This window comes from Campylobacter sp. RKI_CA19_01122, assembly GCF_025771325.1.
In the GTDB taxonomy this organism is placed as follows: domain Bacteria; phylum Campylobacterota; class Campylobacteria; order Campylobacterales; family Campylobacteraceae; genus Campylobacter_D; species Campylobacter_D lari_D.
In genome coordinates this window covers 1-115,343 of sequence record NZ_JAKMPZ010000004.1, presented here as the reverse complement: position 1 = coordinate 115,343, position 115,343 = coordinate 1, and the positions used below count along the sequence as shown (strand labels likewise).

The 115,343-nt window shown below is 29.2% G+C and carries 110 protein-coding genes, 1 tRNA gene and 2 pseudogenes (1 of these 113 running past the window's edge); 27 read left to right on the top strand and 86 right to left on the bottom strand.

What is annotated here, in order from left to right; genetic code table 11:
• The 4 genes from L8U37_RS03485 to L8U37_RS03470 form a co-directional block, all read right to left on the bottom strand.
• On the bottom strand, window positions 1-365 hold the 5' portion of the coding sequence (locus tag L8U37_RS03485; protein WP_133319366.1) for a hypothetical protein. 328 nt of this gene lie to the left of the window's left edge; only the first 365 of its 693 coding nucleotides appear in the window; it begins with the start codon at window positions 363-365; its stop codon lies off the left edge, out of view.
• 1 nt (window position 366) lies between these two features.
• On the bottom strand, window positions 367-684 hold the full coding sequence (locus tag L8U37_RS03480; RefSeq protein WP_133319367.1) for a DUF2325 domain-containing protein: 318 nt from the start codon (window positions 682-684) through the stop codon (window positions 367-369).
• 86 nt (window positions 685-770) lie between these two features.
• Window positions 771-1,904, bottom strand: a complete 1,134-nt coding sequence (gene truD, locus L8U37_RS03475; RefSeq protein WP_263662845.1) for a tRNA pseudouridine(13) synthase TruD — start codon at window positions 1,902-1,904, stop codon at window positions 771-773.
• The gene (locus tag L8U37_RS03470) at window positions 1,873-2,694 is read right to left on the bottom strand and encodes a thiamine-phosphate kinase (protein ID WP_263660509.1); all 822 of its coding nucleotides are present in this window, start codon (window positions 2,692-2,694) and stop codon (window positions 1,873-1,875) included. The genes truD and L8U37_RS03470 overlap by 32 nt, the downstream gene beginning before the upstream one ends.
• A gap of 97 nt (window positions 2,695-2,791) precedes the next feature.
• Here L8U37_RS03470 and L8U37_RS03465 point away from each other — a divergent pair, with 97 nt between their 5' ends.
• Genes L8U37_RS03465 through L8U37_RS03415 form a run of 11 tightly spaced genes read left to right on the top strand, consistent with a single transcriptional unit; the run spans window position 2,792 to window position 10,712 of the window.
• Window positions 2,792-3,430: a DUF5644 domain-containing protein gene (locus tag L8U37_RS03465; RefSeq protein ID WP_133319369.1), complete on the top strand. Its 639-nt coding sequence runs from the start codon at window positions 2,792-2,794 to the stop codon at window positions 3,428-3,430.
• A gap of 9 nt (window positions 3,431-3,439) precedes the next feature.
• Window positions 3,440-4,144 carry a hypothetical protein gene (locus L8U37_RS03460; protein WP_220566453.1) on the top strand — a complete coding sequence of 235 codons (705 nt, stop codon included), beginning with the start codon at window positions 3,440-3,442 and terminating at the stop codon, window positions 4,142-4,144.
• Window positions 4,128-4,523: an ornithine carbamoyltransferase gene (locus L8U37_RS03455; protein WP_133319371.1), complete on the top strand. Its 396-nt coding sequence runs from the start codon at window positions 4,128-4,130 to the stop codon at window positions 4,521-4,523. Before L8U37_RS03460 ends, L8U37_RS03455 begins: the two co-directional genes overlap by 17 nt.
• Window positions 4,516-5,172 (top strand): RsmD family RNA methyltransferase, encoded by a 657-nt coding sequence (locus L8U37_RS03450; protein WP_263728600.1) that lies wholly within the window; start codon window positions 4,516-4,518, stop codon window positions 5,170-5,172. Before L8U37_RS03455 ends, L8U37_RS03450 begins: the two co-directional genes overlap by 8 nt.
• A 58-nt stretch (window positions 5,173-5,230) precedes the next feature.
• Complete coding sequence (locus L8U37_RS03445; protein WP_220566452.1) at window positions 5,231-6,277, top strand: flagellar basal body P-ring protein FlgI; 1,047 nt, start codon at window positions 5,231-5,233, stop codon at window positions 6,275-6,277.
• Window positions 6,277-6,642, top strand: coding sequence for a rod-binding protein (locus tag L8U37_RS03440; RefSeq protein WP_207921002.1), 366 nt, complete (start codon window positions 6,277-6,279; stop codon window positions 6,640-6,642). The genes L8U37_RS03445 and L8U37_RS03440 overlap by 1 nt, the downstream gene beginning before the upstream one ends.
• A 60-nt stretch (window positions 6,643-6,702) precedes the next feature.
• On the top strand, window positions 6,703-6,909 hold the full coding sequence (locus tag L8U37_RS03435; protein ID WP_133319374.1) for a flagellar biosynthesis anti-sigma factor FlgM: 207 nt from the start codon (window positions 6,703-6,705) through the stop codon (window positions 6,907-6,909).
• A gap of 42 nt (window positions 6,910-6,951) precedes the next feature.
• A complete protein-coding gene (gene flgN / locus L8U37_RS03430) occupies window positions 6,952-7,386 on the top strand; it encodes a flagellar export chaperone FlgN (protein WP_133319375.1) in 435 nt (144 codons plus the stop codon).
• Window positions 7,387-7,396: 10 nt separating this feature from the next.
• Window positions 7,397-9,226 carry a flagellar hook-associated protein FlgK gene (gene flgK, locus L8U37_RS03425; protein WP_263660511.1) on the top strand — a complete coding sequence of 610 codons (1,830 nt, stop codon included), beginning with the start codon at window positions 7,397-7,399 and terminating at the stop codon, window positions 9,224-9,226.
• Window positions 9,226-9,975 (top strand): TIGR02757 family protein, encoded by a 750-nt coding sequence (locus L8U37_RS03420; RefSeq protein WP_263728598.1) that lies wholly within the window; start codon window positions 9,226-9,228, stop codon window positions 9,973-9,975. The genes flgK and L8U37_RS03420 overlap by 1 nt, the downstream gene beginning before the upstream one ends.
• Window positions 9,960-10,712 (top strand): TSUP family transporter, encoded by a 753-nt coding sequence (locus L8U37_RS03415; RefSeq protein WP_133319378.1) that lies wholly within the window; start codon window positions 9,960-9,962, stop codon window positions 10,710-10,712. Before L8U37_RS03420 ends, L8U37_RS03415 begins: the two co-directional genes overlap by 16 nt.
• On the opposite strand, the gene L8U37_RS03410 is transcribed toward L8U37_RS03415, so the two are convergent.
• The 10 genes from L8U37_RS03410 to rplM all read right to left on the bottom strand — a co-directional run bounded on the left by L8U37_RS03410 (window position 10,709) and on the right by rplM (window position 21,743).
• The gene (locus L8U37_RS03410) at window positions 10,709-11,869 is read right to left on the bottom strand and encodes a type II secretion system F family protein (RefSeq protein ID WP_263728596.1); all 1,161 of its coding nucleotides are present in this window, start codon (window positions 11,867-11,869) and stop codon (window positions 10,709-10,711) included. The genes L8U37_RS03415 and L8U37_RS03410 overlap by 4 nt on opposite strands.
• On the bottom strand, window positions 11,866-13,383 hold the full coding sequence (locus tag L8U37_RS03405) for a GspE/PulE family protein (protein ID WP_263728595.1): 1,518 nt from the start codon (window positions 13,381-13,383) through the stop codon (window positions 11,866-11,868). Before L8U37_RS03405 ends, L8U37_RS03410 begins: the two co-directional genes overlap by 4 nt.
• A complete protein-coding gene (locus tag L8U37_RS03400; protein ID WP_133319381.1) occupies window positions 13,376-13,705 on the bottom strand; it encodes a CDC27 family protein in 330 nt (109 codons plus the stop codon). The genes L8U37_RS03405 and L8U37_RS03400 overlap by 8 nt, the downstream gene beginning before the upstream one ends.
• Window positions 13,686-15,077 carry a pilus (MSHA type) biogenesis protein MshL gene (mshL, locus tag L8U37_RS03395; RefSeq protein WP_263728594.1) on the bottom strand — a complete coding sequence of 464 codons (1,392 nt, stop codon included), beginning with the start codon at window positions 15,075-15,077 and terminating at the stop codon, window positions 13,686-13,688. Before mshL ends, L8U37_RS03400 begins: the two co-directional genes overlap by 20 nt.
• Window positions 15,049-15,372, bottom strand: a complete 324-nt coding sequence (locus L8U37_RS03390; RefSeq protein WP_133319383.1) for a hypothetical protein — start codon at window positions 15,370-15,372, stop codon at window positions 15,049-15,051. The genes mshL and L8U37_RS03390 overlap by 29 nt, the downstream gene beginning before the upstream one ends.
• A 2-nt stretch (window positions 15,373-15,374) precedes the next feature.
• Window positions 15,375-18,929: a pyruvate:ferredoxin (flavodoxin) oxidoreductase gene (gene nifJ / locus L8U37_RS03385; RefSeq protein ID WP_133319384.1), complete on the bottom strand. Its 3,555-nt coding sequence runs from the start codon at window positions 18,927-18,929 to the stop codon at window positions 15,375-15,377.
• A gap of 117 nt (window positions 18,930-19,046) precedes the next feature.
• A complete protein-coding gene (locus tag L8U37_RS03380) occupies window positions 19,047-19,691 on the bottom strand; it encodes an HAD family hydrolase (RefSeq protein WP_263659498.1) in 645 nt (214 codons plus the stop codon).
• Between the two features lie 3 nt (window positions 19,692-19,694).
• Window positions 19,695-20,681, bottom strand: a complete 987-nt coding sequence (locus L8U37_RS03375) for an OmpA family protein (RefSeq protein ID WP_263661062.1) — start codon at window positions 20,679-20,681, stop codon at window positions 19,695-19,697.
• 244 nt (window positions 20,682-20,925) lie between these two features.
• Window positions 20,926-21,315 (bottom strand): 30S ribosomal protein S9, encoded by a 390-nt coding sequence (rpsI, locus tag L8U37_RS03370; RefSeq protein ID WP_039617655.1) that lies wholly within the window; start codon window positions 21,313-21,315, stop codon window positions 20,926-20,928.
• A 2-nt stretch (window positions 21,316-21,317) separates the two neighbouring features.
• A complete protein-coding gene (rplM, locus tag L8U37_RS03365; RefSeq protein WP_039617653.1) occupies window positions 21,318-21,743 on the bottom strand; it encodes a 50S ribosomal protein L13 in 426 nt (141 codons plus the stop codon).
• Window positions 21,744-21,932: 189 nt separating this feature from the next.
• Between rplM and L8U37_RS03360 the strand changes: the two genes are divergently transcribed.
• The 3 genes from L8U37_RS03360 to L8U37_RS03350 are packed head-to-tail and all read left to right on the top strand — an operon-like array spanning window position 21,933 to window position 24,217.
• A complete protein-coding gene (locus tag L8U37_RS03360; RefSeq protein ID WP_263728593.1) occupies window positions 21,933-22,736 on the top strand; it encodes a DnaJ domain-containing protein in 804 nt (267 codons plus the stop codon).
• Complete coding sequence (locus tag L8U37_RS03355) at window positions 22,733-22,954, top strand: hypothetical protein (protein WP_263728591.1); 222 nt, start codon at window positions 22,733-22,735, stop codon at window positions 22,952-22,954. Before L8U37_RS03360 ends, L8U37_RS03355 begins: the two co-directional genes overlap by 4 nt.
• A gap of 48 nt (window positions 22,955-23,002) precedes the next feature.
• Window positions 23,003-24,217: a WG repeat-containing protein gene (locus tag L8U37_RS03350; protein ID WP_263728590.1), complete on the top strand. Its 1,215-nt coding sequence runs from the start codon at window positions 23,003-23,005 to the stop codon at window positions 24,215-24,217.
• Here the strand turns inward: L8U37_RS03350 and L8U37_RS03345 are convergent.
• The 16 genes from L8U37_RS03345 to L8U37_RS03265 all read right to left on the bottom strand — a co-directional run bounded on the left by L8U37_RS03345 (window position 24,214) and on the right by L8U37_RS03265 (window position 38,780).
• Window positions 24,214-26,958, bottom strand: coding sequence for a RecB-like helicase (locus L8U37_RS03345; protein WP_263728589.1), 2,745 nt, complete (start codon window positions 26,956-26,958; stop codon window positions 24,214-24,216). The two genes, L8U37_RS03350 and L8U37_RS03345, sit on opposite strands and share 4 nt — an antisense overlap.
• Window positions 26,955-29,342 (bottom strand): PD-(D/E)XK nuclease family protein, encoded by a 2,388-nt coding sequence (locus tag L8U37_RS03340; protein WP_263728587.1) that lies wholly within the window; start codon window positions 29,340-29,342, stop codon window positions 26,955-26,957. Before L8U37_RS03340 ends, L8U37_RS03345 begins: the two co-directional genes overlap by 4 nt.
• A complete protein-coding gene (locus tag L8U37_RS03335; RefSeq protein ID WP_263666262.1) occupies window positions 29,342-29,854 on the bottom strand; it encodes a FixH family protein in 513 nt (170 codons plus the stop codon). Before L8U37_RS03335 ends, L8U37_RS03340 begins: the two co-directional genes overlap by 1 nt.
• A 2-nt stretch (window positions 29,855-29,856) precedes the next feature.
• Window positions 29,857-30,432 carry a hypothetical protein gene (locus L8U37_RS03330; protein WP_261529512.1) on the bottom strand — a complete coding sequence of 192 codons (576 nt, stop codon included), beginning with the start codon at window positions 30,430-30,432 and terminating at the stop codon, window positions 29,857-29,859.
• A 100-nt stretch (window positions 30,433-30,532) separates the two neighbouring features.
• Window positions 30,533-30,745: a DUF4006 family protein gene (locus tag L8U37_RS03320; RefSeq protein WP_133319393.1), complete on the bottom strand. Its 213-nt coding sequence runs from the start codon at window positions 30,743-30,745 to the stop codon at window positions 30,533-30,535.
• The gene (gene ccoP / locus L8U37_RS03315; RefSeq protein ID WP_263728586.1) at window positions 30,745-31,623 is read right to left on the bottom strand and encodes a cytochrome-c oxidase, cbb3-type subunit III; all 879 of its coding nucleotides are present in this window, start codon (window positions 31,621-31,623) and stop codon (window positions 30,745-30,747) included. Before ccoP ends, L8U37_RS03320 begins: the two co-directional genes overlap by 1 nt.
• Window positions 31,623-31,826 (bottom strand): cytochrome c oxidase, cbb3-type, CcoQ subunit, encoded by a 204-nt coding sequence (locus L8U37_RS03310; RefSeq protein ID WP_133319395.1) that lies wholly within the window; start codon window positions 31,824-31,826, stop codon window positions 31,623-31,625. Before L8U37_RS03310 ends, ccoP begins: the two co-directional genes overlap by 1 nt.
• An 8-nt stretch (window positions 31,827-31,834) precedes the next feature.
• Window positions 31,835-32,500, bottom strand: coding sequence for a cytochrome-c oxidase, cbb3-type subunit II (ccoO, locus tag L8U37_RS03305; RefSeq protein WP_133319396.1), 666 nt, complete (start codon window positions 32,498-32,500; stop codon window positions 31,835-31,837).
• A 10-nt stretch (window positions 32,501-32,510) separates the two neighbouring features.
• Window positions 32,511-33,977 (bottom strand): cytochrome-c oxidase, cbb3-type subunit I, encoded by a 1,467-nt coding sequence (gene ccoN, locus L8U37_RS03300; RefSeq protein ID WP_039617631.1) that lies wholly within the window; start codon window positions 33,975-33,977, stop codon window positions 32,511-32,513.
• Window positions 33,978-34,085: 108 nt separating this feature from the next.
• On the bottom strand, window positions 34,086-34,748 hold the full coding sequence (locus L8U37_RS03295; RefSeq protein WP_263728585.1) for a sulfite exporter TauE/SafE family protein: 663 nt from the start codon (window positions 34,746-34,748) through the stop codon (window positions 34,086-34,088).
• Window positions 34,745-35,863: a glutamine-hydrolyzing carbamoyl-phosphate synthase small subunit gene (carA, locus tag L8U37_RS03290; RefSeq protein WP_263728584.1), complete on the bottom strand. Its 1,119-nt coding sequence runs from the start codon at window positions 35,861-35,863 to the stop codon at window positions 34,745-34,747. Before carA ends, L8U37_RS03295 begins: the two co-directional genes overlap by 4 nt.
• Window positions 35,860-36,411: a DUF507 family protein gene (locus L8U37_RS03285; RefSeq protein ID WP_133319399.1), complete on the bottom strand. Its 552-nt coding sequence runs from the start codon at window positions 36,409-36,411 to the stop codon at window positions 35,860-35,862. Before L8U37_RS03285 ends, carA begins: the two co-directional genes overlap by 4 nt.
• Window positions 36,412-36,474: 63 nt before the next feature.
• Window positions 36,475-36,993, bottom strand: coding sequence for a MotE family protein (locus tag L8U37_RS03280; protein WP_165955271.1), 519 nt, complete (start codon window positions 36,991-36,993; stop codon window positions 36,475-36,477).
• Window positions 36,990-37,409: a flagellar FliJ family protein gene (locus L8U37_RS03275; RefSeq protein ID WP_133319401.1), complete on the bottom strand. Its 420-nt coding sequence runs from the start codon at window positions 37,407-37,409 to the stop codon at window positions 36,990-36,992. Before L8U37_RS03275 ends, L8U37_RS03280 begins: the two co-directional genes overlap by 4 nt.
• Entirely contained in the window at window positions 37,406-38,656 is a 1,251-nt protein-coding gene (locus L8U37_RS03270; RefSeq protein ID WP_133319402.1) for an adenylosuccinate synthase, read from the bottom strand. Before L8U37_RS03270 ends, L8U37_RS03275 begins: the two co-directional genes overlap by 4 nt.
• 26 nt (window positions 38,657-38,682) lie before the next feature.
• Window positions 38,683-38,780: transfer RNA gene (locus tag L8U37_RS03265), tRNA-Sec, on the bottom strand.
• A gap of 155 nt (window positions 38,781-38,935) precedes the next feature.
• Between L8U37_RS03265 and yedE the strand changes: the two genes are divergently transcribed.
• Window positions 38,936-40,144: a selenium metabolism membrane protein YedE/FdhT gene (gene yedE / locus L8U37_RS03260; protein WP_263728583.1), complete on the top strand. Its 1,209-nt coding sequence runs from the start codon at window positions 38,936-38,938 to the stop codon at window positions 40,142-40,144.
• Window positions 40,141-40,368, top strand: coding sequence for a sulfurtransferase-like selenium metabolism protein YedF (gene yedF, locus L8U37_RS03255; RefSeq protein ID WP_133319404.1), 228 nt, complete (start codon window positions 40,141-40,143; stop codon window positions 40,366-40,368). The genes yedE and yedF (L8U37_RS03255) overlap by 4 nt, the downstream gene beginning before the upstream one ends.
• 21 nt (window positions 40,369-40,389) lie before the next feature.
• Here the strand turns inward: yedF (L8U37_RS03255) and L8U37_RS03250 are convergent, their stop codons facing one another.
• Both L8U37_RS03250 and L8U37_RS03245 read right to left on the bottom strand, forming a co-directional pair.
• Window positions 40,390-41,517, bottom strand: a complete 1,128-nt coding sequence (locus tag L8U37_RS03250) for a mandelate racemase/muconate lactonizing enzyme family protein (protein ID WP_263672853.1) — start codon at window positions 41,515-41,517, stop codon at window positions 40,390-40,392.
• Window positions 41,498-43,015, bottom strand: coding sequence for a BCCT family transporter (locus L8U37_RS03245; protein ID WP_263660528.1), 1,518 nt, complete (start codon window positions 43,013-43,015; stop codon window positions 41,498-41,500). The genes L8U37_RS03250 and L8U37_RS03245 overlap by 20 nt, the downstream gene beginning before the upstream one ends.
• 255 nt (window positions 43,016-43,270) lie before the next feature.
• Here L8U37_RS03245 and L8U37_RS03240 point away from each other — a divergent pair, with 255 nt between their 5' ends.
• Both L8U37_RS03240 and gltS read left to right on the top strand, forming a co-directional pair.
• Entirely contained in the window at window positions 43,271-44,143 is an 873-nt protein-coding gene (locus L8U37_RS03240; RefSeq protein WP_133319407.1) for a formimidoylglutamase, read from the top strand.
• Window positions 44,140-45,330 carry a sodium/glutamate symporter gene (gene gltS / locus L8U37_RS03235; RefSeq protein ID WP_133319408.1) on the top strand — a complete coding sequence of 397 codons (1,191 nt, stop codon included), beginning with the start codon at window positions 44,140-44,142 and terminating at the stop codon, window positions 45,328-45,330. Before L8U37_RS03240 ends, gltS begins: the two co-directional genes overlap by 4 nt.
• Window positions 45,331-45,354: 24 nt before the next feature.
• Here the strand turns inward: gltS and putP are convergent, their stop codons facing one another.
• From putP to nspC, 11 genes are all read right to left on the bottom strand, one after another.
• Window positions 45,355-46,836 carry a sodium/proline symporter PutP gene (putP, locus tag L8U37_RS03230; RefSeq protein ID WP_263728581.1) on the bottom strand — a complete coding sequence of 494 codons (1,482 nt, stop codon included), beginning with the start codon at window positions 46,834-46,836 and terminating at the stop codon, window positions 45,355-45,357.
• A gap of 12 nt (window positions 46,837-46,848) precedes the next feature.
• Entirely contained in the window at window positions 46,849-50,346 is a 3,498-nt protein-coding gene (locus L8U37_RS03225; RefSeq protein ID WP_263728579.1) for a bifunctional proline dehydrogenase/L-glutamate gamma-semialdehyde dehydrogenase, read from the bottom strand.
• 138 nt (window positions 50,347-50,484) lie between these two features.
• The gene (gene selD / locus L8U37_RS03220; protein WP_263728578.1) at window positions 50,485-51,516 is read right to left on the bottom strand and encodes a selenide, water dikinase SelD; all 1,032 of its coding nucleotides are present in this window, start codon (window positions 51,514-51,516) and stop codon (window positions 50,485-50,487) included.
• Entirely contained in the window at window positions 51,513-52,091 is a 579-nt protein-coding gene (gene yedF, locus L8U37_RS03215) for a sulfurtransferase-like selenium metabolism protein YedF (RefSeq protein WP_133319412.1), read from the bottom strand. Before yedF (L8U37_RS03215) ends, selD begins: the two co-directional genes overlap by 4 nt.
• 48 nt (window positions 52,092-52,139) lie before the next feature.
• Complete coding sequence (locus tag L8U37_RS03210; RefSeq protein WP_263728577.1) at window positions 52,140-52,868, bottom strand: winged helix-turn-helix domain-containing protein; 729 nt, start codon at window positions 52,866-52,868, stop codon at window positions 52,140-52,142.
• A gap of 55 nt (window positions 52,869-52,923) precedes the next feature.
• Window positions 52,924-53,493 (bottom strand): formate dehydrogenase FDH3 subunit beta, encoded by a 570-nt coding sequence (fdh3B, locus tag L8U37_RS03205; protein ID WP_133319414.1) that lies wholly within the window; start codon window positions 53,491-53,493, stop codon window positions 52,924-52,926.
• A gap of 10 nt (window positions 53,494-53,503) precedes the next feature.
• Window positions 53,504-56,326 carry a formate dehydrogenase subunit alpha gene (locus L8U37_RS03200; RefSeq protein WP_263660534.1) on the bottom strand — a complete coding sequence of 941 codons (2,823 nt, stop codon included), beginning with the start codon at window positions 56,324-56,326 and terminating at the stop codon, window positions 53,504-53,506.
• Window positions 56,327-56,342: 16 nt separating this feature from the next.
• A complete protein-coding gene (locus L8U37_RS03195) occupies window positions 56,343-56,546 on the bottom strand; it encodes a twin-arginine translocation signal domain-containing protein (protein ID WP_133319416.1) in 204 nt (67 codons plus the stop codon).
• 175 nt (window positions 56,547-56,721) lie between these two features.
• Complete coding sequence (locus L8U37_RS03190) at window positions 56,722-57,402, bottom strand: molecular chaperone (protein WP_263728576.1); 681 nt, start codon at window positions 57,400-57,402, stop codon at window positions 56,722-56,724.
• A gap of 63 nt (window positions 57,403-57,465) precedes the next feature.
• Window positions 57,466-58,395, bottom strand: coding sequence for a formate dehydrogenase subunit gamma (locus tag L8U37_RS03185; RefSeq protein ID WP_039627999.1), 930 nt, complete (start codon window positions 58,393-58,395; stop codon window positions 57,466-57,468).
• Between the two features lie 136 nt (window positions 58,396-58,531).
• On the bottom strand, window positions 58,532-59,695 hold the full coding sequence (gene nspC, locus L8U37_RS03180; protein WP_263728575.1) for a carboxynorspermidine decarboxylase: 1,164 nt from the start codon (window positions 59,693-59,695) through the stop codon (window positions 58,532-58,534).
• 144 nt (window positions 59,696-59,839) lie between these two features.
• Here nspC and L8U37_RS03175 point away from each other — a divergent pair, with 144 nt between their 5' ends.
• Genes L8U37_RS03175 through L8U37_RS03160 form a run of 4 tightly spaced genes read left to right on the top strand, consistent with a single transcriptional unit; the run spans window position 59,840 to window position 63,250 of the window.
• A complete protein-coding gene (locus L8U37_RS03175; protein WP_263659480.1) occupies window positions 59,840-61,384 on the top strand; it encodes a multicopper oxidase family protein in 1,545 nt (514 codons plus the stop codon).
• An 11-nt stretch (window positions 61,385-61,395) separates the two neighbouring features.
• Entirely contained in the window at window positions 61,396-61,617 is a 222-nt protein-coding gene (locus L8U37_RS03170; RefSeq protein ID WP_039617593.1) for a molybdopterin synthase, small subunit, read from the top strand.
• 3 nt (window positions 61,618-61,620) lie between these two features.
• The gene (locus tag L8U37_RS03165; RefSeq protein WP_039627992.1) at window positions 61,621-62,067 is read left to right on the top strand and encodes a molybdopterin synthase catalytic subunit; all 447 of its coding nucleotides are present in this window, start codon (window positions 61,621-61,623) and stop codon (window positions 62,065-62,067) included.
• A gap of 1 nt (window position 62,068) precedes the next feature.
• The gene (locus tag L8U37_RS03160) at window positions 62,069-63,250 is read left to right on the top strand and encodes a molybdopterin molybdotransferase MoeA (RefSeq protein WP_263659479.1); all 1,182 of its coding nucleotides are present in this window, start codon (window positions 62,069-62,071) and stop codon (window positions 63,248-63,250) included.
• On the opposite strand, the gene L8U37_RS03155 is transcribed toward L8U37_RS03160, so the two are convergent.
• The 5 genes from L8U37_RS03155 to hsdR all read right to left on the bottom strand — a co-directional run bounded on the left by L8U37_RS03155 (window position 63,247) and on the right by hsdR (window position 70,561).
• Complete coding sequence (locus L8U37_RS03155; protein ID WP_263659478.1) at window positions 63,247-64,740, bottom strand: type I restriction-modification system subunit M; 1,494 nt, start codon at window positions 64,738-64,740, stop codon at window positions 63,247-63,249. The genes L8U37_RS03160 and L8U37_RS03155 overlap by 4 nt on opposite strands.
• Entirely contained in the window at window positions 64,730-65,758 is a 1,029-nt protein-coding gene (locus L8U37_RS03150) for a virulence RhuM family protein (RefSeq protein WP_263659477.1), read from the bottom strand. The genes L8U37_RS03155 and L8U37_RS03150 overlap by 11 nt, the downstream gene beginning before the upstream one ends.
• 87 nt (window positions 65,759-65,845) lie before the next feature.
• Window positions 65,846-67,027, bottom strand: a complete 1,182-nt coding sequence (locus tag L8U37_RS03145) for a restriction endonuclease subunit S (protein WP_263728573.1) — start codon at window positions 67,025-67,027, stop codon at window positions 65,846-65,848.
• Window positions 67,024-68,238, bottom strand: coding sequence for a hypothetical protein (locus L8U37_RS03140; protein ID WP_263728572.1), 1,215 nt, complete (start codon window positions 68,236-68,238; stop codon window positions 67,024-67,026). Before L8U37_RS03140 ends, L8U37_RS03145 begins: the two co-directional genes overlap by 4 nt.
• A 10-nt stretch (window positions 68,239-68,248) precedes the next feature.
• Entirely contained in the window at window positions 68,249-70,561 is a 2,313-nt protein-coding gene (hsdR, locus tag L8U37_RS03135) for an EcoAI/FtnUII family type I restriction enzme subunit R (protein WP_263728571.1), read from the bottom strand.
• 153 nt (window positions 70,562-70,714) lie between these two features.
• Here hsdR and L8U37_RS03130 point away from each other — a divergent pair, with 153 nt between their 5' ends.
• A complete protein-coding gene (locus L8U37_RS03130) occupies window positions 70,715-71,797 on the top strand; it encodes an NAD(P)-dependent alcohol dehydrogenase (protein WP_263728570.1) in 1,083 nt (360 codons plus the stop codon).
• Here the strand turns inward: L8U37_RS03130 and L8U37_RS03125 are convergent.
• Both L8U37_RS03125 and rrpA read right to left on the bottom strand, forming a co-directional pair.
• Window positions 71,794-72,246: a lipocalin family protein gene (locus L8U37_RS03125; RefSeq protein WP_263661085.1), complete on the bottom strand. Its 453-nt coding sequence runs from the start codon at window positions 72,244-72,246 to the stop codon at window positions 71,794-71,796. The genes L8U37_RS03130 and L8U37_RS03125 overlap by 4 nt on opposite strands.
• Window positions 72,243-72,572, bottom strand: a complete 330-nt coding sequence (gene rrpA / locus L8U37_RS03120) for a MarR family transcription factor RrpA (protein WP_263728569.1) — start codon at window positions 72,570-72,572, stop codon at window positions 72,243-72,245. Before rrpA ends, L8U37_RS03125 begins: the two co-directional genes overlap by 4 nt.
• A gap of 94 nt (window positions 72,573-72,666) precedes the next feature.
• On the opposite strand from rrpA, the gene L8U37_RS03115 reads away from it, so the two are divergent.
• A complete protein-coding gene (locus L8U37_RS03115; protein ID WP_263728568.1) occupies window positions 72,667-73,251 on the top strand; it encodes an NAD(P)H-dependent oxidoreductase in 585 nt (194 codons plus the stop codon).
• On the opposite strand, the gene L8U37_RS03110 is transcribed toward L8U37_RS03115, so the two are convergent.
• The 6 genes from L8U37_RS03110 to lgt form a co-directional block, all read right to left on the bottom strand.
• Window positions 73,241-75,058, bottom strand: coding sequence for a dynamin family protein (locus L8U37_RS03110; RefSeq protein ID WP_263728567.1), 1,818 nt, complete (start codon window positions 75,056-75,058; stop codon window positions 73,241-73,243). The genes L8U37_RS03115 and L8U37_RS03110 overlap by 11 nt on opposite strands.
• The gene (locus L8U37_RS03105) at window positions 75,048-77,273 is read right to left on the bottom strand and encodes a dynamin family protein (RefSeq protein WP_263728566.1); all 2,226 of its coding nucleotides are present in this window, start codon (window positions 77,271-77,273) and stop codon (window positions 75,048-75,050) included. The genes L8U37_RS03110 and L8U37_RS03105 overlap by 11 nt, the downstream gene beginning before the upstream one ends.
• Window positions 77,251-77,976, bottom strand: coding sequence for a fumarate reductase iron-sulfur subunit (locus tag L8U37_RS03100; protein ID WP_012661078.1), 726 nt, complete (start codon window positions 77,974-77,976; stop codon window positions 77,251-77,253). Before L8U37_RS03100 ends, L8U37_RS03105 begins: the two co-directional genes overlap by 23 nt.
• Window positions 77,969-79,960 (bottom strand): fumarate reductase flavoprotein subunit, encoded by a 1,992-nt coding sequence (locus tag L8U37_RS03095; RefSeq protein ID WP_133319436.1) that lies wholly within the window; start codon window positions 79,958-79,960, stop codon window positions 77,969-77,971. Before L8U37_RS03095 ends, L8U37_RS03100 begins: the two co-directional genes overlap by 8 nt.
• Window positions 79,944-80,723 carry a fumarate reductase cytochrome b subunit gene (locus L8U37_RS03090; RefSeq protein ID WP_070255907.1) on the bottom strand — a complete coding sequence of 260 codons (780 nt, stop codon included), beginning with the start codon at window positions 80,721-80,723 and terminating at the stop codon, window positions 79,944-79,946. The genes L8U37_RS03095 and L8U37_RS03090 overlap by 17 nt, the downstream gene beginning before the upstream one ends.
• Before the next feature lie 77 nt (window positions 80,724-80,800).
• Complete coding sequence (gene lgt / locus L8U37_RS03085; RefSeq protein WP_263664654.1) at window positions 80,801-81,616, bottom strand: prolipoprotein diacylglyceryl transferase; 816 nt, start codon at window positions 81,614-81,616, stop codon at window positions 80,801-80,803.
• A 72-nt stretch (window positions 81,617-81,688) separates the two neighbouring features.
• Here lgt and L8U37_RS03080 point away from each other — a divergent pair, with 72 nt between their 5' ends.
• Complete coding sequence (locus tag L8U37_RS03080) at window positions 81,689-82,486, top strand: membrane lipoprotein lipid attachment site-containing protein (protein WP_220701584.1); 798 nt, start codon at window positions 81,689-81,691, stop codon at window positions 82,484-82,486.
• Here the strand turns inward: L8U37_RS03080 and L8U37_RS03075 are convergent.
• From L8U37_RS03075 to L8U37_RS03050, 6 genes are read right to left on the bottom strand one after another with little or no spacing between them, the layout of a single operon-like run.
• Window positions 82,473-83,012, bottom strand: coding sequence for a hypothetical protein (locus L8U37_RS03075; RefSeq protein WP_070255897.1), 540 nt, complete (start codon window positions 83,010-83,012; stop codon window positions 82,473-82,475). The genes L8U37_RS03080 and L8U37_RS03075 overlap by 14 nt on opposite strands.
• Window positions 82,996-83,550, bottom strand: a complete 555-nt coding sequence (locus L8U37_RS03070; RefSeq protein ID WP_220566268.1) for a hypothetical protein — start codon at window positions 83,548-83,550, stop codon at window positions 82,996-82,998. Before L8U37_RS03070 ends, L8U37_RS03075 begins: the two co-directional genes overlap by 17 nt.
• A complete protein-coding gene (locus L8U37_RS03065) occupies window positions 83,547-84,512 on the bottom strand; it encodes a hypothetical protein (protein WP_263682571.1) in 966 nt (321 codons plus the stop codon). The genes L8U37_RS03070 and L8U37_RS03065 overlap by 4 nt, the downstream gene beginning before the upstream one ends.
• A gap of 5 nt (window positions 84,513-84,517) precedes the next feature.
• Window positions 84,518-85,141 carry a lysophospholipid acyltransferase family protein gene (locus tag L8U37_RS03060; RefSeq protein ID WP_039617569.1) on the bottom strand — a complete coding sequence of 208 codons (624 nt, stop codon included), beginning with the start codon at window positions 85,139-85,141 and terminating at the stop codon, window positions 84,518-84,520.
• The gene (gene miaB / locus L8U37_RS03055; protein ID WP_263728565.1) at window positions 85,125-86,423 is read right to left on the bottom strand and encodes a tRNA (N6-isopentenyl adenosine(37)-C2)-methylthiotransferase MiaB; all 1,299 of its coding nucleotides are present in this window, start codon (window positions 86,421-86,423) and stop codon (window positions 85,125-85,127) included. The genes L8U37_RS03060 and miaB overlap by 17 nt, the downstream gene beginning before the upstream one ends.
• On the bottom strand, window positions 86,420-86,662 hold the full coding sequence (locus L8U37_RS03050; protein ID WP_070255886.1) for an HP0268 family nuclease: 243 nt from the start codon (window positions 86,660-86,662) through the stop codon (window positions 86,420-86,422). The genes miaB and L8U37_RS03050 overlap by 4 nt, the downstream gene beginning before the upstream one ends.
• Window positions 86,663-86,785: 123 nt before the next feature.
• On the opposite strand from L8U37_RS03050, the gene nusA reads away from it, so the two are divergent.
• Complete coding sequence (gene nusA / locus L8U37_RS03045) at window positions 86,786-87,877, top strand: transcription termination factor NusA (protein WP_263728564.1); 1,092 nt, start codon at window positions 86,786-86,788, stop codon at window positions 87,875-87,877.
• Here the strand turns inward: nusA and L8U37_RS03040 are convergent.
• From L8U37_RS03040 to L8U37_RS03030, 3 genes are read right to left on the bottom strand one after another with little or no spacing between them, the layout of a single operon-like run.
• Entirely contained in the window at window positions 87,874-88,227 is a 354-nt protein-coding gene (locus tag L8U37_RS03040) for a membrane protein (RefSeq protein WP_039627957.1), read from the bottom strand. The two genes, nusA and L8U37_RS03040, sit on opposite strands and share 4 nt — an antisense overlap.
• Window positions 88,224-89,597 carry a cytochrome P450 gene (locus L8U37_RS03035; protein WP_263728563.1) on the bottom strand — a complete coding sequence of 458 codons (1,374 nt, stop codon included), beginning with the start codon at window positions 89,595-89,597 and terminating at the stop codon, window positions 88,224-88,226. Before L8U37_RS03035 ends, L8U37_RS03040 begins: the two co-directional genes overlap by 4 nt.
• 9 nt (window positions 89,598-89,606) lie before the next feature.
• Window positions 89,607-90,737, bottom strand: a complete 1,131-nt coding sequence (locus L8U37_RS03030; protein ID WP_173776759.1) for a DUF829 domain-containing protein — start codon at window positions 90,735-90,737, stop codon at window positions 89,607-89,609.
• 164 nt (window positions 90,738-90,901) lie between these two features.
• Between L8U37_RS03030 and L8U37_RS03025 the strand changes: the two genes are divergently transcribed.
• Window positions 90,902-92,410 carry an SGNH/GDSL hydrolase family protein gene (locus L8U37_RS03025; RefSeq protein ID WP_263728561.1) on the top strand — a complete coding sequence of 503 codons (1,509 nt, stop codon included), beginning with the start codon at window positions 90,902-90,904 and terminating at the stop codon, window positions 92,408-92,410.
• Here L8U37_RS03025 and L8U37_RS03020 read toward each other — a convergent pair.
• The 21 genes and pseudogenes from L8U37_RS03020 to L8U37_RS02920 form a co-directional block, all read right to left on the bottom strand.
• Window positions 92,407-93,585 carry a capsule biosynthesis protein gene (locus tag L8U37_RS03020; protein ID WP_263728560.1) on the bottom strand — a complete coding sequence of 393 codons (1,179 nt, stop codon included), beginning with the start codon at window positions 93,583-93,585 and terminating at the stop codon, window positions 92,407-92,409. The genes L8U37_RS03025 and L8U37_RS03020 overlap by 4 nt on opposite strands.
• Complete coding sequence (locus tag L8U37_RS03015) at window positions 93,582-95,609, bottom strand: capsular polysaccharide biosynthesis protein (RefSeq protein ID WP_263728559.1); 2,028 nt, start codon at window positions 95,607-95,609, stop codon at window positions 93,582-93,584. Before L8U37_RS03015 ends, L8U37_RS03020 begins: the two co-directional genes overlap by 4 nt.
• Window positions 95,610-96,347: 738 nt before the next feature.
• Window positions 96,348-96,584 carry a hypothetical protein gene (locus L8U37_RS03010; protein WP_263728558.1) on the bottom strand — a complete coding sequence of 79 codons (237 nt, stop codon included), beginning with the start codon at window positions 96,582-96,584 and terminating at the stop codon, window positions 96,348-96,350.
• A gap of 16 nt (window positions 96,585-96,600) precedes the next feature.
• A complete protein-coding gene (locus L8U37_RS03005; RefSeq protein ID WP_263728557.1) occupies window positions 96,601-97,761 on the bottom strand; it encodes a DegT/DnrJ/EryC1/StrS family aminotransferase in 1,161 nt (386 codons plus the stop codon).
• On the bottom strand, window positions 97,758-98,786 hold the full coding sequence (locus L8U37_RS03000; protein WP_263728614.1) for a GDP-L-fucose synthase family protein: 1,029 nt from the start codon (window positions 98,784-98,786) through the stop codon (window positions 97,758-97,760). Before L8U37_RS03000 ends, L8U37_RS03005 begins: the two co-directional genes overlap by 4 nt.
• Window positions 98,783-99,343, bottom strand: a complete 561-nt coding sequence (locus L8U37_RS02995) for a dTDP-4-dehydrorhamnose 3,5-epimerase family protein (RefSeq protein ID WP_263728556.1) — start codon at window positions 99,341-99,343, stop codon at window positions 98,783-98,785. Before L8U37_RS02995 ends, L8U37_RS03000 begins: the two co-directional genes overlap by 4 nt.
• Window positions 99,343-100,482 (bottom strand): GDP-mannose 4,6-dehydratase, encoded by a 1,140-nt coding sequence (gene gmd, locus L8U37_RS02990; protein ID WP_263728555.1) that lies wholly within the window; start codon window positions 100,480-100,482, stop codon window positions 99,343-99,345. The genes L8U37_RS02995 and gmd overlap by 1 nt, the downstream gene beginning before the upstream one ends.
• Entirely contained in the window at window positions 100,483-101,865 is a 1,383-nt protein-coding gene (locus L8U37_RS02985) for a mannose-1-phosphate guanylyltransferase/mannose-6-phosphate isomerase (protein ID WP_263728554.1), read from the bottom strand.
• Window positions 101,862-103,119, bottom strand: a pseudogene (locus L8U37_RS02980) (protoporphyrinogen/coproporphyrinogen oxidase). The gene L8U37_RS02985 and the pseudogene L8U37_RS02980 overlap by 4 nt, the downstream one beginning before the upstream one ends.
• The gene (locus L8U37_RS02975) at window positions 103,119-104,522 is read right to left on the bottom strand and encodes a hypothetical protein (RefSeq protein WP_263728553.1); all 1,404 of its coding nucleotides are present in this window, start codon (window positions 104,520-104,522) and stop codon (window positions 103,119-103,121) included. Before L8U37_RS02975 ends, L8U37_RS02980 begins: the two are co-directional and overlap by 1 nt.
• A 20-nt stretch (window positions 104,523-104,542) precedes the next feature.
• Complete coding sequence (locus L8U37_RS02970; protein ID WP_263728552.1) at window positions 104,543-106,138, bottom strand: hypothetical protein; 1,596 nt, start codon at window positions 106,136-106,138, stop codon at window positions 104,543-104,545.
• A 2-nt stretch (window positions 106,139-106,140) separates the two neighbouring features.
• A complete protein-coding gene (locus tag L8U37_RS02965) occupies window positions 106,141-107,382 on the bottom strand; it encodes a hypothetical protein (RefSeq protein ID WP_263728551.1) in 1,242 nt (413 codons plus the stop codon).
• Between the two features lie 9 nt (window positions 107,383-107,391).
• Entirely contained in the window at window positions 107,392-107,976 is a 585-nt protein-coding gene (locus tag L8U37_RS02960; protein WP_263728550.1) for an HAD family hydrolase, read from the bottom strand.
• Window positions 107,973-108,461: a YhcH/YjgK/YiaL family protein gene (locus tag L8U37_RS02955; protein ID WP_263728549.1), complete on the bottom strand. Its 489-nt coding sequence runs from the start codon at window positions 108,459-108,461 to the stop codon at window positions 107,973-107,975. Before L8U37_RS02955 ends, L8U37_RS02960 begins: the two co-directional genes overlap by 4 nt.
• Window positions 108,461-109,135 (bottom strand): cyclase family protein, encoded by a 675-nt coding sequence (locus tag L8U37_RS02950; protein WP_263728548.1) that lies wholly within the window; start codon window positions 109,133-109,135, stop codon window positions 108,461-108,463. The genes L8U37_RS02955 and L8U37_RS02950 overlap by 1 nt, the downstream gene beginning before the upstream one ends.
• Entirely contained in the window at window positions 109,132-110,007 is an 876-nt protein-coding gene (locus L8U37_RS02945) for an NAD-dependent epimerase/dehydratase family protein (protein WP_263728547.1), read from the bottom strand. Before L8U37_RS02945 ends, L8U37_RS02950 begins: the two co-directional genes overlap by 4 nt.
• Window positions 110,000-110,953, bottom strand: a complete 954-nt coding sequence (locus tag L8U37_RS02940) for a phosphoglycerate dehydrogenase (protein ID WP_263728546.1) — start codon at window positions 110,951-110,953, stop codon at window positions 110,000-110,002. The genes L8U37_RS02945 and L8U37_RS02940 overlap by 8 nt, the downstream gene beginning before the upstream one ends.
• Window positions 110,950-111,714 (bottom strand): HpcH/HpaI aldolase family protein, encoded by a 765-nt coding sequence (locus L8U37_RS02935; protein WP_263728545.1) that lies wholly within the window; start codon window positions 111,712-111,714, stop codon window positions 110,950-110,952. The genes L8U37_RS02940 and L8U37_RS02935 overlap by 4 nt, the downstream gene beginning before the upstream one ends.
• Complete coding sequence (locus L8U37_RS02930; protein ID WP_263728611.1) at window positions 111,711-112,364, bottom strand: cytidylyltransferase domain-containing protein; 654 nt, start codon at window positions 112,362-112,364, stop codon at window positions 111,711-111,713. The genes L8U37_RS02935 and L8U37_RS02930 overlap by 4 nt, the downstream gene beginning before the upstream one ends.
• A 13-nt stretch (window positions 112,365-112,377) precedes the next feature.
• The gene (locus L8U37_RS02925; protein WP_263728544.1) at window positions 112,378-114,792 is read right to left on the bottom strand and encodes a glycosyltransferase family 2 protein; all 2,415 of its coding nucleotides are present in this window, start codon (window positions 114,790-114,792) and stop codon (window positions 112,378-112,380) included.
• 6 nt (window positions 114,793-114,798) lie between these two features.
• Window positions 114,799-115,343, bottom strand: a pseudogene (locus L8U37_RS02920) (hypothetical protein); the annotation flags it as partial.

Below are 115,343 nucleotides of genomic sequence, written 5' to 3'. Positions count from 1 at the left end.
AAGATAAAATTTGATGACATAAAAACATTTTGTATTAATCTAGCTAAAGCATATTTTGGCATCTTTGCTTCAAGCTGTAATTTATTTAAATTTCCTTCTTTATATGCTTTGATGATTTTATGAGAATATGGACAAAATTGTTTTATTTTACTAAATTTCAAAACCCTTTCTGTGATCATATTTTGGATTTTTAACTCAAAAATATTTCTTAAACTAGTAGCTTTTTTTGCATAAATATAAGGTATTTTTAGATCATTTTCCACCAAAGAATTATACAAATTTAAAAAAATAAAATTAATATTTTCTTGTTCTAAATCTCTAAATATTTTAGGTACCAAATCCTCTTTGTTATTAAAACCAAACATATTATGCCTTTTTTGTACATTCATAAGTTTGTTCAAGACCAAAAACCTTGCAATATTCGCAATATACACAACTCACACTGCGTTTAGCACAAACCAAAGGTATATTGCGTTTTTTTGCCTCTGTTTTAATTTTTTTCATGGTGTTGTGATTTAAAAAACTAGTAAGCATGACTATGCATTCAGTATTTTGTGGAATGGGTTTTCTATTTACCCTATTTTCATTTCTAGCATCCCAATGCTCTATACTTTTTGCGCCTAAATTTGTCAAAACTGCCTTAATTGGAGTAATTTCATCTGCACCTATAACCAAAACTGACATTGAGCTTTCCTTTTATAAAAATGATAATTGTTATTATAATTTATAAAAGATAAATTTTAACTGATACTCAATATCAATTTTTAAAATTATGTATTATAGGTTTGATCAAAAATATCTGCGTGTAAAATCTCTTCTAAAACCACTGTAGCATATGAACCTTTTTGCAAGAAAAATTCTAAAGTAAAATGAGCTTTTTCTTCATCATAATAACTTTTACAATCTTGCAAATAAGACCACATAAAGCGTCTTGAACCTTGCATTTTATCTTTAAACTCATATGCAAAAGAAAAAATCTCATCTTCTAATTTTTTAGCTAGACCTTCATTTGTTTCATAAGCTTTAGAGCCTATTAAAAGCCCCATAGAACTAATATCTTTTTGATTAAATCTTTCTACTTCACTTGGCAAATCTTCACATACAAAGCATTTACCAAAAGGATAATGCCCTAAAACTTCACCTTTTAAAATCTTAAAAAACTGCTTTTGATTTTTTAAACTTTTAATTTCATCTTTATCTAAATCATAAATTTGTTTTATTTCTTTTTCACTAAAATCATTGATAAAATGTGATAATTCCACCCTTTTACTCAAATATCTGTTAAAAAGTTCGCTTTGAAAGGCAGAAATTAAAAATTCTTGTATTTTTTTATTTTTGATTTTTTTACCTTTTAAAATTTCTAGTCCTTGTAAAAAATTATCTTGAAATTTACCAAAACGCTGATATCCAAAATAATTAGCAAAACCTTGTTCTTGGATATTTTTGAAAGCTTGTTCTATTTTTAAAGCATCTACTTTTGAAACTTTTTTTAATCTTATAAAAAATGAATTTCCTTTTAAATGCCCTATTCTAAGTTTATTATCATGATAAAAACTTTCTAAAATTTTCATCTTATCATGTTTAAAATTTTTTAAGCCCTCTTCAAATTTTTTAGGCATAGAAATATATTGAAAAGTTAAGCCTTGTTTATCTTTTAAACCACTATAACCAAAATCTCTCATTTTAACACCGCTTTGCTCACTTAAAATTCTCAAAGCTTCACTGGTGCTTAGATCTTTTTTTTGTATATGTAAAATAAGATGTTCACCTTTACCACTAAATTCATACAAAGGCTTTTCTCTTACTACAAAATCATTACTATTTTTTGAAAAATACACATTTATCGGGCTGTGTTTTAAAGTATATAAGGGCTTAAAAATGATGTTCTCTTCCATAAAATTTATACCTTCCTGTTGTTGTTTTTGCAAAAATATTTAGTTTAATTCTATGTTTTTTAGCCATATTTTGTATAAATACTTTATGTTTTTTATCAAAAGCAAATAAAATTTCATACTCTTCTGCACTATTTAAGCTAAATTTATCTAATTTTTTAAGAAATTTTATACCAAGTTGATTTATAAAGAGCATTCTCGATAGATCCTTATTTAAACCATCTGAAATATCCATACTTACTCTGACTTTTTTTGCTATATCATAAAAAAATTTCTGCCTTAAATTTGGTTTTATAAAACGATGTTTAGAATGTAATTTTCCACCGCGAAATAGTATATTTAAACCTTTTAAACTCTCACCTAATTTCCCACTAAAAGCAAGCAAATCTCCCTTTTTTAAACCTTTTCTAAAAATAGCCCTTTTATTCACTTTAGAAATAATAGTTATACTAATATTAATTTTCCTATCTGCTATAGTATCTCCGCCTATAATTTGCACCCCAAATTCTTTTGCGCTATCTAGCAAGCCTTTTTGCAAAGCTTTAACTTGTTTCATTTCTAAACATTTTGGTAAAGAAAGCCCTAAAAGAGCGTATTTTGGTGTAGCATTCATAGCAATTGCATCAGAAATATTAACGAGCATAGCTTTTGCACCAATTTGCTCTAAACTCATCCAAGAGCGTTTAAAATGCACATCCTCACAAAATAAATCTTTAGAATAACAATATCCATCGATGATTGCTCCATCATCTCCGTTGATAGAATTTGCAAAAGCATTTATAATAAATTTTTCTTTATCCATGTGAATATTTTATACAAAAAGCTTTTAATTTTATATAATAATCAAATTTTTATAAGTTTAAAATGTATATAATCAAAAATAATACCAAGGATAAAAAATGCAAATAACTTTAAGAATTTTTCGTTTTGATAAAGATAGTGATTATTTAGCTTATTATAAACCATATGTTTATGATAGTAAAAATTTTAAAAGTGTTTATGATATTTTAAGTCAGATTAAAAAAGATGATATATATTTTGATTTTGAAGAAAACCCAGAAAGTTGTATTAAAGTTAATCAAGTTACCATTAGACAAAGAAGAGATTTAAGTAATATTATTGAAAGATTTGGAAAAGAACTCATCATAGAACCACTCGATACTAAAAGAGCTATTAAAGACTTGATCATGGATAAGAGTGATTTTTTAGAAAAACTTGAACTTTTTAAAGGACTTATTGACATACATGATATAGAGCTTTACAAGCAATATGACTTTTTATATTATACAAGCGAAGTAAGAGAATTTCTACCTGAATATTTAGGAGATAGTTTCTTTATATTTGCCTATAAAATGCTACTTAAATATCCAGAAAAAACTCCACAATTTTTAAAATTGATAGCAGATGAAGAAAAAGGAATTTATTATCATACTAAATTCAAAAATTTTATTTCATCTAATGAGCTTGACTATGAATCTTACATCAAAGAATTAAAAGTTATGCTTGTAAAATCAGGTCTTGCAAGAAGTATTTTTTAAGGAATTAAAATGTATAAAATTTACACCAATAGCAATAATGATTTATTTTGTTATTTTGATATTATCAAAAATGTCTTAGATACAGTCGGTGTTGAAAGCACATTATGTGAAAAACCTTTGGGTAAAAATTATTTTATTATTGACTATGATCCTAAAGATATTTTAGATGAATATTCTAGAATGATGGATGAGAATAATATCTTAGCTTGCGAATATAGCTCTTATGAAATTATGAGTAAAATCGATAAGATTAAATACGCTCCAGAGTTTTTTTTAAAATACTTAAAAACAGAACACATTAAATATTTTTTTGATAAATTTAACATAGGTGTATATCAAGGATTTTCCCATGCTAATTGCTCTTTAGAACTTGCTAAGATTCTTAAAGCAAATATAATTGATTTTGAAAGAAAATATAAGAGTTGTGGCTATGGATTCTTAAGTTTAAATGCGCAATTAGCTTATAAAAGTGCAGCAGCAATCATTTTAGATGCTTATGATAGTGGTTGTGATTTTTTAGTTGTAGAAGATTTTTATTCTTTTTATATGTTTGATAAGTGTTCTAAAGAATTACAAGCAATTTCAAATAGAAATTTTGAAGATTTTTATATTTTAAGTTTCGCAGAGCTTGCAAATTTAGCTCTAGGTATAGTACCATACACTTTAAAAAAACACAAATTAAAAGTGAGTTTAGTCAATGAAAATCGCTCTTGAATGCAAGGATTTAATTTTAGAAAAAACTTTAGAAATTGCTTTAAAAGATTTTTTAGTTTTAAAAAAAGATTGTGATTTTTTAGTCTGTGATGAAAAAATCAACACACAAAAGCCACAATTTATCATCAACAAAAAATCAAATTTCTTAACTCACCCTTTTAACATAGAAGAGTTGCTATGTGCTTTAAATGATTTCAATGCAAGCTTGCAAAATATTGCCTATAAAATAGCAATGCGTGAGAAAAAAATTATGAATCAAAAATGTGAAGCCATTTTAGAACAACTACGCCAAGAAAGTCATGAAAAAATCGATGCAATATTTGATCTTTATAAAACAGAGTTAAAAAATCTTATCAAAGAAGAAAGTAATAATGCATAAAACACAAGAATATCAAAGCGTAAGAGATTTTTTAAAAAATTACAAAGAGGATAAAAAAACAAGCTCAAAAAAACAAGCTCAAAAAATTTACACCGCCATAGAAAGTGGAATTTATAAGGGTAAAAAAATTTTACTTCCTAGCCTAGATACCACAAGAAGCACTAAAAGCATAGTAAAATCATGTGTTTTTAATGTTTTGCGTTTTTCTTTGCAAGATAAGGTTTTTATAGAGGCCTTTGGAGGAAGTGCTTTAATGGCATTAGAAGCAAGAAGCAATGGTTGTTTAAAAAGTTATGCCATAGAAAAAGATAAAAAGGCTTATGAAATAGCTTTAAAAAACGCTTCTGGTGTTGATCAAAATACTCTTTGTTTTAATGATGATACTTTTAAAAAAACTCCTCAAATTATTCAAAATTCCAAAGAAGATATTATTTTATATCTTGATCCTCCATTTGATATTAGAGAAGGTTTTTTTGATATTTATGAAAAAACTTTAAAATTGATAGAAAATATACAAAATTCAAATGTAAAAATCATTATCATTGAACACCACAGCACTTTTAAAACTCCAACTAAAATACAAGATTATGAGAAAACTAAAGAAAAAAAATTTGGCTCAACCACTCTAAGTTTTTACTCCTTTATATAAATTTGGAACTTTTTTTGCTTTAATTTTATGAAAATAGCATAGATTAAAGGAAGAATCGATGAGAATATTATTATTTTGCTTGGTATTAAATCTAAGCGTTTTTGCAGCTACTATTAAAGAACTTACCAATGTAGTGGGTGTTAGAGATAACCAACTTATAGGATATGGTTTGGTTGTTGGCTTAAACGGAAGTGGAGATGGTACAAGTAGTGAATTTACTCTACAATCTATTTCAAATATGCTTCAAGGTATGAATGTAAAAGTTAGCCCAGGTGATATAAAATCAAAAAATACAGCAGCAGTAATGGTAACAGCAAAACTTCCTGCTTTTGCAAGAAGTGGGGATAAGCTTGATGTAAGTGTGGCTTCTTTAGGTGATGCAAAATCTTTACAAGGTGGAACCTTACTTATGACAGCTCTAAAAGGAGTTGATGGAGAGATTTATGCAGTAGCTCAAGGTTCATTAGCTATAGGTGGACTTAGCCCAAGACCGGGTGCAGCAGGAACACACTCAACCTCAGCAAATGTTATTAATGGCGCTGTAGTAGAAAGAGAAATTCCACAAAACTTTAACCAAAGTGAAGATTTGATTTTAAGCTTAAAAGAAGCAGATTTTAAAACAGCTAATAATATAGAAAGAGTTTTAAATACTATTTTTGACACAGATATAGCAAAAGCTTTAGATTCTAGAACTATAAAATTAACAAAACCTGAAGAATTTTCTCATGTTGAATTTATGGCAAGAGTATTAGAACAAGATATAGCTTATACCCCAGAAAGCAAAGTAATCATTGATGAAAGAACAGGAACTATCGTAGCGGGAGTAAATATAGAAGTTGAACCTATATTAATTACTCATAAAGATATTACTATAAAAATTGATCCAAACAATACCGTAGCTTTAGGACAAAATGAAATTGATATGAAAGATGGTGGTATTTTAGACCCTGTATCTAATACTTTAAAAATCACAAACAATAAAACAACAGTAGCAAACATAGCTAGAATGTTAAATAAACTTGGAGCAGCACCAAATGATATCATAGCTATTATGCAAAATCTAAAAAGAGCTGGTGCAATCAGTGCTGAATTAGAGGTGATATGATGAGAGTTGATAATTATTTAGCGAGCAAAAATTACAGCAGTGAGCTTTATGAAAACATTACCAAGCATAATAATAGCTATAAGGCTGCTAAAAACTATGCAGATAGTGCTTTTAAAAATGATTTAACTCATATACAAGCATTAAATGATGAAGATAAAGCTTTAAAAGAACAAACCGATGCTTTTGAAGCTTTCTTAATCAAAAGTGTTTTGGATATTTCTTTAAAACAAGAAAATTCTTTATTTGGAAAAGATGCAAGTGATGAAATTTATTCATCTATGTATAATGATACTATGAGTAAAGCATTAAGTGGTGGTTTAGGTTTTTCAAAATTATTATTTGATTATTTAAAAGAAAGGCGTTAAGTTATTTTTTTAAGTGTCGATATGGTTCTTAGAGTTTTTCAATAGAACTGGAGGCTTAAAATGATAAACCCTATACATCAAAGCTATGTGGCTCAAGTTGCTACTAGCGATATAAATAAAACAGAAAACAAAGAAAATAACAAGGCAAAAGAAACTCAAAAGGTAGAAGAAAATAAGGCATCTTTTATTGCTTCACAAATAAAGAATGGCGAGTATAAAATAGACTTGCAAGCCACTTCAAAAGCAATAGTAGATTCTTTATTATAATTTTTATCCTTTTTTGGGTTAGTGCCTAAGAAAGGATAAAAAATGGTTAAACAACACTTAGACAAAACAAATTCTATTTTAGAAAAACTCATCAATCTTACTTTAGAAGATATAGCTCAAATTCAAGCTGCTAATCACCAACATGTTAGCAAAAGCGTAGAAGAAAAAACTAAACTTGTAAATGATTTTCAAATTGCTAAAAAAAATCTTGATAAGGCTTTAGTAGAACTTAGCAATCAAGGAAACAATAAGGGTTTAGACGAACTTTTAGATGATGAAGATAAAGAAAAACTTGCTCTTTTAAAGCAAAATTTAAACACCTTACATCAAAAAAATAAAGAATATGCTAAATTGGCTCTTATTATTAAAAATTTTTACGACAATCTTTTAAATACAATGTTTGAACAAAATGGAACAAATAATGCTTATGGGGATAATAAGACAATTCCAGATTCATTATTTAAGATCAATGTTTAAAGGCTAAGTCATGGGAATTTTTGATAGTTTATATACAGGGGTTAGTGGTATAAGAGCTGCTGAACTTCAAATCAATACCACAGGTAACAATATCTCTAATGCAAATGCAGTATTTTATACTAGACAAAGAGCGGTGCAAAGTTCAGGTATGTCTCTTGATAGAGGTGGCTTACACCTAGGAACAGGTACGCAAATTGATACTATTAAAAGATTGCATGATGAGCATTCTTATTATGAGCTAAAAAACGCCACTACTCAACAAAACTATACAAATTATTTAGGACAAATTTTACAAGAAGCAAGTCAAAGATTTCCTGATATGCAAGGAACTGGTATTTTACAAGATTATAAAAATTACTATGATGCGTGGAATAACTTTGCTTCCAACCCAAGCGATGGAGCAAGTAAAATAGATCTTGTTAATAGTGCAAACACATTAGCTCAAAACATACAAAAAACATTACAAGATCTTAGCAAAATGCAACAAACAGTTAATGAGCAAATTCAACAAACCGTAGATGAGATTAATAACATTGGTCAAGAAATTGCAAATATTAATAAACAACTTGAAAATGAAGAAGTTTTACCTACCGATAATGCAAATCAACTAAGAGACAAAAGAGATGAACTTGAACTTAGACTTTCAAAGTTAGTTAATGCTGTTGCTTGGAAAGGAACAAGCTCTCAAGATAGTACTTTAGAATCTACCATGACTGATTCTGGAAGATATTATGATTTAAGTATTCAAGGTTTTAGTATAGTAAATGGCTCTAGCTTTCACCCTTTAAAATTAGATAATAACAACCCTAATGGTTTTTATCAAATTTATTATGAAGTAAATGATGAAAACCGCTATGATTTAACAAGCAAAATTTCAGGTGGGCAGCTTGGTGCTCAACTTGATCTTAGAGGTAGAAATTATGATGGCAATCATGATACTTACAGCGATGGAAAATTACAAGAGTATAAAGATATGCTCAATACCTTTACAAAAACACTCATAACTCAAACTAATAATGTCTATGCTCAAGCAGCAACCGATAAAGTAAATTCAGATGATTTAAAAGGTTTAAAATCTGATACTTCTTTAATGAGTTATGATAAAAACATCCAAGCAGGAAGCTTTGACATCACAGTTTATGATGAAAAAGGTAATGCAGTAGCTACTAGAACTATAAAAATAGATGTCAATACCACTATAGAAGATGTTATTAAACAAATCAATGCAGATATTGATGATAATAAAAATGGTCAAGGTGGTGATGATTTAAATGATTATTTTCAAGCCTTTTATCATTATGATGGAAAAAGTGATAGTGGAAATTTCCAAATCAATGGCTTAAAAAAAGGTTATAAAATAGCTTTTAAAGACAATGGCACAAATTTCCCAGGCGCTTTAAATGTATCTTCATTTTTTAATGGTCAAGATGCAAGTAGCATTAATGTAAATTCAAGCATTAGAAATGATCCAAATAGCTTAAAAGCAAGCTCAAACGGAGTTGATGGAAATAACGATGTAGCTAATGCTATGTTGCAACTTCAAAATCAAAAAGTAAATTTTTATAATAAAGATGGTACAGTAGATACTATGACTTTAGATGGATATTATAGAAAATTTACAGGCCAAATTGCTTCAGATGCTGAAAGCAATGGCTTTGCGCATGCGACTAATATGACGGTATTTAATACAGCTTATGCAGAATACCAATCAAAAAGTGGTGTAAATACCAATGAAGAATTAGCAGCACTCATACAATATCAAGCAAGTTATGGCGCTGCAGCTAAAATCGTAACTACCGTTGATCAAATGCTTGAAACCTTGCTTGGTTTAAAATCTTAATGCAAATTAAAGCTCTTTTAGATGAAGCAATTTTAAGCAAAAACACTCAAAAAGAGCTTTTTTCTCATCCTGATCCTTTGCAAATTGCAAGTGTTTATAAAGATGAAAATATAGCCTTGCTTTGTGCTTTATTTGCCTATGGGAATGCTAAAAATATTGTAAATTTTTTAAATAAACTTGATTTTTCCTTGCTTGAAAGAAACGATGAGATTATTAAAAAAGAATGTAAAAATCTAAAATACCGCTTTCAAAACTCTCAAGATATAGCTCAAATTTTTATCACACTCAAGCGCTTAAAAAATGAAGATAGTATAGAAAATATTTTTACCAAAACTTATCAAAAAGAACAAAATATCACACAAGCGATAAAAATTTTTATAGAAACAATTTACAAGCTTAATCCTTATAAAAGTTATGGTTATGAATTTTTCTTTTCAAAAGAATTTAACCTTCCAAAAGGTCCTTTAAAAAGATATAATATGTATCTTAGGTGGATGGTAAGAAAAGATGAATTAGATTTAGGTTTGTTTAAAAATATCGATAAAAAAGACTTACTCATACCCTTAGATACTCATACTCATAGAGTTTCATTAAAACTTAAGCTTTTAAAGCGTAAGATTTATGATTTTAAAAGTGTTTTAGAACTTACGCAAAGTCTTAAAAAATTCGATCCTGCTGATCCTATAAAATATGATTTTGCTCTATATAGAATCGGACAAAACAAGGAAAGCTTATGGAGCTTGAATTAACTTATTATGTGATTTTATTCTTTGTTGCTGCTTTTGCAGGTTGTGTTGATGCGATTGTAGGTGGTGGTGGGCTTATTACCATACCTGCTTTATTTGCTTGTGGTATTCCTCCTCATTTAGCCCTAGCTACTAATAAACTTCAAAGTACCTTTGGATCACTCACTGCGGTTTTAGCTTATAGAAAATCTATGCATATAGAAAAGATAGCTTTGGGAATTTTATTTACTGCTATTGGAGCTGCCATTGGAACTTATGCAGTCTTACTAATAGATCAAAATGCTGTTAAAATCATTGTATTAATTTGCCTTGTTTTAATCTTTTTTTACACTATTTTCAAGCCTGATTTAGGCCATGTACATAATAAAGCTAAAATGAGTACTACAAGCTTTCAAATCATCTTTGGCTTGCTACTTGGTTTTTATGATGGTTTTTTAGGGCCTGGAACTGGATCTTTTTGGATTTTTGCTTGCGTGATATTTCTTGGTTTTAGCATGAAAAATGCAAGCATTAATACCAAAATCTTAAATTTTACTAGCAATATAGTAGCTTTAGGGGTATTTTTATACTCTTATGAGGTGCTTTGGAAAGTTGGTATTTTAATGGGTATAGGTCAAATTTTAGGTGCTTTTATAGGATCAAAACTAGTCTTAAAAACGCAAGGAACTTTTATCAAAAAACTCTTTTTGATTATGGTTGCTTTAACTATAGCTAAGGTTGCTTATGATTATCTTGCTTAAATTTCTTGACTAATTTGCCACATAGGTAAAAATACACCCAAGGCTAAAACTAAAATCAAACTCGCCATAAAAATTGTCATCAAAGGCTCCAAAACACTCAAAAGCTTTTGAGTATAATTTTCTTTTTTATACTCATAAAACAAAGCAAGCTCATAAGTACTTTCATCTAATTTAGAACTTTTTAAAGCTAAATTTAACATTCTTATCACAAAAGACTCAAAAAGCTTTGTGTTAGAAAAAGCTTGAGCTAAATCAAGTCCTGATTCAAATGAAGTCTTTATAATAAACATTTTGTTTTTAAAGAATTGATTTTCTATACCTTCACAAGCAAGTTTAAAAGCTCTTTTTATATCCACTCCTGCTTTTAATAAATATGAAAAAATTAAGAAAAAACAAAATTTATCTTGATAAAATATTATTTTTCCAAAAATGGGAAAATAAAAAAGAATTTTATGAAAAAACAAAGACTTTCTAAAAGAATAAGCAAGTATTATAAAAATTCCTATATTTAATAAAATAATCATATAAAAATGACTAAAAAAATCAGCTATAATAAAAAGAATTTGAGTGATTTTTGGCAAATCCAATTCAAGTTGTAAAAATAAAGTTTTAAATTCAGGCAAAACTAAAGTTATAAGAATAAAAAAAGCAAAAATAATACACATAAAAACGAAAAGTGGGTAAGCTATAGCCTTTTTTAACTGCTTAAAACTATAAAGATTTTTTTCTTTTAAACTAATAATAATATCAAGAGCCTTATGTAAATCTTCTCTGCCATCACAAATTTTTAAAATAGCACATTCTCTAGAATTTAAAATATCTTTAAAGGCTTCATTATAAGAACTTCCATTATTGAGTTTATTATAAATTGTATTAAAAATTTTAATATTTTGTTTTTCATAGCTTGATTTTAAAAATTCTAAAATTGCTTCCTGTAAGCTTAATCCTGCCTTTAAGATCATATTTAAATCCTTAAGAATGAAAATAAGCTCTTCTTCTTTGATTTTATGTTTTATCGGTTTGAAATATTCTTCAACACTAATAATATTTACAAATGACTTTAACGCAAAATTTCTAGCTTCATATAAATTTCTAGCCCTTATTATATATTGTTTTTGCTCTTTATTTAATACATAAAAAATAACAAATTTTTTCAAAAACTAATCTTTCTTAACTCATCTATACTTGTTAAGCCAAGTTTTGCCTTTTCTAAAGCATCCATACCTAAAGTCAAAAAACCTTTTTTTAAAGCGTATGTTAAAATATTTTCATAATTTGCATTATTTTCTATCATATTTTTTAAATTATGATCTAAAAACAAAAATTCAGCTACCATCAAACGCCCTTTATATCCACTATACATACACTCAACACAACCTTTTGCTTTGTAAAATTTTCCTTCAAAAACTTGATTTTGAAAATAAAATTTTTCCTTGTTAGGTTCTTTACATTCACATAGTTTTCTTACTAATCGTTGAGCTATAATTAAATTAAGAGAATGAGCTATTAAGTATTCTCTTGCACCCATATGCTTCATTCTAAAAATAGCGTCTATAGCGCCATTAGTGTGTAGGGTACTTAAAACTAAATGTCCGCTTAAGGAAGCTTTTAAAACTATATCCAAACTATCCTCATCTCTAATTTCACCTATCATAATCACATCAGGATCGTGTCTTAAAACTGCTCTTAAAGCTTTGTGAAAATCAAATCCAACTTTAGAATTTAAAAGAATTTGTTGAGCATATTTAAGTTTATATTCTATAGGATCTTCTAGAGTGATGATTTTTTTACTTTGTTCAATTTCATTTAAAATAGCATGCATAAAAGTACTTTTACCACTCCCTGTTGGCCCACAAAACAAAATCAGACCATAAGGTGCATTCGTGTGTATTTTCAGCTGAATTAAATTTTCTTCTTTGATAAAAAGTTTATCAAGTTTTAAAACATATCCATCTTGTTTTAAAATTCTAAACACTATGCTTTGTCCAAATAATAAAGGCATAATTGAAACTCTAAAATCATATTTTTGTTCTAAAATGATTTTAGAAAAACTCCCATCTTGAGCTTGTCTTTGTTCAGCTACATTAAGCAAAGCAATAATTTTTACATGCATCAATAAGGCTTGGTATGATTTTGCATCAAAACTATATATATATTTTAACTCCCCATCTATTCTAAATCTTATATATACTTCATTTTCTAAAGGCTCTAAATGGATATCACTTGCTCTTAAAAAACAAGCATAAGTTAAAATTAAATTCAAAAACTGCTCTAATAAAAATTCATCTTTATTTTCATCACTTTTCAAACTAAGCTCTAATCTATTAAGATGATTTTGAAATTTAATTAAAAATTTAACCCTTTCTAGTAAAAATTCAAATTGCGTAAAAACACAAAGAAAAATCTTGATAGTTTTAAAACGATATAAATTTTGTATTTTTTCCAAAACATTCTCTTCCAATGGTTTAAAGGAAGCTATATGGATATTTTCATCATCTTCATAAAAACAAAAAATATCATGTTGTTCTATTAAAGAAAAAGGCAAAATGTGAAGATATTTTTCAAAATCAAAAGTTTGATTTAAATTTAAAAATTCCATTTTATATTGAGAAGCAATTTCTTTTAAAGAATACTCACTTAAGTTTTTTAATTTTTGATGTGTATCACTCAAAATAAATCTCCAAAAGCTTTTCGTATTCTTTTTTAGCTATTAAAGCATCTTCATATCTTCCGAGTTTTATTTTAGCATTAATAAAAACAAGCCAAGCTTCTTTTTGCAATAAATCAAAATCATTAGCTTCTATAGCCCAAAAAACTGCTTGTTTGTATTCTTTATTTTGATAAAAATATTTTGCTAAATTTAAAGCATTTTCATAGTTTGGTTGATTAATGAATTTTTCATAAAATATGTTTTGATCGAAACTATTGTTTTGAATTTCTATAGCATTTAAAAAAGAAAAACATATTAAGATTTTAAAACATATCATCTTCATGCTGAAAACCTAGGTCTTTTAAACTTAAAATTTTATTATTAGTTTTTACTAAACTTGGTTTGATAATAAAAACTATTTCGCTAATATCTTCATAATTTTGTTTTCCTTGAAATAAAGCTCCAAAAAGTGGAATTTTAGATAAAATGCTTATTTCATTATGATTATTAATGGTATTTTTACTAATCAATCCGCCTAAAATTAAAGTTTGTCCATCATCAACCTCAACTACAGTAGAAAGCTTTTTTTGTATAGTATCTGGCGCTATATTTCTTGGTTTACTTTGTCTATGATTATCAAAACTATATTTAAAATCACTCAAGCTTGGATTAATCCTAAGCATAATTTTATGATCATCTGAAATCTCAGGCAATATATTAAGTAAAATTCCTACAAAAATAGAGTAATTATTATATATTTCACTAACTATTGTACCATTTTCTGTTCCTTTAGAACTTTCTTTTACTTGATAATTTATTGTATCGCCTATAGAAATAATAGCTTGCTGATTGTTTAAAGCCATAAGTTTTGGGTTAGAAAGTATAGTTGTTTTACCATTTTCTTGTAATAAATTTAAAATAGCTTTGGTTTCAATATTTGCTTTTAAGTTAATATTTCTAACACCATCTTTATTAATTATAAAATCATTATCATCACCATTAAGTTTAAAAGCAAGTTCTTGCCAATTAATTCCACTTGAATGATTTTTGTTTAAATGCACAGCAACAATACTTACATCAATTAAAACTTGTTTTTTAAGTCTTTTATTTAAGTCATCTAAATATTTTCCAACTCTTGCAAGTTCATATGGAGTTGCATTTAAAGTAATAATTCCTGCATTAGTATTGACAATAGGTTTAGTTGTATTTTCATCCAACAAAGATTGAATTTCTTCTGAAATTTTCTCCCAAAAATCAAATTTATCAGTACTAATAACTAAATTATCTACTTCTTTATAATTATCATAATCTCCTTGTTTTGGTCTAGAATCCACTGAAGCTTTAGTAATACTTTGTCCTTCTCTAATAGAACTTATATAATGCACTTTAAAAGTTTTAACTTGTTTTCCATAAATTTTTAAAGCATTTTTATCGTATTCATAAGCAAGATTGTTTTCCACCAATAAAAGCTTAAAAATCTCTCTTAAAGACATTTTCTTTATATGTAAATAATTTTGAGCATGCATTAATTTTTCTTGAGCAAAAATATCTTTGATAATAATACTAAAATCACACTCTCTTCCGAGTTCATTTAAAATTTCAAGCAAAGAAGTTTTGTTTTCTACTCTTATATTAAAAAAATGCTGATTACACTGCATGGCAAATACATTTGTAAAAAACAAAAAATTAATACATAAAAATACTATTTTTTTCATACAAATTTACAACCATTATTTTTTCTTCCTTTTTTAATACAACTTGAGAATTTCTAATTTCAACTATTTTAAAACCATCAATATAATCGTTTAAAGCATACCACTTATCATTAATCTTAATCTTATTTGAAACAATAGCTTGCAAAGAAAAATTAGATTTTATATTTGTAGTCTTTTTAAAAAAAGGATCTTGAATTGAAATTAAATTATCAACATAACAATTTTGATTTAAAAATGGATAATTAACACCAAAAGCATTAATTACCCATAAAACAAGAAAAAAAATTCGAAACAAAATTAATTTTCATTGCTAAAATCAGCACTTGCTAAACGCTTAAGCTGTCTGTAACGACGTTGTGCCTCTGCTTTATTTTTTTCAAATAATTCTTTTGCTTGCTCAGGATTTGATTTTTTCAAAGAATTATAACGAACTTCATTCATTAAAAAGCTTTCATATAAATCCCAATCAGGTTCTTTTGAAGAAATTGTTAAAGGATTTTTACCTTCAGCTTCTAAACGCGGATCATAAATATAAGTTGGCCAATATCCACATTTTGTAGCTAACTCTGCTTGATTTCCTGAATTTCCAAGTCCACCTTTAATACCATGAGCTATACAAGGAGAATAAGCAATAATCAAAGAAGGTCCATCATAAGCTTCTGCCGCCATTACAGCTTTTAACAATTGTGCATAATTTGCATTAGAATTTACTTGAGCCACAAAAATATAACCATAAGTCATAGCAATTTGACCAAGATCTTTTTTCTGTACTGGCTTACCTGCTGCAGCAAACTGTGCTACTGAACCCGTTCTTGAAGATTTTGAGCTCTGACCGCCTGTGTTAGAATACACTTCAGTATCAAGCACTAAAATATTTACATTCTCACCGCTTGCCAAAACATGATCAAGTCCACCATAACCTATATCATAAGCCCAGCCATCACCACCAAAAATCCAATGTGATTTTTTACTTAAATAGCTTTTAAGCTCTAAAATATCATTAACTGCTTTGATTTGCTTATTTTCTTCTAACAATGGAACTAATTTATCTCTTAATTCCAAAGAAACTTTAGAATCTTCTTTATTTGCAATCCACTCTTTATATAATGCAGAAAGTGCGTTAGGTACTTCTTGCATACTTTCATTCATTATGTGTTCTATTTTATGTCTTGTAGTTTCAGTTGCTATTTTCATACCAAGACCAAATTCAGCATTATCTTCAAATAAAGAATTGCCCCAAGCAGGTCCATGACCATTTTTATTGCTTTTTCTATATGGAGTTGAAGGAGCTGAGCCACCATAAATAGAACTACAACCCGTTGCATTAGCAACAATCATTCTTTCACCAAATAATCTAGTAATTAAAGTAATATAAGGAGTTTCTCCACACCCTGGACATGCTCCATGAAATTCAAATAAAGGTTGAGCAAATTGGATGCCTTTGGTATTTTCTCTATTTAAAATATTATCTTTATAACTTACTTTTTTGAATAAATAATCTGCATTTTCTTGCTCACCATGATCAAGCTCTTCACCTAGTGGTACCATCACTAAAGATTTTTCTTTGGTAGGACACTCATGCACACAAAGCTCACAACCTGTACAATCAAGCGGAGAAACTTGAATTTTGAAATTTAATTTTTGTTCTTTCACGCCTTTTGCATTTAAGCTGTGCTCTTTTACACCTGCTGGAGCATTGTTTAATTCTTCTTCATCAATCAAGAAAGGTCTGATAACTGCATGAGGGCATACTGAAGCACATTGATTACACTGAATACAATTAGTTTCTATCCATCTTGGCACCATAACACCAACGCCTCTTTTTTCATACTCAGTAGTACCATGCTCAAAACTACCATCTTCATAGCCCAAAAATGCCGAAACTGGTAAATCATCACCCTTAGCTGCATTCATAGGTTTTGCGATTTTTTCAACAAACTCAGTACCTTTATAAGCTATAGTTTCTTCTTTTGCTTCATTAGCTAAATTTACCCAAGAAGGATCAATATCAACTTTTACAAGTCCATCTGCACCTACATCAATAGCTTTATAATTCATTTCAACTATAGCATCACCTTTTTTACTATATGATTTATAAGCTAATTCTTTCATATATTTTTGCGCATCTTCAAAAGGAATGATATTAGCAAGTTTGAAAAATGCTGATTGCATAATCGTGTTTGTTCTACTACCTAGTCCTATCTCTCTAGCAAGTTTTGTAGCATTAATGATATAAAAATTAATTTCCTTTTGCGCTAAAACTCTTTTTACCGCATTTGGAATTTTTTCAATAGTTTCTTGCGCACTCCAAATACTATTTAAAAGGAAAGTTCCTCCTTTTCTAATACCTGCTAAAACATCATAAATTTCTAAATACGCAGCCACTGAGCATGCTACGAAATGTGGCGTAGAAACTAAATAAGTTGAAGTAATAGGTTTTTTAGAAAATCTTAAATGGCTTCTTGTGTAACCACCTGATTTTTTAGAATCATAAGCAAAATAAGCTTGCGCGTAAAAATCTGTTTTATCTCCTATAATTTTAATAGAGTTTTTATTTGCACCTACAGTGCCATCGGCACCAAGTCCATAAAATAAACACTCTATAGTACTTTCATCACCCAAAGAAATTTTCTCTCCCACAGGCAATGAGGTAAAGGTTACATCATCATTAATTCCTATGGTGAAACCATCTTTTGGATTTGCTTGATTTAGATTTTCAAAAACTGCTATTAGCTGAGCAGGATCCACATCTTTTGAAGAAAGTCCATATCTACCACCAACGATTAAAGGTGCTTTTTCTTTTCCATAATATGCACTTTTTAAATCCAAATAAAGTGGCTCGCCTAAACTTCCTGGCTCTTTAGTTCTATCTAAAACAGCAATTTTTTCAACACTTTGAGGCATTACATCAAATAAATATTTTAAACTAAATGGTCTATATAAATGAACTTTTAAAACCCCTACTTTTTCACCTTTGCTACTCAAATAATCTACAACTTCTTTTAAAGCTTCAGTCACTGAACCCATTGCTACAACAACACGCGTTGCATTTTTATCCCCATAATACACAAAAGGTCTGTATTCTCTTCCTGTAATTTTTGAAATTTCTTGCATATATTCATTAACAATATCAGGAACAGCTTCATAATATTTATTTGCCAACTCTCTTGTTTGAAAATAAATATCATCATTTTGAGCCGTACCTCTTGTTTTTGGATTTTCTGGATTTAGACAGGAATTTCTAAATTCCAATAAAGCCTTACGATCCAATAAGCGATCAAAATGTGCATAATCCATTACTTCAATTTTTTGGATTTCATGAGAGGTTCTAAAACCATCAAAAAAATGCATAAAAGGCACTCTACCTTTAATAGCTGCTAGGTGTGCAACACCTGCTAAATCCATACTTTCTTGCACAGAATGTGAACAAAGCATAGCAAAACCTGTTTGTCTTGCAGCATAAATATCTTGATGATCTCCAAAAATAGATAGCGCTTGAGATGCTAAAGCTCTAGCTGCCACATGAATTACTCCAGGTAAAAGTTGACCTGCAATTTTATACATATTTGGTATTTTTAACAAAAGTCCTTGAGAAGCGGTATAAGTCGTGGTTAAAGAACCCGCTTGTAAAGATCCATGAACTGTCCCTGCTGCACCTGCTTCACTTTGCATTTCTACAACTTTAACTGGCACTCCAAAAAGATTTTTTTTGCCTTGAGAAGCCCATATGTCAGTATAATCAGCCATAGGAGAGCTTGGAGTGATAGGATAAATTCCAGCAACCTCTGTAAATGCATAAGCAGCGTAAGCTGCTGCTTCATTACCATCCATCGTTTTCATTATTTTACTCATTTAATCTATCCTTATAATTAAATAATTACTTAAAGTCAATAACTACTTTATCTTTAATTGTCTTAAACAATAATAAAAATTTTTTATTATTTATAGGTATAGAGTTTAAATGGGAAATTATCGGATATTTCTTATATATTTTATGGCTTCATAGGTATTTTTAAAAAGCGGAATTTCAAATTTAGCTAAACTTTCTTTACTTTCATAACCACTACTTACAGCCACAGGAATAATATTGGCATTTTGAGCAGCTTTTATATCTAAATGAGTATCACCTACCATAAAAGCATTTTCTTTGTTTTTAGAAAGTTTCTTCAAAGCTAATAAAATAGGCTCAGCATCTGGCTTTGGACAAGTTACATCGTCTCTACCTATAATAACTTTAAAATGCTCTCCTATACCTAAATGATCAAGTAAAGGTTTAGAAAATTTAGAACTTTTAGTCGTAACAACAGCTAAATCAGCAAATAAACTAGCCTCATATACACTTTCTTTTGCAAAAGGAAGTAAAGAAGTTTGTTCTATATAGATTTTTTGATATACATTTCTATAAGCATTAATATATTCACTTGTTTTCTCTTTTGCCACACCAAGCTTTTCAAAAGCTACATCCAAAGGAAAACCTATCAAAGCCTTAATAGCTTCATGATCTCTTAAAGGCTCATTAAAAGCTTTAAAAGCAGCATCAAATCCATCTAAAATGGCACTTGTAGAATCTATCAAAGTGCCATCTAAATCAAATAAAATTGTCTTTTTTAGCAAAGTTTATTCTTTAATAAAAAATTTTGCTTCAACGCGTCTATTTTGCGCACGACCTTCTTTGGTATCATTGCTTGCTTTTGGCTTTTCAAAACCATAGCCTTTAGTTACAATTTTTTCTTTAGCAACACCTGTTTTTTCAAGTTCCTTCGCTACGGCATTAGCGCGCTCTAATGATAATTTTTGATTATAAGCCTTAGGACCTGTACTATCTGTATGGCCTTCTAAAATAGTATAGTATTGAGGATTTTCTTCTAAGATCTTACCTACTTCTTGAATTTTTTGAGCAAATTCTGGATTTATATTAGTCTGATCAAAACCAAAATGTCCCTCAAGTGCTATTGTTTTTTCACAACCTATATGATCAAGCAAAGCACCTTTTCTTGGTTCTGAACATGTTTTATCGATTTGTTTTACTTGTGGCTTTTCTTCAATTTGTTTTGTTTCAACATTAGGAGTTTTTGGAGCTTTATTGCCAAAATAAAAACTTAAACCAACACTAGAAATTAAATTATGTTCGCCATTGTTGAATTTAATTTGATCTCTTGCTTCAAGTCTTAAAGCTAAATCTTCTCCAAGCGCGAATTTAAAACCCGCACCATATTGAGCAAACATACCACTTTTATTTTCATAAGCCCCATGACTTAAATACTCATAACCTGTTCCTAATAATCCATATAAATACACATGATTAGCTAAATCAATTCCTTTAATAGCATTCACATAAAATCTCGAAACACTAGTATTTGTATGTGTATTATCATTTGGATTATTATATTTTGCATTATCATAATACTCTAAACCAAGTTCAGCTTGATCTATCCATAAATCATCATAGTGATAGCCAAATCTTAAGCCAACTCCACCATAATTTTTAAGATCTAAATTTCCTTCTGGTGTTGTATAGTTAAAGGTCGGGGTTATTTCTATTTTGCTAGCATCAAAAGCAAATAAAACACTAGCTAAACTAACTAAGCTTATAATTTTTTTCATAACAATCCTTATAAAATAAATTGAGCGATTATATAAAAAAGAAGATTAAAATAAAATAAGCCCCTTTGGGTAAGGGGCTTAAATTTACTACAAAAAGGAGGTTTCCCTGATCGGACCTTGGAATTATAAATATTTATTCTAAACAAAAAATCCTTTGATTTTAAATAAAATAAAAATATATGAAAAAAATATGATTTTTTTAAAAAAAATAGAGAAAATGGATCCAAAATGGATCCAAAAAATATTAGCGTTTAGAGAATTGTGGGCTTCTTCTTGCTTTTCTGCGACCGTATTTTTTACGCTCAACAGTTCTACTATCTCTAGTAAGAAGTCCTTTTGGTTTTAATAATGCTCTAAAATCTGCATCCATAGCAGCTAAAGCTCTTGAAATACCATGTCTTAAAGCTTCAGCTTGAGCACTGTAACCACCGCCTAAAGTTGTTGCTTTAATGTCCATAGAAGTTTCTTGTTTAGTTACTAATAAAGGCTGAACTACTTTTAATTTTATAGCTTCATGTCCGCCAAGCCAAGTATTTAAATCCATACCATTAACGATGATTTTACCACTACCAGCTTTTACCCAAACTTTAGCTACAGCGGTTTTTCTTTTACCTGTTGCGTATGTTGTTGCCATGATTATTTTCCTTTATTAGCAATTTGAGCAGTATGAGGATGTTCGCTACCTGCATAAATTTTTAATTTTTTAAGCATAGCTCTACCTAGGTTTGTTTTAGGTAGCATACCACGAACTGCTAATTTATATAATTTAACTGGATTTTTTTCTAATAAATCACCAAATTTTTCACTTTTTACGCTTCCAAAATACCCTGAATGTCTGTGATATAGTTTATCTTCTGCTTTATTTGCACCTGTGAAAACTGCTTTAGAAGCATTGATAATGATTACATAATCTCCACAGTCAACATTTGGAGTATAGCAAGGTTTATTTTTACCTCTTAAAATAGTCGCTACTTCTGTTAAAAGACGACCAAAACGCTTTCCTTCAGCGTCTAAAACGATCCATTCGCGTTTTACTTCGTTTGGCTTTGTTATCTTTGTCATCATCTTACCTTTGCCAAAAATTTTTTTAAAAATGAGATTATAATTATTTTAGCTTAATTAATACTTAATTTAAGAATATTTAAAGCTTAAATATTTTGATTAATTCTTGCAGATAAAAAGTAAAATAGCACTTTTTAAGTAAGTTCTTTATAAAATAACTTTCTATTATATTAAAAATAAGGTTTTATTTTGTTTTCTTTAAAATTTAAAGTTCAAGAATATAGAATTTGTAAGCATTGCTCAGAATTTAATCCTGATAAAGACGCTAAATTTTGTATATTTTGCGGAAAAGAATTATACCATGCTGCAAGACAAAAATTTGATTTTATTTATAGTAAAAATCCTGCTATCATGGTTGCTTTTTTAGCAAAAGTTGCCAAAGTAGATAATAAAATCATTACTCAAGATTTATCTAAATTTATATCTTCTTTGCTTGATAAGATAGAAATGTTTTATACTAAAGAGTATAGTGGCTTTAGAAATACTTATGCAAGTATTTTTGAGCATGAGAAAAGTCAAGGCAGAAGCATTAGTGAGCTTTGCTCTAACATACACATAAGCAAGAAAGAAGCAGATTTTCTTATATGTTTATTGCTTGATCTAATATATTATAATAAACAAATGAGTGCAAATGAAAACACCTTAATGGAAAATATCATCATAGGACTTGGATTAAACCTCATAAGCTTTAGGGAAATAAAAATAAGATATGAGCAAATTTATAATTTCACACATGAAAACACTCAGCAAAAACAAGAAAAACACCAAGATGAAATAAAAATCACCCTAGAACAAGCCTATGAAATTTTAAATTCTCATCCAAATGATGATTTTGAAAGTATAAAGAAAAATTATAGAAAACTAGCTAAAGAATACCACTATGATAATCTTCATTCTAAAGAGCTTCCACCTGAACTTTTAAAGATAGCTCAAGAGATGATGAAAAAGATCAACCTAGCCTATGAAATCATAAAACAAGCAAGGGGTGAATGATGCTTATTTGCAAACATTGCAATATGAAAAATTTAGATGTAGCTAAATTTTGTAAAGGATGTGGAAGTAATGAACTATACGATCCACAAGCAAAAGAAAAACTAGAAAAAGAAAGACAAAGACAAGAAGAATTAAAAAGATTAGAAGAAGAAAGAAAGAAGAAAATCGAAGAAGAGATAAAAATAGCCCAAGAAGAAAGAGAAAAGAAACTCAAATAAAGAAAAGAATTCATCATAAAACACAAAAGTAAAATCATAGCTAGTGTGATGATTTTGATTTTGATAGCCTTAGCAAGTGTGTATCAGTATTTTTACGGTGGAAAATACAGCCGAATTTACACAAGCGAACTTGAAAGTAAATGCCACAGCGATGAAGCAAGTTGTAAAATACTCCAAGCTATCTACAAAGAAAAATGTGACAAGGGAGATAGTAAAGCTTGCTTTGCTAATATATTTATGAATGGTGATTTAATAAGAGTTAAAATCGATGGAAAATGGAGTTTTTTAGATAAAAACGGTGAAGTTGCGATTGAAAAATTTGATTATGCCCAGAGATTTAGTGAAGGCTTGGCTAGTGTTAAGCTAAATGGAAAATATGGATTTATAGATAAAAATGGAGAATTTGTTATAAAACCTAAATTTGATAATGCTTGGGATTTTAGCGATGGTTTGGCAGCTATTGAATTAAATGAGAAATATGGATTTATAGATAAAAATGGAGAATTTGTTATAAAACCTAAATTTGATAATGCTTGGAGTTTTAGTGAAAGTTTATTAATTGAACTAGATAAAAAATATGGTCTCGTAAATAAAAATGGAAAAGTTATAGTTGAACCCAAATTTGATCATATTTATGGTTTTAGTGAAGGTTTAGCAATTGTAGAATTAAATGGAAAATATGGATTTATTAATCAAAATGGAAAAGTTATAGTTGAACCCAAATTTAATGATGTTAAAGAATTTAGTGAAGGCTTGGCTAGTGTTAAACTAAATGGAAAATATGGATTTATAAATAAAAATGGAGAATTTGTTATAAAACCTAAATTTGATGGTACTTGGAATTTTAGCGAAGGTTTGGCAATTATCGAATTAAATGGAAAGTATGGATTTATTAATCAAAATGGAAAAGTTATAATAAAACCAGAACTTGATAATACTTCATATTTTAATGATGGTTTGGCAATTATCGAATTAAATGGAAAGTATAAAATTATAAATAAAAGTGGAGAAATTGTAGCGGAGCCTAAAATTGATTTTGATAGTATTTGGGAATTTAAAGAGGGTTTGGCAAGAATTGAAATAAATAGAAAATGGGGCTTTATAGACAAAAGTGGGAAAATTGTAATAAAACCTAAATTTGATAGTGCTTGGAGTTTTAACAAAGGTTTGGCAAGAATTGAAATAAATAGAAAATACGGTTTTATAAATAAAAGTGGAAAAGTTGTAATAAAACCTATATTTGATGATATAGATTATTATTAAACCTCCGCTATCTCCACTTTATCTTTTAAAACATATACCAAAAAAGCCTTAGTAGAAGTCTTGGCTAAGATTTTTTCTATGGCTTCTTTGTAAAGCAAAACTTGCTTTTTATGCTCGTTTAAATTTAAACCCGTTTTATAGTCTATAATGATAGCTTCATTATCATCAAATGCAAGCATATCAAGCTGTTTTTGCTCACCTTTATAAGTGATGATTTGCTCTTTTAGTAGCTTTTTACCCGCTAAAAGCGCGTTAAAGCTCTCATCTTTTAAAAGCATAGTAAGTCTTTTAAAAAGCTCATTAAAACCTTCATCATCTAAGTAAAAACGATATTTTTTATACACCATTTGCTTGCAAAATTCAAAATTACTTTTAGTATTAAAGTCAAAATATTGCAAAAACTCATGCAAAGCCAAACCAAAATGTATTTGCGTGCTTGAAAGATGACTTTTTACTTTGACTTCTTGCAAATTTACCTTTTGAAATTCTTCAAAGTTTTCTATTTGTTCTAAATTTTCTAAAGGCTCTTTTGTTTTTGAAAGCTGTTCTTCTATTATGCCTATTTGTTTTTCCTCATAGCCTTGAAAATAGCTCTTAAAGGTTTTAAAACTCTCATCATTTTTTATAATAAAAAGAGAGTTTTTAGCTCTAGTAAGCGCCACATATAGACAATTTATCTCATCTTCTGCTTGAAGTTTTTCTTTTTTAGCTAAAAAGGTATTGTAATTTTGATCTTCAAGATGTTTTCTAGCACTGTGTCGGTATTTTACTTCCCAACCTTGCTCTAAATCATACTCAAACATTAAAGTTTCATTATCCGGAGCTTTTTTACTAAGTCTATCAAGTACGATTAAATTTTCAAATTCAAGCCCCTTAGACTTATGCACGGTCATAATACTTACTCCATCATCTTGAGCTTGTAAAGACTTCAACTCGCATGGAGCAAATAAAAAATCAAAAAAATTATCAAAAGTACTTGCATACTCTAAATATGCGATGAGATTAACATCGCTTAAATCAAGCTTTAAAACATGTACTAAGTATTTTAAAATCTCACCTACACTGCGGTTTAAATCAAGCGTTATAAACTCAAGCTCTTTTTCTAAAATACTACTTGCAAAGTACAAACTAAACTCATCTTTAAGCACACAAGCCTTTGCATACTCAAAAAGCACTCTTACGCTAATACAATCCATCAAAGCTACATTGCTTTGCGTATAGGCTTTAATGTCATTTTCTTCAAGAAATTCTTTCATTAAAGTAGCGTCTTTGTTAATCCATACCAAAATGCAAATTTCACTGAGCTTTACGCCTTTTTCTAAAAGCTTTTGGATGATCTTTAAAACTTCTTTGCCACTTGCTTCATGCAAAGAACTTTTTGGTAGGATATGATTTTGCAAAACTTCCACATATCCACCTTCTTTAATGCTTTTTTGCAAAGTAAAGCTAGGATTTAAAAAGCTATCAAAAAATTTATCTTTAAAGACTTCATTTACATAATCAACAATGATCTTTTTACTACGATAATTAGTATCTAAATGCTCTAATTTAATTTGTGGAAAATCTTTTAAAAGCTTATCAAAAAGCTCTTTTTTACCCCCTCTAAAACCATATATGCTTTGCTTTTTATCCCCCACATAAAAAAAGCTTCTATTTTTTTTCACTCCCTCGCCTGAAACAAGCTCAGCAATGATGGGTTTTAAAATTTGATACTGCAAAACATTAGTATCTTGAAATTCATCGATTAATAAATGCGAAATATAACCATCAAGTCTAAAATAAATCAAATCTTTATTAGTTTCATCGCTAATTAACTCATAAGTTTTTAAAGCTATATCTGAAAAAGTCAATGCATTTTGCTTAGCATTGTTTTCATTTCTTGCTTCTTTAAAATGCTTCAAAAGCTTTGCAAGCATACTAATGCGATAATTTTCCATTTGAGTAAAATACTCTTTTGCGCTTTGTAAAAACTCTGCTCTTTTTTGTAAAAATTCACTATCGATGACTTTTACAAAATACTTTTTATCTAAATCACAAATAATAGGTTTAGTAAAGAAATCTTCTATGTTTTCAAATTCAAAATTTTTTTGATAGTTTTTATCTGTACTTAAATTTCTTGCATAAGTTATAAACTCACTTAAGCTTTTTTCCAAAAAAGTTTTATTTGGAAAATGTGCATTTTGTATAGAATTTATCTCACAAGATCTTTCATACAAGCTTTCAAGATTTTGCAAAAAATCACTTTTACTTTTTGTTTGGACAATGTAATAAGCTAAAGCTCTTAATTCTTCTTCGTCTAATTTAGAAATGAAATTTTTATAACTATCTTGACTTTCTATAATGTCAAAATCACTCATAAGACCTAAATTTAAAGCAAAAGAGCGAATGATTTGTGAAAAAAAGCTGTCAAAAGTGTAGATATTAAGCTTAGATCTTAAAAACTCATCTTTGTATTTTTCTCTTAAAGCTATAAGCTCATTTTTGCTTTTGCCTAGCATTTTCATAAGCTCATTACATTCTGCTTTATTCTCTCCATTTTCAAGCACATCAAATTCTAAAAAGGTTTTAAAAACTCTTTCTTTCATTTCACTTGTAGCTTTATTAGTAAAAGTAAGGGCTAAAATTTCATTAATCTTAGCTCCCATTAAAACCAAAGCTACAAAACGCACACTTAATGCAAAAGTTTTTCCACTTCCTGCGCTAGCTTCCAAAGCTAAAAAAGGCTCAAAATGATAACTCAAAGCTTAAACTCCTTTTTATAAAGCATGGTATAAGGGCTGTAAGTATTGTCGTTTTTTTGATTAAAAAATTCTTTTTCCAAAGGTTCTTTAGCAAGCTCATTAAGCAAATCTTTAAGTTCTTGTACGCTCTTACTTTTAGCATTTTCATGTATGATTTTGATATTTTTAAGATCATAAAAACAAGCTTTTGTATTTAATAGGGTATTTTGATTTTCTAATAAAAACTTATAAAAAGCAAGTTGATAAGACTTTTCATCTGCCTTACCACTTTTATAATCTATAATCAATCTTTCATTGCCATTATTATCTACTCTATCTAAAAAGCCTATGGCGTGAATTTTCACTCCATTTTCTGCAATAAATTCTTTTCTTGGTGGATTAAATTCACATTTTTCTACCACATAACCTTGCTTAAAATGCTCATTTTCAAGTGTTTGGAATTCTTTAAATATAGTTTGTATTAAAGCTAAATTTAGCGCATCAACTCGGTATTGCTTAATGCTTTTTATCACTTGCATAAAAACTTCATAATCAAAATGATTTTTAGATTTTTGTGTATAATAAAGCTCTAAAGCCTTATGAATAAAACTCCCCAACTCATTTGCTCTAAGTGTATCGTCTAAAGTCTTTGGCTCTTTTAATCTTAAAACATATTTATAATAATAATCCAAACCATAATGCACAAGAAGATGAAATCTTGAAAAAGAAAGATCGTTTTGAAAATAATCGTGCTTTGCTTTAATACTTACAATAGGCTCAAGATTAAAAGTACATGGATAAGTTTGAAAATATTTCACATAAGCATTATTACTATAAGTCTTGTCTTCATAAAATGGAAGTTCAAGTTCGTTTAAAAATCTTGATTTGATTTTTTCTTCATTTTCCACATAAGAAATTCCAACTAATTTTGCCTTGGCTATTAAAGTATAATAATAATGTCTTTGTAAATTTTCTCTTTGAGCATGAGTGATAAGTCCTGCTTTTTTGCGAATTTCATTGTTTAAAAATAACTCGCTTGAAACTCTTTTTGGGATAAACTCATCATTAAAATCGACTATAATCACCCCGTCATATCTAAGTCCCCTACTTTCTAAAAGCCCCATTACAGTAACTTCACCACCACCAACACTGCTTAATTTTATACCATCAATTTGCATGAAAAATAATTCTAAAATTTGCACAAAGCTTAACTCGTGTGTTTTTACAAGCTCTTTGATAAAAATAAGCTCTTGATGTATATAATTTTTTAATTCCTCATCACTATCTTCTAGCAAATTAAAAATAAAATTCTCAAAAAAATCAAAAGAAATATTTTCATCAAAAAACTTTTTAAACTCTGTAAAATCAACACTAGAAGAAAAAAAATGTAAATTACACAAATGTTTGTTTAAATTACACCTTTCATAAAATTCTTCATTTTCTTCATACTCAAACTCATCATTTTTAGCACTTTCATACAAAGACTTTAATCTGTGATAAAAAAGTGTATTTTTAATACTTTCTCCACTTGCATAATTTAAAACATTGCTTTTATCATAAAGTCTTAAAATATCTACAAAATTCTCATCAGGTGTAATCACTACAATATCTTTTGCGCTTATACCGGATTTTAAAAAAGAATTAATTTTTTCAAAAACAAAAGCAGCTTGTAAAGATCTTAAATGAAAACTTTTATAACTAATTTTACTTTCTTTAAAAAAGCACTCTTCTTTTAAAATTGTTTTTTGATTTAAATCAAACAAATAAGCATAATTTGCCTTAAGAGAAAGTCCTTGTAAAAAGCTAAGAGTATTTAAAAAATCTTTATTAAATTTAGTGCAATTAAACTGCACTTTAAGAGGAAGTATTTCCTTAACTTTTAACAAAAGCTCTACTTCAAAGGCATTTAAAAAACCTTGAAAATCAACAATAATCTCATCATAATTTTTTAAAAAATCACTATTAATTTCATAATCTAGCGGCAAAGAAATATCATCATATAGATTTTGCTCTTTTAACAAGGTAAGATAATTTTTAAAAAGTTCTTCTAAAATTTGCAAATGTTCATCATACTGAACGTAAGCATCATGAAATTTTAATGAGTTGATATCTTTTTTTTCTAAACTAAGCTCTTTAAAGAAACTAAATAAATAAGCATTATTTTTTAAGAAAGCAAAAAAATTACTCGGTATTTTTAAGCTTTGCTCTAAATTTTTAGTTTGCTCACAAGCCTTTTTCATCAAAAGTAAACACTCATAGTGTGTTGCTTGAAAATGCGGAGAAAAAACTAACTTTTGTATAAATTCGGCTATACTCATAGCCGGTTCTACTAAACTATCAACCTGTAGTTTTTTCTCATAATACTTTCTTAAAGCTCTTAGTGAGCTAAATACAAAAAGCTTCATTATTTAGTCTGCAAAAAGAATTTAAAAAATCCTACACTATTTTCATCTTGAGTGATTTTTAAAAGTATTTGCCAAACACCTTTTTCTTTGATATTAAAATCAAACACCAAATCACTTCCTTCTAATCTTACTTGCAAATTCTCATCATTTGCATTTGTATGTGGACGCGAAAGTAAAGTTTGGATTTGAAGCTTACTCAAGTCATAATCTTTTAAATTTTCAATTGCAATCCTAAGCTCATTTTGCCCTTCATTGATATAATAAACTTGATTTTTCTTATGCATAAAGCTTTCTTTGTCTTTAATGCTTAGCTTAAAATTTTCATCAAAAGTCTTTTGTCTGTTTTGAATTTCATTATAATTTAACTCTACATTTTGATAAGAATCAAAATAAAAATTATCTTCATACACAGGAGCCTTGCTTGCAATAAAAATCGTAACAATACAAGCTATAACAATAAGCCCCAAAGAAATCAAAATACCATAAGGCCAAAATGTTTTCTTATTTTCCATTTTTATTTTCTCCTTTTGATTTTTCTTTGAACTAGCATTAAAATTGCAACACATAAAAATCCATAGATTAAAATTCTCATGATATTTAAAGTATCACGATTTGAATTTCCATAAAAAGGTTTTATATTAAAATAATTTGCTACTTGATCGGCTATATCTGCATAACCATTTAAAATAGCTGCATTATAAATATCTTTTTGTTTAGGATTTGCAAGTATAGGTAAAATTGTTCCTTTTTCAGGATAAGGACTCAAAACACCTTCTTTATCAAAAAAAGCCAAAGCATCATCGCTTGCGAGTATATCTACCTTATGTGAAGCTTTAGAAAATACAAGTAAAATATATGGCTTACTTAAATTAGCTTCATAATTTTTTAAACTTTCAAAATCTTTTTTATCACTTAATGCTAAAGCGATATTTACTCCAGTTAATTCATAAATTTGTCTAGAACTTGTAGTGATATTTTGTTCTATCGCAGTGTTTAAGATATTATCATTTAATAATATTTCAGCATGTAAAAAATTAGCAAAACAAATAAAAATGGCGGCTAAAAAACCGCCTTTAAATATATTTTTCATCCTATAAAAAGATGATTTGCAGTTAAAACCGACCAAGCAGTGATTCCAGCCGCTACAACTAAACCGGCTATGATTAAATACTCAAGAACTTTTGCCATAATCATTCCTTTATAATGATATGTTCTTCTCTTTTAGAGTCAAACATTTTAATTTGTTCTGCATTTTCTATTTTATAAGGTTTTTGCATAACATCTTGTTGTGTTTTTAGACCCAAAATAGTTAATCCTGCTAAAATCGATAATAATAAAATAGTTGCTATTAACATTCCGCTAACGCCTGAAAGTGAAAATACACATCTGTTTGAATTTTCCATTATTCGCCCCTTGAAAGAGAAATCACATATTCGCCAACTGCTTCTTTTTGAAGCTCATTTAACAAGCCATTGTTAAAATGAGGCATTACACCTATACTACCTGCTTTACCACGATTTAAAACATCTACTACAAATTCTGCACTACCATATTTTGTTAAATCTGGAGCCACTAATTGACCATCAATAGTTCCTTTTCCATCTTCACCATGGCATACTGTACAAGTGATAAATAATTCTTTTCCTTTTACTACAAGTTGAGGATTTTCAGTTTTTTTAATTGCTGAAATTTCAGAAGCAACATAAGCAGCAATTGCAGGAATATCAGCTTCATCTATACCATTATCTGCTGCACTTAACATCTCACCCATAGGATAATTTAAGCCCTTAGAACCTTTAGTAATTACTTCTATAAGTCCCTCTTCTGAACCCCAAACATTAAGATTTTGAGCTTTTCCATTGATACCATCGCCTGTAATACCATGACAAGAAGAGCATTGAACTAAAAAGATATTTTTACCCATTTCTTGCTTATCTTCATTGCTTAAATTTGCAAATTTTTGTGCAAATTTCTCATTATGCGCTTGCACTTCTTTATTATATTGACCAATTTGAGAATAACTATTTAAAGGATACCCCCAAAGAAAATACCATATACACCATACTATAGCTAAGAAAAATACCACAGCCCAGCCAAGTGGTATAGGATTTTTATATTCACCTATACCATCCCAACTATGTTCACTTAGCTCACCCTGACTTTTTTCTTCTTTCATACTTTTAAACAATTTTCCTACCACAACAAGCGTAATCAATATGATAAGAATTGCTCCAATAAAAGATAATAAATTAACATTATCTTGTAAGTTCAACCATTGCATTAAGCACTCCTTTTATTTTGCTCTAAAACACGATCACCAATTTCATCATGTAATGCTAAATCAGCATATTTTTCATAGTTTCTTCTACCTGTTTTTTCAGATCTATACAAATGAAACCAATAAGAATACAAAACTACCACTAAGAATACTACAAGGGCAAAAAAGCCATAAGCTTGCAACTCTCTTATTAGTTCTAAATCCATAATTTTTCCTATTTCAAACTATTAAGATACGCAATCAAAGCGACAATTTCTCTAATTTCACCTCTAGCAAACGCATCTTTAACATCTTGATTTTTCATTTGATCTACTATAACTTGGGCTTCTGCTTTAACTTCTGCTTGAGCTTCTTCCCAAGTACCAAGTTTTGTACCATTTTCAACATCATAAGGAACATTGAAAACTTTTTTTACAGTTAGTGCTTCTGCATAAGCTGTTTCTATATTTGCATTATTGCTAAACATATGTTTGTAAGCTGGCATAATAGAACCAGGAACAACTGAAACTGGATCCCACATGTGATTTTCATGCCAATCTGTAGTTCTAAAATTACCTATACGCAATAAATCAGGTCCAGTTCTTTTTGAACCCCATAAAAATGGTCTATCATAAGCATATTCACCGCTAACTGAATACATACCATAACGATCTGTTTCTGATTTAAAAGGACGAATAAGTTGTGAATGACATGCATTGCAACTTTCTTTAATATAAGCATGGCGTCCTGCAAGTTGTAAAACCGTATAAGGCTTTTTACCTTCAATTGGTCTTGCATTTTGAGCAAAATCAGGTAAAACTTCCACAATACCTGCATATGCGATCACTATAAATACTGCCACAGCAAAAAAGAATGGATTTTTTTCTAACCAACTAAACATATTTTTCTCCTTATGCTGCCATAGGTGAAGCACTTTTTGGCTCTTTATCAAGCACTCTACCCACTGAAATTGATTTATAAATATTATAAACAAACATGAAAAATCCTACTAAGTACAACAAGCCACCTACAGCTCTAATCCAATAATAAGGAATAATAGCTTCAACAGTATCAATGAAAGTATAAAGTAAGTTACCATACTCATCTGTAGCTCTCCACATCATACCTTGAGTAATACCTGCTATCCACATAGAACTAAAGTACAATACTATACCTGTAGTTTGGATCCAAAATTGAGCTTCCATTAGCGATTTACTATATAATTCTCTTTTAAACATTCTAGGCACCATGTGATAAAGCGCAGCCATAGTCATAAAGCCAACCCAACCTAAAGTACCATCATGAACATGTCCTGGAATCCAATCTGTAAAGTGTGCTAATGCATTAACTGATTTAATAGAAAGAATAGGACCTTCCAAAGTTGAGAACATATAGAAAGTTGAAGCTAAAATCATAAATTTGATTAATGGGCTTTCTCTTAATTGACTCCACTCACCTTTCATAGTAAGTAAGATATTAATTGCTGAACCCCAAGAAGGTAAAATAAGAACGATTGAAAAAACTGAACCCATAGTTTGCATCCAATCAGGCACTGTAGAATAAATCAAGTGGTGTCCACCTGCCCATAAATAAACAAACATTAAGCCCCAAAATGCAAATAAAGATAATTTGTATGAGAAAATTGGTTGTCCACTTTCTTTTGGTAGAAAATAATAAATTTGAGCGATGATACCAACAGTGAATACAAATGCAACTGCATTGTGTCCATACCACCATTGAACTAATGCATCGTTTGTCCCTGCATACATAGAAACACTATGCCACCAATCACCCATTCCACTCACAAAATAAGTAGGCACAGCCATATTGTTAAATAAATAAAGCATTGCTATACCTAGGAAAGTAGCTATATAATACCAAAGTGAAACATATAAAGTTTTTTCACGGCGAATTCCAATAAGCCCAAAAATACTTACACCCCATAAAACCCAAACTAAAACTACCAATATATCAAGTGGCCATTCAAGCTCTGCGTATTCCTTTGAAGTGCTAACACCTGCAAACAAAGTAATAACAGCTATAATCATAGTGATCATGTAAAGCCAAAAATGCAATTTACCAATGAACATTAAAAAGCTTGATTCTGCCATACTAACTTTTAGCACACGCTGACCAATATAATACCAAGTAGCCCAAATTCCTGAGAGCATAAAACCAAAAATTACACCTGAAGTGTGCAATGGTCTAAGTCTTGAAAAAGTACCATACTCACCGGCTAAATAATTTAAATCCGGATAAGCCATCTGAAAGGCAATAAGCGTTCCAATAGCCATACCAATAACACCAAACAATAAGGTAGCAAACATAAAATATTTAGCAACCGTATAGTCATAGTTTAATGCATTTCCTGGGTGCATTTCCTCTCCTTAAGTTTTTTTCTGCAATTATGCGATCTTTATATTATACGATACTTAATATCTTTTTTAGCTTAAACTATGTCTAATTATTTATTATTTATTAATAAATTATCGCGTAAAAACAAAGCCTATATAAGAAAAATACACACCATAACAAAAAATTAAAATATAGGAAATTAAACTAGCTATTTTTTGAAATTTTTCATTTAATGTTTTAGAAAAATACGCAAGAAATATCAATGCTGGTAAAGTTGAAAAACCAAAAACAAGCATAATTAAAGCCGATAAATACACACTTTGCACACTCATTCCAAAGGCTATATAAAAATACACTAAACCACAAGGCACAAAGCCATTTAAAAATCCTAAAAAAAGAGTACTCTTGAAAGATTTTTGTTGAATCAATTTAGAGATGTTTTTTTTAATTACGCATTCAAAAAATAAAGAATTTTCAAAAAAACTTAGAAATTTTCCTTTAAAAATCAAAGCAAGTGCTAATGCTATCATAAAAATTCCAATTATAAAAAACATTATGCCTTTTGAAAATTCACTAAATGAAAGCAAGCTTCCAAAAACTCCAAAAAATATACCCAAGCAAACATAAGCAAAAATTCGAGATAGATGATATGAGAAAATTAAAAGAAAAAAAGGGAGTTTAATTTGCTTTGAAAGCTGAGTATAAGCTAAAACAAAACCTCCACACATTCCATAACAATGCCCAAAACTAGAAAGAAAAGCTATACTTGCTAAAGCAATAAAATCTAAACTCACAAAAGCTCTAAAAATTCTTTAAAAATATACTTGCTCTCATGTGGCCCTGAAGAACTTTCTGGGTGATGTTGCACCGATATAATAGGATAATTTTTATATCTCACACCCTCTACATTATTACCAAACAAATTTCTATGAGTAATAGTTGCAACCTCTGCTATTTCTTCAGGAATATTATAATTATGATTTTGTGCTGTAATTTCTACTGTGTTATTAGTAAGGTTAATAACAGGATGATTTGCTCCATGTTGGCCGAATTTCATTTTATAAGTTTCATAACCAAAAGCATTACTTAAAAGTTGATGTCCCAAACAAATACCAAGCATAGGAATTTTAGCTTCTGCTAGTTTTTTAATCTCTGCGATTTCATCTTTTAAAATTTTTGGCTCACCTGGTCCATTGGATAAAAATACCCCATGAATTTTACCTTTTTGATATAAATCAATCAAATCTTTTGCCTTGGTATTATAAGGAAAAACTTCCACCTCAAGTCCAACACTTACAAGCTCATTTAAAATATTTTCTTTTACACCATAATCAATCACAGCTACTTTTTTACCATTTGCTTTTACATTCTCATAAGCTTTGTTGCTATGATCCCAAGCACCTTTACTATGTTTATAAGAGCTTTTAGTGCTAACCTGTGCTACATAATTTACCTCATCAATTTTAGCACTAGAAAGAAGCATTTTTTTAAGCTCTTCTTTGTCCTTAATTTCAGTAGATATTACCGCTCTCAAATTTCCTTGATCTCTGATCATTTTAACTAAAAATCTAGTATCAATTTCACAAAGCCCTATTTTTTCATGCTTTTTCAAATAAGCACTTAAAGAATCATTGGCTCTAAAATTAGAATAATCTTCATTTAATTCTCTTATAATCATTCCGCTAGCAAATACATTTTTACTTTCATTATCTTCATCATTAATACCAACTATACCAATTTCTGGCATTGAAAATACTACAAACTGACCTGCATATGATGGATCAGAAATAATTTCTTGATAGCCTGTTAAAGAAGTATTAAAAACAAGCTCTCCAAAAAAAGTTCCACTTTGTCCAAAAGCCTTTGCGCTTAAAAAAACATCATTCTCTATATAAATATATGCTTTCATAAAAGTCCTTTTTTTCTAAGCTCTTCTTGATATAGCTTTTCAAATACCAATTCATATTCTTCAGAACCTGGAATAAGTTTTCTTTTATAATTTGAAATTTTTTCATAGACTAAATCTTCTAAATTTTCATACTCTTTTAAATAAGACATAATACTTGAAAAAATGAGATTTTTCACGCGATTTTCTGATACATTATAATTTATTAAATCTTCTTCCACTAAATTTTCTAAAATTTTATGAGAAAGATTATTGTATCTATCTTCACTATCAAGCATAAATTTAAACTCATTTGCTAGTTTTTTCTTAATCATCCAAAACATACTTTTTCTATCTATTTGCATAAACTCAATTTCATCTTCTTGGCTTTCTAAAATTTCTTTTGCTTTTTCATCAAGTTTACGCTCATTTAAAACATCTATTTCTATAATTTCTTTTGCTGTTTTTAAAAGTTTTTGACTATCATCTTTAATTTTAACAAAAGAAGAATGCATTAAATCAAGTATTATTTTATTTGCTATATAAGGTATATGAGCTGGTTTGATACGCATTTATTCACCTTTTTATTTTTATTTTGAAATAATACTAAAAAAAAGGTAAAAACTGCTTAAAACTTACTGCGAACTTGCATTTTGATCTAAATTTTTCAAAAGTAGTGTTAAATCGGAAGCTTTTTTTGGATCCATCTTGGCCATAATGGATGAAATTTTTCTAGGATCTAGCGAAAGTAGAATTTTTGAAGCCTCATCCGGTTCCATTTCGCTTAATATACCTGCCACGGCCACATCTTTCATTTTAGCATAAATTTCTGTAATACGCCCCATAGTTTTATCATTAATAACTTGAAGATTTTGTTTAGTCGCTTCTAATATACGCTCATTTTGCTCTTTTAAACTTTTTATTTGCTCTAAACTTGCATTAACATCAGCTTCTTTTTGCTCCAAAGCTTGCATTTTTTCTTTTTGCAAAGCTTCAAAAGAAGCTCTATAAGCCTCTAAACTTTGTCTTGCTTCATCATATTCTCTAATTTGCTCTTGCATTTGCTCTTTTCTTGCTTCAAAATACTGCTCGCAATTTTGCTGTGCATTTACAAAATTTAAGAAAATCAATAAAAATATTATTTTTTTCATCATTTATCCTTATTAAAATGTCTTGTTATAGCAAGTTCATCTATAAATTTTTCTTCTTCTTTTTGTAAAGCTTTTTGGATTTTTTTTAATTCTTCATTTTCTAAAACCTTAATTTTTTCAAATTCCAAATGAGCCTTTTTGTATAAATGTTGATGATGTGCAAGTTCTTTTTTAGTTAGGTCTAATTTTTGTTTAATTCTTTGCTTACCCTCTCTTGCAATCTCTTGCATTTTTAAAGACGATCTTAACAAAGCTACTGAACCTTTATCAGCCAAAGTCAAGCTTTCGCATGTTTTTAAAGCTTCTTTAAATTCTTCTTCACACAACAAAAGCTTTTGTCTTGTTCTAGTCAAATTTGCCTCTGCTTTATCAAGCTGTTGTTTTCTAAGCTTAATCACAGAAGAATATTTGCTTTTCATAAAATGATAGTATCTTCTCTTTCAGGACTTGTGGAGATATAACCTACTCTAACGCCACTTAATTCTTCCAAACGCTTAATGTATTTTTTAGCATTTTCAGGTAGCAAATCATAATCTCTAATCCCTGCAACTTTATCCCAACCTTCCATTACTTCATAAATAGGTTTAGCGTTTTCTAAATCACAAGGTACATAGTCTATTTCTTGTCCTTTATATTCATATGCTTTACAAATTTTAACACTTTCAAAACCATCTAATACATCAAGTTTCATTAATGATAAAGTATCTAAGCCATTTAATCTTGCAGTATATCTTACCGCAACCGCATCAAACCAACCACATCTTCTTTTTCTACCTGTGCTTACTCCAATTTCTTTACCAATAAGTCCTATTTTTTCACCATCTTCGCCTAAATCCTCACTTGGAAAAGCTCCATTTCCCACTCTTGTTGTGTAAGCTTTTACTATGCCTATAACTTTTCCAATTTCTTTTGGATTTAATCCCAAACCACTTAAAGCTCCAGCTGAAATAGTCGTTGAACTAGTTACATAAGGATAAGTTCCATGATCAATATCAAGCATAGAACCTTGCGCGCCTTCTAACAATACTTTTTTATCCTCATCTAAAGCTTTCCAAAGCATTCTTGTAGTATCTGTAATATATGGCGCTAGCACTTCTTTAAAGCGTTTTAAATCTTTTAAAATTTCATCATAACTAGGCATTGCAATACCTAAAACATCAAAATAAGTTTTTTTAAGTTCAAAATCTTTCATTAAATTTTCACAAAGCTTTTCAGGCTCTAGCAATTCCCCTACTCTATGTCCATTACGACTTATTTTATCTTCATAGCTTGGCCCTATACCTTTGCCTGTTGTTCCTATAGCTTTATCACCTTTAAGTCTTTCTCTTGCTTGATCAATCAAAGCATGATGATTTAAATTTAAATGAGCTCTATCGCTTATAAATAATCTTCCTTCTAAATTTTCAAATTGAGCCATTTCACTAATTAATACATCAGGATTAACTACAACTCCATTACCTATAACATTAATACATTGCTTATTTAAAACACCTGATGGCATTAAATGTAAAGCATATCTTATACCATCAACCCATATAGTGTGACCTGCATTATGTCCACCTGCACTTCTGCAAACATAATCATAATTTTCACATAGTTTATCAACTATCTTACCCTTACCCTCATCACCCCATTGGATACCAACGACAATATCTGCTTTACTCATAAAAAAACTCCATTTTGACTTAAATTTGGCGAGAAGGTGAGAGAATCGAACTCCCCAAAAAGTAGTCAACTACCCTTTCATCTGATTTGAAGTCAGTGGCCATCACCAGATAAGCTAACCTTCCAAAAATGATATTATATCTTAATATTTTTAATTGAAACAAAAATTAAACATATGAAATTATAAGCGTGTAAAAATACTTTGAAATATTATATTTTTTAGTTATAATGTTTGTTTTTCAGTGTCAAGTTTTGACAATTACAATTTTTGGATATATCAATGCATTCTTTCAAACAATCTTTTTTTATAAATTTTTGGGATAATTCCAAAGGCATGATTATACTTGGAATTTTAAGTGCTATTTATTTTGGAATTTTTGGTAGTGTTTGGGCTGTTACAGGTGAAATGACACGCTGGGGTGGAGAAATTTTAGAATTTTTTGGTATGGATTTAAGCTCCTACACTTACTACCAAAAGCAAAATTTAAGTGGCAGTCCCTTAACAAGAATTGATGGTATCATGCTCATAGGTATGTTTATAGGATGCTTAGTAGCTGCATTTTTAGCAAATAAATTTAAATGGCGTTTGCCTGCTAGCAAAATTCGAATTTTTCAAGCTATTATAGGAGGAATTTTATCAGGCTTTGGTGCAAGACTTGCTTTTGGTTGTAATTTAGCAAATTTCTTTACAGGTTTACCTTATTTTTCTTTACATACTTGGGTTTTTACTTTATTTATGATTTTAGGAATTTATCTAGGTGTTAAGGTTTGTAATCTTGCCTTATTTAAGCCAAAAGCAAAGTTACAACGCGTTTGCAAAGAAAATCAAAAATTAAAAACACAAAATAAAATTTCAAAAATATATTTTTACATAGGACTTGGTGTATTTATAATTTTTATAACTTATGTTGTATTTATACTACAAAAACAAAATATTGATATTAAAAACAAAGAAAGCTTTTTTCCTTTAGCGTTAGTATTTGGTTTTGTTTTTGGTTTTATCATTTCTAGGGCTCAAATTTGCTTCACTTCTTGCTTTAGAGATTTATTTTTATTTGGTAGAGACAATGCTATAAAAGGCGCTTTAATAGGTATGATCATAGCTTGTTTAATAGCTTTTGCTTTTATATTACAAGGGCATACTAGTAAAGTAATAGAAATATCACCAAACCTTGCTATAGGTGCTTTTTTATTTGGATTTGGAATAGTTTTTGCCGGAGGATGCGAGTGTGGTTGGATGTATAGAGCTTGCGAGGGACAAAGTCATTTTATTATAGTGGGTATTGCCAATATCATCGGTACTATGATCTTAGCTTTAAATTATAATCATTTCCCAAAAATACTAACAAATGGTATAAAAATTCATCTTTTAAATGATTTTGGTTATTTTAATGGCTTATTAATCAATTTAGCTTTGTTTGCTATTTTATTTTTGTTTGTTTTAAAATTTAAAAGATTATTCTTCCAACACAACAAAGGAAAATTATGATTATTCATTATAGTTTAAATTTAGAAGGTGAGGCATGCCCATATCCTGCTATAGCTACCATTGATGCATTAAAAGAATTAAAATCAGGTGAAGTCTTAGAAATTTTATGTGATTGCCCACAAAGTATTAATTCTATACCTCAAGATGCGAAAAATCGCGGATTTGAAATTTTAGAGATAGATCAAGATGGACCAACGCTTAGATTTTTAATTCAAAAACCTTAAAAATTAGATTTGAGTATTTACTCAAATCTTTATATTTATACGATATTTTTCTATTAAATTTTCATCCAATATCACTCCTATACCCACAGCATCATTGACTTCAACTATACCATCTTTGCAAGGGATTAAATTTTTCACCAAATGAGTAAAAAGCACACTTGTTGATTGAGAATACTCTATCAAATTACAATATTTAGTACTTGCTAGAAACTGCACCGTAGCAGCAAGTAAAATTCCTGTAGAAAAACCATGCGGGACTAAATCACAACCATATTTTAAAGATATTTTTTCAATTTCTAACATAGTGTCAAAACCACCACATCTAGTAATATCAGGTTGCACAATAGAAACTTTTGACTTTTTAATAAAATTTTCAAACTCATTTAGCGTGTAAAAACTCTCTCCACCCGTAATCTTACAAGGTAAGTGTTCGCTAAGTCTTGCATAATCATAAACATTATTTGCACCAACTGGTTCTTCTATCCACTCTAAGTTATATTCTTCAATTTCCAAAAATCTTTCTCTTGCATAAGAAAAATTTTTCCAAAGCCCTACTAAGTCAATACTAAGTTTAATATCATCACCCACTGCACCTCTAATATTCTTAATAATCTCTTTATCAGATAATGCATTATTACCAAAGCCTGCACCACCAAATTTTAATAGTTTAAAACCTTCTTCTTTTAAGTATTTTACTCTAGAAATATTTTCTTCCATATTTTCACTCGGAATAAAAGTAGCGTATGCATTTAAAAAGTCTTTTCTTTTTCCACCAAGTATAGTAGCTACACTTACACCATAAATTTTTCCAAGTAAATCATATAAAGCAATATTTATTGCACTTAAAGCACAAATTAATGCTCCGCTAAGTCCATAATACGCACTTCCCTCAATCAAATCATCCATAATCTTCTTAATATTTCTTGGATCTTGTCCTATTAAAATTTCACTTAAATTTCTGCAAGATCCATGAGTACTAGGTTGCTCAAACATTATCTTTAAAACTGCCGCAGCACTATCACTTTCTCCTATTCCATAAAGATTATTATCTGTATAAATTCTTAATATAAAGGCATCTTCACCCCACTCACAAGACTCATCAAAAGTTTTTGTCCTTAACCATATAGGTTCAACCTTTGTAATTTTCATTATCCATCCTTTTTATCCATTTAATAAGCCCATAAAAGCTAATAGCAAGTATTACCAAAAAAGGAGCAGCACTCAAAACAACTGCAACTTTTAAGGTATTTAAATCTGCATTTATATAAAGCATTGCTAAAGGAATTAATCCAAGCATAATACACCAAAAAACTTTTAAATATTTACTAGGATTTTCACTATCTATTTTTGTGCTTACACAAGAAATAGTAAATGCAGTAGCATCCATATGAGAAGCCAAAAATACCATCATAAGCAGGAAATAAAAAAGAGCAAAAATAGTACCAAATGGTAGTGTTTTTATCAATGCTACCACTCCAGCTTCTCCAGCATTTGAACTAATAAAATTTGGAACATCTAAGATTCCACTTTGAAAAATATCTATTGCATATGAACTCAAAACTCCAAAGAAAAACCAAGTCCCAATACATCCACCCACAATAAGACCAAAAATTACTTGACGAATGGTCCTTCCTTTAGAAATTTTTGTCACAAAAATACTAACAGCAGGAGTGTAAGTAATCCAATAAAGCCAATAAAAAACTGTCCAATCAGAATTAAAGCTACTTACACCAGCAATATCATTATATAAGCTCATTGAAACATAATTACTAAAAAATACCCCTATACTATTTATTATATTATTTAATATAAATACACTATCTCCTAAAATAAATACCAATATTGCAAACACAAAACACAAGATACAAGATATTTTAGCAAGTTTTGCCATACCACTTGATAATCCAACAAAACTAGAAAAGGTAAAAACAGCTGTAACAATAGCTAAAAGAATAAATTTTAAATAAAAACCATCATTAATATCAAAAATTCCAGAAAGTCCAGCACTAATTGTAATTATAGAAAGGGTTGTAGTAAGCACAAGTCCACCAAAAGTACTAAATAAAAACACAACATCGATGATTTTATCAAGCACTATATTTTGATTAATATGCAAGATATTTGCTATTAAACTTGAAATTTTTAAATTTTTATTTTTAAAAATATAAAAATGAAAACACATTGCAATAGAACTTAAAGCATATACAGCCCAAGGCGTAATACCCCAATGCAAATACACAAAAGAAGTTGCACTTCTTAAAGCTTCTGTAGATTTTGGAGTAATATTTAATCCAGGTGCTAAATAATAATATGCCCATTCCATAAATGCCCAATACATAGTAGCAGATCCAAGTCCTGCACAAATAAACATAAAAATCCAAGCAGTATTTGAATAAGGATTTATCCCATCGCCTAATTTAATATTACCTATTTTAGAAAAAGCCAAGTAGAAAATAAAAACTACACAAATAAACTCAAAAAGTTGAACAAATGAGCCAAACATATGTGTAAGCTTACTAAAAAGAAAATTTGCTACTTCTAAAGCTTTACTAGGATTTATAAGTAAAATTACAATCACCATAAAAACCGCCAAGATAGATGTCACTATCAAAAATAAATCATAAGTTTTTTGATTATTTTTTTGCATAAATCTCCTTTTTGTTTCAAGTAGTAAATATATAGTATTTTCTTATTTTAAAATAAAACTTAAAGAAACTTTTATCATAAATGCATTAAAAGCTATACCTTAGTATTTTCAAATATTTTTTACTATAATAAAAAATTATTTAATCAATAAATTATTGCTACTAAAATACACAAATAAATAATGTTATTTCTCAAAATACAAAAATATTTAAAAAAATATCTTACATTGAAATTAAACACAAAAAAGGAGGAATACATGTGGCAAGGGAGAAATGATGGTGATGAAATTATCCATAAACGATTATTTAAATGTTTAAATCACTCTTCAAATAATAAATTATTAGGCTTTTGTTCATCATTGGGTGTGCAGAGAAATAATGGTAGAATTGGAAGTGAATTAGCACCAAAAATTATAAGAAAGAATATGGCAAATTTTGCTATACATGATGATTTTGATTTTGATGATTTAGGAGATATTGAAAATTTTGATACCCTAGAATTAGGCGATGAACTACTTTATCACAAGTGCTTAGAAATTTTACATAATAATCATTATGGTGTAATTTTAGGAGGTGGACACGAAACATCTTTAGCTTGTATCAAAGCGCTTTTAGATTACAAAAAAAGTGTAGGAGTTATAAATTTTGATGCACATTTTGATGTAAGAATTCAGGAGTTACATACTTCTGGAAATTCTTTTTACAAAGCTTATGAATATGCAAAAGAAAATAATTATAATTTTTCTTATCTTTGCTTAGGTGCAAGTAAATTATCTAACACAAAAGCACTTTTTCAAACTATGGATAATATGAAAGCAAGTTATGTTTTAGATACTGAATTTGAAAAATGTATAGAAGTCATTAAAAACTTCTTAAAACAAAATGAAGTTGTTTATTTAAGTATTGATATGGATGTATTTTCACAAAGCGTAGCTCCTGCTGTAAGCGCCCCTGCTGTTTTTGGTATCAATTTAAAAGAAATTTTAACTCCGATAAAAATTATTTTTGAAAGCAAAAAAGTTGCTTTAGCAGATATTTGTGAATTTAATCCTAAATTTGATATAGACAATCACACTGCAAAAATCGCTGCTTATCTAGCATATTTTTTATTAAGTAAAGGAATGATATGAAATTTGATAGTTTAAGTGTATTGGCTATTAGTATCGGGGTTTTATTGTTTGGTATGTTTTTGAAAAAACGTTTTTTAATCTTAGAAAAATTTTGCATTCCCGCACCAGTTATAGGTGGATTTTTAATCAGTATAATCATTTGGATTTTAAGTTTTATTGAGATTAAAGTTGATTTTGATACAAGTTTACAAACTCCTTTAATGGTAGCTTTTTTTACCGTAATAGGATTAAGTGGAAGTTTTAAACTCTTAAAAGTAGGAGGAAAAGTACTTTTAATCTATCTAGGTTGTTGCTGGTTTATGGCTTTAATGCAAAATTTTATCGGCATTTCCATGATGAGTTTATTCGATTTAAATAAACTATATGGAATTTTATGTGGTGCTGTTTCTTTGGAAGGAGGACATGGAAATGCTATAGCTTTTGGAGGTATGGTTGAAGAATTAAGTGGCTTAAATAACGCTAAAGTTTTAGCAGTGGCAGCGGCAACCTTTGGACTGATTTCAGGGTCTTTGCTCGGAGGTCCTGTAGCAAAATATCTTATAAATAAACACAAATTAAAAATCACAACTAATCAAGATATTAAAGATATAGATCCTCTAAAGCATGAAATTCACAATGCAAATTATAAAGATTTTTTAAAATCTTTATTTTTAATATTATGTATTATGTGTATTGGATTTTTTTTAAGTTCCAAATTTACACAATATAGCGGCTATTCTTTGCCTAGTTATGTTGGTGCTATGCTTGTTGCTATTGTTGTAAGAAATATTAATGATTCTTTTAATATTTTCAAGCTAAATCAATATACAATAGATACTATAAGTGAATTAAGCCTTGGTATTTTTTTAACTATGGCTATGATAAATTTAAAAATAAACGAACTAAGTGCTGTTGCTACACCTCTTTTTATTACTTTGATTGTGCAAGTTTTAGCTTTACTATTCTTTACAATTTTTATAGTTTTTAGATTATGCGGAAAAAATTATGATAGTGCGATTATGTGTGCCGGACTTATGGGACATGGTCTAGGTGCAACACCAAATGCAGTAGCAAATATGAATGCAGTTTGTTCTAGATATAATTTAACTTCAAGACAAGCTTTTTTAATAGTACCTTTATGCGGTGCTGTTTTAATTGATATTGTTGCAATACCTTTAAATACTTATTTGATTAATATTTTTTCATAGTTACTCTCGCATATTGCGAGAGTATTAGAGATGTTTTAGCATTGTTTCATAAGCTGCTTTAGTTCCTGGGCGAACTTTAGTTACCATGCTCACTAAAATAATCACAACAGAAGCAGCTAAAAATCCTGGAATGATTTCATAAATAGGAAAATCAAGCCACTCTGCTAAGAAATTTTTATATACTACAACTACAACTGCACCGGTAATCATACCTGCAATAGCAGCATATCTAGTCATTTTTGACCAAAATAACGAAAAGAGCATTACAGAACCAAAACTTGCTCCAAACCCTGCCCAAGCATAAGCTACTATACTTAATACGCTTGAGTTTTTATCAGTAGAAATAATAAAAGCTATCACAGCTACTGCTAAAACACCAAATCTACCCAAAGTCATCACTGTTTTATTGGACGCTTCTTTGTTAAAAATTCTTTTATAAAAATCTTCTGCTATAGTTGAACTTGAAACAAGTAATTGCGAACTTGCTGTGCTCATAATAGCTGCCAAAATAGCACTTAATAAAACACCTGCTATCCAAGGATTGAAAAGCAATTGCGACATTACGATAAAAATCTTTTCAGGATCTTGCAAACTAAGCTCAAATTTACTCACATAAGCTATACCTAAAATACCTATCAAACAAGCTCCAATTAAAGATATAACCATCCAAGAAATTCCTACAAAAGTAGCAGTTGGAATATCTTTAGTTGATCTTATAGACATAAAACGCACCAAAATATGTGGCTGACCAAAATACCCAAGCCCCCAAGAAAGCGCTGAAACTATACCCAAAAAGCTCAATCCTTCCCCCATAGAAAAAGTATTTGGCTTAATTTCTTTGACTATATTAACAGCTTCACTAAAGCCACCCAAATGATAAATCATCACTATAGGTACGATAATCAAGGCACTCATCATTAATAAACCCTGAATCAAATCCGTCCAACAAACTGCCTTATATCCACCCAAAAATGTATAAGCAACTATAATCACAGTTCCTGTAGTAAGTGCATAATCATATTGGATTCCAAAAGTTGCTTCAAAAAGCTTTGCTCCACCTACAAGTCCTGAAGAAACATAAAAAGTAAAGAATATCAAAATAACAATAGCACAAACTATTCTTAATATATGCTTATCATCATCAAATCTTGTTTCAAAATAATCTGGAATTGTAATAGAATTTGCAATCACACTAGTATAAATTCTAAGTCTTTTTGCTACAAAAGCCCAGTTTAAAAATGCTCCTATACTAAGACCTATTGCAATATAGCTTTCAGCTAAACCACTTACATATAAAGCTCCCGGTAAACCCATTAAAAGCCAACCACTCATATCAGAAGCTCCAGCACTAAGTGCTGAAACTACTGGCCCCATAGAACGACCACCTAAAAAATAATCCTCTGAGTTTTTATTTTGTTTATAAAAATAAAATCCAATAAAAAGCATTAATGCTGAATATGCGACAAACATTATCGCAATTTGAGTGTTAATGTGTACAACCTCCATTTTTTCTCCTTTTTATTTTAAAGCACGAATGCCTAAATTTCCATAACGGTGGAAAGATATACTTAAAGCTTTTTCATTATGATATAAAAGCAACTCAAAACGTCCGTTCATTAAAGGCTTAGCATTGGCAATGATTTTTGCGCAACTTGCTGCTTTTATGAAAATTTCATCATTAATATTTAATGGAGCAAAATAACGAATTCTTTCATAATCAGCTATTTTGCTAATGAAATTTTCTTTACTTTCTTTAAGGAATAAAGTTTTTGAACTAATTTTTTGATTAATCTTTTGCACAAGATCTATTTTCTCATGCTCATCATAACTTAAAATAAGATCAATATTTAGCACACTGGCTGCTAAAATAACCCCTAAAATATCTTTTAAACTATCATCTTTATGTACTCTATAAGCGATATTTTTAACCTTTGTATAAGAGAAAATATTATCCTCACCTCTTATATTGACATAATCTTTTGCACTTGCAAATTCATGTTTTGCATGATAAGCATAGCTTCTTGCCATAGCTTTAATGACTTCAAAATCAGCTTTATCTTTTTCATTTAAATCCAAGCTTAAAGCATTTAAATTTGATACTAACTCATTATCTAAAACATTTTGATCAGCTTGACTTTGCTCTATATCTAAAAATTGAGTGATGTAATTATAAATTCCAACTTTTCTACCAAAACCAATGGCTGATTTTTTAATACCACCAAAAGGTTGTCTAAGAACTATAGCTCCTGTTGTTGGTTTATTGATGTAAATATTTCCTGCCTCTATGTGAGTGTGGAAGTATTCCCATTCTCTCTCATCTAAACTTTCAAATCCTGCTGTAAGTCCATAGCCTGTAGAATTTACTATATCAATAGCTTCTTTTAAATCTTTTGCTTTCATTACAGTTAAGATTGGTGCAAAAAGCTCATTCATGTGCGTAAAATCACCTTTTTTAGTACCATATTTAATCCCTGGAGTTAAAAGATAAGGATTATCATCTACAAATTTAGGTTTTAAAGCCCAACTTTCATATGGAGCTAGCTCATCTAATGCTTTTTGCAGTTTTACATCTGGTTTATCTGCTAAAGCTCCAAGTTTATTTTTAAATACAAATGGATTTCCAACCGCCATAGAACTAGCAGCATCTACCAAGGTCTTTTTAAATTCCTCATCTTCATAAACTTCTTCTTCCAAAACAAGTAAAGAAGTAGCAGAGCATTTTTGACCTGAATTTGAAAATGCTGAATGAATGATATTTTTAATCGCACTATCACGATCAGCAAATTTAGAAACAATAGTTGCATTTTTACCGCCTGTTTCAGCACTTAAAAGTAAGGTTGGATTAGCTTTGAGCATTGCATAAGCAGTTTCTTCTCCACCGGTTAATACTGAAAATTTCACACTTTGATCAACAAGCAAGTATTTTGATATATCACTACCTTTAGCAGGTAAGAAAATCAAAGCATCTTTTGGAATTCCCGCATCCCAAAAGCATTTACAAAGCATATAACCTGTTAGCATGGATAAAGATGATGGCTTATATATTACTTTATTACCTGCAGCCAAAGGTGCTGCTATGGTTCCTACTGAAATACCTACTGGAAAATTCCATGGTGCAATTACCACACCTATGCCTTTTGCTTTAAAAGTAGTATTTGGATTTTGCTCTTTTAGTTTTTCCAAAGAATGTGGGTAAAATTCTAAAAAGTCTATAGCCTCACTAACTTCAGGATCAATCTCTAAGAAAGTTTTTCCTACTTCTAAAGCTGCTATACCTATTAAATCTCCTCTACGATCTCTAACAAGTTGAGCAGTTTTTGCTAAAATTTTATAAATTTCATCATGACTTAAATCACTAAAATTTGAGCTCTTAGCTACATCTAAAGCATATTTAATCTCTTTTTGGCCTGCTAAATGTGCTTTACCTATAGTGCGATTTTTGATTTTATCTTTAACTTCTATTACTTGTAAATTTTCATTTTTAATTTCTTCTTTTGCAACCGGATACACATCATAATTTTCTAAATTTTCATATTTAGTTCTTATATTTTTAGCCCATTCTCTATTTGCTTTTAAGATAAAATCTGTATCAGGTTCGTTTTTAAATTCTTTACTCTCATAAGAACTAATAGCCTTTATCTCATTATTTCTATCTTGAGTTCTATGAGTAGAATTATCCAAACTAGCAACGCCTTCTAAAGATTTTATAAATAATTCTTTTTGCATTTGCCAATTTTTATCATTGATTTTAAGGTTGAAAAAATATCTCATGAAATTATCTTCACTAGTATTTTCATCAAGTCTTCTTACTAAGTAAGCAATGGCATTATTAAAATGCGCTTCATCACACACCGGTGCATAAAGTATAAGATCATGCATTTTAGAAAGCTCATAAGAGCATTGCAAACTCATACCTTCAAGCATTTCAAAAGTAAAAGATGATAAAGCTCCTGCTTGTGAAATTCTAGTATAAGCATAAGCAATTTCAAATAAATTGTGACTCGCAATACCTACATTAATATATTTATAATTATCACCCTCTAAGACAAAATCAAGCATTTTCTTATAATTACTATCTGTGTCAATTTTTTTATAAAAAGTAGGTAGAGCCCAACCTCTTTGCGAAGCTATAGTTTCTTCACTTTCCATATTCGCTCCTTTAACAAAGCGAATTTTTATAGGCTTCATACCTTTTAAAACTCTTTCTTTTGAAAAAGCAAAAAGTTTTTTCAAATATTCATAAGAATCAGGAAGATAAGCTTGTAAAACGATACCTGCTTTAATATTATACTTTGCAATACTTTCCATAAAAGCTTCAACGGTTAATTCTAAATCTCTAAATTCTTCCATGTCAAGATTGATAAATTTAGACACACCTTGCTTTTTTTCTTCTTCTAAAGCAAGAGCATATAATTTATCCAATCTTTTTACCACTTCATCTTTAGAGTATTCAAAATCAATGATATTAATTTGAGAAAAAATGGTAGTGATTTTAATTGAAATATAAGTAATATAGCTTGTTTTTAATGCTTCTTCATATTTTTTTACTCTATAAGCACTCTCAGCCTCACCCAAAACCTCTTCACCAATTAAATTTACATTTAAGGTAATTTTATCTTCATCTTTTCTTTTACGCATATGAGGCTCTAAAACATTAGGATTTGCATCTAAAACCATAGCTTTAGTATCTTCTCTTAAATGCTTAATGAAAAATGGCACACTAAGAGTTGGTGCAAATTTTCCAAAATTTAAAAATGAAAAAAGCAAAAATTTTTCAAAAGCACTAAAAAAATCTGCTATACCATATTTGTTTAAAGTATGCTCTATAAGCTCAAAACTCGCACTTTTATCTTTACATCTAAAAGAGCGATCTAAAAGCTCAATCAACATCACTTTATTTTTAGGATTGTTTAAAAGTTTTTGCATTTTGGCGTGAAATTCTTTTTCACTTTGAGAGATATTACTTTCTATTTTTCTTTGTAATTCTTCAGCTAATTGCAAAGCTTTTTGTATCATTTCTTCCTCCATTTAGTAATTAATATCTTTTATGATACAAAAATAGCCACAAAAATCAACATATATTTATTTATAATTTATTTTTTTATGTAAAAAAGTAACAAATATAAACATATATTTTTAATTGTAAATAAAATATTAGTGTAATAATAAATAATTATGAGTATTTCTTACACATCTAGCAATAATCTTTGCCTCTATATTGTAATCTTTCAAAATTTTCAAAGCCTCATTTGCATCTTTTTCACTCATTGCAGCTAAAAGTCCACCTGAAGTTTGAGGATCAAAATACACTATATCTTCATCTTTTTCATTTAAATTATCAACCCAAATTTTTAGGCTATCTTTATTTTTATAAGCTCCTGCTGGGATTATCCCTATATTAGCCATTGGCAAAACTCCATCCATTAAAGGAATTTCATTTTTATACACTTCTATCATAATTTCTTCATTTAACATTTCTTTTAAATGCCCCAAAAGGCCAAAACCAGTAACATCACTTAAAGCACTAAGACTTTTAAACCCCTTTAAAATACGACTTGCGTAAAGATTTAAAAAACTCATTTGCTCTATTGCTTTTAAAATCTTTGCTTTTTCTAGCAAACCAGCCTTGATAGCAGTACTAATAATGCCACTACCTATAGGCTTAGTAAGTAAAATAACATCACCATCTTTTGCACTATTATTAGCTATAAATTTCTTAGGATGAACTACACCTGTCACACTAAGACCAAAAATAAATTCATCATTTTCTATAGTATGGCCACCTACTAGTACAGCACCAGCTTCTTCAACCTTAGCTCTAGCACCTTCTAAAACTTCAAGTAAAATTTCATTGTTAAAATGACAAGTATCAAAGCCTACAATATTTAAGGCATTAATCACCTCAGCACCCATAGCAAATACATCACTTAAAGCATTGGCAGCAGCTATAACACCAAAATGATACGCACTATCAACCACAGGTGTGATAAAATCAAGTGTTTGCACTAAAGCTAAATCTTCATTTAGCTTATAAACACTTGCATCTTCATTATTATTAATACCACTTAAAATGTTTTCATGCGGTTTTAAAATGCCAAGAATTTTGTCAAGACCCACCGAGTCTAGTTTGGCAGCTCAACCCGCAGCTTTTACATATTGAGTTAGTTTTTGATCTTTATATATCATAAAGAAATAATCTTTGCCTTTCCAAAAAGTTCATTTAAAATTTCATAAGCATTACCTATTTTGCCTATTTTAAGCTCTTTAGTTTTACCAAAAAATTCCAAACATGCCCCACAACTATAAATTTCAACCCCTAAATTTTCAAGCTCTTTCATAGCTTCAAAAGCCATATGAGAACAATCAGTATTCATTAAAACACTATCATTAACGCAAAGGATTTTTACAGGTTTATTAGGTAAATCTTTTAAGGTTTTTAAAAAACCTAGCATTAGATTTTTCCCAAGCTCCCCTTCACCTACTTTATCGCTTTTTAAAAACAACACATTATATTCTTGTAAATTTTGTTCTTGAATTTGAACTATATCACCATCTTTTATAATGCTAATAATACTTTCATCATTTACATCTTTCACACTAAAGTTCAAATTTAAAGATTTTAAAAACCTCATTACATTTTCTTTAGAAGCTTGAGAATTTAAAAGAATTTCTAAATTTTCATTTTCTTTTAACTCTTCTAAAGCCTTTTTTGTCTCTATCACAGGACGCGGACAAGCTAAATCTCTACAATCAATTTTCATTTTTTACCTTTTTTACTTAATGATATATTTTTATAACTTGTATTCAAATTAAGTTTTATCTTTTTCCTGATTTTTCTTGAAAAATAATTCTTTAAAGCGTTTATTAGTGTATTCTTCTACATCTTGTTGTAAAATTTTAAAATTTTGAATTAACTCATAAGCTCTTGGAGTAAGCTTACTACCTGATTGACTTCCTCTTCCTTTTTTAGCAATGAGCAATTCTTCTTTCATATTTTTTTCTAAATCCTGTATATAAAGCCAAGCTTTTTTATAATTAATCCCTAATTGTTTAGCCGCTTGGGAAATACTTCCACATTCTCCAACTAATTCTAAAATATCTGTTTTCCCTTTACCAAAAAGTAATTCTCCATCAGGATTTTCTACCCAAATTTTGCTTTTTATATGAAATTTTTTACCTTTTTTTTCTTCAAAACAACCAAGTTCGCAGTATTTAACATCAATTTTATAAGTTTTAAGCGTAGCTCTCATATCAGCCATATTAAAGTTTTTAGCACATTCTAAAGCATCTTTACATGATATGCGACGCTTAGAATCTAGTTTTGTTTCTAATTTTTCTAAAATTTCACTTTTTGCTATATTTTTATTTAACTTTCCAAATTGACCTAACTCGCAATCTGAAATTTTTACATCCATTTTTTTTATACTAGCTTGAAAATCTTCTTTGGAGTATTGTTTTAAAAGCTCTAGTGCTTTTTTACAAGTAAGTTTATTATTTTCATCAAGATTTTTTTGAATTTTTAAATTTAATTCTTCCATGAATTAACCTTGGATCATAAGTAGTAAAAAAGGGTGCCTGTAAACACCCTTTGGGTTATTTTGCATCAAGTCCTAAATTTTGGCCCTTAAGCAAAACTCTTTTTCTATACATTGCACTAACTTCAGCTGCATCACCAACCAAAAGTGCATTTGTAGAACAAACCGCAGCACACATAGGCACTTTACCTTCTGCGATACGATTTTGTCCATAAAGTTCTCTTTCTTCATGAGAGTTAGTAGGTTCAGGACCACCTGCACACATAGTACATTTATCCATTTGACCTTTAATACCAAAAGCACCATCTCTTGGAAATTGTGGAGCACCAAAAGGACATGCATAAAGACAATACCCACAACCTATACAAGTTTTTTTATCATGTAAAACAATACCATCAGCTCTAATATAAAAGCATTTTACAGGACAAACTTGCTCACATGGAGCATCTGTGCAGTGTTGGCAGGCAAGAGTTGTTGAAAACTCTTTTCCTTCTATGCCTTCATTTAGAGTGATTACCTTTCTTCTATTAATCCCCACTGGCACTTCGTGCGCACTTGAACAAGCCACTTGACAAGCAAAGCAAGAAATACAGCGATTATTATCTACATAAAATTTCATTCTAGCCATAACTTACCCCTTAAGCCTTTTCAAGTCTGCAAAGTCCTGCATTAAATTCAGAAATTTGCGTATTTATATCAAAACCATAGTTAGTAACCGTGTTAGAACTTTCACCTATAGTATAAGGTCTAGTGCCTTCAGGATAATTATAACTTAAATCCACTCCTTGCATAATACCCGCAAAGTTATAAGGCAAGCAAATTCTATCCGGTGTAACAGAATGATTATGCACACATTTTACTTTAATCTTAGTACCTTGCGGTGAATGAATCCACATCATATCTCCATCATTTATACCATATTTTAAGGCAAGTTCAGGGTGAACATTAGCAAACATTTCAGGTGTAATTGCAGCAAGATATTTACTAGTTCTCTCAAGCATACCTGCACCACTTAAATTTACTAAACGCATACTTGAAATGATAGTTGGAAACTCTTTGCTCCAATCTTTCTTTTGTTGCTCGCTGATAAATTTACTCTCAACTCTGAAGTTTTTCTCTTGATCGCCCCAAGTAGGATATTTTTTAACCAAATCCCAACGAGGTGAGTGAATAGGCTCTCTATGTAGTGGAATAGGATCTGCAAATTCCCAAACTTTCATTCTAGCTCTTGCATTACCTAAACAGCAAGCACTCTTTTCTCTACATTTTTCTAAAATAATACCTGAAATATCTGTACTCCAGCTAGCGCCCATTAATTCTTTTTCGCTATCACTTAGTTTGATATTAAATACTTTTTCAATATTTGCCTTAGTGATTTGTGGGTAACCACCTTTAACTTTACATCCTTTTGGAGTAAAGGCATCATCTGCTAATTGAGAATGTCCTTCATGCTCCAAACCAAAGCGGTTTCTAAAGCCCATACCGCCTTCTTCATAAGGCACATCAGTATTCCATAATATAGAAGTTCCCGGATGTTGTTCATCCCAACAAGGCCAAGGTAAGCCATAGTATTCGCCTTTAACTTCACCACCAAGACCTCTTTGAGTATCAGGATCAAAATGTTCCCAATTTTGTTGGTGTTTTCTTAAGCGTTCAGCTGAAATACCTCTTAAGCCTATACTTAAAAGACCATTACTCATTTCTCTTGTAGCATCATCAGGCCATATAAAATTATCATCATTATCATCTCTTGTTTGTACAAGCTTATGATCTTTCAATTCCATTTTCATACCGCGAGTGTATTCTTTATAAAAGCCGAATTTTTTAGCAAAAGCAAACATAATCTCTTGATCTTCTTTGCTTTCATAAATTGGTTTTACTACTTGAGAACGCCATTGCATAGCACGATTAGTCGCAGTGACATAACCTTCTGTTTCAAATTGAGTACAAGCAGGGATAATATAAATACCATCAGAACGATCTGCTAAAACTGCTACTTCATTTACAAAAGGTTCAGCGATTACAATCATATCAAGTTTTTTAAGCGCTTCTTGAATTTTTACCGTATGCGCCATAGAAGTAATACCCGTTCCTTGCACCCAAAGCACACGGATAGGTGAGTTAGAATAAGTTTTTTCTTCATGTAAAACGCCTTGCCACCATTTTGCTAGTGAAAAACCTTTTTCATGCATCCATTCTTTAGAATAAAATCTTGAATTTAAATATTCTCTATCTACATTCCAAAAATTAGCAAAATGATTCCACGCATTATCATCAAGCCCATAATAAGCTGGTAAAGTATCAGCCAAACAGCCCATATCAGTAGCACCTTGAACATTATCATGACCTCTAATGATGTTTGTTCCTGCACCTGGTTTGCCTATATTACCAAGAACGAGTTGTAAGATAGCTAGAATTCTTGTGTTGGAGCTACCTACCGAGTGTTGAGTAATACCTAAAGCCCAAAATAGCGTAGCAGGTTTGATTGTAGCTAACATTCTTGTGATTTTTTCAAGTTGAGCAGCTGGAACACCTGTTACATCTTCTACAACTTCAGGAGTCCATTTAACAGCCTCCGCTTTTATTTCTTCAACCCCATAAGTTCTAGTTTTGATTAATTCTTTATCTTCCCAACCGTTTTTGAAGATCAAATGAAGCATACCATAAACTAAAGCTATATCTGTACCTGGACGAATTCTTACATATTCATCAGCATGTACTGCAGTTTTTGTAAATACAGGATCTACAACTACCAATTTAGCATTATTACGATCTTTTGCTTGTAATAAGTGTTTAAATCCGATAGGATTTGCCACAGCAGTATTTGCACCAAAAATAATCATCATTTTTGAGTGTTTAGTCACATCACCAAAATGATTTGTCATAGCGCCATAACCCCATGTATTCGCCACACCGGCGACTGTTGCGCTGTGTCAAATTCTAGCAACGTGGTCTATATTGTTAGTACCCCAAAATGCTGCAAATTTTCTAAAATAATAAGCTTGTTGGTTATTAAATTTAGCTGAACCTAAAAACATAACGCTATCAGGTCCATTTTCTTTACGGATTTCAAGCATTTTATCGCCAATTTCATTGATAGCTTGTTCCCAAGTTAAACGTACCCATTTGCCATTTTCTTTTTTCATAGGATATTTAATACGCTGCTTTGATTTAGTAAGATCGATTTGATCTATCCCTTTACAGCAGTGTGATCCTTGAGAAATAGGATGTTCTATAGCGTTTTCTTGACGCACCCAAACTCCATCTTGCACTTCTGCTTTAATTCCACAGCCTGCACTACAGATACTACAGATTGTTCTAACAATCTTAGAATCTGGATAAGGATTTGCTACTTCTTGTTCACTTGCAGCTCTAATAGCTTTGTTTTCACTACCAAAAGCCGCACTTCCAAGACCAGCAATACCAGCAAGCTTAAGAAAATTTCTTCTTGCTAATGCCATCTTCTTCCTTTCTTAATTAATAAGCTATTTTGTAGTATTTTTCCCAATGCATAGTTTTTCTATAAAGCACTTCTTTTTTAGTACTTTTTCCTAAAACTACGGTATTTTGCTCTTGGTAATCATCTTTAGCTAAAGCATTCACACTTGCCCCAGCTACTACCCCTAAAGCACCAATTTTCAAAGATTTTTTTAAAAAATCCCTTCTTTGATTGGCCTCCATGTTCTCTCCTTTGAAATAAAAGTAAAGAATAACTATAAATACTTATTTTCAAAGTATTTATACACTTAACAAAATAAATTTTGCATATTTTCACTTAAGATTTTATTTAATTTCTATTTTCATAAAAAGATGATTTTGATAATATGTATTTTGGTAACAAAATACATATTAATTTCTATAATTTACTAAGTTCTTCTATATTTGTTTTGCTAAATTTAGTAGGAAGTCTTGGCTCATAAGGAAGTCTTTGTAAAGCCTCATCTGCTACACTTTTACCTTCTTTTTTTATAGGTGCTTGTACTTCCAAATAAGCTCTTTCATTTGCAAAAAAGACTTTCATAATATTGGCAATAGCAATGTAAAAATTTGAGTTTTTGTGGATTTGTAATTTTTCTATAAACTCATCTATTACAGGGTTTATCACAAAACGAAATAATTGCTGTGCAACTTTTAAATCATGCTCAATAATACTTGCCATAAAAGCAAACAAAAAGCCAAATTCATCTTCACTTTGCCTGCAATCTTCTTTTTTTCTAAATTTGGTTTTTCTAATAATTTCACAGGCTTGAAGCTTCATTTTACCATCATCCCTACCCTCATCATAAAAAGAAGCACTAATAGGCACATTCACATAAGAAAAATCAAAAAACACTCCATTTTGTTCTTCTTTAAAACTTGCAAAATCACATGCACTAAGTTTTTCAAAATCAGACTTTAAACTATCATCTAAAGGACTTTGAGCTAAAACTAAAACTTGCTCATGCCAAATTTTAAACTCATTTTCGTCGATAAAATTAAAAGCTTTTGAAAAAAATTCATAAAAATATTTGCGCGAAAGATCAATATCTTGTATCATTAATTTTCCTTGTTATTTTTATTTGATTATAACAAGGAAAATTTAAAAAAATCAAGTGAGATTTTAAAATTTTGTTTTAGAATCGTAAGTAAACGATGGATTGATTTGTTTTTTATCGCTTAATTCTTTATACCAATAAGAATGTAAAATATAAACTTCCTCTTCTTCTTTATAGCCACTAATCATAGAGTGGATACTTCCTTTAATAGCAAATACGGCCATGTAAATATGAATAGCAAAAAATACTGCACATAAAATACCCAAAATATTATGGATGATAGCTGAAGCTCTTAAAATATCTATATGAGAAATGCCAAAAATAGATTGCAAAGAAGTAGAATTAAAATCAAGAAAAAACATAAACGCACCAGTGATTATCATCAAAAAGCCACCAAAAACAGCTATATAATACCAAGATTTTTGACCAAAGTTAAACTTACCCGCAGGCACAGGTTTTTTCTCTTTGCTTAAATATCCACCTACTATCATCATCCATCTTAAATCATAACTTGCAGGAAGCATTCTTTTAATCCAACACAAAAGCATAGGAATGATAGAAATGATAAATAAAATAGTAGCAATACCATGTAAGTTTTTACACATTCTTACAAAAAATCCACCGCCAAAATACGATCCAAAAATCATAATAAGTCCGGTTGGTACAAGGATAATCCAAGAGATTGCTGCTACAAAATGAAACAATCTTTCAAATACTGAAAAAGCGTAAATTTTCTTACCATCATGAGAAAATTTCTTTGGACCTATGACCATATAATGCAAAGCAAAAGCTGAAATTACCACTATAAGTATAATCAAAACAGCACTTGCAATATACTCACCTTGCAGTTTAGTCCACAAAGCACCAAAATTTTGATAACTTTCTATATTCATCACTCTTTGCACATCCCAAATTTGAGTATTTTTAACTTCAAAATTTTCTTGAGCAAATAGAAAGTTAAAACAGGCTAAAAGAGCTAGTATAACTCTATGCATAAATTACTCCTAAACATTACACGCTAGAAAAAGCTTAGCATTGTAGTTTTGTTAATTTTCAGTTTCCATTTTTATTTTAAAAAAAGTTTTATTTAAAAAACATAAATTTGCAAAAAACTACAAAAAAACTCAATTTTTAGTTTCTTTTTGAATAATTTTCATAACAAAACTCTCTTATCGTAGATAAATTTTCATTCTTATCTAAGAATATTAAATTTGGAAGTCTTACTCCATTAAAAGTGGTGTTTTTAACTATGGAATAATGAATTTGATCTAAAAATACTATTTTTTGCCCTATTTTTAACTCTTGATTAAAAGCATACTCACCCATGATATCCCCTGCTAAGCAAGTATTACCACCAAGTAAATAAGCAAATTCATTTTCTTTTAACTCGCTGTAATTTTGTCCATCACGACTTGATAAAATTCTAGCATTTAAAACCTCGCTTGTATAAGGCATAATGATAGTATCTGGCATATGAGCTTCGCTTGAAGTATCTAAAATAGCTATTTTTTTCTCATTTTCTACTATATCTATTACACTTGCAACTAAAGTCCCGCACTGCCAACCCACAGCCTCACCTGGCTCAAGATACACTTGCACACCGTATTTATCGCTAAATTTTTTACAAAGATCAATTAGTTTTTGCGTGTCATAACCTTCTTTAGTAATATGATGGCCTCCACCAAAATTAACCCATTTTATATTTTTAATAAATTTTGAAAATTTAGCCTCAAAAGCATTTAATACAAGCTCTAAAGAATGCGCACTTTCTTCACACAAAGCATGAAAATGAAGCCCACTTAAAGCACTTAAATCTTCATTTTCAAAATCAATCGCACGAATTCCTAATCTTGAAAATCTACCACAAGGATTATAAAGTTCTTTTGGAGCCACTGAAAGCTCTGGATTACAACGCAAACCAAGAGACTTGTGGCTTGCTTTATCTTTAAATTTTTTAAACTGATTAAAAGAATTAAATACTATATGGTGTGAAAGATCTATGATTTCATCTATTTCATCATCTTTAAAAGCAGGTGAAAAAGTATGAATTTCTTTATTCATATATTCTTTTGCAAATTTAGCTTCCCAAAGCCCACTGCAAGTACAACCTGATAGATACTCACCCACTATATCCATAGCACCTGAAAAAGCAAAACCTTTTAGAGCAAGCAAGACTTTTGCTCCACTTTGCTCACTCACTTTAGCTAAAAGCTCACAATTTTTTCTAAGCTTGTCTTCTTCTAAAATATAAGCAGGGGTTTGAAAGTCTTTATCTAAATGATTTTTAATTAGCATTATTTGTCCTTAATTTTTGATTTAAAACCACTTGTATAACAAATCATATTAAAATTATATCTTGTTTTTATAATTTACAATCATTAATCAAATAATAGCTATAATCAAAATCCAAATCAAAATTAATTTAGGAGTAAAAATTTAATGGATAGAAGGTTATTTTTAAAATTTAATGCTTTAGGTTTAGCAAGTATTAGCAGTGCTTATGCAATGGGGGATCATTCTCATCATAATATGCACTCAAAACATACACAAAAAGATACAAAAGAAATCAATACTTCTTTTATAAAACTAGAAAATCCAAACATTAAACTACTCGATGAAAAAGACTTTCCTAGCGGACAAACATTAGCAAATTTAAAACTTCTAAAAAACACAAGTACAAAGAAAAATTTCTTTAGATCAAGTATAGAAATCAAAGAAAGTCAAATAGAGCTTGTTAAAGGTAAAAAAACAAAATGCTTTACTTACAATGGCTCTATACCTGGACCTAAAATAGAAGTTTATGAAGGTGATACTGTAGAAATTTTGGTAAAAAATAGTTTAAAAGAGCCAACTACTATCCACTGGCATGGACTTGACATACCACCTGAGCAAGATGGCAACCCACACGATCCTATCATGCCTGGTAGAGAAAGAATTTATCGCTTTAAACTTGGAGAAAATTCAGCAGGAACCTACTGGTATCATCCACACCCACACTACACCACAGCAAAGCAAGTTTATAAAGGCTTAGCAGGGGTATTTGTAGTAAAAGCTAAAAAAGATGCGTTGTCGCATTTACAAGAACAAGATTGGGTGATTAGTGATTTGCGTTTAGATGAAAACGCACAAATTCCTGATAATAATTTATTTGATTGGCTAAATGGCAGAGAAGGAAATTTAGTTCTTATCAATGGACAATTAAAACCAAAAATAACACTTGACAAAGCTCAAAGAATTCGTATTTATAATTTTTGTGCGGCAAGATATTTAAATTTACGCATTAAAGGTGCTAAATTTATTTTAGTAGGAACTGATGGAGGGCTTATAGAAAAAGGTGTTGAATTAGATGAGTTATTTTTAAGTCCTGCTTCAAGAGTAGAAGTGCTAATCAAAGCAAGTAAGGGTGAATTTAAACTTGAAAGTACTTATTATGACCGCGATAAAATGCTTGTTAAAGAAGAACCTTACACTCTTATGTTAGCTGATCTTAAAGTAGAAAAAACTATAGAAAACATACCTGAAAAGCTACGAGAATTTCCACCTTTAAAAGAAGCTACAAGCTTTAAAGAAGTGATTATGAGTGAAGATCATATGCAAATGCATGGTATTAGTAAAAAAAGTGAAGAAGAAATCAAAAAAAGCCTTGCCTCTATGTTTTTAATCAATGGTAAAACATTTGATATGAATAGAACGGATTTAACCTCAAAATTAAATGAAGTAGAAGAATGGGTAATAAAAAACAAATCGCATATGGATCATCCTTTCCATATACATGGAACACAATTTGAACTCATATCTTCTAAATTTAAAGGTAAAATAACAAAAGCAAAATTCAGAGCATTGCAAGATACGATTAATGTAAGACCTGGAGAAGAATTAAGACTTAGAATGAGTCAAAAATTTACCGGTATTAGAATGTTTCACTGCCATATTTTAGAGCATGAAGATCTTGGAATGATGGGAATTTTAGAAATCAAAGAATAAAGGTAAAAAAAATGGTAAAAGTTGAATTTCTAGGGCCAATTAACAAAGAAAGCTTAGAACTAAATGTAAGTAATCTTAAAGAATTAAAAGCAATTTTAGGGCAAGATGAAAGCTTAAAAGAATGGCTTGAACTTTGTGCAGTTGCTTTAAATGATGAAATGGTTTTTGATGATGAAACTACCTTAAAAGATGGGGATAAAATTTGTTTATTACCACCGGTTTGTGGAGGATGAGTTATGTTTGAATTACATCAAGGAGCCTTAGAAATTCCTAGCATTTATGCTAGATGGTATGAATATGCTAAAGATAAAAACTGCGGAGCTTTAATCACATTTTGCGGTATAGTGAGGGCTGAAGATGAGATTGAGGCTTTGAGTTTTGATATATATGAGCCTTTATTAAAAACTTGGTTTGAAAAATGGTGCCAAAAACTTGCAAATGAAAATGTAAGCTTGATGTTTGCTCACTCTATCGGTGAAGTTAAGGTGCATGAGAGTTCTTATTTTGCTGGGGTTTTAAGTAAGCAAAGAAAATTAGGACTTAAGTTAATTAATGATTTTGTAGAAGATTTTAAAGCAAGTGCGCCTATATGGAAATATGATATCATTAATGGCGAAAAAATTTATGCCAAAGAACGCTCTTTGAAACTTCAAGGAGCAGGAATTTTAAGCACTAAGGACTAAAATGCTAACTTCTTATAGTCAAAGTTTAGACATACTTCATTCACACATACAAGCATATGAAAAGATAGAAAATATCGCTTTAACACAGTGCTTAGATAGAATTTTAGCCATAGACATCAAAGCTTCTACTAACAACCCTCAATTTCCTACTGCTTCTATGGATGGCTATGCGATTAAATTTAGTGAGCAAGATGAGCCTTTGTCTATCATAGGCGAAGTACCTGCGGGAATTTTTCCAAGCTTTAAAATACAAAATAAAGAATGTGTTAAAACCTTTACAGGCTCTTTGATGAGTGAAGGTTGTGATACCTTAGTGCCTGTGGAAAAAGTTGAAGTTAAAAATGGTGTGATTTATATAAAAGAAAAAGTTCCACAAGGCTTTGCTGTAAGAAAGGTGGGCGAGAGCTACACCGAAGGTGAAATTTTACTCACAAAAGGCACAAAGCTAGGCTATAGCGAGATAGCACTTTTAGCTGAGCTTGGATATTTTCACATTAGTGTATTTGCTAAACCTATCATAGGCGTGCTAAGTAGTGGAAGTGAAATCAAAGACTTAGGCGAAAGCTTAGAGCACTCTGCACAAATTCGCTCATCAAACCATGTAGCCATAGCTAATATGGCAAAAAAACTTGGTGCTGAAGCTAGAATTTTTCCACTTTTAAAAGATGATATGCAAAAAACCCCAAGTGTTTTAAAACAAGCACTTAATGCGTGTGATATTTTAGTTACCACCGGTGGAGTTTCCATGGGGGATTTTGATTTTTTAAAACAAGCTGTTAAAGAGTACGAAGTCATCCTAGACAAAGTCGATGTAAAGCCTGGCAAACACATCAAAATAGCCAAATTTGAAGACAAATTCATCTTTGCTCTACCGGGTTTTCCATACTCGGCTATGGTAATGTTTAATTTATATGTAAGAGAACTTTTAAATGCTTGGCTTTTACAAGAAAAAGACTATGTATTTAAGGCATTTGCAAATACTGACTATAAGAAAAAAAGTCCGCATTTAGAATTTGTAGCTTGTAATGTAGAATTTAAAGACGGAAAAATTTATGCCAATTTAAAAGGCAAAAAACAAGGTTCAAGTGCTATCATAAATAATTTAAACAACAAAGCTGCACTTATGATAGCAAATGATGATATAAAAGAAAATGATTTGGTTGATATAATTTTTATGCCTTAAACAAGTGCTTTTTGAATTTTTTCAAAAAGCATTTTTGCTTGTTTTTGATTTTGCTCTAACTCGCTTAAAATTTCACTCACTTCACGCAAGGTTTTTTCTTCTTTTGTATTTGGATTTTTAGCACTTAAATCATAATTTCTTTCTTCAAGTTCTTTTTTACTTACCAAATAAGAATTAGCCGTGATTTTTCTTTCTTTATAACATTTTAAAAATTCTTGCAAATGCGTGTATTCTAAAGGTTTATTTTTAGTCAATTTAAAAGGTGGTACAAGCTCATAGTAATAGACACTTTCATCATTTTCACCACAAATGCTTCTTTGCCCTTTAGAGAAAAAAAGCACATTAGTTTTTACCGCACTATAAGGTAAAAATATCCCACTTGGCAAGCTTAAAACACATTCAAGATTAAAATTTTCTAGCAAGTCTTTTTTTACACTCACAAAGGCATTTGAATTTTGAAAAAGCACCCCTTCAGGCACTACTATGGCACATCTTCCATTGTTTTTCAAAGACTTTAAAATATGTTGTAAAAACAAAAGCTCAGTAGCGTTTGATTTTACAGGAAAGTTATTTTGAATTTGATCTTTTTCTTTACCACCAAAAGGAGGATTTGCCAAAATCACTTCGTATTTTTCATTTTCAGTTATGTCTGTGATTTTTTTATTTAGAGTATTGGTTTTGATGATATTTGGGGACTTAACCTCATGTAAAATCATATTCATCACACCCATTGCATAACTAAGTGGAGTTTTTTCTTTACCGAACAAGGCATCATTTTGTAAAAATTCAAGTTCCTCCACACTCAAATTTGCTTTTTTCTTTTTTGCCCTATCTTCATAGAGAATATGCAAAAAACTCTCTACTAAAAATCCACAACTCCCACACGCAGGATCGTAAATTCTCTCTTTTGCTTTAGGGTCTAGCACCTCCACCATAGCTCTAACCAAAGGTCTTGGGGTATAAAACTCCCCGCTATTTCCCCCATCACTTCCCATGTCTTTTAAAAGCTTCTCATAAACCTCACCCAAAGCAAATACATCACTTTCTTTGCTAAAACTTAGCTCATCAACTAAATTTATAACCTCTCTTAAAGTATGGCCATTAGCTATGCGGTTGTCTATAAATTCAAAAATTCCGCCTATCTTATACTCTATACTTTTGAAATTTTCATTATCTTTGAAACTTTTTAGGTATGGAAAAAGCTCATCATTCACAAAGCTTAGCAAATCACTTCCACTTAAAGCGTTTTTTACATCAAGCTTTCCTTCACTTGTTTTAGGTGCTGCCCAAGCCCTCCAACTAAATTTTTCTTGCAAAATAGCCCTATAAGGCTTTTCATCTAGCTCAGCTTCTAGCTTTAACTCTTCTTCATAATCATCTAAAAATTTCAAAAAAAGCACCCAGCTAATCTGCTCACTATAATGCATAGCACCGCTTATGCCATCATCGCGTCTTAGAATATCTGTGATTTTATCGATTTTACTTTGCATTTTTATCCTTTAAAGCTTTTAAAATAACCTTATCAAAATCTGACTTATAGTTTTTATCTTGAATAACTCTAAATTTATAAAATTCTTCCTTAGCAAAATCATCTGCTAATTTCTTACTTATTTTGCCATTATCTTTTAAAATTTCTCTTTCATTAAATTCTAAAAAAATATCTAATCTATCTTTCCAATCTTGCATAGTCATAGCTATGTTTTTCTTTGCTCTATCTTCAGCATAGTCAAGATACATACCAACTATACGATTTAACTCTAAAAGTTCATCTTGACTAAGATAATTTTTAGCAATCACCACATCGCTTTGTAAAATTTTTCCTTCAGGGGCATTTTTCCATGTATAAAGTCCCATATTTTCTTTTTTATGATCTGCTCTTTGTTTTATAAGCTCTGCTGCAGTGTGTCCATGTGTAGCAAAATGGAGTTTATTTTGCACACTAGCAAAAAACTCTTTAGTCAATTCATCATTTTTGTCATAATCAATCGCTGTTGTATAAATATCTGTTATCTTTTGATAAAACAACCTTTCGCTAGCTCTTATTTCTCTGATTTCTTCTAAGAGTTCATCAAAATAGTTTTTATTTATCACACTACCATTTTTCAAACGCTCTTTATCTAACACATATCCTTTAATGCTAAATTGTTTTAAGATTGTTGTAGCCCATTGTCTAAACTTTGTGGCTTTATAAGAATTTATTCTATACCCTACACTTATAATAACATCAAGATTATAAAATGCTATCTTCCTTTTAACTTCTCTTTTACCCTCTTTTTGAACTACCGAGATTTCCTCGGAAGTTGAATTTTTATCAAGTTCATTTTCTTTATAGATATTACTAAGGTGTAGATAAATATTATCACTAGAACATTCAAATAACTTAGCCATTAAAGCCACGCTAAGCCATATATCATCATCTTTATAAATCACTTCTAAAAAATCTTCTTGATTTTCTAAACTAAAACTTAAAAAATCCATAGCAAGATTTCGTTTGATGTTTCTTTGCATTTTTATCCTTCAAAAAATATGCTAAAAAAATCAAAAATTTTTAACATATCTAACCCATATGTTAAAATTTGATAAAAATTTTAACATTTATAATCTTCCTTGAAAAGCTTTATCTAGTAAGGACTTTTTAAGCTCTTGTAGATTTTTTATCTGCATTTGATAGTTTTGCTTTAAATTTTTTACATGAGAAGAAAGTTCATCTAAATGCGAAGCGATTTGCTCTTGCTCTTTAAGTGGTGGAATACTGAAAGTATTTTGTTTTAGCACACTAAAATGCCTTCGATATCCTAATAATGGAATATCTTTGTATAATAGTTGAAAAAATAAAAATTTTGTATTAAATCTTTCTATGTCTTTATTTAATAATATTTTTACCCCATCTGCACCAACAATAAAATCAAAATCTATAAATTTTAAAACCCTAGTGTGATCGCCAAAAATTATACATGAGTTATTGCAATTATTTATTTTAAATACTTTTTCATAATTATTTGAATATCCAATAATAAATTTTTTAGATTGATCTATTATGGGTATGCAACCTTTTTCTAAATAATCCTTAGTATTTAATTGATAATTTTTAGAACTTGGGCTGTAAAAAATATTATCGAAATTAAATTTCTCCCAACCTTGTGGGAGTTTGTAGTTTTCCTTAGTATTATCCTTTAAAGGGTTAAAAGCTTTTTGCAAGGCACTTTGGATTAACTCATCTAAATTTAGCAAATCTTGCTCTAAAATTTTTATACTCTCATCTATCTTTGCAAAACTCTCATCTAAAATCCCCACTATCCTTTCTTGCTCTTGTAAAGGTGGTAGTGGGATTTCGATTTGTTTAAGTTTATCTATATTTAAATTTTTTACAGTAGAGCCAGAAGCTTGATAAGATAAAAAGTCATACATAAAATTACTAGAAAATAAATAGTAAAAATATTCCTTATTTAAATTAATTTTTTCTTTTAACAATAGCCAACCATCGTGAATTGCACCTTTTTGTAATTTTACAATAACAGGTTTGCCAAAACTCATGGAATTTGAAACTAATAAATCCCCCTCGATAACCAATTTGCTTTTTTTAAGTCCTTCTTGTATAATTTTTTCTTCTGTTGCATAAAGATATTTTTGATTTTTTATATCACCTATTTTAATCCAATTTATACCATCTTCTTTATCCGTTAAAAATTCTTTAATCGGTCTAGGAGAGCCTCCTCTTTCAATATTAAAAATTTCCCCAAGCTTTTTAACTTCCCAACCCTGCGGTAATTTTGTCATTTTGTTCCAATGCTTATTTTATTTATCATATCTTTTACTATATCTTGCCCATCTTTTGGTAGTTTTGATATTTTTTCTACAAAATCTATCATAGGTGTATTTTCTTGTTTTATTTTATCCAAAGTTATATTTGGATTTTGATTAATCATATCTACCAAATTAGACATTAATCTTTCTTGTAACTCTTTTGCTTTTTCATTATCGCTTAATTTTTCCATTTGTTCTTGGTATCCATAGTATGTTTTAGCAACCGTTTCTTTGTGTTTATACTCTTCTTGAAGTCTTTTTATTTCATTGCGTCTTCTAGTCGAAAAAATACCTAACCAAACTAATGAAATATAAATAGGTAATCTTAATACAGCTAAACTAAGAATACCCATATAATCATTAGCGTTTATCTTGTTTAACTGATTGATTACTAATTCACCTGAAAGACCAATTATTGAAAATATAGAAACAAATACCACGCAATTCCAACCTACAATAGGCCAACAATAATTCTCTTTAGATATTTCATAAGAATGAGCTAAAGAACCATTAGTAGCACCACCTAATAGTTTTTTAATATCTTTTTCTATTTCAATAAATTTATCCTTTTTCTCTTTTTCATATAACTCAAATGCTTCTTTTTGCGTTTTAATATAATCTTGTAATTCTTGTTTTAAATCTTGTAATTCTTGTTTTAATCCACCATTTCTTGCATTGCTTTCTTTAACAAATTCTCCAAAAGTTTCATCATAAAATTTATTAAAATGATTGATTTTAGTTGATAAATCTTGTAATTGTTTTTCTATATCACTTTTTACATTTTCTATTTGGTCATATAAAGATTCATCATTATCTTCTCCACAAATTAAATTATATTTTTCTTGTATTACTTTAAGTTTATCATTTGCTTCATTTTCAAATTCTTCTATATTTTCTTTTAAATTTTCTAATTCTTTTTTTAACCCACCGTTTCTTTCATTATTTTCTGCTTCAATTTCTCCAAAAGTTTCATCATAAAATTTATTAAAATTACTAATTTGACCATCTAAATCATTTAGCTTATAATCTATGTCATTTCTTATATCTTCTATTTGGTCATATAAAGATTTATTATTATTTTCTCCACAAATTAAATTGTATTTTTCATTTATATATTTATATTTTTTTAAAATATCACTTCTTATACTACTTATTTCTTCTTGTATTTTTTGTATTTCTTCCATAAATTATCCTTTAATTTAAATAAATCTCCCTTTGTAAATCATCAATGCATTTTTTTAAATTTTCCATACCTTCAAATTCACTCACTAGCTCTTTTACGCTACCTAAAGAGCTAAGATCTATAAGTGTTTTTAACCCACTATCAAAGTCTTTTATGCCATACTCTTGATACCTATCTAGTAAAAACTCGACAAGCTTTAAGGCTTTTTCTTTTTGGAAGCGTTTTAAAAATGCACTATTTTTTACATTTAGCACGCGTTCATGGCGTGTTTTTATCTCGCTGTTAAAGCTTAAGTGTGCTAGCACATCATACACATCGCAGTCTTTTTGCTCAAAAATCACTGTCAATTCTTCCAAAACCTGCTCGCTTATGCGGTCTTTTTCAAGTTTTTGTAAAAATTCTTTCCTGCTTGCTTGGTTACTCCAAATCTCGCGTAACCTTGTCTCATCGTTATAAAATTCTGCTAATTTTCCTACTAAAAATTCCAAAAATTCTTTTGTGCTAAGTGGCTTGTCGCTATCTCCTATGTAGCTTGTCGTTATATCAAGCACTTTTAGTTTGGTGCCTTTTAAATGCACGGTGACTTCTTTTTGCTTAGTTGCTTCTTTAGGGTTGCTTTGCTCTCTTTTGTTTTGTATAGTTTTTACCTCGGTTTTTTCTTCATCTTTGATCTGCTCGCCATCCCATTTAGGATCATAAAAAAGTCTTGTTACTCCGGTAAAATCTAGTATAGTAAAAAAGTCTTTTCCCTCATACACCCTAGTGCCTCTTCCGATGATTTGCTTAAATTCTATGATAGAACCTATATTTGCCAAAAGCACTATGTTGCGGACATTTCTAGCATCTACTCCTGTGGTTAGCATTTTAGAACTAGTGAGTATCACAGGGTAGCTTTTGTCATTATCTTGAAACTGCTTTAAGTACTCAAGCCCTATTTTACCCTCATCACTTGTAACCCTCACGCAGTAGTCATCTCTTTTTACACTTTTAAATTTATCAATGGCTCTTTTTACTTCACTTGCATGGGCTTGGTTAGCACAAAAGATGATGGTTTTGTCCATAGGGTTGATGAGCTTTAAAATTTCTTTAGCTAGAAAATCGTTGTATTGAGGTAAGTGAATATTTCTTTCAAATTCATTGATCTTATAAAAGCCTTTTTCTAACTCACCTTCTATGATATCATCAGGGTTGTACACATAGCCTTCACTAAGCGTAGTCGTAACACGCTTAACTTTATAAGGAGTTAAAAAGCCATCTTCTATACCATCTTTAAGACTATACTCATATATACTTTCGCCAAAATACCTATAAGTATCTACATTATCGCTTTTTTTAGGCGTAGCAGTAAGCCCTAAATGCGTGGCCGATGAAAAGTACTCTAACACCCCTGCCCAACTACCTTCTTCATTCGCTCCACCTCTGTGGCATTCATCGATGATGATAAGATCAAAAAAGTCTTTGGGGTATTGTAAGTAGAATTTGCTTTCTTGTTCTTCATTAACATTTTCTTGTTCTTTTGAATTTGAAGCTAGACTTTGATAAATTCCAAAAAACACATTTGCACTTGTAGGCACTCTGCCATTATTTTTTCTCAACTCTTGCGCACTCACTGCCACGCAATCTCCCTCTATAGGATTAAACTCTCCTAAAGCTTGATCTCTTAAACTCACCCTATCACATAAAAATAATATCTTAGGTTTTTTGTCTTGATTTGTTTTATTCCACCTAGCTTCAAGCAAACGATAACACAAAGCAAAGGCTATAGTGGTTTTACCTGTGCCTGTAGCAAGAGTGAGTAAAATTCTATTTTTACCGTTAATCAAAGCTTCTATGACTTTATCAACTGCGATCTTTTGATAATATCTTAATTCTTTTTGGGGTATGTATAATTCTCGCTGTGATAAAAGCTTGTATTGCCATTCTTTTAAATTTCCATAAATCCTAGCAAAAAGCTCATTTGGGGTTGGAAATTTTTCTATATACTCACCGCTTGAAGTTTTTAGGTTGTATTCATAAATTTTATCGCCATTAGTGCTATATACAAATGCTACATTTAAAATTTTAGCATATTCTATGCCTTGAGACAAGCCATCTAAAGGATCTTTGCTTTGTTTTTTAGCTTCTATGATAGCAAGATTATTGTTTTGAAATTTCAACAAATAATCTGCAAATTTTCTTTCGCCTCTTTTATTTCCTATAAGCTTACGCCCATCGGTAAAATAATAATTTCTTATGATATTTTCTTCACTCCAAGAGCTAGTGTGAAGTTTTACATCTATGAGTTTAACTCTAGTATCATCTTCTGAAAAATGCTTAAGTTTCATGGCTTCCTTATGGATAAAAAATTTAAATAATTATACCATAAAAATCAAACCAAAACCCACAAACGCACCTTTAGTATAGTATCTTACTTTATTTTCCCTATTGCAATAAAAACCTAGCTTTAATATAATTTCAAAAACCACAAAGGAGAGAAAATGGACTCAAAAATCTTTTTAGAAAATGGTCGTGTTAAAAGCAAAGGTTATGCCATGCTTAGCAAAGATTCTAAATTCACACCTTTTGAATTTACACGCCATAAAGTAGGTAAAAACGACATCTTAATCGCTATCAAATACGCAGGAATTTGTCATAGTGACATACATACCGCAAGAAGCGAATGGGGCGAGGCAACCTACCCTTGCGTACCTGGCCATGAAATAGCAGGAGAAGTTATCGCGGTGGGGGAAAATGTGAGTAAATTTAAAGTAGGTGATTTTGCTGGGGTTGGGTGCATGGTAAACTCATGCGGAGAGTGCGAAGCATGCAAAAAATCTCAAGAGCAATTTTGCGAAAATGGTAAAACCATCTACACTTATAACTGCAAAGATGTATTTCATGATAATGAAAACACCTATGGAGGCTACTCAAACAACATCGTAGTAAGTGAAAAATTTGCTATCAATGTGCCAAAAAATGCACCACTTGACAAAGTAGCGCCTTTACTTTGTGCGGGTATTACTACCTATTCACCGCTTAAATTTTCAAACATCAAAAAAGGCTCAAGTGTAGCCGTAGCAGGATTTGGTGGGCTTGGTATGATGGCAGTAAAATATGCTGTGAAAATGGGTGCAAAAGTAAGTGTTTTTGCAAGAAATGAAAACAAAAAAGCACAAGCTCTAGCTATGGGTGTGAGTAATTTTTATACTAGTACAGATAAAAGTGCGGTAAAAGAAAGATTTGACCTCATCATTTCCACCATACCAACCCCTTATGATCCGCTAGCTTATATGGATTTGCTAAAATTTGGTGGTGAGATGGCTATAGTAGGATTACCTCCACATGAAGTAAGCCCTAGCATTAACATCATTCACTTTGTACATAAAGCAGGTAAAAAAGTATATGGCTCGCTTATTGGGGGCATTAAAGAAACTCAAGAAATGCTTGATTTTTCTTTAGAACATGGAATTTATCCTGAAATTGAACTCATCAAACCAAGTGAGATTGACAAAGCTTATGAAAACCTCACTTCAGGAAAAGCCAAATTCCGCTATGTAATCGATATGAGTGAGCAGGATTAATACTCATCAAAAATCACATCGCTAGTGTCAAAACCTCTTTGCTTGGCTATTTCAAGCAAAGAGTTTATTTGCTCTTTTGCTAAAATCTCTCTTGATAAAATCCATAAATATTTTTTATCAGGACTACCTACGATAGAAACTTGATAGCTTGTGTCAATGTAAATAATCTCATAATTTGGCTTGTTAAAAACATTCATAAAAATACTAAATTTAACCGCTAAAGATCTTGGTGATTTTACCCTAGCTTTGCCATTTGCCTGAGAGATTTCTCCATTTTCTTTAGTGCATATATTTTTGACTTTGATTATAGGTGTAGAGCCTTCATACTCTAGCTCATATTCTGCTTTAGCACTTTTGCAAGTTTTTTGAAAAAACGCAGGTTTTCTAGCCATTTCTAACCATGTGCCCATGTATTTTTCTAAATTTATACCATCTAATAATTCTATCATTTTTCTTCCCTTTGATTTGCCTCGCCCCAATCACACATCGCTTGTAAAATAGGAATTAAACCTTGACCTTTTTTAGCAAGGCGGTATTCTACTTTTGGAGGGATTTGTGGGTATTCTTTACGCGTGATTAAATCATCATTTTCAAGCTCTCTTAAAGTATGTGTTAAAGTCTTAAAAGAAATATTACCAAGATATCTTTTAAGTTCATTATATCTTACTACTTCATAGCGAAATAAACAGTACAAAACGCTCATCTTATACTTTCCCGAAATCAAAGATAAAGTATAATTAAATCCGCATTCCGTAAAATCGCACTTTTCTTCCATATACTTTCCTTTTATATAGTATCTTACATAAATTTCAGTATTGAAATAAAATTATAGTTAAATTATAATTTTAAAAAACATAAAAAGGAAAAATATGCAAAAAGTATTATTATTAAATGGTGCAAAAGAATTTGGACACTCCAAAGGAAGATTAAACACAAGCTTGTATGAGCTTGCACTTAAGACTTTACAAGAGCTTGGTTTACAAACCCAACAAACACACATAGATCAAGGTTATAACACAAACGATGAGGTAGAAAAAATTCTAAATGCTGATGTTTTGATTTGGCAAATGCCTGGTTGGTGGATGGGAGAGCCTTGGATAGTGAAAAAATACATTGACGATGTTTTCACAGCAGGACATGGAGTGTTTTATAAAAACGATGGTAGAAGTCATAATGAACCTACTAAGAATTATGGCACAGGTGGGCTTTTAAAAAATAAAAAATACATGCTTTCGCTAACTTGGAATGCTCCAATGCAAGCTTTTGATGATGAGAATGAATTCTTTAATGGAGCCGGAGTTGATGGAGTGTATTTACACTTTCACAAAGCACATGAGTTTTTAGGAATGAGTGCTTTGCCTACTTTCATAGCAAATGATGTAATCAAAAATCCTCAAGTACAAGAATATTTCACAAATTATAAAACGCACTTAGAAAAAATTTTTAAAGCTTAGAAATTTGGGATTTGATGCTAGAAATCATTGATTTTTTAGCCTCAAATTCACTTTTTAAATTCAAAATAATCTGTCTTTTAGTCTCAATAAAATCAACAAAACTTTGCATATAATTTTTATAAATTTTTAAAACTACAGGCTTATTTAAAAGCAAATCTTCAAATTCATATACATTAAGCTCGGTTAATACTCTTTGATGTACTTCACTTGCTTTAGGATGATACAAGCTAAACTCAGTGCTATCAAGCTCGTAAAATTCTTTACTTGCATTCATTTTAGTACTAAAAAATCCCAAAGTAAGTTTAGTAGCACTTTCATAATTTGCCAAAGCCTTTAGATTAAGCTTTTCTAAAAATAGATCAAGTTCAAGTTGGCTTTTAAACAATAATTGTTTAAAATCTTTTAAAAAAAGTTCTTCACTAGCACTAGCAAAGCTTCTAAAACTAGCAAATTCTTTTTCACTTTCTAAGACATTTTCTTTTTGTAAATTTGAAAATTGAGCCTTAAAAAGCAAAATTTGCTCTTCTAAATGAGTAAAAAATAAGGAAAAATCATCTTTAATTTGACTAAATTCTAAAGCGATTTCATTTTTTAATCTTTTAAATTCCTTATTCATTGCTTCAGAGTTATAAAACATAGCCAAAAACGCATCATCACTTGAAAGATATGGTGCTTTATAAGCAACTTTTTCATAAAGATTTTTCTTAAATAAACCCTTAGCTTCTTTATAATAACTACTATCTTTTTCTTTGATAAATTTTAAAATTTCTTGAGCAATTTTTTCTCCAACAAGTTTTAATTTATCTAAACAATTATGATTTAAAATTTTGATTTTTTGCTCTAGCTTACTTACTTTGAAAGTTTGCAAAATAGTATTAAATTTAAGCTCTAATTGCTCTAGCGCATTTTGAAACAAATCATATTGATTTAACAAAAGCTCGCATAAATTACTAAGTTTTTCTTTAATAAAATCTTTTTTAATGCACTCATAATCAAGTTCTTTTAAATACTCATAAAGCAAAGGTAAATTTGACTTTTGCAAATCAAATTTTGCTTCTTTGCATGAAATTGCGATGATTTTTTCAAAATACTTATCAAAAACTAAATGTGCATAATTTAAAACATTTTCTAGCTCATCTTGACTTAACTTGTCTTTTTGATTAAGCACGCAAATTCCACCACGCTCTAAAAGCTTAGCATTTGCCTTTATAGCATCTTCTTCACTTTTTTTACCTGCATTATCAATCAAACTAAGCCAAATAGCACTATGCATAAAAGAAAGCTCTTTAAAAGTAGTTAGCGTATCGGTGGTGTTTGCATTTAAACCTGGGGTATCTATAAGTGTGATATCTTTTAAAAGTTCAATAGGCGCAAAAAGGTGCAAACTTTTAGTTTCTTTTAGCTCATTTCTTTGATCGCTAAATTTAGAAAGTTCGTCTATATCAACAATCTCATCACTGCCATCTTCATATTCAACTCTTAAAAAATACTCCTTAGCATAGCGTAAAAAAGTGGGCTTAAAAGTCACTGGCACCACACCTGTTGGCAGGCATTCTTTTTGTAAAATCAAATTTAAAAGCGTGGATTTACCGCTGGAAAATTGCCCTATGATAGCCACATTAATGGCTCTTTTATAGCTAGCTATAATCATTTCAAGATCTTTTAAAAACACATCATTTAAATGCAAGCTTGGTTCTAAAAATGCATTTTTGATTGCTAAGATTTTTCCTTCAAAACTATCATCAAAGCTTTTACAATAAGCATTTTCATAAGCTTTTAAAAAATCATTAATCAAATCATTTTGCATTTAAAAGCTCCGTTTTTAAAGTCTTTAAACTTTGTAATTTTGTATTATTTTTTTCTAAAAGTTCTTTGGAGTTTTGCTCGTTTTGTTCTATTTGTAAAATCAAGTCTTTTAAGTCTTTGATTTGTTCTTCTTGCTCTTTTTCATATAAATTCAAACTAAGCTCTAAATTAGTAAAAAATTCTTGATTATTTTTTAAATCTAGTGCGATTTTTTCTATATTAAATGTTTGTAATTTTTCTAAAATTTGATTTTCTAAAGAGCTTTCTAGTTTATAAATATCTTGCATGGATTCTAAATTTTTTAAAAGCTCCGCTTTTAATGCCATAAAAAGATCATTGGTAAAAATGCTTTCTATTTTTGTTTCAACCTTACTTTTAAAATCATCACAATTTTGCTCTAAAATAGCTTTTAAAAAATCATATTTCACACTTAGTGTGGTTTTAAGCTCATTAATTTTATACTCACTTTGCTGTTTTAGCTCTCTTAAAAGATCAAAAATTCCATCTTTTAAAGTCATATCAATGATAGTATTTAGTCTTTGAGTGTTGTTTTTGATTTTATTATTTTGATTATATTTTAGCTCATCTATAAGTTTTTCTTTTAATTTCTTAGCTAGTAAATGCAAAAGTGTTAAAATTTCTTGAGTATTTTCATCTTTTGTGTTAAAAATAGCACTTAGTTCTGCTTTTACTTGCATTAATTTTTCTTTTTTTGCTTTAAAATTATTGATAATAGTTTGATTTTGCTTATCAAGCTCAAAGCTTTCATAATTTAGCATTTTATTAGAAAATTTAATTTTTTCTTCTATTTTTTCTAAATGTAATAATAATTCTTTTTTATAAGCACTTAAAGCAATTTTGTTTTTATCATATAAGCTTTTAGCTATAAGTTCTTCTAGTGTTAAAATATTACTTTGTTCTAAATTCCCACCTTTTTTTTGATAAAAATCATTAGCTAATTTTGAAGAAATACACACAAAATCTAAATTATCTAATAATTCTTGGCTAAGCTGCTTTTGTACTAAATTTTCTTTGAGTTTATTTTTAGTATAGCTAATTACTTCTTGCAAGTCTTTTTGACTAAGCAAGTCAGCCTTAGTAAGCACAATCAAAAGCTTACTTACCCTTGAAGTTAGCAAACATTCTATAATAAAATCACAATCTTTTTGACTAAGACTTTGAGAAGCATTCATAAGGTGAATTAAAAAGTCAGCCTTGCTTATATAATCTTTTGTTAAAAGTTCTCTTTGGATAATAACATCATCAAGTCCTGGAGTATCAACTATACAAACATTATCTTTTAAAAAATCAAGCGATGAAAAAAGCTCTATTTTTTTAATAAGTGCTGAAATTTTGTTTTTTGCGCTAGTATAATTTTTTAATTCTTCAATTTTTATTTCTATATTTTTATTTTCTTTTTCAAGATATTCATTTAGATTAAAATTTTGCTCGAGTTGTTTTATAAGTTCTTGCATGTCTTGATTATCTTTAGAGCTTTTTAAAATATCTTGCCATTCTTCATCATTCCAAAAATATATCTTAGCTTTTTGGTCTTTGCCGTATTTTAAAACACTCAAATTTGCAGTTTCAGGCACATTAGATACACCTAAAAAATCTTTTTTTAAAAGTGCATTTAGCATGCTTGATTTACCTGCATTTACCACACCCGTTACCGCGATAGAAAAATCAATATTACCAAATTTAACCAAAGCTTCTTGTAAGAGTTTTTGAGCTTTTTCATCCTCGCAAAGCTCTTGTAAGTTTTGATTAATGAGATCTAGTGTTTGATGTGAGTTTTTAACTTCTTGCTTGTAATCTTTTTGAATAACTTTTTGCCTAGATACAAAAGCATATATTAAAGTATTATCGGTGATTTTTTGAAGTTTTTCTAAGGCTTTTAAAAGCTCGTTTTTGTCTAAAATTCCCAAATTTAAAGCATTAATAAAACAAACCTGTGCATACTGTATACCATAAAGATCTAAGCGTAAATTTAAGCTTTTCATCAAATTTTTAAATTCATTTAAAGCGCTAAATCTTTCATAATTATCAAGATTAGTACTTAAAATAATTGCTGCTTTTTGAGCATCAATTAAACTTTCATCAAAAAGTGTATTTGTATCAAGATAAACGCTATGATTTTGCCAAATTTGTTTTAGTAAGGTTTTAAGAGCCCCCTTTTCTTGGGGGCTAGGATTATTTGTTTCTTTGAGCGACAAGCTGTCTTCTCATATAAGCGATTTTGCTTTGTAAAGGTAGTTCTTTTGGACAATTATCTTCACATGCAAGTAAAGACATACATCCAAACACACCATCATCATCACCCACTAATTCATAAAAATCTTCTATGGTTCTGTGATCATGTGGATCTTGTAAATATCTAGCTGTTCTTAAAAGTCCAGTAGCTGCGATAAAGTCAGGTCTCATTAGCTTAGTCGCACAAGAAGCAACACAAATTCCACACTCTATACAACGATCAAGTTCAAAAGTCTCATCAGCAACTTCTGGTTCAATACGCTCTTCAAGTTTAGAAATATCTGTTTCTTTTTCATTATGTACCCAGCTTTCAACGCGTTTGCACATACCATCAAACCACTCACCTGTATTAACACTCAAATCTTTGATATGTCTAAATGCAGGTAAAGGCATAAGCTCTATAACGCCATCTGGATAATCTTTTGTCAATGTTTTACAAGCAAGTTTTGGCTTACCATTGATCATCATAGCACAGCTTCCACAAATCCCTGCTCTACATACAAAGTCAAAACTCAAATCCGCATCCATTTTTTCTCTGATTTGAGTTAAGCACACAAAAATCGTCATAAATGGAGTTTCTTCAAGCTCATAAGTAACAAAATGAGGCTTAGAAATTTTACTTAATGGATTATATTTAAATGCTCTTATTGTTAATTTTCTACTCATAATCAACTCCTATTCTTTGATTTGGTGCTTTAAATTTAGCTTGTAATTCATAAGGCATTAAAGCATGTTGAATTTCATATCTACCTTTGCCTTCTGCTTCCATTTTTTCACGGATCGCATCAACTTCAGCTTGGCGTTTTTCACTTAATGGGTTTTCAATGATATTTCCTTTAGCACCATAACCTCTAAATGCAGGTGGGATTTCCATTTTCATAATGTCAAGATCTTCATACTCAACTCTAGGCATACTTTCACCTTCTACCCAGTAAGTATTTGTTCTTTTCATCCAATTTAAATCATCTCTTTTTGGATAATCTTCTCTATAATGAGCCCCACGGCTTTCTGTTCTTAAAAGTGCACCATAAGCAACACATAAAGCAATTTTTAGCATTCTTGGAACTCTATAAGCTTCTTCAAGCTCTGGATTTGCACATTTTAATTCTTTATCATGTACTTTTAAATCAAGTGATTTTTGATATAACTCTTCAAGCTCTTTAACCGCTTCTTCAAGACCTTGACCTGTTCTAAAGATAGCTACTTTTTCCCACATAATGTCTTTCATTCTGTTTTTGATTTCAAATACATCATGTTTTCCTTCTTTACTTACAAGAGATTTTAAATAATCATACTCTTTAGAAAGGAAAGATTTAACGATGTTTGTATCAATTTCTGAACCATTTTCTTTACAATATTGTGCAAAATAATCCCCTACGATCATACCTGCAACAACAGTTTCTGAACATGAATTTCCACCCAAGCGGTTAAATCCGTGCATGTCCCAACAAGCTGCTTCACCACATGCAAAAAGACCATTTAGCCATTGACTTTCACCGGTTGGTTTTGTTCTAATACCACCCATTGAGTAATGTTGCATAGGTAAAACTGGTGCCCAGCCTTTTGGACCCTCATCAGCAGGATCAATACCATTAAATGTTTTACAAATATCTTGAACATCACGAAGATTTTTTTCAACATGAGCACGACCAAGGATAGAAATATCAAGCCATAAATGATCTCCATAAGGGCTTTTTACCCCTTTTCCTTTTCTAATATGTTCCATCATTCTACGACTTACAACATCCCTACTTGCAAGTTCTTTTTTCTCAGGCTCATAATCAGGCATAAAGCGGTAACCATCAACATCTCTTAAGATACCACCATCACCTCTACAACCTTCAGTTAGCAAGATACCACTTGGCACGATTGGAGTTGGATGAAATTGCACTGCTTCCATATTTGAAAGTCTACAAAGTCCAGTTTCAAGTGCAATAGCAGCTCCTGTACCTTCACAAATAACAGCATTTGTAGTTTGTTTATAAATTCTGCCATAACCACCTGTTGCAATCATAGTTCCTCTAGCAACATAAGCAATTAATTCTCCATTAGTTAAATCTCTAGCAATAGCTCCTAAACATTTTTTACCATCATGAATTAATCTTACTGCTTCCATTCTATCAATGATTTTAACTTGATGTTTAATCGCTTCATTTGCCACACCATATAACATACAATGCCCTGTTGCATCAGCTATATAACATGTTCTCCATTTTTTAGTACCACCAAAGTCTCTTGCATTTATAAGACCATGCGCTTCTTCTTTTTCTTCGATAGTAGTTTTTTGAGCGTTTATAACAACAGTTCTAGGTCCTTTTGTAACTCTAGTCCAAGGCACACCCCAAGCAGCAAGCTCACGAACCGCTTTTGGAGCAGTTTGTGCAAACATTCTAGCTACTTCTTGATCACAGCCCCAATCAGATCCTTTTACTGTGTCAGCAAAATGCACATCTTCATTATCACCTTCGCCTTTTACACTATTTCCTAAACTTGCTTGCATACCACCTTGTACAGCAGCTGAGTGAGATCTTTTAACTGGACAAATACTTAATAAAGTTACACTCTGACCACTTTTTGCAACTTCAATAGCAGCTCTTAAACCTGCAAGACCACCACCAATAACTAAAGCATCACTATATTGTATGTTCATATTTAGCTCCATCATAAGTTTTTACTATTTGCGCTACAGAGTTGTTTTGGTAATTATTAAGACCTATTTTTGCAAAAGCAGCTAAGCTTAATACACCTAAAACTAAGAAGAAAATACTAATAAACCATTTTGCTTTTTTAAGTTTTTTACGACTTTCTTTTGCATCTTTACCTTCAAACCAACCCCATTTTACACATAATCTATATAAACCAATACTTCCATGCAACTCAACACAGATTAATAAGGCAATATAAAATAACCACATAAAATGACTTACCACTCTATCGCCTGACATATCAGCACTGATTTTATCTGCATTAGTTATAACAAAAATCAAATGCGCTGAACCTAGGAAAAACATTACAAAACCAGTTGCAGCCTGAACCCACCATAAAGAGGAATCACCATGATTCATATATTTTAAGTGTGTTCTACAAAGTTGATATTGTCTAAAATTGATAGGAAATTTTCTCATTGCAAGACCTGCATGCACAAAGAAAATCACTAAAACACAGGCGGCTAAAAAAGAAGTGATGTAGCTCATCATAGGGCTATCAATGATAAATTTTAGTTCCAAAAAGTGAACTACTGAATCAAAAAAATCATCACTAACCAAAATGGTAGAAACGAAAAACATATGTGCCCACATAAACAAGCCTAAAATCAAGCCTGTTGCACTTTGAATATAGTCAAGTTTTGCTGGCATTTTGCTTTTTTTGCCATCAACACTCTTGCCTAAAAAACCTTCAATGAGTTGGCTCATATTTACTCCTTTAAAAAGTTGATAATTTATAATATCGGAGCAATTATAGAACTTTTATTCTTAAAAAAAATAAAAATTTATAAATTTTTTTTAATATTTCTTAAATAAAAAGATAAAATTAGTCCTAATAAAAACATTATAATACTTAAAATTTGGCCCATACTCATACCAAAAGCAACAAAGCCTATACCAAAGTCAGGCTCTCTATAAAACTCACAAACAAAACGCGCTAAAGCATAAAAAATTGTATAATAAGCAATAAGCTCTCCATTGTATTTTTTATATTTTTTTATCAATAATAAAATGATAAAAACTATAAAACCTTCTAAAAATGCTTCATAAAGTTGCGAAGGATGACGCAATATCCCATCTACATAAATACCCCAAGGTACATCCGTAGCTCTACCAAATAGCTCTTGATTTAAAAAATTTCCAATACGCCCAAAAATATAACCACATGGCACACTAATAGCAACCAAATCTAAATATTTCCATAAATTTTGTTTATTTTTTTTACAAAAAGCATAAGTTGCTATTAAAAATCCTATAACAGCACCATGGTAACTCATACCTCTAATTCCTACAAATTCTCCATTATAAAAAGGATTAAAAATTTGCCAAGGATGCGTAAGATACCATAAAGTATTTGCATCATAAATTAAAATATAACCCAATCTTGCACCTAAAATTACACCAATTTCCACCCATATAAAATAACTATCAAGCATAGCTTTTGAAATTCCCATATTGTCTTTAATAGCATAGTATTTTGCAACCATTAAAGCAACAAGTAAGGCTAATACATACATAATACCATACCAATGCACTTTTAAACCAAAAATTTCAAAAGCCACTACATCAAAATTTGCATAAATATTTTGCCAAAATTCCATAAAAAAGCCTTTATAATAAAACACATAATATAGCAAAAAATTGTATAATTATAAAAATAACAAGGAGAGAAAATGAAAAAAATATTATTATTTTTTAGCATAATTTTATTTTTAAGTGCTTGCACTGGTAATCAAAAAACTTATTATATTTCTATGCCAAGTTTTAAAAGTTCTTTTGAAGAACATAACAATACAAAAGAAAATAGCCCAAAAGTTAAAATCAATGAAATAGAAATTATTAAAAATACTTTTTATAGTTCTTATTTTGAACAATCTACCCTAAATCAAAGAATCAATAAAAGCCTAGAATTACTAAAAAAACAGCTATTTAAAGATAGTAAAGCACTATTAGAAAGTAAAGGATATACTATAGATAATGAAAATCCTGATTATGTTTTTAATATTACCATCAGTGCTAACTTATATGAGGATAAAGTTACAAGAAATTCAAGTCTTGGAGGCGATAGTGTAGAATCTTCTTTTATGATTATTTTAGAAGCTCAAAGTCATTTAAATAATTTGCATCAAGAAGATACCTTCCAAAGCACAACAAGCTCTGCAAAATTAAATGATCCTATTATTTTAAACTATCCTATAAAAGGTCAAGCAAGTATAGAAAGTTTTAGACAAGTTTATAGTGCTGTCCCAACCCAAGTAAATGAAAGTCTTGCGGCTAGTGCTTTGGAAATTGATAAAGTTTTTATTGCTTTTTACAAAGAAATCACTTCTAGTTTAAAAACCAATATAAAAGAAATCAAGGAAGAGTCAAAAGCACAAGAAAATTTAGAAGCTCAAGATATAAAACAAGATAGTAAAAAGGAAGAAAAAATCTCTCCTTATCAAAATAATGAAGTAATTATTTTTGAATAGCTAAAGCATGAAACACTTTGATTCTAAATTTAAGATCAATGTGTTTTTCTTCTGATTTAAATTCAACAGGCGTACTTATTTCTATTAAATTTTTATATCTTTGTAAATCATTTAAAAAAGAATAAAAAGCTTGTGGATTTTTCATCTTTACGCTAACTCCAAATTGATATTTTAAATATTCTTGTCTTTTTTTAATAGGAATAAGATTTATTTTGACATCATCAAAATAATTTTTCATAAAATCCATTAATTCTTTTTGAGAAAATTCCGCATTGATTTGAGCTAAATTTTGCGCGTTTGTACTTTGAAAATCTCTAATAACCTTTTCCAAAGCTTGTAATTCATTTAATGCTTTGGTATTTTGAATTTGTTGAGCGGCTAATCTGGAATGTTCGATTTTATAATCCTTCAAAAAAGGTACAATTAAGAATAAAATCAATATTGCACAAAGTGCAACAAATGAAAAAGAATAAATCAATATCTTTAATATATCAGCTTCTTCTAAGCTCTTATCTTTTTTGTTCATACATTTCCTCTGGTATAGTAATATTTACACTAACAAAGCGATACCACCCATTTTCTAATTGATAATAGCTTGTTTGAGAATTTGAAAAAATACTTCTTAATGGGGCTTCTAACAACAAAGCAAACATTTCTTTAGTAGGTGTAATACCTCTTAAAATAAGCGACCTATCTTCCATTAAAACCTCATCTAAAGATATATTTTTAGGCACTAAAGTAAAAAGGTTTTGAATACTTTTTAATAAAACTTTATTTTTACCATTCTCTCGTTCTTGTTCTAAATCCCCTAAAATCATTTCTGCTTTATTATTTTGTCTTACTAATTCTTGATATTTAAGTTTATTGGAATTAATTTGAGCTATGATTTGAGCTAATTCTTTTTTCTTATCATCAAGTTGCACAGATGCGTAATAGCTTTTAAAAACAACAACAATGAACACCACAAAAATCAAAGACACACTAATACTAGTAAAATAAATCCAAATTCTAGTAAAAAGATTAAAAACTGGTTTTATCTTCGGCTTTATTAAACTATATCTCATAGCTTCAAATCCTTAACTACAAGCTCATTCATCAAATTTAAAGTATCTATAAGCTCTATTTTTGGCTTTATAAAAAGCTCATTTTCTAAATAATCTAGCGAGGTTGCACTAAAACTTTCCTCATCAAAAATTACAATTTCTTCTAAAAAACTATTATCATACAAAGGATTATGATAAAATTCTTTTACACTTGAAATGATGTATTCTATCATTTTCATATCTGAACTAAAATTTTCTAAAGATTCCATAGGAAGCTGTTCTTCATTCTCATCTAAATCTTCAAGCTTATCAAGTTCTTTACTCATCTCTTCTAAACTTTTTAAATCATAATTTTGTTCATTTTCTTCTTCTTGGCTTTCATCATCAATTTGCAAATCAAATTCTTCTTTAATGTCATCAAAAAAATCAACTTCGTCATAATTTTGACTAGCTATATTAAAATAACTTCCAAATAATATAATCTCATTTTTACAAATTAACATCGCAACAAAATCATGATATCTATACACATAAAGGCCTATTTTTTCTTCAAAACCTCTATTTGCTATACAATGATAAAGCAAAGAAAAAGGTGAGTAAAGCAAATCTAAACCACCAAAAGCCTCATAATCTTCTTTGTAAGAACTCAAAGATTGATTGGAAACATACAACAAAGCATTATTAAAAGGAATACATTTAACATTATTTGCTTCTACTCCAAAATTAGAAAGCTCTTTAAAATTTGAACTTGGCACTACACCTTGAGCAATAGGTGTAAAAAAAGTACAAATATAATAAATTTGAAAGTCTTTACTTAAATTTTTAACATATTCTATTGCTTTTTCTTTATCTTCAAAACTTTTTTCAAAAGTATCAACTGGTTGAGATTTTTTCCAAGTATGACATCTTATAATGTATTGTTTTTCATCATAACAAATACAAATTAAAAGCTGCAAAATATACTTTCTAAAAAAAGATAACATGGTGTTTATCCTTTATCTATTTGACTTATCATATCAAATTTTTCTTTTATCAATACTTTAGCTTCTTCTAAATTCAAATTTTGTATTTTGATTTCTTCACTTAATCTATAAGTAATCTTAGAAAAAGGCTTAGGTAAAATCATTTTATCCCAACTTTTAAATTCCCAAAAAGAACTTGCTTCATAATTTAGCAAAAAAAGTGGAGCATTTTTTTTCAAAGCTATCATCACAGAACCATCTGAAACACTATGATAAGGTCCTCTTGGCCCATCTGGAGTGATAATCACATCATCGCCTTGATCTAAAATTTTAAAAGATTGTTTTAATAAAGCCAAAGCACCTTTGCTTGTGCTACCTCTTAAAGTATCCAAACCAAAAAAAGCAATATTTCTAGCAATGATTTCTCCATCTTTATGGTGTGAAATCATCACATAAGCCTTTTTTCCTTTAATACCCATTTTACGATAAGCAAAAGGCATTAGAGCAAGACGCCCATGCCAAAAAAGTATCACACATGATCTTTTTGGAAGCTTTTGCCCTAAATAAACCTTTCTACAAGTTAAAAAAATTAGCCATTGTAATAAAAAAATTCCAAAAGCTAAAAGATTAATCTTAAAGGATTTCGCCATTTAACACCATACGCCTAGGATTGGTGATTTTTACTTTTTTCATTTGTCCTAATAGCTCTTCACTGCCTTTAACTTGAATCAAAAAATTATTATCACTTCTACCTGCTACAAAACCTTCACTTCTTAATTCTTCAAATAAAACTTCAAATTCTTTATCTTTTTGTTTTACAACAATTTCATCTAAAATTTCTGTATGTCTTGCTTGTAAAACACTCAAGCGTTTTGAAGCTATATCATCAGGAATTTGATTTGGCATAGTTGCAGCTTTAGTTAATGGTCTTTTAGAGTATTTAAAAGAAAACATTTGCTCAAATCGCACTTTTTCAAGCACATCCATGGTATCTTCAAAGTCTTTATCACTCTCACCTGGAAAAGCCACAATCACATCAGTAGAAATACTCACATCTTTACACATAGAACGAAGTTTTAATGCTCTATCTAAATACCACTCTTTAGTATATCCGCGTTTCATAGCCTTTAAAATTTCACTTGAACCACTTTGCAAAGGCATATGCATAGACTTACAAACTTTAGGATTTTCAGAAAAAACCTCTAAAAATCTATCATCCATATGCAATGGATGTGGGCTTGTAAAGCGGATACGCTCTAAACCTTCGATTTCGCTTAACTTTTCCAAAAGATCTGAAAAATTAATCTTTTCATGAGCATTAGAAAATCTTTTGCCGTAATTGTTAACATTTTGTCCTAGTAAAAAAATCTCTTTAGCACCCTTAGAAACAGCTTTTAATGCTTCATTTTTAATAATCTCAAAAGGTATAGAAATCTCATCTCCTCTTGTGTGAGGCACTATACAATAAGTACAATGCTTATCACAACCTATGGAGATATTAATATAGGTCTTATAAAGGCTATTTCTAAAATCTGCAAAAGCATAATTACTCTCATCAAAATCTATATCATTACCTAAAAATTTTGGAGTATTTACGGCCTTTGTGATTTTAGAAACATTTCTAGCACCCAAAACAAAATCCACATTAGGAGCACGCTTGAAAATCTCATCTCCCAAATGTGAAGCAGTGCAACCACAAACTCCTATTTTAGCTCCATTTTTTTTGATTTTTTCAAAACTTCCAACTTCTGAAAAAAGCTTATGCACAGGCTTTTCACGCACCGAGCAAGTATTGATTAAAATCAAATCTGCTTCTTTTGCATCTTGAGTTAATTCATAATTTTCTTTTTCTTTAAGTTCAGCTATCATGTGCTCTGAATCACGCACATTCATAGCACAACCTAAAGTTTGTATAAAAAGTTTTTTACTCAAAGAATATGTACCTCATACATAAAATCTGCATCATCTAAACCATATTTGATTGTTCTATGATAAACACATTTTCCTTTTTTTTCAAAATGCTCCACCAAAGCGATTAATTGCTTATGGGCATTATCTTTATCGAAATAGAAAAATTTTTGACCTTCTTTATCCACAGCCTTTTCAATACTTTCTAAACTTATACTTTTTGGCTTTTCATCAACAGAGGTTCTTGCTATTTTTAAGTCCATATCATCATCCTCAAGTTTTTTTAATCTGAAATTATAGCAAATTTTACTTTTAATTAAACTTATTAAAGATATAATTTTATTCTTCAAACTTTTAAAATCCAAAATTAAGGTTGTATTGTCATTATGGAAAAAATCACAGATATAATTGAATCCATTGCTAATGAGAAAAATTTACAAATAGAAGATGTAAGAGAAAGAGTTAAAAAAGCACTTATTAATACTGCTAAGAAAATTTATGGCGATAAATATGAATTTTTTGTTGATTCGGGTAAAAATTTGCAACTTTATCAAAAAATCATCGTAGTAGCTGATAATGATGAAAGATTAGAAAATGAAAATGAGCATTTTATCGCTTTAAGTAAAGCAAGGGCTGAAGCTAAAGATGTAGAAATTGGCGATGAGCTAACTTATGAATGTTCTTTGGAAAATTTAGGCCGTACTGCTGTAAATATCTTACATAAAGAATTAGAATATAACATTCAAAAACTCTTAGAAGAAAAAATCTATGAAAAATACCAAAAAATGGTAGGACATATGGTTTTTGGTAGCGTAGTAAGAGTAGATAGTGAAGAAAATACCTATGTAGAAATTGATGAGTTTCGTGCATATTTGCCTAGAAAAAATCGTATCAAAGGTGAAAAATTTAAAGTAGGCGATGTGATTAAAGCTGTTATTAGACATGTATATATTGATAAATCGGGTATGAGAATGGAGCTTAGTAGAACTAGCCCTAAATTTTTAGAAGCTTTATTAAAAGCTGAAGTTCCTGAAATCAAAGATGGTCTTATAAATATTTATGCAAGTGCAAGAATTCCAGGCGAGAGAGCAAAAATCATCTTGCAAGCTAATAGTCCGAGTGTTGATGCAGTAGGAGCAACTGTGGGTATAAAAGGAGTTAGAATCAATGCTGTAAGCAAAGAATTAAAAAATGAAAATATTGACTGCATTGAGTATTCTAATGAAATGGCAATTTTAATCACAAGAAGCCTAGCTCCAGCCATTATAAACTCAGTTAGTATTGAAGATAAAAAGGCTATTGTAACGCTAAATAGTGAGCAAAAAAGTAAAGCCATAGGAAAAAGTGGTATTAATATACGCCTAGCTAGCATGCTTCTTGGATATGAGATAGAGCTTAATGAAGCAAATAATGAAGATAAAACTAATAACCAAGAAGAAGCGTTTAAAAACCTTAAAGCTTTATTTGGAGAAAATTAAAGCTGCTTACCGACAGTTTGCTCGGTAAGCTTTCTTTCTAAAACTAAATCCACTATAGGTTGTTCTCTTTTATTTGCCTTTTGGCAGTGATTTTTATCAAAAAAATCTGTGATTTTAATAACTATTTTAGCCCATCTTTTATCACGCTCTCTCCAAGCATGAGATGATAAAGACTCCCAAGCATAACCATTAAACAAAGTAGCATTGACAAAATGATCAAGCGCTCTCACACCTTGTCTAACCCTAGCAGGATTACCAAAAGTACCCACTATAACAATAAAAAGATAACTAATCACCGCCAAAGGAACGATAGCGCAAAGTAGTATAGTTCCTGCTAATTTTTCTTTCATTTTTGCCTTTTTATAAATCTTATATTCATACCATTTGCCGATCTTATAGTAAGTCTTCCTACTATATCAGGTACAAAATTTTTTTCTAATTCTAACTTATAAGTCCTTAAAATATTAGCTAAAATCAAAACAGCCTCTTGCATAGCAAAACCCTGCCCTATACACACACGCTCTCCCATACCAAAAGGCATATAAGTGTCTTTTTTAATCTTGCTTTTATCTTCATGGCGACTTGGATCAAACTCATGTGGATTTTCCCAAAAACTATCATGTCTATGAATAAGCCATGGAGCTACTACTACACCTGAACCTTTTTTAATAAGCTTATCTCTCATTTTGTTATCATTTCTTGCTTCTCTAGCAAAAAAGCCAACTGGTGGATAAAGTCTTAAACTTTCTTTAAACACATTTGTAAGATATTTCATTGCTCTAATATGTTCTATTTTAAACTCTTCATCACCCGCAACTTGCATGATTTCTTCATAGGCTTTTTGTTGCTCATTTGGAGAAATACTTAAAATATATAGCGTCCAAGTTAGCGAGCTTGCAGTGGTTTCATGGCCTGCTAAGAAAAGCATGGCAACTTGGTCTAAAATTTCATTAAAAGAAAATCTCTCATTAGTATCTGCATCTACCACCATAAGCAATGATGATAAAATATCTTCATATTTTCCTTGATCATTTAGAGCATTATCATATCTTGGCTTTATAATATCTGACAAAACCTTGCGTATAACTCCACCTGCTTTAAGTCTTTTTTTCTCACCTAAAAGATTTGAAAGCCAAGTTGGGAAACGAAACATTCTTCGCATAGCTGTTTTAACTGTTTCTTCTTGCACAGTTACAAAAGCATCCAAAACAAGTTTACCTTTTTGCTCATCAAGTTTTGATGACATAATAGTTCTAAAAATCACATCTGCAGTCACAAAAGTCATAGCTTCATCTACTTCTATAATCGCTTTATCTTCATACTTTGCAAATCTTGCCATCATATCAGAAGCTGCTTCACTCATCAAATTAAAAACCTTAGAAATCCTTGTCATTTCAAAAGAAGGTCTTAAAAGTTCTCTTTGCTTTTCCCATACTCTATCATTAGTTGTAAAAATACTTATGCCTAAAAGTGGTTCTAAAAGCTCATGTAAAAGTTGGCTTTTTGGATATTCTCTAACCTCATCTACCATAATGCGTCTAACTTCTTTTGGATCATTTACTACATATAAATCAAATCCAGGCATTTTTACTCTACCCATCATCATTTTATAGCTTCGCTCATAAAGTCCATCAAGCCAAGATCTTCTTTTTAGTAAAAAAGTAGTTAATGTAGAAGCTTTATTTTTATAAGGCTTTGGATGAAAAGGACACTGACCCATTTTTTCCTCCTATTTGATTTTTTCTTCTAATTTATTTTTACCTATGACAAATTCAAAAAAGTTATATACTCCTTGAATTTGTGTGGCAAATAAATATAAAAAATGTGCTTTATATTTTTCTTTTTTGATTTTTTTATAATCTTTGTTTTTATATAAGGTATGAAATTTAGCCGAAAGGTATTTTGGACTAAATTGTGCTTTCACTCCGCTTGTGCGTATAAAATCAACTTGTGCAAAACAAGCCCCATCAATAATAGAAGTAAAATCATACCATATTAAATTCTTACTTCCCAAATACTCTAAGTCTTTTCTAAACTCAAAAGATCTTTTTTGATAGCTTACCAAAGGTATACACTCACCCAAAGTTAAAACTTTTAAATTTTCAAAAGAAACATTTTCTTTTTCACATTTTCTAAGCACTTTTGCTAAAACATTTATGCAAAGCACCGTTCCTACGCTATGTGTGCTTAAGATGAGCTCATAGTTTTTATCATTTGCATTTTCTTTTAGTTTTTCAAAAATAACTCTAGCAAAATCATCCATTCTTAACTCAAGTTCACCTTGAGAATTTTTCTCCCAGTTTGCACAAAAAGAACAAATTCTAGCTATCCAAAAAACAGCTAATTTCTTGCCTAATTTATAAAGCATTTTTGGTAAAAACACTAACGATAAAACAAAAGCTAAAATTCCTAAAATAATATGAAAATTTTGCAAATAAAATAAACTTCCAAAAGCACAAAATAAAGTAAAAATCAAACTCAAAAGCACATAAAAAAATGGATAATAACCTGTGATAAGTTGGTGCGGGGATTCTTTACCGAATTTTAAAAAAAGTCCTGTGATGGTATAAATTCTAAAAAAACTATAACAATCACTCAAGGCATCTTTTATACCCTCTGACCAGTTTTTTTTGACTATATCATTCCAGCTTAAAAAGGTGTAAGAAGTACTTGTATATGGGGTTTGAATTTGCCAAAAAGGATAAATATTAACTTGAGCTTTTGATAAAGTATAATCATAATTTAAAAGTTTATTTTGCTCGGCTAAATTTTTTTTAAACATAGCATAATAATGCCTATATCCTCTAGGATCATAACCAGCTATATAAAAAACATCTCTTTTTTGGCATATTTTTTCCATCAACATCCTAAGTAAATTTAATACTGAATTTAAAAATATAGCTAAAGTTGTTATCTTTGTCAAATACCTATTTAAAGATAAAATGAGGGGTTTTTACTCTGAAATTATTCATTAAAAAATATTTTATAAAATAAATAAAAATTAAAAAAATAAAGAAAGAATTTATGGATGTAATCTTACTAGGTGGTAGTAATAGTGTAGTTAAAAGTGGTCTTAGGATAGGTCTTGAAAACAAAGACATTACATTACATAATTATGCTTTAGGACTTAGTACTTCTTTACAAAATCTTTATGAATTAATACGCCATGAAAAAACTATAAATAAAAGTGATTTTCTCATCAGTGAATCAAATATCAATGATTATTTAAGCCCTATGAGTTTAAATATTATACTTAGAAATATTGATTATTTTTACGAAGAACTTTACAAAGCAAACAAAATTACCATAGTGCTTATGCTCCCCATACCAGCTTGTAATGATAAATCAAAAGCTATCAATGAAGCTCATAGGAAAAATTGTGCTCATTATGGTTTTAATCTAATCGATGTAGATCTTTACTACCAAAAAAATAATCTTTATGATTTTGATCAAAACTATAAATTCCACCCTATGCCACTAGCTATGCAAGAGCTTGGTAAAAACATCATTAAAAATTTACACAGCTTTAAAAAATCCAAAGAAAATATCATTTGCTCAAAAAGAAAATTTCATATCTTTACGCCATCAAATTCAACTAAAATAGAGCATAAAAACTCATTTTTTTGTGAAAAAACTACAAAGATTAAAGCTAATGAAAAAATCATTTTTCCAAAAGAGTTCAAAAATTATCAAATCTTAGGCATACACACTTGGAATCACGCCAGTTTATCAACCTATGCTATATCATCTATAAGCATTGAAAACTCATCTTTTAAATTAGTAAAAAATTTTGGACTTATCAATACTTTTCAAGATATACAAAATGAAAAAGCAATTTGTGATGAGCAAACCTTTTTGTATGTTAATACACAAATTATCAAGCAAAGCGAGGAAAGTTCGGGCTTAAGCATAGCAAATGAAAAAACACCAAGACTTGATTATGTGGACTTAATAGGAATTTTACTTTTAGAAAAAGATGATGATAAAAAAATTGAATGTAAAATTCAACTTATAAATGCTTATGAGCTTTTGATACCACCTATAGCATTTTATAAAGAATTAGTGCTAGAATACCATGAACTAAAAAAACTTGATATGCAAACATTTTTACAAAGTCAAAATCATAATCTTTTGCGTTTTTTAAATCATAAAGGCTTAAAAAATGAATATGAGATATTTATCCACCAAAACAATAAACTTTATGGAGCTAGCTTAAGGATAAAAGAAAGACTAAGCTATAAGCTTGGGGAAGCTATCATGAAAAATAGTAAAAGTTATCTAGGATATTTTAAAATACCTTTTGAATTGAGAAAAATCAAAAAAGAGCATTTTAAAAATCAAAAAGATCAAAAAAATCTACCGCCACTAAAAGCTTATGCGGATTATAAACACGCTCAAATAGCCAAAACACACTTGCCTTATCTTTTAGGCAATGCGCTTTTGCAAGCTTCAAGAACTCCCTTTAAAATAGGCTATTTAAGCTTACCTTTTAAACTAAAAAAAATTGCAAAAAACTATAAAAAGAAAATTTAATCTAAACTAGTATTTTTGAAAAAATTCCCATTGACTTGGGTTTTATATATCACATAATTTCTAAATTTAGCGTGCAAAACAGCATCAGGCTTATATGCCCTGCATTCTTTCCAAAAAGTATGCAAGCTTTTTTGATAAGTCAAACCTTCAACATCATAAAAGGCTTTTCCCATAACTTTTAAAGGACTATTATGATATAAAGCAGAAAGTCCTACTGTGCTATTTATCACTATAGTGCCTCTTGCATTAATTAAGAGTGTAGGTAAGTGTAAGTCATGTACATATAAAATTCTACCCTCGACATTGTATTTTAAGCTCAAATCTTCTATAAGTTTAGTATAGTCCCTATAGCCACGATCCATAGGATGGTGTTTAAAAACTAGGTATGACTTTGCTTTGGCATGATTAGCAAAAGAGATAATCACCTCTTCTATAAATTTTTCTGTAGTTTTTTTATAATGATGGGAGAGTTGAGTATCATTATGCACTTGTAAAATAGCTAAAAAATACTTTTGTTTTAGAGAAAGAATTTTTTCATTTAAACTTTTTTCTGTAATTTTGTATTTATTTTTTCTATATACTGAACAAAGCCAAGGTAAAAAGTCAAATAGTTTTAAACTTCTATGATGTAAAGAATTATTAAAATACCAAGAAAATAAAAAAGCAAAAAGCCAGTATAAAAATGAAGAAAAAGCCATATTTTTAAAAGTGCTTGAGAAAGTTTTAAATTTAAAATCTTTATCAAATTTTTTCTGACTTAGATAAAATTCTTTTTCTCTTGGTAAAGTGGAGTTTGCATTTACTCCATCCTTTTCAAAAGTAATGAAGTTTGGTCTTATATAACCTTCTTCAAAAATCCATACTTCAATACCCATTTGCTTAGCAACATTAATGGCTATTTCATGAACTTTTCTACAATCATTATACATAATGATAACTTGAATTTGTTTTTCTTCAAAAAGCTTTTTATAAAAGTCTTCAAGATCAGCTAAACTTTTAGTGTAATTAATGCTTTTAAAAGGATAAAAGAAAAAATCTCCACCATTAAAATTTACTTTATGAACCTTAGCTTTTGGAATTTTTGTAGCAATTTTACGAAAAAATCCTCCCACAGGTCCTTGGAGCAATAAAACATTTTTACCAGAAAATTTTTTTAACTTTTTACTTAAATTCATCTAATCAAAATAAATTCTATCAATCTTCTTATTTTTCTTAATATATAAATTCTTATATCCATAAACCAACGCAAATAAAATTTAGAAAAATAATCTTTTTGCATTTTTAGCATTATATCTAAAGCAAGCTCAACTTCACATAAATTTTTACTTTTTGGATGGATGTATCTTGGATAAAGGATCAAAACACCAGCAACAAGCTCTTCTAAGCTAAGCACTCTTGTGCGTCTTGGAATTTCGTGCAAATCGCTCGTCAAACCCCAACCTGCATAAAAAGGCTTGCCATATACCACTACTTTTTTACCACGCAAAAGAGCATCAAAACCGCTTGTGGAGGTTATAGTGTGGACTTCATCACTCACATTGATAGCACTATCTATGCTGACATTTTCTATAATCTCATCGCAATATTTTAAAATAATACTTTTATCTTTTAAACCCTTACGGTTACCACTTAAAACATCAGGATGAGGTTTAAAAACTAAGAAGGCATTTTCATTAGCCTTTCTTACACTTTGTAAAAGTTTTAAGGTATCATAACCTGCACCGCCTAAGATCATAGAAGCATCATCTTCTACTTGAGCAGGGATCAAAATGATTTTTTTATCGGTATTAAAATTTAGCTTTTCATGTTTTAAGCCATTATACTTTGAAAATTTATTTTGTGTGATGATAGTGATGAGTTTTTTAGCTCTTTGTTTTAAACTCTCATCGAAAATGTGATTTTGCAAAATATCTTCTAAATCACTTGGCTTGTTTGGATCAACATACAAGCCTTTGCAATCTATTATCAAAGAAAAAGGGCGTGTAAGATCTGAACCTAAAAAAACCGAGCGTAAAAAACCATCTTCTACTAAGAAAATTTCATTATTAAAATCTTTAGCCAATAAAGCTTTATCATACTTTTTACCCCAGATGAAAATTTTATCTTCAGGTTTTAAATTCGCTTTATAAAGCGCAGCTAGTGAGTTTAAAAAAATGATTTTATTGTTTTTAGCTTTGAAAAAGGGTTTCATAAACCAACGCTTCCACAAAGTAAAACCCAAAAAATACAAAGTATTAGAATTAACTTGTTCTATCTTTTTATATTTTGCTAGGGTATGAACAGTATCAAAAATATCACTTTTTTGATTTAAGTAAGGATTAAAATACTCACTATATAAAATATAAGTAGCATAAAAAACCTCTTCTAAACTTCTTTTTTTAAGCCTTCTTTTACACGCTTGCTTATCTTGAGTTAAACCCCAACCTGCATAAAAAGGCATGCCATAACACACACATTCGCATCCTAATATCAAAGCTTCAAATCCCATACCAGAAGTTTTCGTATAAACTTTTTTAAAATAACTTAATAACTCTATAGGATTATAATTTTCTTTTATAACTACACATTTGCTTGGTAAATCTTGCACAACAAAATCACTTTGCTTTTTACCACTTAATACATCAGGATGAATTTTAATGTATATTTTAGCATTTGGATTTTTTTTGATAGCTTCATTTATGATATCTTGAGTTGAAAAACTATCAGATAAGCCAAATTTAAGAGAAGCATCATTTGCTACTTGTGTGATAATTAGTACGCGTTCCTCGCTACCACCGAAAAGCTCTTTTGGTACGCAAAGATTATTATTATACTTGCTAAGTTTTTCTTTTTTTATAAGTTCTATAGCTTTTTTTGCTTGCTCTAACTCTTTAGAGCTAAACTCATAAGTATTTAAAATATTTTCAAGTTTAGATGGTGCAGTTGCATCGTAATAAATTCCCACATCATCTTTGACAATAGAAAAACTTGGGCTTTTCTCTACTCCTAAATTTAGTGAGCGTAAAAAACCATCCTCTAAAAGCAAAAATTTTACATTATGTTTTTTAGCTAGTGCTATGACTTTTAAACCTGATTTTTTTCTACCCCAACCTACAAAAACATCTTCTTTTGTGATATTTTTATAAATACAATATAAAGTTATTTTATAAAAATTTTTAACATTTTCCTTTAATCTTTTAGACATGGTATAAAATTTCATAATCCCTCTTTAATTAAAAGAAAGATTATATCAAATTTTTCTATTTCTAAATTCTCTCTTCAACTTCCCAATTTCAAATAATATCTTAACATATTCACCCTTGTATCAATTTTTATTAGCTTGTATAAAAAACTTAAACAAGTTTATAGCGTTGGTTTCTATTTTATCATTACAACTAAATTGATTAAATAGCATTTACTTTACCTTTTATAATACATTAAAAAGAATGTTCCACTAAAACTGTCAATACAATTCTTATAAAATAATAAAGTCTTCCTCTTTAAATTATAAATATTTACTTAAATCACAATTTTACTTTATAAATTTATATTATATTTTAATTAATAATATATTTTATATATTTGTTATTTTCAAAATCATTTTCTAAAGTTTTATCTCGACAATCATGTAATATTTCTATACTTTCATTTAATTCCATACATATTGAAATAAATAAAATAAAAATATTTTGAAAGAAAGAAGTATAAGGAAATCAATAGTCTTATTTATTAATTTTTCCAATACTTTTCAATAACTTTTTTAAAATTCAATATTTTCCCAAGCTTAATTACATACTCTTCAATACAATCACTAAACTCAATATCTTTTATATTTATATAGCAAACAAAATCTTCATGTGACAAATACATACAATATCTTATCTAAATATAATTATGCTAACTTTTTTACAATAAAAAAATCTCTTGTGTTAATTTCATTTTCTACAATATAATATTTTTAATAAAATTTGTGAAAAAATATTATCTTTTTAATACTCACACCTATAATTTTTGTATTCAGTCCTCTAAAATTTTTATTAAATCCATCATCTTGACAAAATGTCTCTTTATTAATCCAAGAAATTTTTACATTTTCCTTATTTCCAAATTTACTAGCCATGAAAAAAGCATTAAGAATTGCTACAAATCTACTACCTAATCCATCACTTCTGGCAGTCAAAAAGATTTTATCCATATGTTTTTTTAATTCCTTAATCCAAAACTTGTTTTAGATGATAAATATGCTCGGCTATATCCATCTGGTGATTTCCTACAAAAAAACCATTTTCATGCAAAATTTTTGCATTCTTGAGTTCACTAAAAATTTCATAATTAAAATATTTCATTACTTCATTTTGCGTAAAATCACCTGTAACTATCGGACGATACTCAATATTATTTGCTTCTAATTTTTTAATTACCTCACCTCTTTTAAGCGTAGATTCTGGTTTTATAATCAAAGAAAAACCAAACCATGAACTAGAACCAATTTCTTTTTGTATAATAAAATCGGGATGGTTTTTAAAATGATCACAAAATAATTTTGCATTTTTTCTGCGATATTCCAAAAACATAGGTAATTTTTTAAGTTGTTCTATACCTATAGCTCCGCTCATTTCTACAGGGCGTACATTATATCCTGGCAAAATAAAACGAAATGATTCATTAAACCAATCATCACTTTTATTTACTATTTTATTTTCTTTTGGTAAATTCCTAGTCCATCCATGTGCCCTTAGACAAAGTAATATATGATATAATTCTTCATCATCAGTCACCACAAATCCACCTTCCATTGTAGCCATATGATGAGAAAAGAATGTTGAAAAAGTTCCCATAATACCAAAAGTTCCAGCTTGCTTTCCCTTATACTCTGCACCCATTGATTCACAGTTATCTTCAAGCAGGATAATATCTTTTCCTTTTATAAGATCATTAATTGCATCAAAATCATTAGGATTTCCCAATAAATTCACAATCATGATCATTTTTGTTTTATCGCTAATAGCACTACTTAAAGCATCTAAATCGTAGTTTAGCGTTTTTAAATCTATATCTACGAATTTTAGCTTTAAACCATACTGATAAAGTGGATAATAAGTGGTACTCCATGATACTGCGGGAACTATAACCTCATCTCCTCTTTTTAATTTAGGATTTTTTGTATAAAATAAAGCTGCCGTTGCTATCAAATTTGCAGTTGAACCCGAACTTGTCATAACCGTATACTTAGAACCTGTAAATTTAGCAAAATCTTTTTCAAATTCAGCCACCTTTGTACCCATAGTAAACATATCACTTTTGATAACATCTTGTATTGCTTGCAATTCTTTTTCATCCCAAGTTGACGAAGCTAATGTATATTTTTTCATTTTTCTACTCCTTTATTTTTTAAATACCATTCATACATCATTTTTATACCTTGTTCTAACTCTATTTTATGTTTCCAACCTAAAGAGTGTATTTTAGAACAATCCATTAATCTATTCATATCACTACTTGGCTTAGTGGCATCAAATTTTATCTCCCCTTTAAAACCTACAACATTACTTACTATACTAGCTACATCTGCTATAGAGTAATCAATACCAGTACCAATATTAAAATGTAAATTATTGGTTGCAAAATCGTATTCCATTAGATAAATACAAGCATCAGCCAAATCCTCACAATGAATAAATTCTCTTCTAGTTTTTCCATCGCCCCATAAGAAAATTTTATTTTTAAAAATTCCAATCTCTTTTAAAGCTTCTTCTATATTTTCATTTTCTGTTATATTTAACTCATTGGTTAATCCGATATAATTTTGCTCTTGAAATAATTTTCCTAAATGAAATTTTCTTAACAATGCTGGTATAAGTCTGGCTTGTTGTAAATCAAAGTTTGCATTACCTCCGTAAAGATTATTGATAGCTACACAGATAAATTCTGTATTATATTGAATATTATAAGCTTCGCTAGCTTTTAAAGCCATGATTTTAGAGAGTGCATAAGGTTCGATTGAGTAATCTAATTTTCCTGATAGTACATATTCTTCTTTTAATGGATTTTGAGCCTCTTTTGGATACATATAGCCAGAACCGAAACAAATCATTCTTTTAACCTTATATTTAAAACTTGCATGAATAATATTTATCTGCATCATTATATTATCATAAATAAAATCTGCTCTATATTGCATATTAGCAACACCACAAGGAGTAGCTGCACACATGAAAACATACTCTGGCTTTTCTTTTTTAAAAAAATCTTCAACTGACTGCTGATTTTTTAGATCTAATTCAGAACTCCCTTTAAAAACTAAATTACAATACCCTCTATTATATAGCAATTCTGCTATAGCAGAACCAGCTGTCCCAGTATGTCCTGCAATATAAATTTTGGCTTCTTTATTTATTGATTTCTTTTCACACATAAAGTTTTTCCCTCTATATCCCTACTAGATAAAATAGGCTTTCCATTAAAAGGCCATTTGATATTAATCTGACAATCATCCCATGCATAAGTAAATTGATCAGCCACCTCTACATACTCCCCATCATAAGCATATTTATAGTGATATATCGCCTCTTGACTTCTAACATAATACGCATTACCCATATTAGGTGGGATTAAAATCATTTTTTGATTATTTTCATTAATATCAAAACTTTCCCATTTAAGATAGGTAGGAGAGTCTTTTCTACAATCCACTATCACTTGAAAAATATCACCATAAACACAAGTAACATATTTCCAAGATTTATAATCTCCATGTATACCTCTTAATACATTTTGACAAGATCTTGAAAATTTATCATGCTTAAAGTATAATTCTTTCGGTAATAATTTTTCTATTTCTTCTTTGAAAAAAGAAGTCCAAATATTTCCTCTCAAATCAGTTGAAATATTTGGAGTTATAATATAAACCCCTTTAATTTTTTTAGATTCTTCTATATTAAATTCTATAGCCATTACTCGTAATACCTCATTATTTTATATCCACCTTGTTTAAGATAGACATCTTTATTCATAAGTCTTAAATCACTTTTCATCATATCATCAACTAAATTTTTAAGATTATATTCTCTATTCCAGCCTAGTTCTTTTTCGGCTTTAGAAGGATCGCCTAAAAGCAAATCAACTTCAGTAGGTCTAAAATATCTAGGATTTACTTTTACTACTACTTGACCTTTTTGAAGATGGTTAAAATTTAAAAAAAGCTCTTTAGCTCTTTGTTGATCAAAATCTTCTATAAAACCTTCTTCATCTACTCCGCTTCCTTTAAAATTTAATTTTATCCCACAGTATTCAAAGGCAAGTTTCACAAAGTCTCTCACTGTAGTAGTTTTTCCAGTAGCTATAACCCAATCATCGGCCTTTTCATGTTGAAGTATCATCCACATCATTTTTACATAATCTTTTGCATGACCCCAATCCCTTTTAGCATCTAAATTACCAAGATAAAGTATATCGTCTAAATTTAAAACTATTTTTGCAGCCGCGCGGGTGATTTTTCTAGTTACAAATGTTTCTCCTCTAACGGGACTTTCATGATTAAATAAAATTCCATTACATGCGAACATATTGTAAGCTTCTCTGTAATTTACCGTAATCCAATATGCATACATTTTTGCTACTGCATAAGGACTTCTTGGATAAAATGGAGTTTTTTCACTTTGTGGGGTTTCTTGTACTTTTCCAAAAAGCTCTGAAGTAGAGGCTTGATAAATTTTAGTTTTTTGAGTTAGATTTAAAAATCTCACCGCATCAAGTATTCTAAGCGTACCTATACCATCAGCATTTGCCGTGTATTCAGGTGTTTCAAAGCTAACATGCACATGGCTCATAGCAGCAAGATTGTAAATCTCATCAGGTTTAATCTCAGCTATTATTCTAGTTAAATTCATAGAATCAGTCATATCACCATAGTGTAAATAAAAATCATTATTTTTTTCATGATGACCTTCAAATAAATGATCTATTCTATCTGTGTTAAATAAAGAAGATCTTCTTTTTATGCCATGTACTTCATAACCTTTATTGAGTAAAAATTCAGACAAATACGCCCCATCTTGCCCAGTAACTCCAGTTATTAATGCCACTTTTTTCATTTATATCCTTTTATAATCATCTTCTAATCTTACTATATCATCTTCACCTGTGTATTCACCCACTTGAGCTTCTATAATCACAACAGGAATTTTGCCATAATTGCTTAAACGATGTTTTTGCCCCATTTTTATATAGATTGACTCATTAGGTCTTACTAAATTTTCTACCCCGTCTATTTCTACAGTTGCTGTACCACTTAAAACTATCCAATGTTCGTTTCTATGAAAATGTTTTTGTAAAGAAAGTCTTTTACCAGGTTTAACTTCTATACGTTTGATTTTATATCCTTTTTCATCTTCAAGTATGGTAAAACTCCCCCAAGGTCTATGTGTGCAAAGATGATTTTTACTTAAATTTTCATTTTCTTTAATAGCTTCATAAATTTGTTTTACTTTTTGAGATGATGATTTTTTACTAATTAAAAGTGCATCTTGAGTGTCTATGATAAATATATCATCAAGGTCAATTGTAGCTATAAATTTCTTTTGATCGCTTGCATAGCAAAAGATATTATTAGAATCTAAAAATTTAGCATTTGTATTGGTGTAATTTTTACCATTATTAAATTCTTTAGCTAAGCTTTCAAAGCTTCCTACATCACTCCAAGAAATGTTACTAGGTATCACTTTTACTTTATTTGATTTTTCCATTAGAGCATAATCTATGCTTAGTTCTGGAATTTTTTCCATATCTGCTGATTTAATTTTGATAAAATCATTTTGTTTTAAAGCATTTTTATATGCCTTTAAGCAAAAGTTATAAATTTCTTTTGCATAAGTTTGCATTTGTTCTAAGAAAAAATCAACTTTAAACATAAACATACCAGAATTCCAAAAATACCCCCCCCCATCATCATAACCATTTTCTAAAAATTCTTTAGCTGTTTTAAAATCCGGTTTTTCTATAAAAGCTTCAACATCGTAAATATTTTCAAATTTAATATAACCATATCCAGTATGTGGATTATCAGGTTTTATACCAAAAGTTACAAGATAATTGTTATTTGCAAAATCTATAGCTTTAGTTATTGCCTCTTGATATGTTTTTTCATTTTTGATTGAGTGATCGCTTGGTGTAATTAAAACTATTTCTTCTTTAGGCAAAGATAAACATGCTAAAGTGATAGCTGCTGCAGTATTTTTTGCTAGTGGTTCTAAAATAAACTTAGTTTTATCTGTATTTGAAATTTGATCAAGAGCTAGGAAATATTGTTCTTCATTGCATACTATTAAAGTATTAGAGCAAAATTTGGAATTTCTTTGCAAAGTTAGCTCAAATAAAGATTTATCATCAAATAATTTCAAAAATTGCTTTGGCATTAGTGTTCTACTAAGCGGCCAAAGTCTTGTACCGCTACCGCCACAAAGAAGGATATTGGTCATGATAAATATTTGCCTTTAATTTTTTCTGCTAAGTCCATAGATTTCTTTATACATACATCCATATTATAATACTCCCACTCACCAAATCTACCATGAGAAATCAATCCTACTGAATCCAAATACTCCAATACCTTTGTTTTAGACATAACATAATTTAAATCAAAGCAAATATACGCTCTTTCTGACACATGAAAATCAATAGGATTTTTTAAAAATTCTATCTTTTTTCCTTCACTAACAAAATGTTCATATGTTTTTTCACCAACAGATTCAGTAATACAGTAATTTTTTATAGGTCTAAAATAAGTCCCAATATTTAGCAAACGGTGAAAACCTATATTCTTCTTTGGAACATAAGCCCAGGTAGAATCAAAACTACCATCAGTTTCCCATAACATATTTGATATTTTATTATATTTTAATTTTTTAAAACTATCTATAATATTATTTGGTATGTTTTGCAATATATTTGGAATCAAATCTAATGGTGAAGTATTAATAAGAATATCATATTGCTTTTCTCCATTAATACACCATTTTTGATTACAATGTTCAATATATTCTACTTCATAATTATATATAATATTCAAATCAGTCGATAAGGCATCGATAAAAGTGTTTTGGTTATTTGTTTTAGGATAATAATAAAATGCATGTGGCATATTATCAAAAATACTCCTAGAATTATTTATTAAAGATTTATAAAAGCTCATTTTAGTTGGCACTGGTAATTTCATTTGATTTTCATCTTTTATCCAACTATTATCCATTTTTTTTGGTTCTATTCCCCAAATTTTTTCATTGTAAGGTAAAAAATATTCTCTAGACAAAGTTGGACCAAAATGGTTTATAAACCACTCTTCTAAGTTACTACCTTTACCATAAGAAGCATTAAACATTTCTTGAACTATTTGTAACCCCAAAGAAGAATCAATTTTATCTATTTCTGAAACTGAGAATTCAATTGGATAACTTATCCATTGATCTCTAAATAAGACTTTTGCTTTTCTTTCTATCAAATTCCAATTATCTTTACTTAAAATTTTATTAAAAACAAAATTTAGAACTTCAGGGTATATAGAATTAAAACAATGACCTCCTACAATGTGATAGGCAATACCATTTACATCTTTTGTCCTTGCAATACCACCGACAACCGATTCTTTTTCCAAAACTTCTACTTCAAAGTGTTCACTAAGAAGTCTAGCTACAGACATACCTGATATCCCCCCCCCCTATTATACCTATTTTCATTACAATATTCCTTTCTTCAATTTTATTTTTCTTATATGAAAAAACAATCTTACATATCCTGCTTTGTACCAATTTTTATGTGCATATATCAAAGCTTCTCCTAATTGATAGGTCAAATGTTGTTTAATTTTAAGTCCTTGTTCATAATCAATATATTCACTTAATGGAGGTAATTTATTATCAAACTTTCTTGTAAATTTATGATTTATCATTACACAGAATAAAATTATAGGCATTAACAATCTTCCTCTTATTGTCTTGGAATAATATATCATCACCTGCCCTAACTTATAAGCTAGATGTTGTTTAACTCTATTTGTTGCTCCAAAAATGATTTTATTTTTAACATTAATATTATAAAATATTTCATCACTAGGATTCTTATAAAAATTAACTTTATTGCAATCTTCTATAATATTTTTAAACAAAAGCACATTAGGAATCAAACAATCAAATTTTCTAAAATAAATATCATCCTCATTTAATGTTAAATCTTCAAAAAGCATCTTATTAACTTTATCTATAATTTTGTGCAAATATGACTTATCACAAAAAAACATTGAGCTTAAGCATTGAAATCTATCAAGCCATTTGCCCAACTCGCTTAAATCAGCTTCAGAATACAAAAGGCTTTCTTTTAATGATTTAAAAATAGATAGTTTTGTATTTGCTGATAAATATAAATAATGTGCTCCTATTAAATACCTATCCTCATAATTATTTAAATTTTCCTTTATATTTTTTATCGATATTTTATAAGCAAATTCTTGAACCAAAGAGTTGTTTATCTCGATTTTAGAATCAGAAAATTCTTTAGGGATGTAAAAAGTAAAATTATCTCTCGCAGTTGTACTATTATGTTGACGAATGGCTAATAATTGAAGATTATTAAGTATATTAACACCTAATTGATATAAAATAGAAGGTAATTGGTGTGCACTATCTTTTAAATTCATATAAAAATCATGAACACCGATTCTGTGAAAAAAACTAGCCAAATCAATAACATCAAAATTATATTCTCGACACAATTTTCGATGAATATTATCAATAACTTTTGAATTTTTACATTGAATATGGTCGTATGGAAGAAGCAATATTAAAATTCTCTTAACATTAAGCATACTAAGCTGTTCATACAAAATAACTATATCTCTTACTATCTGCTTCAGATTTCTTTGATGAAAATCCTCTCTTTTATCGTTTAAATTTGATTCACAAATCAATAAATCAGCATGCTCTATTTTATCTTTTTTTCTAATGATTTCATAAACATTTTGCAAAGAAGCAGATTCATCTAAAGCAAAATTCATAAAATTGACATCTTTATTAGCTTTCATAGCCTTTGGTATACCATCATTTAATATACCATTACTACCGCCTAGCAAGATAATTTTTTTCATTTTTATCTATTCCTCTTTTTTTATATGATTAAATTTTTAATTAATGTTAATTTTTCGAACTTCTCATCTATATTCTTTGACAAATATGCATTTTTAAAAAGATTATAAAAAGATGTTTTTTTTAAACAAGATAAAAACTTATCCTCTCGTTGCAACTTGAAGATATAATTATTCAAATGCTTTTCTGCAGAATCATATTTTTCTAAATTTAATAGACTATCAATAAACAAAACATGATAAAATTCATTATTAGGATTGTATGACAATATTTTAAAAACTATTTTTACTAGATGGTTAAAATTTTTATTTAAATATAATCTGGAAATTAAATAATAATAACACATTGCATAAGCTTTCATAGTATTATCAGTTTTAAGAATTCCTATATTCTCTATAAGAATATCCTCTTGTTGCGTAAAAGAATAAAATTTAAAATAATATTTTGGTTCTTTACCATGTCCTATAATACTAGCTAATCTAGCAAAACTTGAATCACCCGAATAAATTTCATCAGCATTGGACATAAAAATTATTTCAGCAAAAGCTTGCAAAAAAGGAGTTAAATATGATAAATCACCAATAAACTCTTGTGCTTTGTATATTCTTGCTTTACCTTGATAGTATGTATTACAATGTGTTTGTATTTCTTTGACGACTGATAAACTATCTCCAAATAATACAATATTTATATCATTTTCTAAATTTTTGAGTGCTAGTTCTAAAGCAATTTCTGGAGGCATAGCTTTTCTCCAATGCACACCGGCAAAAAAAGGATTTTCATCACAATAAACAATATCGCCCGTTCTAACATGAATAGCATTAAACTTACCCTTTGTCTCAATAAACTTTTTAGCAATTAAATCAATTTTAGTAATAACCTCTTGAACTTTTTTTGAGAAAATAATTTTTTTAAAACATTCTTGCAGTTTAATACCATAAGATTTATCTATCTCATCTTTTATAAAATGCTCCAAAGGGGAATGTCCAACATACCATCCCCATTGTTTTTCTACAAAAGGACCATACTTTAAATCATGGAATGACATTTTACCCATCCACTTTGTTTGACGAACAGGTAAAATAGATGTATATGAATTTTTCTGCAAAAAAATATCGTCAAAAATTTCTTTTTCATCGTCAATAATATAAGAAACAAGTTTTTTATCACTTTGATGTTTTTTTATATCTTTAGTATCTACTTTTCTTGAATTCCACACCATAGCAAAATTAAACTTTAAAATATCTGCTATATACATTGAATTTAATATTGATAAAAATCTATCCCCAATATAGCTATTTAAACCAGCAACTATCAATTTATTTTTTAAAAATAAATCAATTTCAAGTTCAAAAGAAACTAGATCTGAAAATTCTATTTTTAAATAGTTAAAAACAGTTCTTTTAAAATCAACAATAATTTGATTATTAAAATTAGTTAGTAGATTATAATCATGTATTTCTTCCCATTTTTCATGATTCGTCAAATATAATAATTTTACTCCATCTAAATTTACATCTTTCCCCAAGGAAAAAACTATCCTATCAACAGCAAAAGATTGAAAATCTAATATAATTCCCGTTAGTTCTTGTCGGATTGTAAAATATATTTTATCCATAATCAGTTCTTTTTATGATGTTTTATAAATGCTTCTTTTCCGCCTGGAAAATGTTGAGCTAATTCTACCAACATATTTGCGTTAATTTTTCCAAAAACATTATTTTTCACATAAACATCACATTTTAAATATTTGAAAATTTTATATAAGGAAATTTGATCTATTAGCCAATTACTTGATGTTTTTGAAAAATCAAAATAAAGATCGATGTATTTTTTATTCAGTTTTGCAAATGTCTTGCTTAGAAAATTATTTCCAAAATAAGATAAAATAGCAGAAACCCTTCCATAATGATAATAAAAATTCATAGATGAAACACCCTGTGAAAGTGCCAACTCATAATTGCGACAAAAACGTACAAAATCATATAAATTTTTTCCTATAACAGCATCAATCTCTGATACAATTATATCAACACCATATAATTCCAATAAATCTGGAACTAATGTATATCTAGGTGTAGTATAGTAGGCTTTTTTACTATGCTCACTAATATTATCTAAATTTATATATTCAAAACTATAATTAAAAGAAAATTCATTTTTATATTTATCTAAAATTAATTCTTTACACTCATGATCAGGATTAATAATGTGTATATGAGGAATAACATTAAAGCCATTTTCTTTAACAACAGAATTTTTAAAACTATTTAAAAAGGCAAAAGAATAGTTTTTAAAATATTTGGAATCAGCACAAATTAAAAAACAGCAATCTTGCCTATTAAACATATAGTCACCATAATATTCAATAGTATTTTGTTTTTTTACATCAACAGATAACATAGATTCAAAATATTTTAGACTTCTAGTAGAAAAAACTCCATTGGTAATATGAAATAAATCCTTTGATCTTGCTTTTTGAGCAGCTAGCGAAAAAAATATATCTACTTCTTCTTGCATTTTATCACGATATAAATTATCCATTAAGTGAGCTTTATGATGACAGAACCAATATGTTTCACCATTAACACAAAAATCCTTAGAAATCAAATCTTCTATAAGAGAGCAATGATGTTCTTTTTTTAAATTTCTAGCCAACAAAAGAAAATATCGCTCTATCATCTTACCATATTGCTCCTCTTGATCGCCGTAATCAAAAGGAAGTATAGCATTTTTACTACCTTGTATAATATTTGAAAGCTCTATAATTTTACCTTCTTTTTCATACAAGCTAATTATATTATTAAGCTCTAATATATCTCTTTTATCAATAGCTAATTTAATACGATCTTCTATATTCATATTACTCCTTTACTTGTGATAATTTACACCATAAAAATAGATATTATTTTCTAAAGCGACTTGAAAGTCATTAACACTATCTCCAATTAAAATTGTTTCTTTATTTTGATAGTTGTTACTTATAAGTATATTTTTTACTAAAATATCTTTTTTTATAGGAGAACCGTGGATGCTTAAAAAATATTGTGATAATTTTAATTTATCACAAATCTCAAGCAAATCTTGCTCATCTGCACCTGATGCTATATGCATATTGTAACACTTTTGATTTTTTTTAATAAAATCAAAAGTTTCTTTTATAATATGCTTAGAATTGCTTAATTTCTCTTTTGTAAGTTTGGAATATTTTTTTGCATATTTTAAAATTTCACCATCTGAAATTTCTCTATGAATGATATTTTCAAAAAAATATTGGATTTTTTGATATCTAGAAATACCTCCATTTTTTAAATGAAACTCTAGCAATTCTTTCACCTTATTTTCAGGAAATTCTTTAAAAAGTTCAGCAAAGGCTTGTGTTTTTAATCCCACAGAATCAAGTATAACACCATCAAAATCAAAAATAATATTTTTTATATTTTCTATATTTATCATATCTTACACTTTATCACAGTTTTTATTATATAAGAATCATCATTTATACTTAAACCTGGCATATGCACATCTTCAGGATAAAAAATAGCAATATCATTTTCATTTAAAATCAAACTAGAAATTAAGAATTTAGGTTTTTTATATCTGATTAAGTCCTTAGTTTCATCATACTCTTTTTCAACTTCAAACAATTCTTTATCACCAAATTCAATTTTTTCTTTACCATTTACAACAAACTGAATATCTATGTAATCTTTATGAGATTCAAAAAAAGCCTGGCTTTTATTTTTAGTAAAATAAGTTTGCTCCAAGGCAAAGATATCTTTAGTAAGTTCAATTTTTTCAAATACTCCTGTATTATACGCATGCAATCTTTGGAATTCTTTACTATTTGGATTGGTACAACTAGACAAATAACTAAAAATCAAATCTAAATCTTTTATATTATACCTGTCGATATCTTTTAATTTACAAAAAATAGCCATTACAATACCTCTGCTATAACCGTACAAGGCAGTCCATCAGAATTTTTAATTCTTAATGGTGCAACTATAAGTTTTTTTATATTATCCTCTTTAGATATTTCATTTAAATTCATATCTTCTAAAAGTAAAATTGGTTTTTTTGGATCTAGAAATTTCCTATGTGCAATTCTACCCAATTCTCTATTTGTAAAACTAGAAACAGAAATACTATCAAAGCCAAACAATCTAACATTAGGAAAGAATTCTCTGATATAATCAGCTATATCTGGATGAAAACCAAAATTTTCCCTCCAATATACCTCATCATTTCTCTTGGCACCATTACCTGTTTTTACAATAATGGCTTCGATTTTTATTTTATCTTCTACTTCTGATAATTTTTGAACTAAATTTTGATTAATGATAATGTCACTTGAATTAATTTCAACAAATAAAACATAATTAAAAATAAAATCACTACAACAAAAGTCATTTATACTTTGTCCATCAGAAAAAAAGTGCAATGGCATATCAATGTGTGTTCCATTATGAACACTTGTTGTTATTATGGTATGGTTTGCAATATCATTATGCTCTATAGAACTTTTTTTTGTTAAATTCACCTTATCACTATTACCATAAGTTGGAGTTGCTTCATTTAGACAATAAGATAAATATATATAGTTAGTCTTCATAAATATTTCTTTTCAATATTTTTCATACATTCCAAGATACCTTGTCCCATATCAATATGGGGATTTGCTACTAATTTTTTACTTCTAGTTGGATGAAAAGAATATGGAGTAGTTTTATAGTGATTATGATAACCCGAAGATTTTAACAAAATCTCTATTTTACCTCCAAGCATTTCATTTATCATTTCAAACAATTCTTTTCTTTGCATTCTTTCTGTACCAGTTAAAATCAAATGCTCATTTTCAAATTCACTATTCTCTATAATTTGCAAAGCCAATTTTGCAACATCATAAGCATGGATATATTCTCTAATTTCTTCACCATCACCACTATGAGAAATCTTTCCATTAAGCATTGCTTCCTTAACTAGATTATAAATATAATTATTATAATATTCTTTTTCTCCATATACTGAGCCATAACGAATAATGGTAAATTTTAACCCGAATTTTTTATAATATTCTTCGATAATTTTTTCAGAAGTTAATTTACTAATACCATAAAAAGACCCTTTATCGCTCATAGCATAAGCACTACTTGCATAAATATATCTTTTTATTTTATATATTTTGCATCCTTCTAAAATATGCATATTTCCTATAACATTTAATTCTAAAGTTTTCAAAGGATTTGCTATGGCATCATCTAAATTAGCAAAACCTGCAAAATTGAATACTATATCCACATCCTGACATAAAAGTTCAACTTCCTTTTTTTGCATAATATCACATTTTCTAAAATACTGCATTGGAATATTATCGCATGGATTTAAATCAGCATATAACACATTGTAATTATTAGTCAACAACTCCTCTACAACATAGCTGCCTATAAAGCCTCCTCCTCCAAAAACTAATACCTTTTTATTCATTTTCAAAAATCTCATTTTTTAAAGAAATATTGTTTTTATATCTTATTGCTTCTTCTACAGCTTGTGTTTCCATATCTGTTCTACTTTCTATAGTACTAGCACCCATATGGCAAGTTAAAACAACATTATCAAGCTTTCTTAATTTACCTTTATATGGTTCTTCTTCAAAAACATCCACAGCCGCGCCAGCAATTATTTTATCTCTTAGAGCTACAAATAAATCTTGCTCATTTACTATACCACCTCTTGCAGTATTAATTAAAATAGCCGATTTCTTCATTTTTTTTAAATCATCAAATGTTAGATAATCTATTGTGTCTTTTTTTAATGGTAAATTTAAAGATATGACATCAGATTCTCTTAATAGTTTTTCTTTGTCAACTAATTTTATATTATACATCTTTAAAAAAGCAAAATCAGGATTTGGTTCACACACTTTAAAAGAAACATTGAAAGAAGATAAAAGTCTAATTAAACTTTTTCCTATCCTTCCCATACCAATAATACCAATTGTTTTACCATAAAGCAACATACCCATATGTCTATTCCAAACACCCTGTTTTAAATTTACATCTGTAAAACTAATTTTTCTTGATAGATCAAGTATTAAACCTACGCATAATTCAGCCACAGCCATAGTAGGAGCATCTGGTGTATAAACAACCTTTATGTTATATTTGCGACATAGTTCAAAATCTATACCATCTAAACCTATACCAACTCTTGATATAAGTTTTAAATTCGGAGCATTTTGTAAAACTTCTTCTGTAATTTTTTCAGTTCCTGCTATCAAAATTTCAGCATCTTTAATATCATCGGCTAATTCTTGTGAAGTTATTTTTCTTCCATGATTGTTTAATCTCACATTAAATCCATTTTCACTTAACAACTTCAATGGATTTTCAGATGTTTCTCCGAATGGATGCGTTGAAACAAATACTTTCATTTTATATCCTTTTTGATAATTTCCATCCCCTTTACTGCATTATCACTCAAAAATAAAAAATCTATACTATAAGCTAAAAAAGTACAACCCTCATATATTTTTTCCTGAAGTTTTTTTGGATCAGTTTCTATCACATGAAAACCTGAAGGAATATTGTATCTTTTACAGCATTTCAAAACTTTAGCAATAGCTTCTTTTACTTCTATTCTATGATACTCCCCAGGAAAACCTAAACTACCAGATAAGTCATATGGTCCTATAATAACTCCATCAATTCCATCTGTTTTTATTATTTCTTCTATATTTTCAACAGCCTCATAATGCTCTATCTGAGCAATAATGATAAGATTTTCATCAACCCATTGTTTATATTCTTCAAATTTTAGTCCATAATTTTGGGCTCTAAATAAGCCCACTCCTCTTTTCCCCATTGGAGGATACTTTGCAAATTCAACCGCCTTAATGGCATCTACTTTATTTTTAATCATAGGGACTATAATACCATCAGCTCCCATATCTAAAACTTTCTTAATAATCACCTCTTCGTTTTTACTCACCCTAACTAATGCTTTAATCTTTTTAGATTGAATAGTAATTATTAAATTTTGCACCGTTTCGTAATTCATCGATGTATGCTCAAAATCTATTACAAGCCATTCAAAACCTGCATTTGACATAAGCTCAGCAATACAAGGATGACCTATACTTATCCAGCTACCTATAGTTAGTTCATTATTTTGCAATTTTTCTTTTAAATTCATATTATATCCCTATTTTTATATAACAATTCTGCTAGGGTAAAATCTTCAGGATTATCTATATCAACAGCCTCAAGTTTATTCATAGGAAATATCTGCGGTTTCAAACCAATTCTTTTTTTACCAGCCAAACTAAAAGATTCTTTAGAAAAAATATAAAAGTTAGAATTTTCCTCATACATGGGTTCTAAATCCTGGGTTCTTAAAAGCTCATTTGGATTGTGATTTATGGCCTTTGCATTCTTATCATAAAATCTAGTCTGTACTTTTGTAACACTAAATAGACTATCATACAAATCTAAACCATCAAAAAACTTTTTAATAGCTATATCAATAGTTGATGTTTTTAACAAAGGATTTGTGCTATGTGTTTGTAAAAAATACTCTCCATTGCATTGGGTTAAGTCATAAGAGATAATATCATTCATAGATATAAAATCACCTTGAATTTCTTTAGGTCTTTTAATAACAACAACTCTATCACGATCAAAATTTTTATCAACATCAGATGCTATAATATCACTATCTGTATTTATGAATATTTTATCTATATAGGAAGACTCTAACAAAACTTTCATTATAGTATGATACAATGGAAATCCATTAAAGTTTTTCATATTCTTATTTTTTACTCTTTCCGAATTCCCTTTCATTGGTAACAAAGCATTAATTTTCACATTTTTCCTTTAAAATATAACATAAAGCAATATTTATATCAATATACTTTCTTAATGAAATATCTACTTTTTTATAATTCTCTAGTGCCCCAAAATAATCCTTTTGACTAAAACACAAATTAGCTTTCCTTATTGCCTGTGTATTATCCAAATTAAACCCTATAATACTATCAATATCTAAAACAATTTTACTATTTGGGTATCTTTGCTTTAATAAAACAAATTTATCTAAAAAAAGACTATCATTAGACAAAATATCACTAGTTTTTAAAACATGTATTTTGAAAGTTCTAATAAAGGAAACTCTCATTTTTTCAATAAAATCAATTCTCTTATCATAAAAAATATCTGTGTAATTAGTATTTTCCAAAAAATCTTTCCAAGTATAAAAATCACATTTAAAAAAAAGCATAAAAAAACTAGATATACTTCTCATACGAATAATTTTTGATTTTATATCCTCTTTTTTATTTTCATCAATCATAGACTTTATTATATCATCGGAAAATATTTTATCTACTATTGCTAATAAATTATTTTCATGTAACTCATAGTTTTTAAGAACCGTAGATTCAGAATGCACTCGATAGGTTGAAATTGAATCGTAAACAAATTTTGAATTTAAATTATTTTTAAGCAAATTAAAATTAGCCAACCAATCCTCACCATTTGAACTTTGCTCATCAAAATGTAATAAATTTATCACATCTCTTTTTAGCATCATTGTATTAAATGAGATAGGGTTTCCATAAATACAATCTTTAACAGTCACCGTAGATCTTTTACCATATTCTATACCTAGATAATTATCATCTTCATCAATAAATTGTATTATTCCATGAACAATCTTTGTTTCTTCATCACGCATAAGAATACTATAACGAATATTCAATGAATTACTCAATACAGTGTCATCTGCATCTAAAAAACAAACCGCTCTTCCAGAAGATAATTTAATTCCTGTATTTCTTGCTCCAGATACTCCTTTTTTCCCAAAATTTTGATAAATTTTTATTCTTTTGTTTGACTGTGCCATTTTCATCAACAATTGCAAACTAGAATCATCTGAAAAATCATCTATTGCTAGTATTTCATAATCTAAATAACAAGTATTCTCTATAGATTTAATGCATTTTTCAATAAATTTTTCAACATTATACACAGGAATAATGATCGATAATTCACATTCTCTTTTTTTATACCGATCTATCATTATAATATTATCTACAATTCTATCTTGTAAAGGTTTAATATAAGATGGAGTTAAACTAAAAATTCTTTTTTTATTTTTTTCTGCCAATTCAAAAAATTGAGAAAGAAAATTAATATGCTTGTTATAATAATCATCATATTTTATATCAAAAAAACCCTTATGGGCTATTTTAATATCTTGCATTTTATCATTTATTTGCACTTCTTTATTATGACTCCAAAAATAAGAATTATTTTTTATCGAACGTCCGTCGCAACCAGTAATATATATTTCCTCTCCTAAACTCGTAGCCAAAGGAAGTTGAAACAAGGTAAGAATATTATTTGTTGTTTTAACTTCCAAAGAATCAAAAATATTAAAATAAAATGGGTTACTATCTTCACTTGGTATTTTAAAGAAAATAGGTACTAAAAAATCTATCATATAATCAGGTAAATAGGTACTATATATATGGTAATCTCTTAAAGGTACTACAATAGGACAAGGATTTAAATCAAAAACGCTAATTAATGACTCTCTAAATTTACCAGCATAACTTGAAGGCCCTGCGTGAAAAATTGGATCTGCTATAACAAAAATCTTAGGCTTCAATTTTTTTATAACATCTTGGTTGACCACCATACTGTTGCATGCAATTACACATCCATCTTCATAATTATATTTTTCACTATAACTGAAATTAGGTCCTGTACCGAATAAATATATCTTTTGTGTTTTCAATCTTTCTAACAACTCAAAAATTTTATTTTTTGAGATTTTTTTATATTTTGAATGTAATTCAGGAATTTTTTCTGCGAATCTCAAATAAAAAGAATCTCCATATGATAAATTATTATGATCAACTCTTATTATTTCAAAATTCAGATTTGATTCTTTTTTAATATTTAATAATTCTTCACGATATTCTTCATTTATAAGAAAAACATATTGTAAATTTTCAAAATAATTATTGTGTATTTTTTTATATAAAACAATTTTTTTTCTAGGAATTTTATCTAAATATTTTAATATGGATGAATCTAGATACTTTGGAAATTTATTCAATATCATTCTATTATCAAAATCAAAATTAGCACATAGATAAATTTTTTCAATAAATTCTTCTAATGGCCACAAATACCAAATAGCTCTTGAAATAATGTCTACAAAATCTTCTTCATTTTTAAATTCCGGATAAAAACCTATTTGCATATATCATCAACCTCTTTTATGTATTTTTACACATATAAATATTTTATATGGCAACATCCACAACTTTAAAGGATTTTTAAAGCTAGCTATCAAAGCTCGCCCTAATTTATAAGAAAGATGATTTTTTAATTCAATAGACTCTTTATAATCAGGATATTGCTCTAAAGAGGGCAATATTAAAGATGAGTCTTTTTTAATTTTTTGTTTATATATTTTTTGTTCTTGCTTATGTGAAACTACAATACTTAACAATACTATAGGCATTATTAAATAACCCAAGAAAGTTTTAGAATTTATTATCATAGCCTGACCTAACTTATAAGATAATTGATTTTTAATTCTACTCTTTGCTGTACCATATTTAGCACAAAATAACAATTGATCATTTGATAACTGAATTTTAGTTAAGTTGTCTTGAATGGTTTGATTTTTAAGTTTTATATTTTGATTTAAACTTTGAATTTGAGTTAAGTTGTCTTGAATGGTTTGATTTTTAAGTTTTATATTTTGATTTAAACTTTGAATTTGAGTTAAGTTGTCTTGAATGGTTT

What these genes read in the sequence shown, in the direction of transcription:
- L8U37_RS03480 (WP_133319367.1), bottom strand. Translation starts at nt 684, where the DNA reads ATGTCAGTTTTGGTTATAGGTGCAGATGAAATTACTCCAATTAAGGCA.
- L8U37_RS03470 (WP_263660509.1), bottom strand. Translation starts at nt 2,694, where the DNA reads ATGGATAAAGAAAAATTTATTATAAATGCTTTTGCAAATTCTATCAAC.
- L8U37_RS03465 (WP_133319369.1), top strand. Translation starts at nt 2,792, where the DNA reads ATGCAAATAACTTTAAGAATTTTTCGTTTTGATAAAGATAGTGATTAT.
- L8U37_RS03460 (WP_220566453.1), top strand. Translation starts at nt 3,440, where the DNA reads ATGTATAAAATTTACACCAATAGCAATAATGATTTATTTTGTTATTTT.
- L8U37_RS03455 (WP_133319371.1), top strand. Translation starts at nt 4,128, where the DNA reads ATGAAAATCGCTCTTGAATGCAAGGATTTAATTTTAGAAAAAACTTTA.
- L8U37_RS03450 (WP_263728600.1), top strand. Translation starts at nt 4,516, where the DNA reads ATGCATAAAACACAAGAATATCAAAGCGTAAGAGATTTTTTAAAAAAT.
- L8U37_RS03445 (WP_220566452.1), top strand. Translation starts at nt 5,231, where the DNA reads ATGAGAATATTATTATTTTGCTTGGTATTAAATCTAAGCGTTTTTGCA.
- L8U37_RS03440 (WP_207921002.1), top strand. Translation starts at nt 6,277, where the DNA reads ATGAGAGTTGATAATTATTTAGCGAGCAAAAATTACAGCAGTGAGCTT.
- L8U37_RS03435 (WP_133319374.1), top strand. Translation starts at nt 6,703, where the DNA reads ATGATAAACCCTATACATCAAAGCTATGTGGCTCAAGTTGCTACTAGC.
- flgN (WP_133319375.1), top strand. Translation starts at nt 6,952, where the DNA reads ATGGTTAAACAACACTTAGACAAAACAAATTCTATTTTAGAAAAACTC.
- flgK (WP_263660511.1), top strand. Translation starts at nt 7,397, where the DNA reads ATGGGAATTTTTGATAGTTTATATACAGGGGTTAGTGGTATAAGAGCT.
- L8U37_RS03420 (WP_263728598.1), top strand. Translation starts at nt 9,226, where the DNA reads ATGCAAATTAAAGCTCTTTTAGATGAAGCAATTTTAAGCAAAAACACT.
- L8U37_RS03415 (WP_133319378.1), top strand. Translation starts at nt 9,960, where the DNA reads ATGGAGCTTGAATTAACTTATTATGTGATTTTATTCTTTGTTGCTGCT.
- L8U37_RS03400 (WP_133319381.1), bottom strand. Translation starts at nt 13,705, where the DNA reads ATGAAGATGATATGTTTTAAAATCTTAATATGTTTTTCTTTTTTAAAT.
- mshL (WP_263728594.1), bottom strand. Translation starts at nt 15,077, where the DNA reads ATGAAAAAAATAGTATTTTTATGTATTAATTTTTTGTTTTTTACAAAT.
- nifJ (WP_133319384.1), bottom strand. Translation starts at nt 18,929, where the DNA reads ATGAGTAAAATAATGAAAACGATGGATGGTAATGAAGCAGCAGCTTAC.
- L8U37_RS03375 (WP_263661062.1), bottom strand. Translation starts at nt 20,681, where the DNA reads ATGAAAAAAATTATAAGCTTAGTTAGTTTAGCTAGTGTTTTATTTGCT.
- rpsI (WP_039617655.1), bottom strand. Translation starts at nt 21,315, where the DNA reads ATGGCAACAACATACGCAACAGGTAAAAGAAAAACCGCTGTAGCTAAA.
- rplM (WP_039617653.1), bottom strand. Translation starts at nt 21,743, where the DNA reads ATGACAAAGATAACAAAGCCAAACGAAGTAAAACGCGAATGGATCGTT.
- L8U37_RS03355 (WP_263728591.1), top strand. Translation starts at nt 22,733, where the DNA reads ATGATGCTTATTTGCAAACATTGCAATATGAAAAATTTAGATGTAGCT.
- L8U37_RS03350 (WP_263728590.1), top strand. Translation starts at nt 23,003, where the DNA reads ATGATTTTGATTTTGATAGCCTTAGCAAGTGTGTATCAGTATTTTTAC.
- L8U37_RS03340 (WP_263728587.1), bottom strand. Translation starts at nt 29,342, where the DNA reads ATGAAGCTTTTTGTATTTAGCTCACTAAGAGCTTTAAGAAAGTATTAT.
- L8U37_RS03335 (WP_263666262.1), bottom strand. Translation starts at nt 29,854, where the DNA reads ATGGAAAATAAGAAAACATTTTGGCCTTATGGTATTTTGATTTCTTTG.
- L8U37_RS03330 (WP_261529512.1), bottom strand. Translation starts at nt 30,432, where the DNA reads ATGAAAAATATATTTAAAGGCGGTTTTTTAGCCGCCATTTTTATTTGT.
- L8U37_RS03320 (WP_133319393.1), bottom strand. Translation starts at nt 30,745, where the DNA reads ATGGAAAATTCAAACAGATGTGTATTTTCACTTTCAGGCGTTAGCGGA.
- ccoP (WP_263728586.1), bottom strand. Translation starts at nt 31,623, where the DNA reads ATGCAATGGTTGAACTTACAAGATAATGTTAATTTATTATCTTTTATT.
- L8U37_RS03310 (WP_133319395.1), bottom strand. Translation starts at nt 31,826, where the DNA reads ATGGATTTAGAACTAATAAGAGAGTTGCAAGCTTATGGCTTTTTTGCC.
- ccoO (WP_133319396.1), bottom strand. Translation starts at nt 32,500, where the DNA reads ATGTTTAGTTGGTTAGAAAAAAATCCATTCTTTTTTGCTGTGGCAGTA.
- ccoN (WP_039617631.1), bottom strand. Translation starts at nt 33,977, where the DNA reads ATGCACCCAGGAAATGCATTAAACTATGACTATACGGTTGCTAAATAT.
- carA (WP_263728584.1), bottom strand. Translation starts at nt 35,863, where the DNA reads ATGAAAGCATATATTTATATAGAGAATGATGTTTTTTTAAGCGCAAAG.
- L8U37_RS03285 (WP_133319399.1), bottom strand. Translation starts at nt 36,411, where the DNA reads ATGCGTATCAAACCAGCTCATATACCTTATATAGCAAATAAAATAATA.
- L8U37_RS03280 (WP_165955271.1), bottom strand. Translation starts at nt 36,993, where the DNA reads ATGATGAAAAAAATAATATTTTTATTGATTTTCTTAAATTTTGTAAAT.
- L8U37_RS03275 (WP_133319401.1), bottom strand. Translation starts at nt 37,409, where the DNA reads ATGAAAAGCAAATATTCTTCTGTGATTAAGCTTAGAAAACAACAGCTT.
- L8U37_RS03270 (WP_133319402.1), bottom strand. Translation starts at nt 38,656, where the DNA reads ATGAGTAAAGCAGATATTGTCGTTGGTATCCAATGGGGTGATGAGGGT.
- yedE (WP_263728583.1), top strand. Translation starts at nt 38,936, where the DNA reads ATGCATTCTTTCAAACAATCTTTTTTTATAAATTTTTGGGATAATTCC.
- yedF (WP_133319404.1), top strand. Translation starts at nt 40,141, where the DNA reads ATGATTATTCATTATAGTTTAAATTTAGAAGGTGAGGCATGCCCATAT.
- L8U37_RS03250 (WP_263672853.1), bottom strand. Translation starts at nt 41,517, where the DNA reads ATGAAAATTACAAAGGTTGAACCTATATGGTTAAGGACAAAAACTTTT.
- L8U37_RS03245 (WP_263660528.1), bottom strand. Translation starts at nt 43,015, where the DNA reads ATGCAAAAAAATAATCAAAAAACTTATGATTTATTTTTGATAGTGACA.
- L8U37_RS03240 (WP_133319407.1), top strand. Translation starts at nt 43,271, where the DNA reads ATGTGGCAAGGGAGAAATGATGGTGATGAAATTATCCATAAACGATTA.
- gltS (WP_133319408.1), top strand. Translation starts at nt 44,140, where the DNA reads ATGAAATTTGATAGTTTAAGTGTATTGGCTATTAGTATCGGGGTTTTA.
- putP (WP_263728581.1), bottom strand. Translation starts at nt 46,836, where the DNA reads ATGGAGGTTGTACACATTAACACTCAAATTGCGATAATGTTTGTCGCA.
- L8U37_RS03225 (WP_263728579.1), bottom strand. Translation starts at nt 50,346, where the DNA reads ATGATACAAAAAGCTTTGCAATTAGCTGAAGAATTACAAAGAAAAATA.
- yedF (WP_133319412.1), bottom strand. Translation starts at nt 52,091, where the DNA reads ATGAAAATTGATTGTAGAGATTTAGCTTGTCCGCGTCCTGTGATAGAG.
- L8U37_RS03210 (WP_263728577.1), bottom strand. Translation starts at nt 52,868, where the DNA reads ATGGAAGAATTAAATTTAAAAATTCAAAAAAATCTTGATGAAAATAAT.
- fdh3B (WP_133319414.1), bottom strand. Translation starts at nt 53,493, where the DNA reads ATGGCTAGAATGAAATTTTATGTAGATAATAATCGCTGTATTTCTTGC.
- L8U37_RS03195 (WP_133319416.1), bottom strand. Translation starts at nt 56,546, where the DNA reads ATGGAGGCCAATCAAAGAAGGGATTTTTTAAAAAAATCTTTGAAAATT.
- L8U37_RS03190 (WP_263728576.1), bottom strand. Translation starts at nt 57,402, where the DNA reads ATGATACAAGATATTGATCTTTCGCGCAAATATTTTTATGAATTTTTT.
- L8U37_RS03185 (WP_039627999.1), bottom strand. Translation starts at nt 58,395, where the DNA reads ATGCATAGAGTTATACTAGCTCTTTTAGCCTGTTTTAACTTTCTATTT.
- nspC (WP_263728575.1), bottom strand. Translation starts at nt 59,695, where the DNA reads ATGCTAATTAAAAATCATTTAGATAAAGACTTTCAAACCCCTGCTTAT.
- L8U37_RS03175 (WP_263659480.1), top strand. Translation starts at nt 59,840, where the DNA reads ATGGATAGAAGGTTATTTTTAAAATTTAATGCTTTAGGTTTAGCAAGT.
- L8U37_RS03170 (WP_039617593.1), top strand. Translation starts at nt 61,396, where the DNA reads ATGGTAAAAGTTGAATTTCTAGGGCCAATTAACAAAGAAAGCTTAGAA.
- L8U37_RS03165 (WP_039627992.1), top strand. Translation starts at nt 61,621, where the DNA reads ATGTTTGAATTACATCAAGGAGCCTTAGAAATTCCTAGCATTTATGCT.
- L8U37_RS03160 (WP_263659479.1), top strand. Translation starts at nt 62,069, where the DNA reads ATGCTAACTTCTTATAGTCAAAGTTTAGACATACTTCATTCACACATA.
- L8U37_RS03155 (WP_263659478.1), bottom strand. Translation starts at nt 64,740, where the DNA reads ATGCAAAGTAAAATCGATAAAATCACAGATATTCTAAGACGCGATGAT.
- L8U37_RS03150 (WP_263659477.1), bottom strand. Translation starts at nt 65,758, where the DNA reads ATGCAAAGAAACATCAAACGAAATCTTGCTATGGATTTTTTAAGTTTT.
- L8U37_RS03145 (WP_263728573.1), bottom strand. Translation starts at nt 67,027, where the DNA reads ATGACAAAATTACCGCAGGGTTGGGAAGTTAAAAAGCTTGGGGAAATT.
- L8U37_RS03140 (WP_263728572.1), bottom strand. Translation starts at nt 68,238, where the DNA reads ATGGAAGAAATACAAAAAATACAAGAAGAAATAAGTAGTATAAGAAGT.
- hsdR (WP_263728571.1), bottom strand. Translation starts at nt 70,561, where the DNA reads ATGAAACTTAAGCATTTTTCAGAAGATGATACTAGAGTTAAACTCATA.
- L8U37_RS03130 (WP_263728570.1), top strand. Translation starts at nt 70,715, where the DNA reads ATGGACTCAAAAATCTTTTTAGAAAATGGTCGTGTTAAAAGCAAAGGT.
- L8U37_RS03125 (WP_263661085.1), bottom strand. Translation starts at nt 72,246, where the DNA reads ATGATAGAATTATTAGATGGTATAAATTTAGAAAAATACATGGGCACA.
- rrpA (WP_263728569.1), bottom strand. Translation starts at nt 72,572, where the DNA reads ATGGAAGAAAAGTGCGATTTTACGGAATGCGGATTTAATTATACTTTA.
- L8U37_RS03115 (WP_263728568.1), top strand. Translation starts at nt 72,667, where the DNA reads ATGCAAAAAGTATTATTATTAAATGGTGCAAAAGAATTTGGACACTCC.
- L8U37_RS03110 (WP_263728567.1), bottom strand. Translation starts at nt 75,058, where the DNA reads ATGCAAAATGATTTGATTAATGATTTTTTAAAAGCTTATGAAAATGCT.
- L8U37_RS03100 (WP_012661078.1), bottom strand. Translation starts at nt 77,976, where the DNA reads ATGAGTAGAAAATTAACAATAAGAGCATTTAAATATAATCCATTAAGT.
- L8U37_RS03095 (WP_133319436.1), bottom strand. Translation starts at nt 79,960, where the DNA reads ATGAACATACAATATAGTGATGCTTTAGTTATTGGTGGTGGTCTTGCA.
- L8U37_RS03090 (WP_070255907.1), bottom strand. Translation starts at nt 80,723, where the DNA reads ATGAGCCAACTCATTGAAGGTTTTTTAGGCAAGAGTGTTGATGGCAAA.
- lgt (WP_263664654.1), bottom strand. Translation starts at nt 81,616, where the DNA reads ATGGAATTTTGGCAAAATATTTATGCAAATTTTGATGTAGTGGCTTTT.
- L8U37_RS03080 (WP_220701584.1), top strand. Translation starts at nt 81,689, where the DNA reads ATGAAAAAAATATTATTATTTTTTAGCATAATTTTATTTTTAAGTGCT.
- L8U37_RS03075 (WP_070255897.1), bottom strand. Translation starts at nt 83,012, where the DNA reads ATGAACAAAAAAGATAAGAGCTTAGAAGAAGCTGATATATTAAAGATA.
- L8U37_RS03070 (WP_220566268.1), bottom strand. Translation starts at nt 83,550, where the DNA reads ATGAGATATAGTTTAATAAAGCCGAAGATAAAACCAGTTTTTAATCTT.
- L8U37_RS03065 (WP_263682571.1), bottom strand. Translation starts at nt 84,512, where the DNA reads ATGTTATCTTTTTTTAGAAAGTATATTTTGCAGCTTTTAATTTGTATT.
- L8U37_RS03060 (WP_039617569.1), bottom strand. Translation starts at nt 85,141, where the DNA reads ATGGCGAAATCCTTTAAGATTAATCTTTTAGCTTTTGGAATTTTTTTA.
- L8U37_RS03050 (WP_070255886.1), bottom strand. Translation starts at nt 86,662, where the DNA reads ATGGACTTAAAAATAGCAAGAACCTCTGTTGATGAAAAGCCAAAAAGT.
- nusA (WP_263728564.1), top strand. Translation starts at nt 86,786, where the DNA reads ATGGAAAAAATCACAGATATAATTGAATCCATTGCTAATGAGAAAAAT.
- L8U37_RS03040 (WP_039627957.1), bottom strand. Translation starts at nt 88,227, where the DNA reads ATGAAAGAAAAATTAGCAGGAACTATACTACTTTGCGCTATCGTTCCT.
- L8U37_RS03035 (WP_263728563.1), bottom strand. Translation starts at nt 89,597, where the DNA reads ATGGGTCAGTGTCCTTTTCATCCAAAGCCTTATAAAAATAAAGCTTCT.
- L8U37_RS03030 (WP_173776759.1), bottom strand. Translation starts at nt 90,737, where the DNA reads ATGGAAAAAATATGCCAAAAAAGAGATGTTTTTTATATAGCTGGTTAT.
- L8U37_RS03025 (WP_263728561.1), top strand. Translation starts at nt 90,902, where the DNA reads ATGGATGTAATCTTACTAGGTGGTAGTAATAGTGTAGTTAAAAGTGGT.
- L8U37_RS03020 (WP_263728560.1), bottom strand. Translation starts at nt 93,585, where the DNA reads ATGAATTTAAGTAAAAAGTTAAAAAAATTTTCTGGTAAAAATGTTTTA.
- L8U37_RS03015 (WP_263728559.1), bottom strand. Translation starts at nt 95,609, where the DNA reads ATGAAATTTTATACCATGTCTAAAAGATTAAAGGAAAATGTTAAAAAT.
- L8U37_RS03010 (WP_263728558.1), bottom strand. Translation starts at nt 96,584, where the DNA reads ATGGATAAAATCTTTTTGACTGCCAGAAGTGATGGATTAGGTAGTAGA.
- L8U37_RS03005 (WP_263728557.1), bottom strand. Translation starts at nt 97,761, where the DNA reads ATGAAAAAATATACATTAGCTTCGTCAACTTGGGATGAAAAAGAATTG.
- L8U37_RS02995 (WP_263728556.1), bottom strand. Translation starts at nt 99,343, where the DNA reads ATGGCTATAGAATTTAATATAGAAGAATCTAAAAAAATTAAAGGGGTT.
- gmd (WP_263728555.1), bottom strand. Translation starts at nt 100,482, where the DNA reads ATGAAAAAAGTGGCATTAATAACTGGAGTTACTGGGCAAGATGGGGCG.
- L8U37_RS02985 (WP_263728554.1), bottom strand. Translation starts at nt 101,865, where the DNA reads ATGACCAATATCCTTCTTTGTGGCGGTAGCGGTACAAGACTTTGGCCG.
- L8U37_RS02975 (WP_263728553.1), bottom strand. Translation starts at nt 104,522, where the DNA reads ATGAAAAAAATTATCTTGCTAGGCGGTAGTAATGGTATATTAAATGAT.
- L8U37_RS02970 (WP_263728552.1), bottom strand. Translation starts at nt 106,138, where the DNA reads ATGGATAAAATATATTTTACAATCCGACAAGAACTAACGGGAATTATA.
- L8U37_RS02965 (WP_263728551.1), bottom strand. Translation starts at nt 107,382, where the DNA reads ATGAATATAGAAGATCGTATTAAATTAGCTATTGATAAAAGAGATATA.
- L8U37_RS02960 (WP_263728550.1), bottom strand. Translation starts at nt 107,976, where the DNA reads ATGATAAATATAGAAAATATAAAAAATATTATTTTTGATTTTGATGGT.
- L8U37_RS02955 (WP_263728549.1), bottom strand. Translation starts at nt 108,461, where the DNA reads ATGGCTATTTTTTGTAAATTAAAAGATATCGACAGGTATAATATAAAA.
- L8U37_RS02950 (WP_263728548.1), bottom strand. Translation starts at nt 109,135, where the DNA reads ATGAAGACTAACTATATATATTTATCTTATTGTCTAAATGAAGCAACT.
- L8U37_RS02945 (WP_263728547.1), bottom strand. Translation starts at nt 110,007, where the DNA reads ATGAATAAAAAGGTATTAGTTTTTGGAGGAGGAGGCTTTATAGGCAGC.
- L8U37_RS02940 (WP_263728546.1), bottom strand. Translation starts at nt 110,953, where the DNA reads ATGAAAGTATTTGTTTCAACGCATCCATTCGGAGAAACATCTGAAAAT.
- L8U37_RS02935 (WP_263728545.1), bottom strand. Translation starts at nt 111,714, where the DNA reads ATGAATTTAAAAGAAAAATTGCAAAATAATGAACTAACTATAGGTAGC.
- L8U37_RS02930 (WP_263728611.1), bottom strand. Translation starts at nt 112,364, where the DNA reads ATGAAAGGGAATTCGGAAAGAGTAAAAAATAAGAATATGAAAAACTTT.
- L8U37_RS02925 (WP_263728544.1), bottom strand. Translation starts at nt 114,792, where the DNA reads ATGCAAATAGGTTTTTATCCGGAATTTAAAAATGAAGAAGATTTTGTA.